General features: G+C 40.8%; 93 protein-coding genes, 2 tRNA genes and 1 pseudogene (2 of these 96 only partly in view). 48 read left to right on the top strand and 48 right to left on the bottom strand.

Annotated features, from left to right (window positions below; all coding sequences use genetic code 11):
• The 3 genes from T7867_RS06255 to T7867_RS06245 form a co-directional block, all read right to left on the bottom strand.
• On the bottom strand, positions 1-721 hold the 5' portion of the coding sequence (locus tag T7867_RS06255) for a patatin-like phospholipase family protein (protein WP_273514443.1). The gene continues 314 nt to the left of window position 1, outside the view; only the first 721 of its 1,035 coding nucleotides appear in the window; its start codon is at positions 719-721; its stop codon lies beyond the left edge, outside the window.
• A gap of 11 nt (positions 722-732) precedes the next feature.
• Positions 733-1,728 carry a hypothetical protein gene (locus tag T7867_RS06250; RefSeq protein WP_322299976.1) on the bottom strand — a complete coding sequence of 332 codons (996 nt, stop codon included), beginning with the start codon at positions 1,726-1,728 and terminating at the stop codon, positions 733-735.
• A gap of 62 nt (positions 1,729-1,790) precedes the next feature.
• Positions 1,791-2,000 carry a helix-turn-helix transcriptional regulator gene (locus tag T7867_RS06245; protein WP_068216895.1) on the bottom strand — a complete coding sequence of 70 codons (210 nt, stop codon included), beginning with the start codon at positions 1,998-2,000 and terminating at the stop codon, positions 1,791-1,793.
• A 189-nt stretch (positions 2,001-2,189) separates the two neighbouring features.
• Between T7867_RS06245 and T7867_RS06240 the strand changes: the two genes are divergently transcribed.
• Entirely contained in the window at positions 2,190-2,330 is a 141-nt protein-coding gene (locus tag T7867_RS06240) for a hypothetical protein (protein WP_157717523.1), read from the top strand.
• Here the strand turns inward: T7867_RS06240 and T7867_RS06235 are convergent.
• Genes T7867_RS06235 through T7867_RS06225 form a run of 3 tightly spaced genes read right to left on the bottom strand, consistent with a single transcriptional unit; the run spans position 2,327 to position 4,994 of the window.
• Complete coding sequence (locus T7867_RS06235; RefSeq protein WP_322299975.1) at positions 2,327-2,875, bottom strand: hypothetical protein; 549 nt, start codon at positions 2,873-2,875, stop codon at positions 2,327-2,329. The two genes, T7867_RS06240 and T7867_RS06235, sit on opposite strands and share 4 nt — an antisense overlap.
• A 13-nt stretch (positions 2,876-2,888) precedes the next feature.
• A complete protein-coding gene (locus T7867_RS06230; RefSeq protein ID WP_322299974.1) occupies positions 2,889-3,437 on the bottom strand; it encodes a hypothetical protein in 549 nt (182 codons plus the stop codon).
• A gap of 24 nt (positions 3,438-3,461) precedes the next feature.
• A complete protein-coding gene (locus T7867_RS06225) occupies positions 3,462-4,994 on the bottom strand; it encodes a pyridoxal phosphate-dependent decarboxylase family protein (protein WP_322299973.1) in 1,533 nt (510 codons plus the stop codon).
• On the opposite strand from T7867_RS06225, the gene T7867_RS06220 reads away from it, so the two are divergent.
• The 3 genes from T7867_RS06220 to T7867_RS06210 are packed head-to-tail and all read left to right on the top strand — an operon-like array spanning position 4,966 to position 6,819.
• Positions 4,966-5,559: a LemA family protein gene (locus tag T7867_RS06220; RefSeq protein ID WP_068216889.1), complete on the top strand. Its 594-nt coding sequence runs from the start codon at positions 4,966-4,968 to the stop codon at positions 5,557-5,559. The two genes, T7867_RS06225 and T7867_RS06220, sit on opposite strands and share 29 nt — an antisense overlap.
• Positions 5,559-5,999 carry a TPM domain-containing protein gene (locus T7867_RS06215; RefSeq protein WP_273276653.1) on the top strand — a complete coding sequence of 147 codons (441 nt, stop codon included), beginning with the start codon at positions 5,559-5,561 and terminating at the stop codon, positions 5,997-5,999. Before T7867_RS06220 ends, T7867_RS06215 begins: the two co-directional genes overlap by 1 nt.
• Position 6,000: 1 nt before the next feature.
• Complete coding sequence (locus tag T7867_RS06210; protein WP_273514448.1) at positions 6,001-6,819, top strand: TPM domain-containing protein; 819 nt, start codon at positions 6,001-6,003, stop codon at positions 6,817-6,819.
• 238 nt (positions 6,820-7,057) lie between these two features.
• Here the strand turns inward: T7867_RS06210 and T7867_RS06205 are convergent, their stop codons facing one another.
• Positions 7,058-7,726 carry a LytR/AlgR family response regulator transcription factor gene (locus T7867_RS06205; protein ID WP_273514449.1) on the bottom strand — a complete coding sequence of 223 codons (669 nt, stop codon included), beginning with the start codon at positions 7,724-7,726 and terminating at the stop codon, positions 7,058-7,060.
• Positions 7,723-9,234: a sensor histidine kinase gene (locus T7867_RS06200; protein WP_273514450.1), complete on the bottom strand. Its 1,512-nt coding sequence runs from the start codon at positions 9,232-9,234 to the stop codon at positions 7,723-7,725. Before T7867_RS06200 ends, T7867_RS06205 begins: the two co-directional genes overlap by 4 nt.
• Before the next feature lie 165 nt (positions 9,235-9,399).
• Between T7867_RS06200 and T7867_RS06195 the strand changes: the two genes are divergently transcribed.
• A complete protein-coding gene (locus tag T7867_RS06195) occupies positions 9,400-9,816 on the top strand; it encodes a VOC family protein (RefSeq protein ID WP_273514451.1) in 417 nt (138 codons plus the stop codon).
• Positions 9,817-9,853: 37 nt separating this feature from the next.
• On the opposite strand, the gene T7867_RS06190 is transcribed toward T7867_RS06195, so the two are convergent.
• The 3 genes from T7867_RS06190 to T7867_RS06180 are packed head-to-tail and all read right to left on the bottom strand — an operon-like array spanning position 9,854 to position 12,955.
• Entirely contained in the window at positions 9,854-10,552 is a 699-nt protein-coding gene (locus tag T7867_RS06190) for an ABC transporter ATP-binding protein (protein ID WP_068216876.1), read from the bottom strand.
• 11 nt (positions 10,553-10,563) lie between these two features.
• On the bottom strand, positions 10,564-12,039 hold the full coding sequence (locus T7867_RS06185; RefSeq protein ID WP_322299972.1) for a DUF5687 family protein: 1,476 nt from the start codon (positions 12,037-12,039) through the stop codon (positions 10,564-10,566).
• Between the two features lie 10 nt (positions 12,040-12,049).
• Positions 12,050-12,955 (bottom strand): M20/M25/M40 family metallo-hydrolase, encoded by a 906-nt coding sequence (locus T7867_RS06180; protein WP_273272245.1) that lies wholly within the window; start codon positions 12,953-12,955, stop codon positions 12,050-12,052.
• 135 nt (positions 12,956-13,090) lie between these two features.
• Here T7867_RS06180 and T7867_RS06175 point away from each other — a divergent pair, with 135 nt between their 5' ends.
• Both T7867_RS06175 and T7867_RS06170 read left to right on the top strand, forming a co-directional pair.
• A complete protein-coding gene (locus T7867_RS06175; RefSeq protein WP_322299971.1) occupies positions 13,091-14,092 on the top strand; it encodes a hypothetical protein in 1,002 nt (333 codons plus the stop codon).
• Between the two features lie 81 nt (positions 14,093-14,173).
• Positions 14,174-15,718, top strand: coding sequence for a M20/M25/M40 family metallo-hydrolase (locus T7867_RS06170; protein ID WP_068216871.1), 1,545 nt, complete (start codon positions 14,174-14,176; stop codon positions 15,716-15,718).
• Between the two features lie 267 nt (positions 15,719-15,985).
• On the opposite strand, the gene yjjX is transcribed toward T7867_RS06170, so the two are convergent.
• The 3 genes from yjjX to T7867_RS06155 all read right to left on the bottom strand — a co-directional run bounded on the left by yjjX (position 15,986) and on the right by T7867_RS06155 (position 21,247).
• Positions 15,986-16,519: an inosine/xanthosine triphosphatase gene (gene yjjX, locus T7867_RS06165; protein WP_322299970.1), complete on the bottom strand. Its 534-nt coding sequence runs from the start codon at positions 16,517-16,519 to the stop codon at positions 15,986-15,988.
• Positions 16,506-17,681 (bottom strand): UDP-N-acetylglucosamine--peptide N-acetylglucosaminyltransferase SPINDLY family protein, encoded by a 1,176-nt coding sequence (locus tag T7867_RS06160; RefSeq protein ID WP_322299969.1) that lies wholly within the window; start codon positions 17,679-17,681, stop codon positions 16,506-16,508. The genes yjjX and T7867_RS06160 overlap by 14 nt, the downstream gene beginning before the upstream one ends.
• A gap of 260 nt (positions 17,682-17,941) precedes the next feature.
• Positions 17,942-21,247, bottom strand: coding sequence for a WD40/YVTN/BNR-like repeat-containing protein (locus T7867_RS06155; RefSeq protein WP_273514455.1), 3,306 nt, complete (start codon positions 21,245-21,247; stop codon positions 17,942-17,944).
• Positions 21,248-21,433: 186 nt separating this feature from the next.
• On the opposite strand from T7867_RS06155, the gene T7867_RS06150 reads away from it, so the two are divergent.
• The 3 genes from T7867_RS06150 to T7867_RS06140 all read left to right on the top strand — a co-directional run bounded on the left by T7867_RS06150 (position 21,434) and on the right by T7867_RS06140 (position 25,944).
• Positions 21,434-22,483, top strand: a complete 1,050-nt coding sequence (locus T7867_RS06150; protein ID WP_273514456.1) for a PA0069 family radical SAM protein — start codon at positions 21,434-21,436, stop codon at positions 22,481-22,483.
• A 110-nt stretch (positions 22,484-22,593) separates the two neighbouring features.
• A complete protein-coding gene (locus tag T7867_RS06145) occupies positions 22,594-23,718 on the top strand; it encodes a Fic family protein (RefSeq protein WP_322299968.1) in 1,125 nt (374 codons plus the stop codon).
• A 264-nt stretch (positions 23,719-23,982) separates the two neighbouring features.
• Positions 23,983-25,944, top strand: a complete 1,962-nt coding sequence (locus tag T7867_RS06140) for an alkaline phosphatase family protein (protein WP_322299967.1) — start codon at positions 23,983-23,985, stop codon at positions 25,942-25,944.
• 100 nt (positions 25,945-26,044) lie between these two features.
• Here the strand turns inward: T7867_RS06140 and T7867_RS06135 are convergent, their stop codons facing one another.
• Positions 26,045-27,589, bottom strand: a complete 1,545-nt coding sequence (locus T7867_RS06135) for a glycine--tRNA ligase (protein WP_273514460.1) — start codon at positions 27,587-27,589, stop codon at positions 26,045-26,047.
• Between the two features lie 293 nt (positions 27,590-27,882).
• Between T7867_RS06135 and T7867_RS06130 the strand changes: the two genes are divergently transcribed.
• Positions 27,883-28,428, top strand: coding sequence for a DUF2911 domain-containing protein (locus T7867_RS06130; protein ID WP_068216855.1), 546 nt, complete (start codon positions 27,883-27,885; stop codon positions 28,426-28,428).
• Between the two features lie 49 nt (positions 28,429-28,477).
• The gene (locus T7867_RS06125) at positions 28,478-28,957 is read left to right on the top strand and encodes a hypothetical protein (protein ID WP_068216848.1); all 480 of its coding nucleotides are present in this window, start codon (positions 28,478-28,480) and stop codon (positions 28,955-28,957) included.
• A 10-nt stretch (positions 28,958-28,967) separates the two neighbouring features.
• Here the strand turns inward: T7867_RS06125 and T7867_RS06120 are convergent, their stop codons facing one another.
• Entirely contained in the window at positions 28,968-30,176 is a 1,209-nt protein-coding gene (locus tag T7867_RS06120; protein ID WP_068216846.1) for a bifunctional alpha/beta hydrolase/OsmC family protein, read from the bottom strand.
• Positions 30,177-30,487: 311 nt separating this feature from the next.
• Here T7867_RS06120 and hemH point away from each other — a divergent pair, with 311 nt between their 5' ends.
• Positions 30,488-31,507 carry a ferrochelatase gene (gene hemH / locus T7867_RS06115; RefSeq protein ID WP_068216844.1) on the top strand — a complete coding sequence of 340 codons (1,020 nt, stop codon included), beginning with the start codon at positions 30,488-30,490 and terminating at the stop codon, positions 31,505-31,507.
• Between the two features lie 590 nt (positions 31,508-32,097).
• Here the strand turns inward: hemH and T7867_RS06110 are convergent.
• The 4 genes from T7867_RS06110 to T7867_RS06095 form a co-directional block, all read right to left on the bottom strand.
• Positions 32,098-32,400, bottom strand: a complete 303-nt coding sequence (locus T7867_RS06110; RefSeq protein WP_068216842.1) for a hypothetical protein — start codon at positions 32,398-32,400, stop codon at positions 32,098-32,100.
• Positions 32,400-33,539 (bottom strand): cysteine desulfurase family protein, encoded by a 1,140-nt coding sequence (locus tag T7867_RS06105; RefSeq protein WP_068216840.1) that lies wholly within the window; start codon positions 33,537-33,539, stop codon positions 32,400-32,402. The genes T7867_RS06110 and T7867_RS06105 overlap by 1 nt, the downstream gene beginning before the upstream one ends.
• Before the next feature lie 10 nt (positions 33,540-33,549).
• The gene (glmM, locus tag T7867_RS06100; protein ID WP_068216838.1) at positions 33,550-34,935 is read right to left on the bottom strand and encodes a phosphoglucosamine mutase; all 1,386 of its coding nucleotides are present in this window, start codon (positions 34,933-34,935) and stop codon (positions 33,550-33,552) included.
• A gap of 81 nt (positions 34,936-35,016) precedes the next feature.
• Positions 35,017-35,247 carry a hypothetical protein gene (locus T7867_RS06095; protein ID WP_068216837.1) on the bottom strand — a complete coding sequence of 77 codons (231 nt, stop codon included), beginning with the start codon at positions 35,245-35,247 and terminating at the stop codon, positions 35,017-35,019.
• 85 nt (positions 35,248-35,332) lie between these two features.
• Here T7867_RS06095 and mazG point away from each other — a divergent pair, with 85 nt between their 5' ends.
• The 4 genes from mazG to T7867_RS06075 all read left to right on the top strand — a co-directional run bounded on the left by mazG (position 35,333) and on the right by T7867_RS06075 (position 39,581).
• The gene (mazG, locus tag T7867_RS06090) at positions 35,333-36,142 is read left to right on the top strand and encodes a nucleoside triphosphate pyrophosphohydrolase (protein ID WP_068216835.1); all 810 of its coding nucleotides are present in this window, start codon (positions 35,333-35,335) and stop codon (positions 36,140-36,142) included.
• Entirely contained in the window at positions 36,139-37,908 is a 1,770-nt protein-coding gene (locus tag T7867_RS06085) for a chloride channel protein (RefSeq protein WP_068216833.1), read from the top strand. Before mazG ends, T7867_RS06085 begins: the two co-directional genes overlap by 4 nt.
• Positions 37,909-38,544: 636 nt before the next feature.
• A complete protein-coding gene (locus T7867_RS06080) occupies positions 38,545-38,958 on the top strand; it encodes a TlpA disulfide reductase family protein (protein WP_068216831.1) in 414 nt (137 codons plus the stop codon).
• Between the two features lie 11 nt (positions 38,959-38,969).
• Positions 38,970-39,581, top strand: a complete 612-nt coding sequence (locus T7867_RS06075; RefSeq protein ID WP_068216829.1) for a thioredoxin family protein — start codon at positions 38,970-38,972, stop codon at positions 39,579-39,581.
• Positions 39,582-39,628: 47 nt separating this feature from the next.
• Here the strand turns inward: T7867_RS06075 and T7867_RS06070 are convergent, their stop codons facing one another.
• From T7867_RS06070 to fumC, 5 genes are all read right to left on the bottom strand, one after another.
• A complete protein-coding gene (locus T7867_RS06070) occupies positions 39,629-41,164 on the bottom strand; it encodes a GH3 auxin-responsive promoter family protein (protein ID WP_068216828.1) in 1,536 nt (511 codons plus the stop codon).
• Positions 41,165-41,896 carry an LPS export ABC transporter ATP-binding protein gene (gene lptB / locus T7867_RS06065; RefSeq protein ID WP_068216826.1) on the bottom strand — a complete coding sequence of 244 codons (732 nt, stop codon included), beginning with the start codon at positions 41,894-41,896 and terminating at the stop codon, positions 41,165-41,167.
• A gap of 10 nt (positions 41,897-41,906) precedes the next feature.
• On the bottom strand, positions 41,907-43,610 hold the full coding sequence (gene recJ, locus T7867_RS06060) for a single-stranded-DNA-specific exonuclease RecJ (RefSeq protein WP_068216824.1): 1,704 nt from the start codon (positions 43,608-43,610) through the stop codon (positions 41,907-41,909).
• Positions 43,611-43,697: 87 nt separating this feature from the next.
• A complete protein-coding gene (locus T7867_RS06055; RefSeq protein ID WP_068216822.1) occupies positions 43,698-44,354 on the bottom strand; it encodes a hypothetical protein in 657 nt (218 codons plus the stop codon).
• Positions 44,355-44,401: 47 nt separating this feature from the next.
• Entirely contained in the window at positions 44,402-45,802 is a 1,401-nt protein-coding gene (gene fumC, locus T7867_RS06050; RefSeq protein WP_068216820.1) for a class II fumarate hydratase, read from the bottom strand.
• A gap of 303 nt (positions 45,803-46,105) precedes the next feature.
• On the opposite strand from fumC, the gene T7867_RS06045 reads away from it, so the two are divergent.
• The 3 genes from T7867_RS06045 to T7867_RS06035 all read left to right on the top strand — a co-directional run bounded on the left by T7867_RS06045 (position 46,106) and on the right by T7867_RS06035 (position 48,884).
• Positions 46,106-46,810, top strand: a complete 705-nt coding sequence (locus T7867_RS06045) for a LiaF transmembrane domain-containing protein (RefSeq protein WP_157717520.1) — start codon at positions 46,106-46,108, stop codon at positions 46,808-46,810.
• Between the two features lie 281 nt (positions 46,811-47,091).
• The gene (locus tag T7867_RS06040; protein WP_068216817.1) at positions 47,092-48,147 is read left to right on the top strand and encodes a sensor histidine kinase; all 1,056 of its coding nucleotides are present in this window, start codon (positions 47,092-47,094) and stop codon (positions 48,145-48,147) included.
• Positions 48,144-48,884, top strand: a complete 741-nt coding sequence (locus T7867_RS06035; RefSeq protein WP_068216816.1) for a LytR/AlgR family response regulator transcription factor — start codon at positions 48,144-48,146, stop codon at positions 48,882-48,884. The genes T7867_RS06040 and T7867_RS06035 overlap by 4 nt, the downstream gene beginning before the upstream one ends.
• Before the next feature lie 163 nt (positions 48,885-49,047).
• Here T7867_RS06035 and T7867_RS06030 read toward each other — a convergent pair whose 3' ends face one another.
• Entirely contained in the window at positions 49,048-50,058 is a 1,011-nt protein-coding gene (locus tag T7867_RS06030; protein ID WP_245660205.1) for a Fic family protein, read from the bottom strand.
• A gap of 284 nt (positions 50,059-50,342) precedes the next feature.
• On the opposite strand from T7867_RS06030, the gene T7867_RS06025 reads away from it, so the two are divergent.
• The 9 genes from T7867_RS06025 (at position 50,343) to T7867_RS05985 (ending at position 58,509) form a co-directional block, all read left to right on the top strand.
• Positions 50,343-52,508, top strand: a complete 2,166-nt coding sequence (locus tag T7867_RS06025) for a TonB-dependent receptor (RefSeq protein ID WP_068216812.1) — start codon at positions 50,343-50,345, stop codon at positions 52,506-52,508.
• 11 nt (positions 52,509-52,519) lie between these two features.
• Positions 52,520-52,954 carry a DUF2141 domain-containing protein gene (locus T7867_RS06020; protein WP_068216810.1) on the top strand — a complete coding sequence of 145 codons (435 nt, stop codon included), beginning with the start codon at positions 52,520-52,522 and terminating at the stop codon, positions 52,952-52,954.
• 185 nt (positions 52,955-53,139) lie between these two features.
• On the top strand, positions 53,140-53,784 hold the full coding sequence (locus tag T7867_RS06015) for a tetratricopeptide repeat protein (RefSeq protein WP_068216807.1): 645 nt from the start codon (positions 53,140-53,142) through the stop codon (positions 53,782-53,784).
• 15 nt (positions 53,785-53,799) lie between these two features.
• Positions 53,800-54,489 (top strand): hypothetical protein, encoded by a 690-nt coding sequence (locus T7867_RS06010; RefSeq protein ID WP_068216805.1) that lies wholly within the window; start codon positions 53,800-53,802, stop codon positions 54,487-54,489.
• A 20-nt stretch (positions 54,490-54,509) separates the two neighbouring features.
• On the top strand, positions 54,510-55,544 hold the full coding sequence (locus tag T7867_RS06005; protein ID WP_322299966.1) for a sensor histidine kinase: 1,035 nt from the start codon (positions 54,510-54,512) through the stop codon (positions 55,542-55,544).
• Positions 55,541-56,299 (top strand): LytR/AlgR family response regulator transcription factor, encoded by a 759-nt coding sequence (locus T7867_RS06000; RefSeq protein WP_273514471.1) that lies wholly within the window; start codon positions 55,541-55,543, stop codon positions 56,297-56,299. The genes T7867_RS06005 and T7867_RS06000 overlap by 4 nt, the downstream gene beginning before the upstream one ends.
• A 14-nt stretch (positions 56,300-56,313) precedes the next feature.
• Positions 56,314-57,075, top strand: coding sequence for a hypothetical protein (locus T7867_RS05995; RefSeq protein WP_322299965.1), 762 nt, complete (start codon positions 56,314-56,316; stop codon positions 57,073-57,075).
• A gap of 40 nt (positions 57,076-57,115) precedes the next feature.
• On the top strand, positions 57,116-57,844 hold the full coding sequence (locus T7867_RS05990) for a hypothetical protein (protein ID WP_322299964.1): 729 nt from the start codon (positions 57,116-57,118) through the stop codon (positions 57,842-57,844).
• Between the two features lie 56 nt (positions 57,845-57,900).
• On the top strand, positions 57,901-58,509 hold the full coding sequence (locus T7867_RS05985; protein ID WP_322299963.1) for a YkgJ family cysteine cluster protein: 609 nt from the start codon (positions 57,901-57,903) through the stop codon (positions 58,507-58,509).
• 51 nt (positions 58,510-58,560) lie between these two features.
• Here T7867_RS05985 and T7867_RS05980 read toward each other — a convergent pair whose 3' ends face one another.
• From T7867_RS05980 to T7867_RS05970, 3 genes are read right to left on the bottom strand one after another with little or no spacing between them, the layout of a single operon-like run.
• Entirely contained in the window at positions 58,561-58,779 is a 219-nt protein-coding gene (locus tag T7867_RS05980) for a hypothetical protein (protein WP_322299962.1), read from the bottom strand.
• A gap of 56 nt (positions 58,780-58,835) precedes the next feature.
• Positions 58,836-61,172 carry a M1 family metallopeptidase gene (locus tag T7867_RS05975; RefSeq protein WP_322299961.1) on the bottom strand — a complete coding sequence of 779 codons (2,337 nt, stop codon included), beginning with the start codon at positions 61,170-61,172 and terminating at the stop codon, positions 58,836-58,838.
• A 15-nt stretch (positions 61,173-61,187) separates the two neighbouring features.
• On the bottom strand, positions 61,188-61,769 hold the full coding sequence (locus tag T7867_RS05970; RefSeq protein ID WP_068216791.1) for a HupE/UreJ family protein: 582 nt from the start codon (positions 61,767-61,769) through the stop codon (positions 61,188-61,190).
• A 95-nt stretch (positions 61,770-61,864) separates the two neighbouring features.
• Between T7867_RS05970 and T7867_RS05965 the strand changes: the two genes are divergently transcribed.
• The gene (locus tag T7867_RS05965) at positions 61,865-62,356 is read left to right on the top strand and encodes a DUF6702 family protein (protein ID WP_157717519.1); all 492 of its coding nucleotides are present in this window, start codon (positions 61,865-61,867) and stop codon (positions 62,354-62,356) included.
• Positions 62,356-63,198 (top strand): DUF3298 and DUF4163 domain-containing protein, encoded by an 843-nt coding sequence (locus tag T7867_RS05960; protein ID WP_288340303.1) that lies wholly within the window; start codon positions 62,356-62,358, stop codon positions 63,196-63,198. The genes T7867_RS05965 and T7867_RS05960 overlap by 1 nt, the downstream gene beginning before the upstream one ends.
• On the opposite strand, the gene T7867_RS05955 is transcribed toward T7867_RS05960, so the two are convergent.
• The gene (locus T7867_RS05955; protein WP_322299960.1) at positions 63,176-63,730 is read right to left on the bottom strand and encodes a 2'-5' RNA ligase family protein; all 555 of its coding nucleotides are present in this window, start codon (positions 63,728-63,730) and stop codon (positions 63,176-63,178) included. The two genes, T7867_RS05960 and T7867_RS05955, sit on opposite strands and share 23 nt — an antisense overlap.
• Positions 63,731-63,793: 63 nt before the next feature.
• On the opposite strand from T7867_RS05955, the gene T7867_RS05950 reads away from it, so the two are divergent.
• The 4 genes from T7867_RS05950 to T7867_RS05935 all read left to right on the top strand — a co-directional run bounded on the left by T7867_RS05950 (position 63,794) and on the right by T7867_RS05935 (position 69,973).
• Positions 63,794-64,990, top strand: coding sequence for a hypothetical protein (locus T7867_RS05950; protein WP_322299959.1), 1,197 nt, complete (start codon positions 63,794-63,796; stop codon positions 64,988-64,990).
• Positions 64,980-66,173 carry a hypothetical protein gene (locus tag T7867_RS05945; RefSeq protein WP_322299958.1) on the top strand — a complete coding sequence of 398 codons (1,194 nt, stop codon included), beginning with the start codon at positions 64,980-64,982 and terminating at the stop codon, positions 66,171-66,173. Before T7867_RS05950 ends, T7867_RS05945 begins: the two co-directional genes overlap by 11 nt.
• A complete protein-coding gene (locus T7867_RS05940; RefSeq protein ID WP_322299957.1) occupies positions 66,163-67,359 on the top strand; it encodes a hypothetical protein in 1,197 nt (398 codons plus the stop codon). Before T7867_RS05945 ends, T7867_RS05940 begins: the two co-directional genes overlap by 11 nt.
• Positions 67,360-67,441: 82 nt before the next feature.
• Positions 67,442-69,973, top strand: coding sequence for a M14 family metallopeptidase (locus tag T7867_RS05935; protein WP_322299956.1), 2,532 nt, complete (start codon positions 67,442-67,444; stop codon positions 69,971-69,973).
• Between the two features lie 246 nt (positions 69,974-70,219).
• On the opposite strand, the gene T7867_RS05930 is transcribed toward T7867_RS05935, so the two are convergent.
• From T7867_RS05930 to T7867_RS05895, 8 genes are all read right to left on the bottom strand, one after another.
• Positions 70,220-72,133 carry an ATP-binding response regulator gene (locus T7867_RS05930; protein ID WP_322299955.1) on the bottom strand — a complete coding sequence of 638 codons (1,914 nt, stop codon included), beginning with the start codon at positions 72,131-72,133 and terminating at the stop codon, positions 70,220-70,222.
• Positions 72,130-72,612, bottom strand: coding sequence for a Rab family GTPase (locus T7867_RS05925; RefSeq protein WP_322299954.1), 483 nt, complete (start codon positions 72,610-72,612; stop codon positions 72,130-72,132). The genes T7867_RS05930 and T7867_RS05925 overlap by 4 nt, the downstream gene beginning before the upstream one ends.
• Entirely contained in the window at positions 72,605-73,447 is an 843-nt protein-coding gene (locus T7867_RS05920; protein WP_068216771.1) for a hypothetical protein, read from the bottom strand. Before T7867_RS05920 ends, T7867_RS05925 begins: the two co-directional genes overlap by 8 nt.
• 8 nt (positions 73,448-73,455) lie before the next feature.
• Complete coding sequence (locus T7867_RS05915) at positions 73,456-73,845, bottom strand: hypothetical protein (RefSeq protein ID WP_068216768.1); 390 nt, start codon at positions 73,843-73,845, stop codon at positions 73,456-73,458.
• A gap of 5 nt (positions 73,846-73,850) precedes the next feature.
• Positions 73,851-74,480, bottom strand: a complete 630-nt coding sequence (locus T7867_RS05910; protein WP_322299953.1) for a peptidoglycan-binding domain-containing protein — start codon at positions 74,478-74,480, stop codon at positions 73,851-73,853.
• Positions 74,481-74,625: 145 nt separating this feature from the next.
• Positions 74,626-77,499: a TonB-dependent receptor gene (locus T7867_RS05905; protein WP_322299952.1), complete on the bottom strand. Its 2,874-nt coding sequence runs from the start codon at positions 77,497-77,499 to the stop codon at positions 74,626-74,628.
• Positions 77,500-77,611: 112 nt separating this feature from the next.
• Entirely contained in the window at positions 77,612-79,147 is a 1,536-nt protein-coding gene (locus T7867_RS05900; RefSeq protein WP_089082261.1) for a hypothetical protein, read from the bottom strand.
• 133 nt (positions 79,148-79,280) lie between these two features.
• Positions 79,281-80,270 carry an AAA family ATPase gene (locus T7867_RS05895; protein ID WP_068216762.1) on the bottom strand — a complete coding sequence of 330 codons (990 nt, stop codon included), beginning with the start codon at positions 80,268-80,270 and terminating at the stop codon, positions 79,281-79,283.
• Between the two features lie 456 nt (positions 80,271-80,726).
• Here T7867_RS05895 and T7867_RS05890 point away from each other — a divergent pair, with 456 nt between their 5' ends.
• The 5 genes from T7867_RS05890 to T7867_RS05870 all read left to right on the top strand — a co-directional run bounded on the left by T7867_RS05890 (position 80,727) and on the right by T7867_RS05870 (position 97,157).
• Positions 80,727-92,315, top strand: coding sequence for a PKD domain-containing protein (locus T7867_RS05890; RefSeq protein WP_089082260.1), 11,589 nt, complete (start codon positions 80,727-80,729; stop codon positions 92,313-92,315).
• Positions 92,316-92,322: 7 nt separating this feature from the next.
• Positions 92,323-93,351 carry a PorP/SprF family type IX secretion system membrane protein gene (locus tag T7867_RS05885; protein WP_068216758.1) on the top strand — a complete coding sequence of 343 codons (1,029 nt, stop codon included), beginning with the start codon at positions 92,323-92,325 and terminating at the stop codon, positions 93,349-93,351.
• A 67-nt stretch (positions 93,352-93,418) separates the two neighbouring features.
• Entirely contained in the window at positions 93,419-94,927 is a 1,509-nt protein-coding gene (locus tag T7867_RS05880) for a TlpA family protein disulfide reductase (protein ID WP_068216756.1), read from the top strand.
• 24 nt (positions 94,928-94,951) lie between these two features.
• The gene (locus T7867_RS05875; RefSeq protein WP_322299951.1) at positions 94,952-95,440 is read left to right on the top strand and encodes an asparaginase domain-containing protein; all 489 of its coding nucleotides are present in this window, start codon (positions 94,952-94,954) and stop codon (positions 95,438-95,440) included.
• A 106-nt stretch (positions 95,441-95,546) separates the two neighbouring features.
• Positions 95,547-97,157: a S8 family peptidase gene (locus T7867_RS05870; RefSeq protein WP_068216752.1), complete on the top strand. Its 1,611-nt coding sequence runs from the start codon at positions 95,547-95,549 to the stop codon at positions 97,155-97,157.
• Between the two features lie 717 nt (positions 97,158-97,874).
• Here the strand turns inward: T7867_RS05870 and T7867_RS05865 are convergent.
• The 3 genes from T7867_RS05865 to T7867_RS05855 all read right to left on the bottom strand — a co-directional run bounded on the left by T7867_RS05865 (position 97,875) and on the right by T7867_RS05855 (position 101,317).
• A complete protein-coding gene (locus tag T7867_RS05865; protein WP_322299950.1) occupies positions 97,875-98,927 on the bottom strand; it encodes a TonB-dependent receptor plug domain-containing protein in 1,053 nt (350 codons plus the stop codon).
• A 33-nt stretch (positions 98,928-98,960) separates the two neighbouring features.
• Positions 98,961-100,046, bottom strand: a complete 1,086-nt coding sequence (locus T7867_RS05860; RefSeq protein WP_322299949.1) for a TonB-dependent receptor — start codon at positions 100,044-100,046, stop codon at positions 98,961-98,963.
• 575 nt (positions 100,047-100,621) lie between these two features.
• A complete protein-coding gene (locus T7867_RS05855; protein WP_068216743.1) occupies positions 100,622-101,317 on the bottom strand; it encodes a LiaI-LiaF-like domain-containing protein in 696 nt (231 codons plus the stop codon).
• Between the two features lie 121 nt (positions 101,318-101,438).
• Between T7867_RS05855 and T7867_RS05850 the strand changes: the two genes are divergently transcribed.
• The 7 genes and pseudogenes from T7867_RS05850 to T7867_RS05820 all read left to right on the top strand — a co-directional run bounded on the left by T7867_RS05850 (position 101,439) and on the right by T7867_RS05820 (position 106,445).
• Positions 101,439-101,522: transfer RNA gene (locus T7867_RS05850), tRNA-Leu, on the top strand.
• Between the two features lie 499 nt (positions 101,523-102,021).
• A pseudogene (locus T7867_RS05845) lies at positions 102,022-102,420 on the top strand (RNA polymerase sigma factor); the annotation flags it as partial.
• Positions 102,420-103,682 carry a hypothetical protein gene (locus T7867_RS05840; protein WP_068216738.1) on the top strand — a complete coding sequence of 421 codons (1,263 nt, stop codon included), beginning with the start codon at positions 102,420-102,422 and terminating at the stop codon, positions 103,680-103,682. The pseudogene T7867_RS05845 and the gene T7867_RS05840, both read left to right, overlap by 1 nt.
• A gap of 153 nt (positions 103,683-103,835) precedes the next feature.
• Positions 103,836-104,624 (top strand): hypothetical protein, encoded by a 789-nt coding sequence (locus tag T7867_RS05835; RefSeq protein ID WP_068216736.1) that lies wholly within the window; start codon positions 103,836-103,838, stop codon positions 104,622-104,624.
• Between the two features lie 14 nt (positions 104,625-104,638).
• Positions 104,639-105,034: an OB-fold protein gene (locus tag T7867_RS05830; protein WP_068216734.1), complete on the top strand. Its 396-nt coding sequence runs from the start codon at positions 104,639-104,641 to the stop codon at positions 105,032-105,034.
• Between the two features lie 6 nt (positions 105,035-105,040).
• Positions 105,041-105,589, top strand: a complete 549-nt coding sequence (locus T7867_RS05825; protein ID WP_157717517.1) for a YceI family protein — start codon at positions 105,041-105,043, stop codon at positions 105,587-105,589.
• The gene (locus T7867_RS05820) at positions 105,582-106,445 is read left to right on the top strand and encodes a DUF5777 family beta-barrel protein (protein ID WP_068216729.1); all 864 of its coding nucleotides are present in this window, start codon (positions 105,582-105,584) and stop codon (positions 106,443-106,445) included. Before T7867_RS05825 ends, T7867_RS05820 begins: the two co-directional genes overlap by 8 nt.
• A gap of 100 nt (positions 106,446-106,545) precedes the next feature.
• Here the strand turns inward: T7867_RS05820 and T7867_RS05815 are convergent, their stop codons facing one another.
• A complete protein-coding gene (locus T7867_RS05815) occupies positions 106,546-107,037 on the bottom strand; it encodes a hypothetical protein (protein WP_068216727.1) in 492 nt (163 codons plus the stop codon).
• 171 nt (positions 107,038-107,208) lie between these two features.
• On the opposite strand from T7867_RS05815, the gene T7867_RS05810 reads away from it, so the two are divergent.
• Positions 107,209-107,415, top strand: coding sequence for a hypothetical protein (locus T7867_RS05810; protein WP_068216725.1), 207 nt, complete (start codon positions 107,209-107,211; stop codon positions 107,413-107,415).
• 5 nt (positions 107,416-107,420) lie between these two features.
• Here the strand turns inward: T7867_RS05810 and T7867_RS05805 are convergent, their stop codons facing one another.
• From T7867_RS05805 to T7867_RS05780, 6 genes are all read right to left on the bottom strand, one after another.
• Positions 107,421-108,167 carry a peroxiredoxin family protein gene (locus tag T7867_RS05805; RefSeq protein WP_068216723.1) on the bottom strand — a complete coding sequence of 249 codons (747 nt, stop codon included), beginning with the start codon at positions 108,165-108,167 and terminating at the stop codon, positions 107,421-107,423.
• 12 nt (positions 108,168-108,179) lie between these two features.
• A complete protein-coding gene (locus tag T7867_RS05800) occupies positions 108,180-112,853 on the bottom strand; it encodes a hypothetical protein (protein ID WP_322299948.1) in 4,674 nt (1,557 codons plus the stop codon).
• Between the two features lie 59 nt (positions 112,854-112,912).
• Positions 112,913-113,743: a 50S ribosomal protein L11 methyltransferase gene (prmA, locus tag T7867_RS05795; protein ID WP_068216719.1), complete on the bottom strand. Its 831-nt coding sequence runs from the start codon at positions 113,741-113,743 to the stop codon at positions 112,913-112,915.
• Complete coding sequence (gene tpiA, locus T7867_RS05790; protein ID WP_068216717.1) at positions 113,743-114,504, bottom strand: triose-phosphate isomerase; 762 nt, start codon at positions 114,502-114,504, stop codon at positions 113,743-113,745. The genes prmA and tpiA overlap by 1 nt, the downstream gene beginning before the upstream one ends.
• Positions 114,505-114,776: 272 nt before the next feature.
• A tRNA-Asn gene (locus T7867_RS05785) sits at positions 114,777-114,850 on the bottom strand.
• 141 nt (positions 114,851-114,991) lie between these two features.
• Positions 114,992-115,343: the final stretch of an NRAMP family divalent metal transporter gene (locus tag T7867_RS05780; RefSeq protein WP_322299947.1), read on the bottom strand. It continues 908 nt past the right edge of the window; only the last 352 of its 1,260 coding nucleotides appear in the window; its start codon lies beyond the right edge, outside the window; its stop codon occupies positions 114,992-114,994.

The following is a 115,343-nucleotide window of genomic DNA, read 5'->3' as shown; positions in this document are numbered from 1 at the left end:
TTCCTAGAGAAAGCAAGAACATATCTTCCGCGCTAGGAAAGGCGATTTCGCTTGGTGTGTCCTGTTTAGCAAAGTCTAATGTTCTTGCTTCCGCATAAGCGCAAAGTGCAGGGTTATTGGCAAACACTCCGCCATCTACCAAAACCAAAGGCGAATCTATAGCAGATTTTATTTTCGCGGGTTTAAAGTAAGTTGGAGCAGCAGAAGTGGCTCTTGCCACATCGCGAACTTTATAATTTCTAACTGGATTATTGATTCCATCTACTTTGTTAAAGAAGACTGCCTTTCTATCGCGAATATCATAAGAGGTGATAATACAAGGACGCTTCAAGTCTGCGGTCATTGATTCCCCGAAGTAGTCGTGAAGGGCACTTTCCAAAGAGTCGACCGAATATTTTGGTCTTCTAATTCCGAAGAGACTCCAAAGTTTTCGGCTAAATGGTAGGTTGAAAATATCTCCACCTCGCTCTAGGTAAATGTTAAGAGCGTCAGCTGCAGAATATTTTGTCTGCCCATTTTCATCAACAATAAGGTAAGTACACGTGAGAATACCGCCTGTGCTGGTTCCAGCTATTAAATCGAAATGATCTGCCAGCCGTGTATTCGGGTTATTAGTTCTTCGCTGAAGTTCAGTTTCAATGTAGTTGAGGATTGTGCCTGGTAAAATGCCGCGAATCCCTCCGCCATCAATACTGAGGATTTTTACCTTTTTAGAGTTCATGTGTGTTGTGTTTAATTCTTACCCTCGTTGGTTTTCAATCCAGCATATGTTGCAGAGCTAATGCCCATCAACCCTAAAATTCCAGGATCTAAATCTGGCATTTCGAACTTGGTGATGACTTCGAAAACAAAGAAAACCCCAATAAAGAAGGTGAAAACCACACTCTGGAATCGCTGGATATTGATTCCATCATGATCTGATAGAATTTGGAATAAGAACGATTGGCCTTTATGAGCAGCATTTGCTGGTTCAACAGGAGCGGCAGGGTTTTGAGACTTTAAAGTTTGAACTCGGTTAATGTCTATGGTCTGTGCGGCTGCAGCTGTACCAGCACTAATTCCTAGAAGAATTAAGGTGTCAGTAGTGAGCGGAACCAACACGCCACTATCCGACCAAAGGGCAATGTAACAGCAAATAACAATCATGGTCCACCATCCAAGCTGAACTCTGGAAAGGCTATATTTTGAACTGCCTACTGCCTTGAGAAAATAATTCCTCTTCACTAGAACGAAGAACATAAAGATGATGAGTAAGATAATGCCTCTGCCAATCCAGCTTCTTACTGTAAAGTTGGGATCAAAATCTATAGTAACATTAGGTATCTCGATTTGAACATGCTCACCCGTTGCATTTCCGAAGCTCATTCTCACCTTGGCTTCATGTTCTCCCCAACTATTGATCTCTTTTTTCATGAGTCCACGGAGGGTATCGGATGGAAAAAGTTGAAAAACAACACTGTTTTTGGTGATGTAATTGGCTTGATAAGGGCTTAATCGGTGTCCGTTAATATAAAGAAAGAGGCTTTGTGGCTCTTTGAGCTCAACGGAGTCAGGGTTATCAATAGTAAACTTGATGAAGTCGTCTAAATAGACTTCGGTATTACCAAGCCTGCTTGGTTCCAGGTTTTCTACTGAAGTAATTTTGATTTGGCTAAAGCTGTCTTGTGCGAAACATTGGCCAGACAGAACCATAATAGCCAATAAGGCAATTGTGAGTGTCTTTTTCATTGTGTGTTATTTACGAATTGAATTTAGTAAAAACACACTGAAAAAATTCAGCTTACAGAAAATTAATGCTGATAATCAACAGGTTCTAGCTCAAAAAGCTTGTTTACGGTAGTATTAAAGATTTCTGAAATCTTAAGAGCTAGGGCAGTAGACGGAGTATATTTACCGCGTTCTATGGCATTAATACTTTGCCTAGATACGCCAACTAGGTCGGCAAGTTGCTCTTGGGTAATCTTCTTTTTCTTACGTTCTACCTTCAGGGAATTTTTCACTCGATGAAGTCGTTTTTGATGCTGTGAAATTAGAGTCTTGCACTTCGTTTTCGCGCCTCAAAAACGTTAACTTTATATTACATTTTGGTGAGCAAAATTGGCTATTTGTTACACCGCTGTTAAAAAATAGTGAACCGCTTCTTAACATTAGCCTTTTGCTTTATCTTTGCAGCCTAAACGAAAAGAACTATGTTATTTGACCCACCAATTGCTAGCGGAGCTAATACTTTCATCTGGATTGTTGTTATCCTAATTGGCTTTGTAGGTGCACTTTCTCAGCATGATGCCCTTTTCAAAGGCAAGAAAAAGAAAGAAGACGAGAGTCACTAAAGACTCTTCAATAGCCCATAATAGTCTAGCATAGTAATATGAAAGGCCTTACGACTAGTAGTATCTGCTAGTACGGGTATGTATTCTGAATCTTGCTTGAGGTAAAACTCACACCCTCTTTCTAGCTGATCTAAAACTTGAGCGGCAAACTCAAGGTGTTTCTTCCTGTCTCCTTGTTCAAAGAAGATGAGTCCGCGCACTCCATCCAGGTCGCGCCACAGAAGTTCGAACTCATCAGGATGCTTGATGTAGTCATTGGGCTCAACAATTATTTCGCTTTGGCCGTGCTTCCAGTCAATCAAAATGCAAAGATTTATTATAGGTCTGGACTGATCGAGCACCCGCTTTTTCAACCTTAAACCAAGCTTCATTCGGTTTTCGAAGGTCTCTAAGTCATAAGAGGGAATTCTATTGAACTTAAAATAATTGAGGTTATAATTCAACAGCTTCAAATCAATGATCTCCTGATCGAATTCTGGAGTCTTTTCTTTTTGGCAACCAACAGTGATGATTAAGATAAAAATGGCGAGAGCTCGGAAATGCATTAGAGTGAGTGTGTCAATACTCTAAAGTTAGCCGAAAATAGTCGAACATGGTAACTCTGAAGGCTTCTCTGCTTTTCGAATCAATTAAAAATGCCTTTTTTACTCCATCCTTCATTATATAAAACTGACTTCCATTTTGTATCTGATCATATACTTTGGCTGCAAAGTCTAACTGATTCTTCTTATTTCCACCTCCTAAGCTGATTTCTCCACTTTTTCCATCTTCGTTTTCCCAAATAACCTTTATATCGGACAATGAGCCTGCGGCTGAATTAGGTTCAAGCAGAACATAAGCCTCATCATATCTCCAGTTATTGACTATGTTGATATTAAGAACAGGTTCATCAGACTCTTTCACTCGCTTCTTCAGTCGATAGATTTCCAGTTTGGCTTCTTCCATTACCTCTACATCGTAGTAAGAACGCCTTACGTTTTTGAAGAATAGCTTAGAAGATTCATCGGTTTTAAAGCCAATAGTTGTCTGGTCAACTTTCTTGTCTTTAACAGGATTGCAAGCTGAAATAATAAACAGGCTCAGCAAGAGTATGGACAATCTTTTCATGCCAAATGAAACCAGATGATCGACTTAAGGTTTGATTTCACTGGCTGTTTCCTGAATCAACTGCCATGCGTTTTCCACATGAAAGGCCTCTAAATTGGTGTTTCCAAATGCTAAACGTAAAACAAACTTTCCTTTTAACTTAGTTTGTGTGAAAAACAACTTGCCTGAATTGTTGATCTTATTCATGATCGCTTCGTTCAGTCCATCGAGCTGAGATTCTTCTCCTTTGGTATACCTGAAACATACGGTGTTCATAGGAACTGGAGCCATCAACTCGAAGTCGGAATGAGCATCGATTTCTTGAGCCAACCATTTTCCGAGCATAATATGCTTACGGATTTTCTCTTGAATGCCTTCCACACCAAACTCACGAATGACAAACCAAAGCTTGAGTGCTCGGAACCTTCGGCCTAGAGGAATTCCCCAATCACGATAGTTCTTTACCTCTCCGTCTACTGAGGTTTTCAGGTAGTCTGGAGTAATGGTGAAAGTGTTGACTAAACTTACTGGGTCTTTCACAAAGTATGCTGTGCAATCAAAGTTGGTGAACATCCATTTGTGCGGATTGAAAACAAATGAGTCAGCTTTTTCAATCCCTTCCGACATCCACCGCATTTCAGGAAGTACCAGGGCTGTTCCGGCATAAGCTGCATCTACATGGTGCCAGATGTTGTGCTTTTCGCAGATGACGCCTATTTCATCAATCGAATCTACTGCGGTTGTGCTCGTGGTACCTATGGCTGAAACCACACATAGCGGAATATATCCAGCAGCTTTGTCGGCTTCAATAAGTTCTTCCAGCTTTTCAGGGATCATGGCGTAGCCATCGTCCACTTCCACTTTACGCAAAGCCTCAACCCCAAAACCAGCAATTTTTACGGCCTTGTCTATTGAGGAATGGATTTGCTCTGATGAATAAATAACGAACTTTCTTTCATCGAAGCCCCTTTCGTTAATGCTGAAGTCTGTTGCTCTTTCTCTTGCAGTTAGTAGGGCGCAAAGAGTAGCTGTGGAGGCAGTATCTTGAATTACGCCCGTAAATGATTCTGGCAAACCCAGCATTTCGCGAAGCCAATTCATCATTTGTTCTTCCAGTTCTGCAGCGGCAGGCGAAGTAAGCCACTGCATACATTGTGCACCCAAAGTGCTCATCAGCATTTCGGCCAAAACAGAGCCTTTGCTCTTATTAGCTGGGAAATAGGCCATGAAGTTCGGGCTTTCCCAATGCGTAATGCCAGGCATAATTATCTCGTTGAAGTCTTTCAACATTTGGTCAAAAGACTCTGGCTGATTGGGTGCCTTGGTAGGAATTTGCTTCAGAATATCTCCAGGTTTTACCTGAGACATTACTGGGTAGTCTTCAACCGACTCAAAGTAATCGGCCATCCAGTCTACCAATTCGTGTGCATGTTTTCTGAAAGATTGAGTATCCATTTCTCTACGCTTATCTGTCATATTGTCCGATAACAAAGTTAGCACATATGTTGCAGGCTGTAAGCCGTAATTTCTATCAAAACCTAAATAGACAATGAAGAAAAAATGGATTGTGCTGATCATTCTAGTGGTGCTAGTTTTGATCGGTTATTCGAGTATAAAAGGCACGTATAATACAATGGTTCAGCAAGACGAAGGAATTGGAGCTGCTTGGGCGCAGGTTGAAAACCAGTATCAAAGACGTTCTGACCTTATTCCTAACCTTGTGAATACCGTAAAGGGTTATGCCGATTTTGAGCAAGAGACACTTACTGGAGTAATTGAAGCTAGAGCAAAGGCTACTTCCGTAAATGTTGACCCTTCAAACCTTACTCCTGATGCTATTGCTAACTTTGAGCAAGCACAACAAGGCTTGAGCGGTGCTTTAAGTAGACTTTTAGTATCTGTTGAGCGTTACCCTGACTTAAAGGCGAGCCAGCAGTTTCAGCAATTACAAGTTCAGTTAGAAGGAACGGAAAACCGTATTGCGGTAGAAAGAAGAAACTTCAACGAGCAGGTAAGAGGCTACAATACTTACATCAGAAGCTTCCCGAAAAACTTGTATGCTAATATGTTTGGCTTCGACCAAAAAGGATATTTTGAATCTACCGCAGGAGCAGAAACAGCACCAGAAGTAAGTTTTGACTAATGGCAGAAGCACATTTTACATCAGATCAGAAGAAGAGAATTAAAGCAGCCATTGAAGAGGCTGAGCTAAATACCAGTGGCGAAATTCGCGTGCATCTAGAAAACCATTGCAAAAAAGACAATGTGTTGGACAGAGCGGCTCAAGTTTTTGCTCAGCTTAAAATGCATGAGACCGAAGCCAGAAATGGCGTGCTCATCTATATGGCTATTAAAGACCATAAGTTTGGCATTATAGGCGATGGCGGTATCAACGCCAAAGTGGAACCAGACTTTTGGGACATCACCAAAGAGAAAATGGTGAAGCACTTTAAGGAAGGAAAGTTTACCGAAGGCCTAGTAGATGGCATTTTATGTGTTGGCGAACGGCTGAAAGAATTCTATCCTTACCAAAAAGACGACATAAACGAATTATCGGACGATATCTCATTTGGCAAAGACTAATATGCGGAACTTACTAGTAATACTTTTTATATCAATCAGCAGTTTAGGCTTTGCTCAAAGCGGAATACCAGATGCGCCAAACCCTCCAAGGTTGGTCAATGATTTCACTAATAGCACGCTTTCTCAACAAGAGCTTCGTGCCCTAGAGAATAAGGTGTTGGGTTATGAAGACTCTACTTCTACCCAAGTTTCAATTTTAATTGTTGAATCTTTGAATGGTTACGAAGTAGTTGATTTTGCTCAAAGAACAGCGGAAAAGTGGAAAGTAGGCACGGCCAAAGACAATGGTGTTTTCATTGTTGTCTCTATAAATGATAGAATGGCGGCCATTGTAACTGGCTATGGAATGGAAGGCTCTATAACCGATGCAGCTACTTATACCATCCGTGAGGAGTACATGAACCCTAGGTTTAAAGAGGGCAATTTTTATAAGGGTTTAGACGATGCTACCAATGTAATTTTTGAATTAGCTTCTGGCGAATATACCGCAGAGCAATTTGCTCAAAATAGAAGAAGAGGTAATGATGGAGGAGGCGGTGGCTTCCGCTTCTTTATTGTATTTTTCTTCTTAGTATTTATTCTTCCCGCAATTTTTGGTAGAAGAAGAGGCAGAGGTATCGGAACTCGTGGTATTCCATGGTGGGCATGGTTAATGATGGGCAATTCCATGGGCAGAAGAAGAGATGATGACTGGGACAACTTCCGCGGTGGCGGTGGAATGTTCGGTGGTGGCGGTTCCGGCTTTGGCGGTGGAGGCGGAGGCTTCGGTGGTTTCGGAGGCGGCTCTTTTGGTGGAGGCGGTTCCGGAGGCAGCTGGTAAGCCAGTACATTCGTTGATTAGGAAATTAGTTATTAGGGCTTCGCTGAAAAGTGAGGCCCTTTTTGTTTTCCCAATGGTAAAAATTGCTTACCCTCGAGACTATTGTACCTGATACTCTCCCGTCTAAGTCATTCCGAGTAAAGCGAGGAATCCTATCCATGTAGCAAGACAAGTATAACTTAATAAGATGCTTCCCCCGATACTTCGGGGCCTCAGCAAGGCATACCGAATTGGTTTTTTACTTGATGACCAATGATTTCAACCTGTCATAACCTTCAGGGTTAATTGGCACTTGGTGCTCTCCTACTCTAGCTTGATGCTTTTCCAGCTTTTCCACGAGCTGTGAATTAATGATAAATGACCGATGCACCTGAACGAAGCTTTCTGGAATTTGGCTCGAAACTTCCTCAAAAGTCATTCTGGTGAGTGTGCTACGCTCCTTTTCCACCAACTTGAGATAGTTGCCTTCTCCTTTTATAAAGAGCAAATCTTGAAAGTTGATGCGTATGTACTCGTAACCAGACTTTACAAAGAAGTAGTCTTCCTTCGCCTGTTTTAGACCCTCTTTTACTTTCATAACAGCTTTCAGAAAGCGACCAAACTCAAAGGGCTTGAGCAAATAATCTGCTGCATTGTGTTCATAGCTTTCTACAGCATATTCGGAATAGGCGGTTGTAAAAACGATTTGAAACTTAGCATCGGTTGCTTTTAGCAAGTCAAGGCCAGAGATATCTGGCATATTGATGTCTAGAAAGATTAGATCTACTCTATTTTCTTGCAGAAAGTCTAAAGCTGCAAAGGCATCGGTAAATGACTCTTCCAGTTGTAGGAATGGGATTTTGGAAGCATGTTCTTCCACCACCTTTAAGGCAATTGGTTCGTCATCTATGGCAATGGCTCTAATCAATTGAGTTCGATTTTAAGGTTGGCTTCAAAGCTTTCTTCATTCTCAAATAGCTGGAAAAGGTGCTTGCCTGGGTATAGCATGGTAAGCCTTTGTCTTACATTTTCCAGCCCGATACCACTCTCCTCCTCAGTAGATTTCGACTTTTTATGATTACTGTTTTTCACATTCAAATGAATGGCCTCTTTATTGCAATTCAATTTAATCTCAATCCATGAATTATGATGCGCACTGACCCCATGCTTAAAGGCATTTTCAATAAAAGGAATAATAAGCATAGGGGTTATTTTACCCTCGCAGGCTGTGTCAATCTCATACTCCAATCTCACTTTTTCATTTCCATCAACCCTTAATTTTTGAAGCTCAATGTAGTTTTCTACATATTCAAACTCGCGGCTAATTTCAATTTTGTCTTCCACATTTTCGCGCAGCATAAAGCGCATCATTTCACTCAGTTTTTGAATACCCGTTGAGGTCTTCGGACTGCTTTCTTCCAAGGCCAAGCCATAAAGACTATTGAGTGAGTTGAACAAAAAGTGTGGGTTGATTTGCGATTTGAGTTGTGAAAGTTCGGCTTGTGTTGAGTGTATGGAAATGAGTTCCGAGAATGAAAAAATATTGAGCTTTTTGAACAAGTAGTATAAAAAAATAACACCCAAGATAAAGATTAGGCTCATAGACCAGAAACTTACTATTTGCTGGTATCCACCCAGTTGAGTGAAATCGAAAGAAATCGAAATAGAGTAGACCAGAAAAGCATATCCGAACAGGCCGATGGACGAAGTCAGAAACAAGATGGTTTTATCTATGAATCTTATAGATAGGTCTCCATGAAACGTATTTAAGAAAAAGAGAAATACGATTAAGCAAAAGGAAGACCCAATAACACAATATATGATGTTTGAAAATGACCATGTCGCAATCCATCTGCTACTCATTTCTCCTTGGGTTATTAAAATAAGGATGGAGATAAAAAGAGTTAGAAAAATTAAAAATACAGTTATCCAAAAGTTGGAAGGAAGGGATTTGGCCTTTTTGTTGAAGAAACTATTAAGTTCAATTTTTTCAACATGGAAAACAGTACCGGAAAGGAAGAAGCTAAGTATAAATAGATGAAAGAGGGACCAAAATACTCTAGAATCTATCATAGGCCAGTCTGGTCTTAAATTGGATATTGTAAAAAAGTCATAAGGAACCAAACTGACCAACTTCATTCCCAAAGCGGCTAAAAGTCCCGATATGCCAATATATATGAGTAATCCGTAACCAAGATTTTGTTTGACAAAACAATACTTGTTTATTCGGTAACCCAGCGCAATAAGTGAAATGAGAATTGATAAAAGAGCGATTTTCGAAAAGGCCTGAAGATTCCAGAGTAGCTCTTTAGACCAACCATCAGGGAGTTCGATGTTTTGCAAGTACCCATAAAATGAAAAGGTGTTTTGAATGCCTAAAACAAAGAAAATGATTGTTACAGTTACGAAAGCAGTTCTGATAAAGTGTTTGTTCATGAGTTAATTTTTCTCCAATCTTAGTGTTTGTTAGTCCTTCATTCCACTTAATGTGACCAACCATCTTCTAAAAGTGACGAATTTCTAACAATGCTATGCTGAATATAATTAAGTCGTAAATTCACTCCCAATCAACGAATAACCAATTACCTAACTGACCAAATAATGAATACTCCTTTTCACCTAGCATTTCCTGTCAAGGACATTGAATCTACCAGAACCTTTTTTGGCGAATTACTCGGCTGCGAAATTGGCCGCTCTACCGATAAGTGGATCGACTTTAACTTCTTCGGCCATCAGCTCAGTGCGCATGTTAAGCCTGAAGAACTGGCTCAAGCCAATACTAATGCTGTTGATGGTAAAAACGTACCTGTCCGTCATTTTGGAGCTGTTTTAGAGTGGAATCAATGGCATGAGCTTTCAGAAAAGCTTAAGCAGCACCGCATCGATTTCGTGATAGAACCATACATCCGTTTTGAAGGAGAAGTTGGAGAACAAGCCACTATGTTCTTCTTAGACCCAAGCGGAAATGCACTGGAGTTTAAGTCGTTCAAAGACCCGTCTCAGATATTCGCAAAGTGATAAAAAAGTGACGGTATAGAATACCTCCTATGCCTCGTTAGTAAGCTGCAAAATAGTCTTCCAGATCTTTCAGGGTTGAGCTGCTCGTTTTAATGTCTTGCTTCACTTCGCCTTTTTCTAGAAGAACTATACGCTCGCAAACCTCTGTAACATGGTTAAGGTCGTGGCTAGAAATTAGCATTGTCAGCTGATGGTTCTCTTTCCAGTCTCTCAGTAAGTTTTTCAGTCTAATTTGAGTGGTTGGATCCAGGTTGGCAAAAGGTTCATCGAGCAATATTACTTCTGGTCGGCCCATCAATGCAGCAGCTATACCAACCTTCTTCTGGTTACCTTTAGAGAGGTCTCGAATGTATTTATTTTGGCCAATAATTTCGCCATTGAAAAGAGCCTCAAATTGAGAAAGGAACTCCTGTAAGTCACCAGCAGAATAATCGTGGAGGCTAGCAACAAACTCAAAATATTCATCTGGAGTGAGGTAGTCAATTAAGAATGATTCATCCAAAAAAGAGCCAGTGTAGTACTTCCAGTCTTCTGTTTTCTTTACGTCTGTACCCTGGCTAAGTACTTCTCCTTCCGTTGGCCTTACCAAGTCCAGAATCATTCTGAAAAAAGTAGTTTTACCAGCACCATTATTTCCGACTAGGCCAAAGCTTTCACCTTTTCCAACTATCAATTCAGGAATATTCACAACGGTTACTCCTTTGTATTGCTTTCTAAGTCCTTTTACTGTTATCATAATCGAAATATTTATTGTGCTCGGAAACCCGCTGCTATTTTATGTCTGTTTTTAATGAAATTATTTGTGATAAAGTCTAGCCATTTGTCTCTCAGCAAAAAGCCAATTAGACCTAAAACCCCAAGCAATAGAAGCCCATACTCACCAATTCCTAAGATCAGGAATGGAGCATAAATGACGTATGGCAAAAACATTACTGGCAAGGCTATTAGAAATTGAGCGGCCCCTACTCCTTCATAATTGAAAGCTGCCCTTTTGCTTAAGTCAATTTTCTTTGGGTTGAAGAGTGCAATGCGCATAACAAAGAAAACATTCACCCCAATATTAAAGAGGTAGGCGGCCAGATTGATGAAAATAATCTGCGCCCCGAAATATCCATAGGCTAAAGACAGTACAAATGAGATAGTGGAGGTGGCAAGAAACAGATAGTACTTAGACTCGAAATACTGCCTGAACTTCACTTTTCTAGTCAGTACAAAATCGAAGTAGCCACTTTCCCAGCTGAGCAAAAACTGACCATACTGAAGAAAGAATGTACCAGTAATGAAAATTCCTACGAACAAGAAAATCCAGTTCATTTGCTGATACTGCTCTTCTGGATAGAAAATAAGTCCATAAAGCAACAGAAAGCCAGAAATCATAAGGGCACTTCTTGGGCGCTTGTGTCTGATTATCAGTTTCAGTTCCAAAGCAATCATTTCTCCAATTCGGCCAAACCTTTTCAGGAAAGCGAAATCGCCAGAGATCTTTGATTTCTTCTTCTTGGTTGAAATTTCTTCTGGATAAGTATTATTCACCAAAAAAGAATAATTGGCTCTGTAACTCACAAACCAGAGAAGAACAGGAATAAGCGCAAAGACAGGTTGCTCTATAATTGCACCAAATAGGTCTGAAGAAATAGTAGAAAGTGATAAGAATCCGTAATAATCTAGCCCACCAACTACCGAGAAAAGCCCAGCAATAATGAGTAATAGGTTGGGCTGTTCATTCAATTTCTTCTTAAAGAGTATAGTGAGAAAGTGAATGGTAAATGCTAAACCAAAAATCATTACCAACCAACCAAGTGTGGCTGTGGCTCCATGGGTCGGTAATACTTCTCTAAATGCAAATGGAGTAAACAGAAGTATTGAAATAAGATTGAAAACGCTGACCTGACTTTTTCTGAGCATAAAGTGCACAATCTTGCGTTTTGGCATAGGCAAGTGCAAGTAGGGCTCAATAGCCAATACAGGAACATTTTGAAGAAAGAACCTCATAAAAAACTCTACTGCGAAATAGTAGATAATCAGCCCGTTAAGTAGTTGAATGGGTTCTTTATCTGGAGCTAGAGAGTCTAAGATTTCGCTGAGAAATATACCCAGCACAAGCACATATATGGACAATACCACCCCAGCAAAGCCAAGAAAAACGTTGGCTACTAGGTTTTTAGCCCATACGGGCGACCTAAACTGTTGCTTGAAAGAGTGACTAATTAAGGTTCTTATCATGTGAATGCTATTAGTTCAAAGAAGAGTCTAGTGCGAGAATACAGTCTAGAATGGCGTGGGTAGCCTTTATATAAAAGTCTTGATTTACGTTTTCAAAAACGTCTGTAGGTTTATGATAATGCGCATGGTCTTCTACTCCAAAATAGAGGAAAGGAATCCCTCTTTTGTGAAATGGTCCGTGGTCAGAAGAGTTAGTCCAGTCATCACTACCAAGGTCTGGAGTATCGTGACCTAGCTTTAGTTGCAGAGGTAACACATTTACGCTCTCAACTATTGGCTTCAGGTTAGGGTAATGTGAGGTGCCTGCTACATAAAGCTCATTTTTGTCGTTCATGCTGATCATGTCCATGTTAATGTTCAGCTTAATCATGTCTTGCGGAATGCTTTCATCCTTAAGAAATGCCTTGGCACCTTGCAAGCCCATTTCTTCGGCATCTAGAGCAGCAAATACCATTGTGTGTCTTGGCTTATTGCTTTTGAAGTATTCAACCATGGCCAGCATAGCCGCAACACCAGAGGCATTATCATCGGCCCCGTTATAAATTTGTCCGTTTCGTACCCCTAAATGATCGTAGTGAGCGGTAATTACAAAGGCAGTTTGCTCCTCACCTTTTATGTAAGCCACAATATTTTCAGCCTGAATAGTGTCACCACCTCGGCTTACGAAGTTAAACGGATGCCTAAAATCGTCTTGAAGACTTTTAGCGTTCATATCTTCTAGCTGCTTTATTATAAACCTTCTGGCTGCCTCAGCTCCATTGGTTCCAGTTCTTCTGCCTTCGGCAGCATCGTGAGAAAGCTTTCTTAAGTCTTCTAGCATATACTCTGTGTCTAGCCTATCTAATTGAGAAAACGCTGGAATAGAAATGAGACAAAGCAGAAAAGAAATGAGAATGAAATTTGAATACCTTTGCATCGTTGTGACAGTTAAAGAAAGCTATTGCTATCTGGTTGTGGACTAGTTTAGTCTTAAACTTAATCAATACCTTAAGAAGATTTGCGCTCACTTACTCACAAAATTATTCTTCTTCTCTTGGCCTTTGGTTGCTCTATGTCTTTACAGGCTCAGAGCGATATTGACCAGTATTTGAACAAGTTAGGCCTTAATCAGGCTTTATATCCTCCTCAAGATATTCTGAAGACCAAAACCTTGGTGCTTCTTTCTGTGCCGATGGACGAATCGCCAAGCGAGTGGCAAGAAATTCTAGATGAAATGCAAGCCTTCTTTGCAGAAGTAGGCGTAGATGCAGTAGCATATTTTCCTTTAGATAAGTACGATGCATCTCTAAATGACCCTCTGCCACTCCCAGATTTTACTTTTTCTAGAGGAATAGAAAACCTAATTATTCTTTCGGCCAAAGAGGCAGATGGTCCCATTTTCTTAGCCATTACACAGTTTAATAAAGAAGAAAGCATGTGGAATAAAGGTGCTTCAGCTTTTGCCAGGCTCACTTCAGACTTAAGCACAGTATGGCAAGAGCTGAATACTTATTTTAAAACCGATCAGTTTCAAAGAACCAATTTGTTGGTGAATGAATACCCTGAGTTTTTCTATTCAACCATAGAGGCAGGTGTTATAGGTAGGTCTGTGCCTCCACAAGTTGCGGAGTTTAAAATAGCTATGAGACCCATAGTCAAACAGAAGTATGAGCAGTTACCCATCTTTAAAGTTCAGCATGCTTATATGTTTGAAGAAGATTCGCTCATGCAGCAGATCAACTTGCAGAACCAACAGTTTCAAATGCTTTCAGCAGACTCTACCAATACAATGGAGCTTGTTGCTAACAATGAGAATGATGCTACGCTAAGAAGGTCTGGCTTTATTTATGAGTTGAAGATGCTTAAGGCAAAAGAAACAACGCTAAATGAATGGATTCCCCTGCCCGAGGATAGCACACCCTCTGAAAAGACGGTCTATAAGTTCTACTTAGACGACCTCAGAACCAATACCATTTTTATAGGAAAAGAATGGGACGCTTCGGAAAATTGGTTCGAGGCACTCAATGCTTTTATAGCTCAAATTCAGAAGGCCGCAGCATCAAACGGCAATTGAGACTGAATTCTTTCCATACATCCCAAAAAAAGGGACACTCAATCTTGACATTGCTATATTGTGAGCAAACAAACTTTAAGAATGAGGACGATAAAACTATTTTTTGTGTGCATGTTCTTTTGCACGTTCGCAGCATTTGGGTTTCAGAATACCCAATTAGACTACAATGCTCTCTACAAAATTAAAGATGAGGGCCTAAACAACAGTCAGGTAATGGACATTGCCTGGAACCTTACCGATAGAATTGGTCCAAGACTAACAGGTTCTGAAGGCTTAAAAAATGCTTATGACTGGACTTCTGGCCAATTTAAGGAGTGGGGCCTCTCTAATGTTAAAGTTGACCCATGGGGTGACTTTGGAAGAGGATGGGATGTAAGAAAGTCTTACGTAGCTATGACTGTTCCTTATTACCAAGCAATTATTGGTATTCCAAAAGCATGGACTCCAGGTACCAACGGCTTAATTAGCGGAGAAGCTGTTTATGTAGACGCTCAGTCTGAAGCCGATTTGGCAAAATTCAAAGGTAACCTTAAAGGTAAAATTGTTTTAATGCCTACTAGCGTTGAGGCAAAAACTACTTTTGAAGCAGATGCTAGAAGATTTACTGACGAGCAGTTAGAAGGAATGACTAGCGAGAGAGTAAGCAACTCTAACAGTGTGTTCAGTCAAAGAAGAATTTCTGACTTCAGAAGAGCAGCTCAGTTGAGAAATGCAGCTTATCAAATGTTTAAAGATGAAGGTGTAGCTATGATTCTTAACACTACCAGAGGTGGTGGTCAAGGTACTTTCTTTACTTCAAACGGTTCTAGAAACGATCCGGAAGCATTGCCAGAAATGGAAGTTGCTCCAGAGCACTACAACAGAATAGTAAGATTACTATCTAAAGGTGAAAAGGTAATGGTAGAAGCCGATACCAAAACTGAATTCCATGAGTCTGATGAGAAAGGCTACAATGTTTTGGCTGAAATTCCAGGCCAAGACCCACAATTGAAAGACGAAGTTGTAATGCTTGGTGCTCACTTAGATTCTTGGTTTGCAGGAACAGGAGCAACAGATAACGCAGCAGGTTCTGCAGTAATGATGGAGGCTATCAGAATTTTGAAAGAGTCTGGTGTTCCGTTGAGAAGAACAGTAAGAGTAGCACTTTGGAGTGGTGAAGAGCAAGGCCTTTACGGTTCTAGAAACTACGTTCAGAGTGAGTTTATGAAAAATGGTCAGCCGAATGATAACCATGCTAAGCTTTCTGCTTACTATAACATGGATAACGGAACAGGTGCCATTAGAGGTATTTACTTACAAGGAAACGAGGCTTTAAGACCAATCTTTAAAGAGTGGTTCAGCGCATTTGAAGATATGGGTGCAAACACTGTAACCATCAGAAATACTGGCGGTACAGACCACCAAGCATTTGATGGTATTGGCCTTCCAGGTTTCCAGTTCATCCAAGATCCTATTGACTATGGTACAAGAACTCACCATACAAACATGGACCTTTATGAGAGACTTCAGGGAGCAGACCTAAGAAAGAATGCTATTATTGTGGCTACTATGGTTATGCAAACTGCCAACATGGACGAGAAGCTTCCTCGTAAGCCAAAGGTTTTTGAAACTTCTAGACGTAGATAAGAGGTTTCGGTCTGGCCACTGGTCAGATATAGAATTTAATATTCAGGATGCCATCTCTAAAAGGGATGGCATTTTTATTGGTCACAAAAGGAGTTAAAACTATGCACTTTAGTGCATTTCCCTTTAGCTTCTAAAAAGCATCCTGGAATTTACGATGTACGCCCCGATAATGCTCGGGGTTTGATTGACGTCAATTCTAAGTCGAGCATTCAAAACGACTTTCAGTTGCCTCTAAAACTATGGTGCTTTCAGCCCATAATGGTTTATTTAATAGAGCTCTGTATTTACAAAAGGGATAAGCGCTAGAATAACAGCTGGTTCGTAGTATTGAGCACGATTAATTAGGTCGTGAGTGAGTATACCTACTGCACCGCTTTTCTGTTTAGAATTAGAGCGGTCAAACACCATATCGTCTGCAACGCCTAGCTCAATACCCTGATGTATTAATGCCTGAATTTTAGGAGGAAGGTCAAAGCTAGCTGTTCTGGCTTTACCGTTTCTGTCTTTAGAAATGATGTAGACCCACGCGAAGGCTTCCATAGTTGATGATGGTTCGGCAATACCGCCTTCAATACCTATCCAAAAGTCTGCTTCAGGTTCAGAAGCTTTTGCATTTTCAGCTCGGTTTTTAGCGCCTTCAAGTGTTTCAGCATCTGTCATTGGCTGGTCTGCAACACCAGATTCAACGGCAATACCTCGAGCTAAGATTTTTGATTTTGGAAATACCTTGGAGAAGCCCTTTTCGGCACATTCAATCTTCACAGGGTTTCTAGAGGCTACAATGAGTTTAATTTCCTCCATTGAGTTGATTGAGTTTTTCTGTCATTTCGAGCCTTTCGTAGTACACCTTCAGGGCCTTGATTACATTTTCATCTTCTGGTTTTGCTTGTTGCGCCTTCTCCATGTAAGGTAAAGCCCTGCGTGTCCAGTCATGACCTAATTGTTCAGTCTCTTTGCCCCTCATTTCATACTCTTCCTTGCTCATTAGGTTTACGCGTACGTAAACTCTATTGGCCTGTTCGTTGATCATTACCGAGTAATTATAGTTGGCAGTAAAGTCTTCAGGAAAGCTATTGAGGTATCTTTCATAACTTCTAGATGCCATTTCAAAATATTGCTCAGAGCGCTCTGGCTCCCCGTTTAGGTAAGCATCTTTAAATACTCTATCATAAAGGTCGGCTTGTCTAAGCACCAGTTGGGCATTATTTGGGTTTCGCTGAATTGATGTTTTTAATACCGATTCTGCCGCATCGAATCGCTTCAATCTGATTAGAATTCTTATTTCCTGAAGTATATAAGGTAAGTGGTTCGGGTATTCAAACAGCGCCTCTTCTACCACATCTAGTTGCTGAGCATCGGGTAAGTTGAGCAGTTGCTGACAGATAATTAGGCCATTGTATGCATTCTTTGTTAACCTTGATATATCTCTCAGGGCCATATAATTATCTATAGCTCGCTGATATTTACCTGAGTTTTGCAGACTGAGCGCTGCATATAAGTAGCCTGTGGAGTCGGCAGGTTTAGCAATCTGAGAAACTTCAAAGAACTCTGAGGCTTCTATAAACTTGCTAGACTGGAACTTGGTAATTCCAGCATTCACATAGTCGGCCCAGAGTATTTCAATTTGGTTGTTGGCCAAAATGTGGAGGTTATTAGTGGGGTCTGTTAGTCTTTTGGTATTCTGGTAGGCATCTACCACCTCGGTAACAAAAGCCTTTTGGTCAGACTTTATCTCTTTAAGCGCTTGATCAGTAGACTTTAAAATCTCATGGTAAATTCTGGCCTTAGTGTACCAAGCTCTCGGATTTTCATCGGCCTGATCGCTTTCAAATGCCTCATCTATTGCGGCTTTGGCCTCCAGATAATTCTTATCATTCAGGAAAGTATTGGCAACAGAAATAAGATCTTGGGCATGAGAGTGCTCAGTTAATAGACTAACTAATATGATGACGACATATTTCAATGATCCAGCCCTTTGTCGTTAAGACAAATTTAAAAGTTTTACGAGACTCTAATAAAGTTGAGGGTTAAAGGAGAACTAAAGATACACTTTATATATAGACGCTTGCATGTAAAAAAATGTATTTAGCGTCAATTTTCCGTTAACGGAAAGTTGGGTGTACATTTATTTCCTTTCTCTCGAAAGTTCTACATATTCCTGATAATCCAAAAAGAAAAAGGCCTCATTTCACAGAAATGAGGCCTTTTTTAATTCGTTCTAAGTTATTTTTTCCAATTGGGCAGCGCTCCTGGTAATAACGGAGCCCCCATTGTACCTAACTTGCTATCCATAGCTTCAAATTTGGGTTGAAGCGCTTTTACACTTGATAAAACTGGAGCGAACTCATCGGCAGCAATATCATAGTTGCGCTTAGAAGTTCCTGTTACATTAGAAAGCGAACCGAAGATATCGTAAGCAGCATTTTGTGCTCTTTGCCTTACGCTATATTCCTGATCCATATCCAATCTTCCAACATCAGAGTCTCCATTCATGGCAATATTTACCGCTTCAACCTCCTTCTCTAAAGCTTCAATTTCAGCAAGTAATTCTAAAGACTCTTGAATAGGGAATGCCTTAGCAGCCGCTTTGTAGTTGGTGATTTTGCTAGACATCTCTGACAGTACACCTCTGGTGGCGTTCATAGCAGATATTAATGACGCTGCTTTTTTCTTGAATTCTGCCATGGCGTTCCAATCGTCTGCAGGAAGAATTTGGTTATCGAGTTTAGATACCTCAAAACTAACCCCAGAAACTAATTCGCTTAACTCTCCTTTTACTACCTGGCTCATGCTGACGGTATAAGTACCTGGAACAACGAAAATACCAGTAGAACCTAAGCTTGAGCTAGGGTTAGCTTGTCTAGAATTTACACTAGAGAAGTTCATGTAGGTCATGTCCCAAACAACTTGCCCCATACCTTTTCTTAACGGGCTTCTCAACTCACTCACAATGTCACCAGTTTGGTCTTTTATGGTGAAGATAAGGTAAGAGGCTGGCTCGTTTTGCTCTGCTTTATATTCCTCTAAAGTTGGATAAGGTATGTTTTCTCCATTTTTAAAGGCGGCAGATTCTCTTTTACTTCTTTCAGATTTAAGGCTGCTTACACCTTCTTTTAGGTAATACTTAATGATGGCGCCAGTTTCTGGGTTTGGTGCTGAATAGTGCATTTCGCCTTGGAAACCGTGCTGCCTAGAGCCTAATGAACCTAATGGCATCCATGTGTTGAACATTTTAGCCTCAGCAATGTCGAAAATGTGAGCCTCTTTTTCTGGAAGTGCTGGGGTAAGTTCTCGCATTGCGCTGTAGTCATCTAATACATAGAAACCTCTACCAAAGGTAGCTAGCACCAAATCATTCTCCCTTTCCTGAATAGCCATATCTCGAACGTTAGCGGTTGGTAAACCAGCTTTTAATGGCTTCCAGCTATCACCACCATCAAGAGAAACATGAACTCCATATTCTGTCCCCGCAAAAAGGATATTGGCATTTACATGATCTTGCTCCAATGCGTAAACAGCACCTTCAGGCAGGTTGTTGCTAATGTTTTTCCAGGTTCTACCCTTATCATTACTCACATAAACATAAGGTGTAAAATCTCCACTCTTATGGTTGTTGAAGGCGGCATAAACCGTATTTACATCATGTTTGGATGCAATTAGGTCATACACATAAGTATTGGCAGGAACACCCGGAAAGCTGTTGATCTTGAACCAATCTGCACCGCCATTTTCCGTTACGCTAATTTGTCCATCGTCAGAACCAGCATAGATCAAACCTTCCTGAAGTCTAGATTCGTCTAAGGCTACAACTGCTCCATACCTAGAAGTAGAGCCGTTTTTAGCAACAGCATCCATAGGCCAAATTTTACCCATAATTGGGAGCTGATTTCTATCTATATTTTGGTCTAACTCATCGCTGATAACCTCCCATGAATCACCACGGTCTGTACTTTTGAATACTTTATTGGCAGCATAGTAAAGCGTTTTAGCATCGTGTGGACTTACCATTAATGGAGAATCCCAGTTGAAGTTATATTGCTTTTCACCTTTTCTAGGTCTAGGGATAATGGTTACGGACTCACCGCTTTTAAGGTCGAACCTGCCTAAGCCACCATTTTGCGATTGTGCATAAACAATGTCTGGATTTTCAGGGTCTGGAACCGACTCAAAGCCATCTCCACCTTGCGTTACTTTCCAATCTGCTGTGATGATACCATGAGCCGATAAGGTTTGAGATGGTCCGTGCAAACTGTAGTTATCTTGCGTTCCTCCCATAATGTTGTAGAAAGGTTCAGCATTGTCTACAGATACTTTATAGAACTGCGTAACAGGAATATTTGTGAAGAACTTCCATGTTTTACCTTGGTCGAAAGACTCATATACTCCACCATCTGAGCCTTCAAGGAGGTGTTTGTTATTAGCAGGATCAATCCAAATAGCATGATTATCCCAGTGCTTACTCTGCTCGCCTAGTTGACTAAAGGTTTTTCCACCATCATTTGTCACCATAGTAAAAGTATTCAAAGAGTAAACTCTATCTACATCTACTGGGTCAGCCACAATTTCTTGATAGTAGTTTCCGCTAGTAGAATGGCTGCTCATTTTTTGCCAAGAAGCACCGCGGTTTGTACTTCTAAAGAATCCACCTTGTCCATTCTGTGCTTCAACTATGGCATAAATTACCTCAGGATTGGCCGGAGAAATATCCATACCAATTCTTCCTTTATCGCCACCTGGTAAACCTCTGTTTATCTTCTCCCAGTTGGCACCAGCATCTGTCGATTTGTAGATTCCAGACTCTGGGCCACCACCAAGGTATGTCCACTGGCGTCTTCTTCTTTGGTGAGCAGTTGCGTAAAGCACATCTGGGTTTCTCGGATCCATGTGCACTTCATTCACACCAGTGTGTTCACTAATTTCTAGTACCAAGTCCCAGGTTTCTCCTCCGTCAGTAGTTTTATAAAGACCTCGGTCTCCACCGCTGCTCCACAGTGGACCAGTAGCGGCAACATAAACTACATCAGAATTTCTTGGGTCGATAGCGATCATACCAATATGCTCAGATTTTTTCAGTCCCATATGTTTGAACGATGCACCGCCATCGATAGACTTGTAAACCCCGTCTCCGTAAGAGACAGATCTCTGATTATTATTTTCTCCAGTTCCTACCCAAATAACATTGTGGTTATTCGGGTCCATGGCTAATGCCCCGATAGAGTAACTTCCGTAGTTATCGAAAATAGGGTCAAAAGTGGTTCCTGCATTAGTAGTTTTCCAAACACCACCTGCAGCTGAGGCTACATAGAATTCGCTTGGGTCGTTTGGGTTTACCGCAAAGTCTGCGATTCTACCTGAAGTTAGGGCTGGCCCTACACTTCTGAATTTGAATCCATTGAGAGAAATACCAGCTAGTGGGTCTTTCTTATTCTCTTCCGAGTTCTTTTTACTTCTTCTTTGGGCTAGCAGGTCGGGGCTCATCAGGCCACAGCACAATAAAACCAGCACCATAATTTCTAGTCGTTTTTTCATGGGTCGATTCGTTTGAGTTTCGAATTTGAATGAGGTTTTCAAGATAGTCGTTACCGATAAATAATTCAGGGCACTCATCAAAAAAGCCGATTTGCACCAGACACTCTTTCGCAAGATTTTAGTATTCACAGGCTATGATATTTAGATGAATACTATTTAATTTAGTATTGCTAAAAACTATAGATAATGATAAAAGGAAGAGGGGCTCAGACTCAGGTGAAGAATAGGTTCTTAATGCATGAATATGTGCAAGAACACTTAGAGGGAATAGATGAATATGATGATGGTGCACCTCCAACTAAGTACATCCCCATTTTTCCTAAAACTATTGTCAACAAAGTAGAAAGCCCAGATGTTGGGATGGAGTTTTCTATGAATCCTTATCAGGGCTGTGAACACGGGTGTATTTATTGTTACGCCAGAAACTCACATGAATACTGGGGCTACAATGCTGGTTTGGACTTTGAAAGAGTTATCCTTTATAAGGAGAATGCTCCTGCTCTACTTGAAAAGTACTTTCAGAAGCCCAAGTACCAACCGGCAACTATTGTGCTTTCTGGCAATACAGATTGCTATCAACCCATTGAACGAAAGTTGGGAATCACCCGAAAGCTCCTTGAGGTATTTTTGAAGTATAAACATCCTGTTGGCATCATCACCAAAAATGTGTTAGCAACCAGAGATGCCGATATTCTTTCCGAGTTGGCCAAGGATAATTTGGTCACTATTATTTTCTCCATAACCACAATGGATGAAAAAGTAAGAAGGAAACTTGAACCCAGAACCGCTACTACACAACAGAAGCTAAGGGCTATTGAAACATTAAGCCGACTTGGAGTGAACTGCAATATTATGATCGGGCCGATTATTCCCGGTCTGAATGATCACGAAATCCCAAATATTATGGAGGCAGCTTCAAAGGCTGGTGCTAAGAGTGCCAGTTTTACCATGGTGAGGCTGAATGGTCAAATCGGCCAGGTTTTCGAGCATTGGGTGGAAAGGGCTTTTCCTGACAGAGCAGATAAAATACTCAACCAGATTAAAGGTGCGCACAATGGAAAGCTGAACGACAGTCGTTTTGGAGCCAGAATGCGAGGTGAAGGGCTGATGGTAGAATCCATTCATCAGCTTTTTGCAGTGAGCAAGGCGAAGTACTTCGGCAACACCCATCACAGACCTCCTTTAAGAACCGATCTATTCGTGAAGACAAATAGGGGGCAAATGGGGCTTTTTTAAGGGAGTAGCTAGTATTGAGTACAGCGTATTGATATTATGAGCTATAAATAATCAGTTTATAGCTCATGAAATATACTATATTTGAGCTATAAATGTTAAATGTATAGCTCATGCCATGGAATTGGAAGAAGAAAGACTGGCCTAATTTTGAATATAATCTGCCTAGATTCGCTTCCTTAGAAAAGAAGTTTCTACACAACTCTGGCCTTTTAGATGGCAGTTTAAAACATATAGATAGACAGGAAGATGAATTCCTGAAACTTGAGCTGCTTATTGATGAGGCACTCTATACTTCTGAAATAGAAGGAGAAATACTAAATAGAGATTCGCTGAAGTCATCGATTAGGAAGCATTTGGGGCTTAAAACAGATACGAGGCGTGTGCCTCCAGCTGAAGAAGGGATTGCAGATATGATGGTTGATCTCTATGAAACCTATAATCTACCCTTGACTCATGAAATGATGTTTGATTGGCACAAAATGTTGACTCTTGGCCGTAGAGATTTGATTGATATTGGAGCGTACAGAACTCATGAAGATCCTATGCAAGTGGTTTCAGGTTCCATCAATAAACCAAAGGTTCATTTTGAAGCTCCCCCTTCAGAAAAGGTGCCTGAGGAAATGGAAAGATTTGTCGAATGGTTCAATCATATGTCTGTTTCTGAGGAGGCCATTCAGTTTCCTCTGATCTTTTCAGGAATAGCTCACCTTTACTTTGAGAGTATACACCCTTTTGAGGATGGTAATGGAAGGATTGGACGGGCGCTTTCTATTAAGGCTATCTCACAACAAATGGGAAAACCAACTTTGCTAGCCTTCTCAAAAGTGATTCAGCAAAATAAGAAGGACTATTATGAAGCTTTGAACAAGAATAGTTTCGACCTAGAGATTAATAGATGGCTGGAATACTATGCCGAAACTGTGCTTCAGGCTCAGGATTACACTCAAAAGTTAATTGACTTTCTAATAGAGAAAACCAAATTCTATCAAAAGTTCGAAGAACATTTGAATGAACGCCAAGGAAAGGTGATTGAGAGAATATTTAGAGAAGGGCTAGAAGGATTTAAGGGAGGACTTAGTGCAGCTAATTACATAAGAATAGCACAAACTACTGCTTCTACAGCCACTCGAGATTTACAATCGCTAGTTGAAAGGGGGGCACTAAAGAAGGTAGGAGAAAGAAAGTCTACCAGATACTTCTTAAATCTCAGTGGTATTGCTACTCAAAGCTCGTAGTCAGGATTATCATAAAAATAGCATCATAGACCTCCTTTTAGAACAGACTTATTCGTGAAGACAAACAGGGGGCAAATGGGGCTTTTTTTAAGGGAGTAGCTATTATTGAGTACAGCGTATTGATATTATGAGCTATAAATAATGAGTTTATAGCTCATGAAATGGTGCTTTTGTGAGCTATAAAGCTAACATCACTCATGAAGCTTTTTGTCACTCCCTCTAAATCCCTATCTTCATACACACCATTTAATTAACTGTATTACAATGAACACAAACACAAATCGAGTTTTCGATCATGTATTCATCATCATGTTCGAGAACCAGTACAGAAGTTATGTGATGCAAAATGAATACTTCCGGGGTCTTGCCAAACAAGGTATAGATATGGCCAACTACTTCGGGGTAATGCATCCATCTCAAACCAACTACATTTCTTCAATTGCAGCTGAGCTTTGTAACATGACGGATGACGATCCGCCACCTAGTCCACTTACTCAGCGCACCATTGTCGATCTGATTGAAGAATCTCCATATAGGCTAGACTGGAAAGCTTACATGGATAGTTATATTCCGCAGAATCAGCCATGGTCAGCAGGCATGAAGCCGAAAGATGACTATCCATATATGGCCAAGCATAACCCTTTTTCTTCCTTCAAGAACATTATTGAAAATGAGTCTAGGTGGAAGAAAATCCAGAATGAGGCTGCGCTTTATTCCGATTTACTGAATGGTACTTTGCCTGCTTACAGCTGGTTTACGCCTAATATGTGGAACGATGGCCACTATCTGGATGGAACCAACCCGGTAGGTATTCCGGCCGATAAAGACAAACAACCCAAGGAGCGCGCTCCCACTTTGGTAGATCAGGCAGCGGTTTGGCTAGAAAGCTTTTTTGGTTCGTTGAATTTCCCTGGACCTGACTCTCATTTTCCGCCAAATACTTTGGTGGTTGTTACTTATGATGAAGCTGATTTTGAAGCAGCTTACGATTTGCCAAAAGACAAAAAGTACTTCTACGATGGTCCTAATCAGATTTACACCGTCTTATTAGGTGATATGATTCAGCCAGGCGGAGTGGCTTATGAAGGCTACAATCACTACAGCCTCATCAAGACCATTGAGCAAAACTTTGAGCTTGGCTCTCTCGGAAAGAATGACAAGGAAGCCAACTGGTTCAAGTTTCTTTGGAATGAAACCTTTATTTGGGAAGCTCCAGAACCCACCCCATTTCAGGTTGGGGGTCAAATGGCTTCGGCCAGTTATAAAGATGTTCTTTATATGGTTTATGCTGAAGAAAGTGGCGACTTGTGCTATTCAACTTTCGATGGAGATCATTGGAGCGAGAATAGGCCTGTCGGGGTTTCAGCAACAGGAGAAATGGCCATGGCTTCAACAACAGACCAACTTACCTTGGCCTATGTAGCCGATGGAAAGCTTATGTCGCTGAACTACACTGAATCTAAAGGGTGGGGTGAAAAGCCTCAGCAATTGGCTGAAGGAGTGAGCAAAGTAACAATGGCCGCCTTCAATGAAGCCAGCCAACTGATGTTGGCTTATGCAGATATTTCCGGTAATGTGCATTCCATAGTTACAAACAATGCAGGTGAATGGCAGGCTGCTGTTGCGGTAGGCTTTTCAAGTGCTGGTGAAATTCAGTTGGGAGTGCTCGGGCCATCAATCTACCTGATCATGCAAGACACTACCACCAATCAGATGATGGTTTGCTCGTACAATACAGCAGATTTCAACGTGGTTACGCTGGAGAAATCAGCTTATAATGGTCCGCAGAGTAATACTACTAAAGACAAGTGGTCTCCAAATGTATATCCGGTTGCGCACTTTTCTTTTGCGGCCTATGCCGGAACTCCGAAAGAAAAAGAGCCAGTTACGCAGCCTTACGCAGGTTCGGGATCGTTGGCTTGTGCCACCTTAGACGGTGTAATGCACCTTACGCATCAGGGAGAAAGTAATGATTTGGTACTCACCGAATCCTTCTCAATTCACGGATTGATGACACCTGAACAGCCTATTTCTTATGACGTCAACAAATCTGACACTACCAACTCAGGTTACGGAACATTGGCACAAGCGGGATGGTCAGAGCAAACAGCTATTCTGGGAGCCTATACTAAAGGCGCAACCTCAATGGCTGAAGTAAATGGAGAATTGATTTTGCTCTTTGTTACAGAGAGCGGAGAATTGAATATGGTTAGAGGGGGCTATTAAACGTAAACCTCTTTTATCATTCAGAACGCTAAATGAGATTCCGGATAAATCTTTTGGCTCAATAAAATACCAAAAGATTCTCCGGAATGACGTTCTTTTTTTAGATCCTCTTCAATAACTGGGTGATGGAAGTTACATCGCTCAGTTTTGCTTTTAGCTCATCAATAGATATTCTGATCTGGCTGAGATCATCCCTATCTCTGATGGTTACCGTGTTGTCTTCCAAAGTGTCATAATCTACCGTAACGCAGAATGGAGTACCAATGGCATCTTGTCTTCTGTATCGCTTACCGATTGCGTCTTTCTCATCGTACTGACAGTTGAAATCGAACCTTAGATCTGAAAGAATTTCTCTGGCTTTTTCAGGCAGACCATCTTTCTTCACCAACGGAAGCACTGCTACTTTATATGGAGCCAAAGCTGCAGGAATTTTCATCACAGTTCTTTCGCTGCCATCTTCTAAAGTCTCTTCAGTGTAAGCCGAAGACATTACAGCCAAGAACATACGGTCGAGACCAATTGAAGTCTCAATTACATAAGGCACGTAAGACTTATTCTCTTCATGGTCGAAGAACTGAAGCTTCTTACCCGAAAGCTCTTCATGCGCTTTTAAGTCGAAATCGGTTCTAGAGTGAACCCCTTCTAGCTCCTTGAAGCCCATCGGGAAGTTAAATTCTACATCAGTAGCAGCATTGGCATAATGCGCTAGGTTTATATGATCGTGGAATCTATAGTTGTCTTCACCTAAGCCCAAAGCTTTGTGCCAAGCAATACGCTTAGCTTTCCAGCTTTCGTACCAAGTCATTTCCTCACCTGGCTTCACAAAGAATTGCATTTCCATCTGCTCAAATTCTCTCATTCTGAAGATGAACTGACGAGCAATAATTTCATTTCTGAAGGCTTTACCAATCTGCGCAATACCGAAAGGCAACTTCATTCTACCGGTTTTTTGCACGTTTAGGTAGTTCACAAAAATACCCTGAGCCGTTTCTGGTCTCAAGTAAATTTTGTTGGCACCTTCTGCTACAGAACCTAACTCTGTTGAGAACATTAGGTTGAACTGGCGCACATCGGTCCAGTTTTTAGATCCAGACACTGGGTCAGCAATACCAAGTTCTTCAATCAATGCTTTTACATCGGCTAAATCTCCTTTAGCAAGGCTGCTTCCTAACCTAGTTTCAATCTCATCGATTTTATCTTGGCTGCGCTTTACGTTAGGGTTAGTAGCTAAAAACTGTTCTTTGTCGAAGGAATCGCCAAAACGCCTCTGAGCTTTGGCTACTTCCTTTTCAATCTTGGCTTCGTACTTTTTGATCACGTCTTCAATCAGTACATCGGCACGATAACGCTTCTTAGAATCTTTGTTATCAATCATTGGGTCGTTGAAAGCATCTACGTGACCAGACGCTTTCCAAGTACTAGGGTGCATGAAAATTGAGGCATCTATACCTACAATGTTCTCATTCATTTGTACCATGGCTTTCCACCAATACTCCTTGATATTATTCTTTAGCTCAACTCCATTTTGGCCGTAGTCATAGGCAGCCGCCAAACCATCGTAAATTTCACTTGAAGGGAAAATGAAGCCATATTCCTTTGCGTGACTAGTAATTTTCTTGAGCAGATTATCGTCATTCTGTGCCATGCCGCAAAGATATGTAAATCACTTTCAACAAAGCCAATGGGAGTTCAAAAATGAAAAACATGAATAAACCTATAATTCGGCAGAATATGGCTCGTTTCTGGTGAGCACTTTTTTGAATTGAATATATTTAGGGTACTGAATGAAACCAGTTATTTAAGATTATCAGATTTTTAAACTGTTTTGACCTTATCTCTAAAGGGATAACAGCTTAAAAATCTCACAACTCCCTTTAAGGATGGGCTAAAGCGTGTGATTTGAAAATGTGATGGTTTCATTCTTTTTGAAAGAGTAATATGAGCAGACGACTTCTATACATTTTAGGGGCAATATTCTTTTTGGTTTTGGCTATTGTAGGCTTCAATCAGTACAGATTATACCAAACCAAACAGTATAGTCCGGAAGAAACTGCTGAGTATATCAGCACCGATGTGGCGGTGAAGGTTTTTTACAACAGACCTTCTAAAAAAGGCAGAGTCATTTTCGGAGACCTGGTTCCTTATGGTGAATGGTGGAGAACTGGAGCTAATGAGGCTACCCAAATTGAACTAACACGCGATATTCGTTTCGAAAATGGAGAGACCCTTTCTGCAGGTAAGTACTCGCTGGTTACCATTCCTAATGCCAACGAATGGCAGGTAATTTTCAACTCAAAAATTCCAGATTGGGGAACAGACTACGACCCGCAGTTTGATGTGTTAAATGTAGTAGGTCATGTAGAACGTCTGCCGCAAACCGTAGAGGTTTTCACCATAGATTTTACTGAAGAAAATGGTCAGCCCAGACTTACTATGGCATGGGATAATACCAAGGTCACTGTTCCTTTTTGGCCCTCTGATTAAACCTTGCTGCGCTTTAGGCATCAAAGAAGCGAACAACAACAGCAAGAAGATGAAAACATTTATCGAAATTATTGCAATTGCCATCATGGTCGTGGCATCTCAAATGGCCTTCGGTCAGAGCAAAGAAAAAACACTTTTAAGAACGGAACAGCTAGCAGCTAGGCTAGAGTTGAATGATACCCAAAAGGCTCAGTTAGATAAAGAATTCAAGGCTAATGAAGAAGCCAGAAAGCAAAGAGCCGAAAAGTATAGAGCACTGCGTGAAGAAATGAAGCGAGATGCTTTTGTGGAACGACAGGCACAGCACGAAAGACTAAAAGAGATTCTTACTCCTGAGCAATTGGAGAAACTTAAAGCCATGAAATCTGAAGGTCAACGCAGAGGAAAGGCCAGATTTCAGGATCGCAGAGGTGAGCGAATGGACAGAGCTAGAATTGAGCAGTTCAGAAAACGCAGACCAATGATGTATAAGCAGCGAATGGAAAGGCTGAAAGAAATGAAAGAAAAAGAAGAAGGAGGAGGCAATTAAGCCTCCTTTCTTATTTCAGTTTGGTGTGAACAGTTAGTCCGTTGGTTAGAGTTTTGTGCACTGGGCATTTATCTGCAATCTCCAAAATGCGTTTCCTTTGCTCCTCAGTTAAATCTCCGCTGAGCTCAACATATCTATCTATTACCTCAATTTTACTGTGCTCGCCAAGGTCTTCTGCATCTTCCGAATGACGCTTTTCTCTACTCAGATGTACTTTCACTTCATCTAACGGCCACTTTTTATGTTTGGCGTACATCCTAATAGTCATGGCAGTACAAGCTCCTAGAGACGAAACCAATAAATCGTAAGGGGTTCCTCCCAAATTGGTTCCTCCAACATCTTTAGGCTCATCGGCAAGTATGAAATGCCCGTTAGCCATTATTTCGGTTTGCAAACCGCGATGTGCTTCATTTCTCACTACTACCTGTTCGTCTGTTTCTAAGGCACGAACTTCTTCGAAACTTACATACCTAGCTGCCCAAGCGGCTATAACTTCGCCCGCATATTGCGCATCTTCAGATTTGCTGAGTAAATGATCTGCACCATCGAGAGATATAAAACTTTTAGGATGCATGGCCGAAGTATAGATTTTCTCAGCGTTGCTTACATCTACAGTATCATCTTGAGGTGAATGCATAATGAGTAATGGCTTTTTGAGCGTCTTGATTACATCGGACTTTTCGTATTCTGCCAAATCATCTACAAACTGCTTCTTTATAGTGAAGGGTCTTCCCCCTAAAGAAACGGTGGCCTCTCCTTTCTCTTTAATTTCATCGATAGATTCTTGAAACAGGTGTTTTACGTGAACCGGATCTGAAGGTGCTCCAATTGTAGTGATGGCTTCGATATTTTTAAGCTTCGCAGCTGCCATTAATACTGCAGCACCTCCTAAAGAATGACCTACAAGCATTTTTGCTGGACCATAATTTTCTTCTAAATACTCGGCAGCAACAATTAAATCTTGCACGTTACTAGAGAAATTGGTGTCTTCAAATTCTCCTTCACTTTCACCTAAGCCCGTAAAGTCGAAACGAAGAACCGCAATGCCTTTGGAGGTCAGCCCTCGGCTAATGTGTGTAACCGCAATAAGGTTTTTAGAACAGGTAAAGCAATGTGCAAATATGGCGTAAGCACGAACCCTTCGGTCTGTGGGAAGTTCGAGTTTCGCGGAGAGTTGCTCTCCGTCTTGATTAGGAAATTTGAGCTTGATGGTTTTCATTTCAAAAAATTAGTGGCTTGTATTTTAAAGTCTTTTCTGGTTAAAAAGTTTCATTATTCTGTAAGCCAACCGACTTGAATGTACTACCTCAAGTAAGGGTAATTGCTTTGAACACTGTTTTATGAGCAACTACCTTTTTAAGGCACTCTCAGCAAGGGTTAAAAACTCAGCGATTGGAGGAGATTACTGAACAACCTTAAGAGTGTTATAAATCAGAAGCTACCCATTGGGTGGCTTCTTTCATTTTGGCTTTCCTTAGCGCTTCTAAACAAATATCTTTGCACTCGGTTTTTCCTGAAGAATAACAGCAAATGGCAAAAAATACAATTGGGGTTTTACTAGTAAACCTAGGTACTCCAGACAGTCCTTCTACTGGCGATGTAAGAAAGTATTTGAAGGAGTTTTTAATGGATGGAAGGGTAATTGATATTCCTGTTGTGCCCAGAACAATGCTTGTAAAAGGCATTATAGCTCCGTTTCGTGCACCAAAAAGTGCGAAAGAATATGCTAAACTTTGGGAAGATCGTGGTAGCCCGCTGAAGTTCTATGGCTACGATGTCCGCGATATGCTTCAAGAAAAGTTAGGCAGTGACTATAAAGTAGCTCTTGGTATGCGTTATCAAAGCCCGAGTATAGAAGAGGCTTTGGAAGAACTGAGAGCAGTGAATGTAAGCCGAATTATAGTTGTTCCGCTTTTCCCTCAATATGCTTCTGCTACAACGGGTTCAGTTTCTGAGAAGGTGAACAGTATTGTGAACAAATGGCAGATAATTCCTTCCATTACGCATATCAATCAGTTTATGGATCACCCGAAGTTCATTGAGGCTTTTGCTGCCAATGGACGAGAAATGATGAGTAAGCAAGATTATGATCACATCATTTTCAGTTATCATGGAGTTCCGGAAAGGCATATAAAGAAGGGTTCAGTCGGTAATCAGTGTCAGCTGAGCACCTGTTGTAATGTTTTCCATGAGAGAAACAGATATTGCTACCGCGCACAGTGTTTCTATACTTCGCGTCTTTTAGCTGCTGCTTTAGGCTTGAAGGAAGATCAGTACACTACTACATTCCAATCTCGATTGGGTAAAGACCCGTGGATTCAACCCTATACGGATGAGTTTTTAAAAGAGCTTTCTGAAAAAGGAAAGAAGAAAGTGCTAGCCTTTTCTCCAGCATTTATTGCCGATTGCTTAGAAACTACTCTAGAAGTTGGTGAGGAATTCAAAGAGGAGTTTATGGAAGCTGGCGGAGAGGTTTGGGACCTAGTTCCGAGTTTAAACGATTCTCCTGTTTGGGTAGATTGCTTGGAAGATTTAGTAAGGAAGTCTTAATATTTGAGGTCATTCAGAGGGAGGCCTCAAGCCGACCGAAGAATCCCCAAGTGTACTGTACCAGACGAGGGAGATTCTTCAGTCGCCTCATCCCCGATCTTTCTCTTTCTGAATGACGCGATTAATTGGCCAGAGCAATTTGCTTAGTAATCAGAGCAGCATCGGTAAGTCATGCTGTTCCCGAGGATTCGGGAGAAGCATCTTATCAAGCTATACTTGCCTTGCTACATGGATAAGATTCCTCGCTCACTCGGAATGACATAGACGTGAGAGCATCAGGCGTAACAGCTTTTATCTAATGAAAACCTCTTGTATACCTTGTGTATCTACCGAAATCAGCATCTGTAAGTCTTGCTGAGGCCCCGAAGTATCGGGGGAAGCAACTTATCAAATCTTACAGATTTTTCATCGAGGATAAGATTCTTCACTGTGTTCAGAATGACTTAGACGAGAGAGCATCAGGCACAACAGTTTTTGAAAGGCACATTGTTATTAGGCATTCTGTTAAGTAACCAAAGCATCATCGGTAAGTCTTGCTGAGGCACGAAGCATCTTATCAAGTTAGCAAGACCTTCTTTGAGGTATGACGACTAGTTAGCCAGAGCAATTTGCTCTATTCTGAGTAGCTCTAAGCTGCTATTACAGCTTGCTGATTCTGTGAGTAGTTCCACTTTTGCTCTAACCTGAAGGCCGTCTTCCTGATAGCTTGGTGGTAAATATGAAGGCTTATACTGTTGGCCGTTGAACAAAAGAAGCCAAGCGCAATCTTCAAATCCAGGTACATCTCGAACATCCTCAACCGTGGCTTCAACCTCTACAATATCGATATCATTATCTGAACAGCTCAGGCTGCCAAGTAAGAAGAAAAGCAAAAGGAATGCTCTTTTAGCCATTATACCGCAACTGGTGATAAAATCTCTACCAATTTCTCTACGGTATAATCTACTTCTTCGGCCGTGCTATACTTGCTAAATGAAAAACGAATGCCTTGCCTGTTCGGGTCGGCTTTTATGCCATTCAATACATGAGAGCCAGTGTTTGCTCCACTAGAACAAGCGCTTCCGCCAGAAGCAGAAATTCCGTTAATGTCTAGGCTGAACAACAGCATACCGTTGTTTTCGTGTGGAGGAAAACTCACATTCAACACAGTATACAAACTACTTTCAGGGTTAATGTCTCCGTTAAATTGAATATCCGAGAAGTTCGCTTTGAGCTTTTCAATCATTCTATCTTTTAAAGACTGAACATGACTGCGGTGTTCGTCCATGTGAGAATAGGCTAGCTCCAACGCTTTGGCCAAACCTACAATTCCGTATACGTTTTCGGTTCCACCTCTGCGGTTTCTTTCTTGGCCACCACCTTCTATGAATCGGCCGATTTTACGGCTATTGCAAACTCTTAGGAAGCCTACACCTTTAGGTCCGTGGAATTTATGTGCTGCACCCACCACAAACTGACAGTTCAGTGACTTGAGGTCGTGCTTGAAGTGGCCCATGGTTTGGACAGTATCAGAATGGAAAGTAGCGCCATATTCTGTCGCCATTTCTCCAATCTTCTCAATGTCGTTTTTGGTGCCTATTTCGTTGTTGGCGTGCATGATGGTCACCAAAGAGTTTGGGTTGTTTTTCAACAACTCTTCTAGGTGATCCATATTAAGGTGGCCTTGAGCATCTAACTCTACATAGCTCGCTTTCACCTTGCCTAATTCTACCAACTTGTCTACCGTATGACCTACCGCATGGTGCTCAATTGAAGTGGTAATGATGTGCTTTACATCATAGGCATTCACCATTCCATTGATGGCTGTATTGTCTGCTTCAGTACCTCCAGAAGTAAAGAATATTTCTGCAGGAACCGTGTTTAGCAATTCAGCTACTGTTCTTCGGGCGTATTCAATTTTAGTTCTAACCTCTCGGCCATGGGCGTGAGTAGATGATGGATTTCCATACATATCCAGCATCAAAGGCTTCATTACTTCGAATACTTCCGGGTCTAGCGGAGTAGTTGCAGCGTTATCGAAATAGACTTTCATAGGCTAAAAATTAGTTGGCCACGATTTCTCGTATATCAGACATTATCTTCTGAGCCAAGTGTTCTGCTGTAGCAGCCGACTCAGATTCTGCATATATTCTAATGATAGGCTCTGTGTTCGACTTTCTCAAGTGAACCCATTCCTTATCGAATTCAATTTTTACACCATCAACTGTGTTGATAGGTTGTTTTTTGTATTGCTCCTTCATTTTGGTCAATACCTTGTCCACATCAATTTCAGGTGAAAGTTCGATTTTATTCTTTGAGATGTGGTAGCTTGGGTATTTCGCTCTGAGCATTGAAACTCTCTTGCCAAACTTAGCTAAGTGAGTTAAGAATAGCGCAATACCTACCAATGCATCTCTTCCATAATGAAGTTCAGGGTAAATGATACCTCCGTTGCCTTCGCCACCAATCACAGCACCTATTTCCTTCATTTTCACTACCACATTTACCTCGCCTACAGCAGAAGGCTCATATTGGCAACCATACTTCTCAGTTACATCTCTGAGGGCACGCGTTGAAGAAAGGTTCGAAACGGTATTTCCTTTAGTCTGGCTCAGCACATAATCTGCCACAGCAACTAGGGTGTATTCTTCTCCGAATACACTTCCAGACTCGTCTACAAATGCAAGACGGTCTACATCTGGGTCTACCACAATACCTAAGTCGTATTTACCACTTTCTAGCATGGAGCTAATTTGCCCTAAGTGCTCTGGTAACGGCTCAGGGTTATGAGGGAATTGACCATTTGGCTCACAATAAAGTGGTTCAACAGTTTCAACCCCTAAAGCTTTCAACAATGGCAATACTGAAATACCTCCTGTAGAGTTAACAGCATCTACCACAATTTTGAACTTAGCTTTTTTGATGGCTTCTACGTCTACCAAAGGCAGGGCTAAAACCATCTCAATATGTTTTTGAATGTAAGAATCGTTGGTAGTTACTTTTCCAAGCTTCTTAACATCGGCAAATTTGAAATTATCTTTTTCAGCAATCTCTAGAACTTCTTTCCCATCATCTCCGCTAATGAATTCGCCCTTATCATTTAAAAGCTTCAAGGCATTCCACTGAACAGGGTTATGGCTGGCTGTTAGAATAATTCCTCCACCAGCTTCTTCTAAAGGAACAGCTATTTCTACGGTTGGAGTTGTTGAAAGACCGAGGTCTACAACGTCTATTCCTAAGCCAATAAGTGTGGAAGAAACCAAGTCGGATATCATTTGGCCAGAAGGTCTGGCATCTCTACCAATAATGATCTTCTTTTTGCCTGTTTTTGCTACTACCCAAGATCCGAACGCAGCAGCAAATTTTACTGCATCTACAGGGGTTAAGCTTTCGCCTACGGCACCACCAATGGTTCCTCTAATTCCAGAAATCGATTTTATAAGTGTCAATGTCCTATTGTTTACTCAGGGATAAAATTAAAAAAAAGCACCTAACAATAGGGCTTTAAAAAGTCGGTATGAAAATATGGTTTACTTGAATTGAGCCAAAACCTTGTCAACCTCATTGTCTGGGTTTCCACAAGATTCTCCTTCTTTCATTTCCTTTCCACAGAAGCCACATTTTACTCCTTCTTTGTTCAGGAATGGGCTTTGCGAAGCACATGTGCCTTTAAACTCACCGTTTTTTATCAACAGAAGTCTTACAGACATCCCCACGAAAAACAGCCCTATCAATACCAGTGTCAGAATTAACGTTGTCATAATCGACTTATTTGGTGCAAATTTAATATTACTGTTTGCATAACACTACCTTTGTGCCAGAAGTTTCTCACCACTAATCAGACGTATGATTATCCCCCCGAAAGACGAACGTAGAAAGGAAAAACTAGAGGCTTTTAACCGCCTGCTTACTATTATGGACGAGCTAAGGCTTAACTGTCCGTGGGATAAGAAGCAGACGTTAGAATCTATCAGGCACTTAACCATAGAAGAAACTTACGAACTGTCTGATGCCATTCTCAACGAGAACATTGAGGAGATGAAGAAAGAGATTGGTGACTTGATGCTGCATATGGTTTTCTATTCTAAGATTGCCGATGAGCAGAAGGCTTTCGATGTGGCCGATGCGCTCAATTCCATTTCTGACAAGTTGGTTCACAGGCATCCACATATATATGGAGATGTGGAGGCCAATGATGCTGAAGCGGTAAAGGCCAATTGGGAGAAAATTAAGCTGAAGGAAAAAGGCAATAAATCTGTATTAGGCGGTGTGCCGAATTCATTACCCGCTTTAGTAAAAGCCATTCGAATTCAAGATAAAGCTAGAGGAGTTGGCTTTGATTGGGAAAAGAAAGAACAGGTTTGGGAGAAGGTTGAGGAAGAAATGCAGGAGTTCAAAGAAGAATTCAATGCAGAGGCCGAAGTCATAGATAAAGAGAAAGCTACTCTAGAGTTTGGTGACCTGCTTTTCTCTCTAGTAAATTATGCCCGATTTATAGGCATAGACCCTGAAGAAGCCTTAGAAAGAACTAATCTGAAATTCATTAAGCGTTTTCAGTATTTAGAGACAGAGTCGAAGAAAGACGGCAAGAACATCAGTGAGATGAGCCTCGAAGAAATGGATGTATATTGGGAAAAAGCCAAGCAACTTAAATGAGCTTTAAGAGACTACTAGGTAAGTTTTTAGTCTGGCGGATTCGCCATTTGAGCACCAGAAACTTTGTGATCATGGTGGGTGGTCTCGTAGGCGTTGTTGGTGGTATTGCTGCGGTAACTCTGAAAAGTGCAGTTCACTTTATTCAAGAGCTCATTAAGCATATTAATGTAGATTACTCTTACCTGTTTTTTCCTGTATTCGGTATTGTTGTTACCGCTCTTATTGCCCGGTACATGTTCCGAGAGCAACTTGGTCATGGTATTACTTCCATTCTTTTTTACATCTCTAAGAAGTCTAGTATCATTCACAGGAATAAGATGTTCAGCCGAATGATCACCTCAGGAATCACTGTAGGCTGTGGAGGTTCGGTTGGTTTGGAGGCTCCAATTGTGGTAACAGGATCTGCCATTGGCTCTAACATAGGCCGATTGATGCACCTCAACTACAAGCAACGAACCTTAATGATTGGTTGTGGGGCGGCCGCTGCAATTTCTGGAATATTTAACTCGCCAGTGGCGGGAGTCATCTTTAGTATTGAAGTAATTCTGACAGATGTTACCATTGCTGCCTTTATACCGCTGCTCATTGCTTCGGTTCTGGGCTCATTGATTTCCATGCTTCTACTAGGAAAAGATGTGCTTTTCTCTTTTGAGCTTACCGATCCGTTCAGTGCGGCAGATTTTCCATTCTATCTTCTATTGGGAGCTATTTGTGGTCTAGTCTCAGTTTATTTTTCCAGAACCACCCTCTGGACAGAGAAAATTATAGGTAAAGTGAAGTCGGTCTTTCCTAGGGCTATTATAGGTGGGCTTGCCCTTACCGCTGTAATCTTTGTTTTAGCACCGCTTTATGGTGAAGGCTATGACTCCATCAAACTTTTACTTCAAGGCCGAGTGCAAGAAATTGTTTCTTCTAGTGCCTTGTTCTCCCGTTTTCAAGATCCATGGTTTATTGTGGTGTTTGGATTGGCTATTATTTTAATGAAGCCTATAGCCACTGGTTTAACGATTGGCGCGGGAGGAAATGGTGGAATTTTCGCACCATCGCTCTTTATTGGTGGAATTACAGGCTTTGTTTTTTCTCAGACCAATAACCTGCTTGGTCTGAATCAAGGCTTATCTATTAGCAATTTTACCTTAGTGGGTATGTGTGGCGTAATGAGTGGCGTACTGCATGCACCGCTTACTGCCATCTTCCTTATTGCTGAAATCACCAGTGGCTATACACTATTCTTACCCCTTATGCTCGTGTCGGCCGTGGCCTATAGCACCAACAGTTATTTTGAGAAATACTCCTTCTACACCGCTAAGCTGATTAAGTCTGGAGACTTAATTCCTTCTCACGATAAAGACAAGCAAGTACTAAGTTTAATCAGTATTGAAAAGATGATTGAAAGAGACTTGCTCACCATTCATCCATCGCAGACATTAGAAGATTTGGTTAGCCTCATCAAAAAGTCGAGAAGGAATATTTTCCCTGTCGTGAATGAGAATGACGAGCTAAAAGGTATCATTACCCTTGATGATGTCCGTGAAATAATGTTCAATTCAGATTCTCAAAAAAGTTTAATTGCTGAATCCTTAATGCACCGACCCCCAGAAACAGTGCAATCCGATGAAAAAATGTCTGAGGTGATGGCAAAGTTTGAGAAAACTGGTGCTTGGAACCTACCAGTTATCGATCACGGTAAATATGTAGGCATCGTTTCTAAGTCTAGAATCTTCAATGCCTACAGAACCAAGCTCAGAAGGCAGAATAAAGAGTGAGTCGCTTCTAGCTCTTTAAGTCGCTCTATTTCAATGGGCTAATAATGGTCTAATCCGCTGCTTATTGAATTCTTGCTGAAAGTTATCAACAGAAATTGACTTTGAAGAAAAGGGTATAACTTGCTGATATTCAGTTGTTAATATTGGATAGGTGGAAAACTGTGGATAAATATTGGAAAATGTGGAAAAAAACAGAGGTATTTTTTTGAATCTTTTTTTTGTCTAAATATCGCTCTAGAATTTGGGACAATAGCTCCTTATAACTGTTTAATTTTTGGTCCATTAGCTTAAACGATTTTGGATTTTCAGCTTATTCCTAATAGGCCTTCAGTGGCTTGTAGGCTAGTCAGTTCAAACTTGTTCCATGTTAAGACAACATTAACTCGAAATCATACAATCTCCCATCACTGATTACATAGTGGTAATTTTCAGTTTACATTAAACTGCCTTGGATGAAATTGTCATGAAATAATACAATTCTGAAAATGATTGTATGAACATAGAATTTAGGGCTTCTACTCAGCATTTTATGAACGGTCTAACTTTATTATTCCCTTCGCGTTTAATTTGGGCATGCGTTACTTCGGTCTCATACTTTTGTTTGCGCTAGTAACTTCCTGTTCAGAAAAGCGGAGAATGGAAGTTGTTAAGTTCGAAGCCCTCCAAGACATTATGGAGACCAATTCTGAAAAAGTTGAGGTTATTAATTTTTGGGCCACTTGGTGTAAACCTTGTATTGCTGAGATTCCTTATTTCCAAAAACTACACGAAACGAATGACGAAGTAAGAGTAACGCTGGTTTCACTAGATTTTGCAGATGAGTTTCAAAAGAAGGTGATGCCATTTGTAGAGAAAAACGGCATTTCGGCAGATGTCATTCTGCTCGATAATATTGATTACAATTCATGGATAGATAAGGTAGACCCATCTTGGAGTGGGGCTATACCAGCAACTTTGGTGATCAACCATAAAAATGGAAAGCGAAAGTTTGTGGAAAAGGAGTTGGAAGAAGGGGAAATAGAGTCAATCGTAATGGAATTAACTGATTAAACTATAGAACCATGCAAGCCTTAAAAGCATTAGCGCTTACGGGAATTCTACTGTTGTCCAACTTTGGAAGCAAAGAGAATGGCCTTGGTGTTGGCGACAAAGCAGCCGACTTTAACCTAAAGAATGTAGATGGTAAAATGATATCTCTTAGTAGCAATAAGGCGGCTAAGGGTTACATTTTGGTTTTTACTTGTAATACCTGTCCTTATGCCAATATGTATGAGCAGAGAATAATAGACTTACATAATAAGTATGCAGGCCAAGGCTACCCTGTTTTAGCTATACAGCCGAATGATACAGGAAAGTCTCCGGGAGATTCTTTCGAGAATATGCAAGCAAGAGCAAAAGAGAAGGCCTATCCCTTTCCGTATGTCATTGATGAAACACAGCAAACCACTACTACTTATGGTGCTACTAATACACCACAGGTATATGTTTTGAATAAGGTTTCGGACAATAATTTTAGAGTGGAGTATATTGGCGCTATAGATAATAACAGTAGAAATGCATCTGCTGCCAGCAAGCATTATGTTCAAGAGGCAGTAGATAGCCTGATTGCTGGGGCCGATGTATCTACAAAAAGCACGAAAGCTATTGGCTGCACTATTAAGTGGAGCAATTAACCAATCAGAGTTTACTTGATAAGAAGGGCGGTGTCAACCGCCTTTTTTTATAGGCTCAGCTCTGAGTTGCTGATAAGTTTTAGAATATCATCCAGATATTCTCTGGTATTAGAAAGGCGGGGCACTTTGTTCTGACCACCAAGCTTTCCCCTTCTTTTCATCCACTCGTAGAAGGTGCCTGGTTGCGCCATGTGTACAATTGGTAAGCCTAAGGCTAAACTTTTGTGTCTCTTGGCATCGTAATCTGAGTTGATTCTACGAAGTGTTGCATCCAAAACTTTTGTAAACTCCTCTAAGCTGCTTGGCTCTTGTTCAAATTCTACAATCCACTCGTGAGAAGCTTTTTCTTCGCCTCCAAAGTATTTAGGGGCTGCAGTAAAGTTGTTGATCTGAGCGCCAGTTTGTTCACATGCTTCAGAGATCGCGCGTTCAGCGTTCTCTACTACTACCTCTTCGCCAAAGGCATTGATAAAGTGTTTGGTGCGGCCAGAAATCTTGATTTTATACGGGTCCGTAGAGGTGAAAACAACTGTATCACCAATCATATACCTCCAAAGGCCTGCATTAGTAGAAATAAGAATGGCATAATGCTCGCCAACTTTCACTTCATCTAAGCCAATCACTTTTGGGTTCTCCTTGTGTATTTCAGGATAAGGAATGAACTCGTAGTAGATTCCGTAATCCAGCATTAGTAGCATGTCGTCAGAATCAGGTTCAAACTGAATTCCAAAAAATCCTTCAGAGGCATTGTATGTTTCCATATACCTCATTTTATCTGAAGGAATCAGCTTCTGGAAAATGCTTCTGTATGGCCCAAATGCCACTGCTCCATGAAAGAAGACCTCTAGGTTTGGCCAGACCTCCGTGATGTCTTTGGCTCTTTTTAATTCTATTATTCGCTGAAGAAGAACTATTGTCCAGGTTGGTACTCCAGAAATGCTGGTAACATTTTCATCCATGGTTACCTCTGCCATTTTCTGAATCTTAGACTCCCACTCATCCATTAGCGCAATGTCTAATGTTGGAGTTCTAACAAAGCGTGTCCAATAAGGCAGATTAGACATGATTACTGCTGACACATCGCCATAGAACGACTCACTATTGCTATCGTGTTGGTTTACTTGTTGGCTGCCACCAATGGTAAGCCCCTTTCCATCGAACATTTTAGTGTCTGGAAAATGATTGCAATAAATGCTCAAAAGGTCCTTTCCACCTTTAAAATGGCAATCTTCTAATGCTTCATAAGAAACAGGAATGAACTTGCTACGAGCATTGGTGGTGCCAGAAGATTTAGCGAACCACTTCACATCTGAAGGCCAGAGCAGGTTCTGCTCTCCAGCCATGTTTCTTTCTATATATGGGCTTATTTCTTCATAGGAAAACACTGGAATCATTTTGCGGAACTGTTCCACATTGTGAACATCGGCAAAACCGTAAGTACGACCGAATTCAGTGTTTCTAGCCGTAGTGACTAGCTTTTTGAACAACTCATCCTGAACATCATGAGGGTATTTCATGAAGAGTTCAATTTGGTGCATGCGTTTCTTCATGACCCAAGTAAGGATGGAGTTGATAATGGCCATTTAGATTTTTCTTTTTAGCTCGAAGTGTTGGCCAAGATACACTTTTCTTACCTGTTCATCAGCAGCTAACTCCTCTGCAGTTCCAGCTTTGAGTAGTTTTCCTTCGAACATCAGGTAGGCCCTATCGGTAATTGAAAGTGTTTCTTGTACGTTATGGTCTGTAATTAGAATTCCGATGTTTCTGTTTTTGAGCTGAGCCACAATGCTTTGTATTTCTTCTACCGCAATAGGATCTACTCCTGCAAATGGCTCATCTAATAGAACAAAACTCGGATCTACGGAAAGTGCTCGGGCAATTTCGGTTCTTCTTCTTTCTCCTCCGGAAAGTACTCTACCGAGGTTTTTCCTTACATGAGTTAAAGAAAACTCTTCTAATAGAGACTCCATTTTCTCTTTCTGCTCGGCCTTGCTGAGTTTGGTCATTTCTAACACAGCCATAATGTTTTGCTCTACCGTAAGCTTTCGAAAAACCGAAGGTTCTTGTGCTAAATAACCAATGCCCATTTGAGCTCGCTTAAACATGGGCAGGGGTGTAATGTCTTCTTTATCGAGATGAATTCGCCCTTCATTGGGTTTTACAAGCCCTACAATCATGTAGAAAGTGGTTGTTTTACCAGCACCATTGGGGCCTAAAAGTCCTACTATTTCTCCCTGGTTTACCTCAACAGATACGCTGTTAACAACTTTTCTCTTTTTATAGGTCTTAACCAGATTGTCAGCAATGAGCTTCATTCATTAAAATTTAGTCGTCAAACTTGATGTCTTTGACAAAGAGCTGAAGGGTTTTGTGCCCTCTAAAATCATTTTCTTCTACCGTAAAGGCCATCTGAAATTTCAGTCCGCAATTTACAAGATCGTAATATTCGCCCAAGCCAAATCCTATGGCATCGTAAGCAACATTAGTGCCTTCTTGTTTTGCAGTGAACTTAAGGTGCTGTTCTTTCAAAAGTTTAACATTTGTAGCCTGAATTTGCTCTGTCATGAATACGGGCTGCATGTTCTGAGGCCCGAAAGGAGCCATCTGATTTACCACGTTGAAAAACTTCCGATCAATTTCTTCTAAGCGAATAACGGTGTCAATATAAAGCGAAGGAATGAGTTGCTCATCCGTAATTTGGCGAGCCACCACTTCTTGGAACTTCTTTTGAAATGCTGCCACATTATCTACAGACATGGTTACTCCTGCCGCATACATGTGCCCGCCAAATTGCTCTAGCAAGTCAGAACATTCGGAAATGGCGGCATAAACATCAAAACCGTCTACAGACCTTGCCGAGCCAGTCACTTTATCGTTCGATTCAGTAAGAATTACGGTAGGGCGATAGAATTTCTCTATACAGCGAGAAGCCACAATTCCAATAACTCCTTTGTGCCAATCTTCTTTATATAAAACGGTAGCCTTAGCATGTGTTAGACTATCGTTAGTAGTAATCATCTGGATGGCCTCTTCGGTAATGGTATTGTCAAAGTCTCTACGAACATCATTCTTGGTGTTCACCATATCAGCCAGGAGGTTGGCTTCTTCTTCGTCTTTTGCCAAAAGTAAAGCCACGGCAGAACCTGCATGATCCATTCGGCCAGCTGCGTTGATTCTTGGGCCTATGCCGAAAACAATTCCCGAAATGGTCAGGTCGCGGTTTCCTTTACATAAATCGATCAGTGCTTTTAGCCCAGGCCTAGGAGACTGATTTAGTTTCTTCAATCCGAAATAGGCTAATACTCTATTCTCTCCTGTAATAGGAACAATGTCTGAGGCAATGGAAACAGCCATTAGGTCTAGAAACTGATATAGTTCTTCAATCTCAAAACCGCTTTGCAGACAGAAGCCATGAAGTAGCTTAAAGCCTACCCCACAGCCAGAAAGTTCTTTGTATGGATAATTACAGTCTACCTGTTTTGGGTCTAATACAGCATAGGCATTTGGAGTCTCCTCTCCAGGTGTGTGGTGATCACAAATGATAACATCTATGCCCAGTTCGTTTGCTAGATCTACTTTTTCTAGCGCCTTTATGCCGCAATCTAGTGTTACAATAAGTGAATAACCGTTCTGAGATGCATATCGAATACCATCTTCCGAAACACCGTAACCCTCTTTATATCTGTCGGGAATATAGTATTCTAGCTTTTGATAAAACTTAGAAAGAAAGCCGTAAAACGTGGCCACTGCGGTGGTGCCATCTACATCGTAATCTCCATAAACCAAAATGCTTTCTTCGTTGGCAATGGCCTCCGTTAAGCGATTGACCGCCCTGTCCATGTCCTTCATTAAGAAGGGGTCATGTAGTTGGTCTAAAGTTGGTCTAAAGAAAGACTTGGCTTCGTTGAAAGAGCTTATACCCTTTTGATTAATCAGCTTGGCCAGTGTATGGCTCACGTTTAATTCTTGCTGAAGGGTATTTATAGCGTCACCATCAAAATCCTCATTAAAAATCCACCTCTTCTGCATTCTCTAAATTTAAAGGATATTCAGGTTTATTGTATAAAAAAAGCAGTGCCTGTGTTAGACACTGCCTTTAGTAATGTAAAAATATTATTAGTTAGAGCCAGAAACTCCTGGTAAAACGTCTTTTAAAGGCACTCTTTGACCATCTCTGTAAGGAACAATCCAAGCATCTTCAACGCCCATTTCTCTTAGGTATCTCTTTAGCACGTTTGCGTCTTCATAATTTCTGAAGTTGCCAATTACGTACTTTCTCAAGTCGTCTGCGCCTTCTTCAGAAAACTCCTTAGATGAATTAGCATACTTCTCTAAATCCATTTTTCTGAAGGCTCCTACCTGAACTTTGAAAACCACTCCAATTGAGAAGTCTTCACCATTGATCAGATCTGGGTTATAGGCAGGTCTTTTTGATTGGTCAGCTTTAAGCTTTTCAATCTCATTTTGAGCCGCTTGATAAGCTGCCTGCATTCTAGTTACCTGCTTTTGAAGGTCGCTGATTCTCTCGTCTTTGGAAGAAACTTGAGACTCTAAGCTACTGATATCACCCTCCATGCTGGCAATCTCTGCTTTTTGGCTAGTGTTTTCTTCATAAAGAATCATGAAGTCTTCTGGAGACATCTTCTTCTTTTTCTTCTTCCACTCTCTTTTTTCCTTCTTAGTCAATGGTCGATTTTCAGAAGTTTGAGCTATGGCTACGCTAGCCACCATAATTCCCAAAATCAGAGTAAATAATGCCTTTTGAGCTTTCATAGGAGTTGGTTTATCAAATTCTTTGTGTACAAATTAGCTTATTCTTATCAGCTTTTCAAACTACCAATCATATCCTCAGGTCTTACCCATTCATCGAATTCATCGGCAGTTAAATAGCCTAAGTTCACTGCTTCTTCTTTTAGAGTAGTCCCATTTTCGTGAGCTGTTTTGGCAATTTTCGCAGCCTTTTCATAGCCAATTTTGGTGTTCAATGCAGTAACCAACATTAGCGAGTTATTCAGGTGTTGTTGAATGCTTTTGTGGTTTGGCTCTATTCCAATAGCACAATTCTCTTCGAACGATACACAAGCATCACCAATCAAACGAGCAGACTGTAAAACGTTGTATGCCATTACCGGCTTAAATACGTTCAGTTCGTAGTGGCCTTGAGTTCCGCCAACGGTTACGGCAACATCGTTACCCATTACCTGAGCACAAACCATGGTCATGGCTTCGCACTGCGTTGGGTTTACTTTTCCTGGCATTATAGAAGAGCCAGGTTCGTTTGAAGGAATAATGATTTCACCAATTCCTGAACGAGGGCCAGAAGCTAACATTCTAATGTCATTGGCAATTTTATTTAATGAAACAGCAAGTTGCTTTAAAGCACCATGAGTTTCTACAAGTGCATCGTGCGCAGCAAGTGCTTCGAATTTGTTTTCTGCAGAAACGAATGGAAGACCAGTAAATTCAGCAATTTTCTTTGCTACCAAATCAGCATAACCTTCTGGAGTGTTAATTCCCGTTCCTACCGCTGTACCACCAAGGGCAAGTTCAGAAAGGTGATCTAATGTATTTCTCAATGCTTTCAACCCGTGATTTAATTGAGAAACATAACCAGAAAACTCTTGACCTAAAGTAAGCGGAGTAGCATCCATCAAATGAGTTCTACCGATTTTCACCACTTTCATGAAAGCTTCAGATTTAGCTTTCAAAGTGTCTCTTAGCTTTTCAACACCCGGAATGGTAGTTTCTACCACCATTTTGTAGCAGGCAATGTGCATTCCTGTAGGGTAGGTGTCGTTAGAAGATTGAGACTTATTCACATCGTCATTTGGGTGAACCAAACTTGTGCCTTCTCCTAGAGTGTTACCAGCAATTACATGAGAACGGTTAGAAACCACTTCATTCACATTCATGTTCGACTGTGTTCCAGAACCTGTTTGCCATACTACTAATGGAAACTGATCGTCATGCTGACCATCAAGAATTTCGTCACATACTTTAGAAATAAGGTCTCTTTTCTCTTCACTTAAAACACCTAATTCGCAGTTAGTATGAGCAGCTGCTTTTTTAAGGTAAGCGAAACCATATACCACCTCCAGTGGCATACTGGCTTCAGGACCAATTTTGAAGTTGTTTCTTGAACGTTCGGTTTGAGCACCCCAATACTTATCGGCAGGTACTTTTACCTCACCCATTGTGTCTTTTTCTATTCTGTATTCCATAGTGTTCTGTATGTTTTTCAGAGGAAGCCAAAATTAGGCATTGAAAGCCTGTAATTGAAAGGAATTCAATCTTATTCACCGATAACTACTTAAAGGGTAAAAGTTTTGGTCGAACCGTACTGACGTTTACCGAGGCGGGGCGTTCGTTTACCGATTTCTCTAGTCGTTGAAGTACCCAACAAGCGTACATTTGAGTAGTCAAAAACAAAAAACAACGATTTGGATCAAGGTTTGGTCGCCTGAAGCCCAAAAGTCAAAAACTCAAAAAACAACAACGAAAAACTCAAAATCATGGATTCTCAAATGAATAGACGTGTTTTAATTGGTGCCCTCTTCTTGATAATTGGAGCGGTGCTTACGCTAGATAACCTAGACATATTCGATTTTCACTTACCTGGGTATTTGTTCAGATGGCATACCTTCTTGGTTGTGATAGGTATTTTCATTGCAACGGTTAGAGAAAAGTTGGGTGTGGGTATAACCCTCATTATAGTAGGAGGAATCTTTCTGCTGAACGACATGGCCGATTATTATTGGTGGGACTTTGACTTCAGAGATATTTTCAGATTATGGCCTCTGGTGTTTGTGGCAGTAGGTGCCTCATTGATACTGAAGAGAACTAGCCATAACAGGGATTACGAAAAAAAAAACATTGACGGAAGTCACGACCTCGACTACGTTGACGAACTGGCCGTATTCGGAGGAGCAGAGAGAATGGTCACCTCAAAGCAATTCAAGGGCGGCAAACTCACTTCAATATTTGGAGGAACAGATTTAAATCTGATGAACGCAGATCTTAACCATGGCACGAATGTTTTGGATGTATTTATTCTGTTTGGCGGCTGCGATATTCGCGTACCTTCTGATATGAACGTGAAAGTGAAGGTTACCGCAATTTTTGGTGGGTTCTCTGACGAAAGAAAGATGATTGCAGATAACGAAGCCAACAACGGTAAAGAACTCATTGTACAAGGACTGGTCCTCTTTGGCGGTGGTAGTGTAAAATAAACCACTATGGGCTGAAAGCGCACCATAGTTTTAAAAGCAACCGAAAGTCGCTTTGAATGGCGGACTTAGAAAATGTACGATCTTAGATTTACGATTGACGTCAATCAAAATTCGTACCTCGTAAATTCCTGGATGCTTTTTAGAAGCTAAAGCGAAATGCACTGAAGTGCATAGTTTTAACTCCTTTTGTGACTAATAAATAAGAGCCTCTCAAAAGGAGAGGCCTTTTCATGAAACAGGTTTCTAAATTTTACTAAATTCCGCCTTCGGGCGGTTTTTTTATGCAGCATCCTTTCCTCAAGAACAGAAACTTTATTCCATACATTACCACTTGGGTAATGATTGCTGCCGTTTTCGGTTTTGCACTTTATAATTTCTATGGCCTAACTTGGCAAACAGCACTTATAGACTCTTTGGTGTTTAATGCTCTGTTTATGGGTTTGGGCTTAGCCTATTGGTTCAACGTTCGCTATAGCACTTTCGATAAATCACAGTTAATCAATCAGGTGATTAGTCACTTGGCTGCTGCGGCCATTTCCATTTTGGTTGGCGTTTTCCTTTTTAAGATGATTGTTACGCCAATGGTTAAAGAAGAGTATTACGAGACTTTTGTGAAAGACTCTATGCCGTTGCGTGGTGCTCTTGGAGTACTTTATTACGCTATTGTAGTACTCATTTACTACCTTATTCTCTACTATGACGACCTGAACACAAAGTCTCAGAGACAGGCCCAGTTAGAAACCATGCTCAAAAGTTCTGAGCTTGAAATGCTGAAGTCTCAGATTAACCCCCACTTTATCTTCAATAGCCTCAACTCAATTTCTTCGCTTACCATGATTGCGCCAGACAGGGCGCGCGAAATGGTGGTAAAACTTTCAGATTTTCTTCGATACTCTTTGGGAAAAGAGAATGACCAGATGAATTCGGTGGAGGATGAAATCAATAACATCATGCTTTATCTGGATATTGAGCGGGTAAGATTTGGTGATCGGTTAAAAGTTGAAAAAGAGGTTGCCGAAAATGTAAAGGATCACAAGTTACCCAACCTGATATTGCAACCGCTTTTCGAGAATGCCATTAAGCATGGTATCTACGAAAGCTTAGAAGAAATAACCATTCAGTTGAAAGCTTGGAAAGATGGCAACTTGTTGAAAATTCAGGTAAGTAATGAATACGATCCAAATGCAGTATCCAGAAAAGGCAAAGGTATTGGCTTGAAAAATGTTCGCGAAAGGCTGTCGCTCATTTATGGAGTGAGCCAATTGGTGGAGGTTAGCAAAACAGATGGTATTTTCACGATAAGGTTAGACATTCCTCAAACTATAGCAGACTCATGAAGGCAGTAATTATAGACGATGAAAATTTGGCAAGAGAGCTTATTAAGGCTTATCTCAAAAAGTTCGATCAGGTAGAAATTATTGCTGAGTGTTCCGATGGTTTTCAGGGGTTAAAGGCTATTCAACAACATAATCCAGATTTGATCTTTCTCGACATTCAAATGCCGAAAATCACTGGGTTCGAGATGTTGGAGCTTATTGAAAATCCGCCTGTGGTTATCTTCAGCACTGCTTTCGATCAGTATGCCATTAAAGCCTTCGAGCTAAATGCCACTGACTATCTGCTGAAGCCTTATTCTGAAGCTCGTTTTGAAGAGGCCGTTAAAAAGGCCTTAGCTAAAATAGGTCAGAAGGAAAGCAACCAAAAGGAGTTGGAAGGCTTAAAAGAAACTAGGTCTGAGCAAGAAAGTCTAGACCGTATTGTGGTGAAGACGGGAAACAAAATTCAGATTCTAGCGCTTAATCAGGTTCATCACTTTGAGGCGCAAGACGATTATGTGGCCATTCATTCTGATCAAGGTAAGTTTCTGAAACTAATGCGTATGAAAGCGCTAGAGAATGGTTTACCCACAGGAGACTTTGTGAGAATTCATCGGTCTCATATTGTCAATGTAAAGCATATTGAAAAGCTGGAGCTTTATGAGAAGGACTCTTACATTCTCTACCTCAAAAACGGTCAGCAACTACCCGTTAGTAGAAGCGGTCATGGCAGGTTGAAAGAGGTTTTGAGGTATTAGACTCTACTTACCTCTCTCAAAATCATAATCATTTTGGAATTGAATCCAAAATAAACATAATCATTTTGGATTTTGAGTCAATTTGAACTTAACATGTATAGAAAATCGCAAATTCTATACATGTCGTTAGTGACGTGTATAGTTTTGATATACTTTCTATACATTACTTAACCCCTTCGCTTAGAAGTTTAAAGAGCTCAATGTTAACGTAGTAATTCGAACGACCAAGCTTTTGCTTATTGAGAATGCCCATTTCCGTTAAGATATTCAAGTAACGCGTTGAAGTAATTCTTGAGATATGTAGGTCTTTCTGAAGCCTGTCTATCTTGGTATAAGGATGTCGGAAAAGGTTGTTGATCAAGTCTTGGCTATATATTCCTGATTGCTCTTCTCTAATTCTCTTTTTAGTTGAAAGCATTAATGATTTAATGGCTTTGATTAGAATAACAGTCTCTTTTGAAGTCTCTTCTACTGCTTTGAGCATAAATATAACCCAAGGTTCCCACTCGTTAGAGACTCTAGTAGATTGTAGTAGTTCGTAATATTCAGGTCTGTTTTTAATTATATACCTACTGAGATACAAAACAGGTAGGTTGAGCAATCCTTCATTGATAAGGTATAGTATATTGATGATTCTTCCTGTTCTGCCGTTGCCATCAAAGAATGGGTGTATGCTTTCGAACTGATGATGAATAATAGCCATTCTCACCAATGGGTCAGCATCGTAGGCTAAGTCGTTATTGATGAACTTTTCAAGGTTGCTTAGCAGCTCTTGAATGGTTTGAAAGTCTTGTGGTGGGGTGTATACAACTTCTCCTGTAAGATCATTTTTTAAGACAGTTCCGGGTACTTTCCTCACTCCAGCACTATTCCCTTCGATGATTTCTTGAATTTTCAAGATACTATTAGTGGTAAGGATTCGATCTCTTCGAATGGTATCGAATCCATATTTAAGAGCTTCTGCATATCGATGTACCTCTTTGGCAGAAGCTGAAGCAAAATCCTCTTTATCTACTTCAGATCTATACAATTCATCGTGAGTAGTGACAATATTCTCGATGGCGGAACTGTCTTTAGCTTCTTGCAGAGAAAGAGTGTCTATAAGGATCTGTTCATTCGGGATGGTGCTAGCTGCTCCTTTGAGTTCGGCTAATGACGCCCTTGCCTCGGTCAAAAGTTTAAGAACTTTCCGAGTTTCTATTCTTTCTAGAGGAACGTTTGGGGGCAGGAAGGGTAAATTCATATGTATAGAAATTGAATAAATATATACATATCAAACTTAACATGTATAGAAAATCGCAAATTCTATACATGTCGTTAGTGACGTGTATAGTTTTGATATACTTTCTATACATGTTGAACTTTACAACTCATCTTCTCAATTCTACAGTTCGGTAAGACTTATTTAGTAAAGGACTGAGTTCGCAGCACCTTTGGTTTATCAAAAGCCCAACGGTCATGCAAAAACTCATCAACTTATTTCTAATGCTTGTTTTGTCAGCACAGGCATTTGCTCAAACTCAAATCAAAGGCGTGGTTCGGGATGGTCAAGGTCAAACCATTCCCGGAGCCAATATCTATCTGAAAGACACCTTCGATGGAGCCGTTAGCCAAAATGACGGTTCATTCACTTTCGAGACTTATGAAGAGGGAAGCCATATTCTGGTGGTTAGCTTTATTGGCTTCAAAACGCTTGAAAAGCCTGTTCAGGTTGAAGAAAAATCAATTACTCTGGAGCTTAAGCTCGAGGAAGAAATTAATAAAATAGATGGTGTTACCATTACGGCTGGTTCTTATGAAGCAGGTGAAGTAAAAAAGAACACTGTACTTAAGCCGCTCGACATTGCAACTACTGCCAGTGCAGTTGGTGATATTATGGGAGCCATCAATACCTTACCAGGAACAGCCACCGTTGGCGAGTCGGGCAGACTATTTGTCCGTGGTGGCGAAGGCTACGAGACCAAAGTATTTATAGATGGACTTGAGGTTAGAAATGCCTTTGGAGCTACTGCACCTAATGTGCCAACTCGTGGTCGTTTTAGTCCTTTTCTCTTCAAAGGAACCTCTTTTAGTACTGGAGGATATTCTGCAGAGTATGGTCAGGCATTGTCTTCGGCTTTGGTACTGAACTCCAACGATATGCCAACCCAGTCTCAGGCAGATATTTCTATAATGTCTGTAGGTGGAGATGTGGCTTACACCAAAAAATGGGATAAAACGAGTGTGTCTGGTAAAGTGCTCTACACCGATTTCAGGCCATATCAGAACTTAATTAAGCAGCGATTCGATTGGGAGGAAGCACCAAGTTCTGTGGGTTCTGAGTTTGTAATCAGGCATAAGGTGAGTCAAACAGGCATAGTTAAAGTTTACCTGAATACTGATAGATCGAGCTTTTCCATCAAGCAAGAGAATATTAATCGGAACAATGTTAAGGACACTTTCGACCTTGAGAATAGATATTTCTATTTGAATGCTAGCTATAAAGATATTCTCAATAAGCAGTGGTCAATAAAATCTGGCGTTTCTGTTACCAATAATAAAGATAACCTGAGCTTAAACCGTAATGGACTGTTTGGCCAAGAATTGGGCATGCACTCGAAGCTTGCGCTTCAGTGGGATGCTAGTGAAAAACTATCAGTAAACATGGGGGCCGATTGGTTCAGCAGAGAGTATTTGCAAAGAACCAATCCCTTAAACGAGAGTCCGTTTAAGACAAGCTTTAAAGAGAACATCATGGCCAATTTTGTGGAGGCCGATTATTATGCGTCAAATAGATTTGTGGTAAGAGCGGGTTTACGGAGCGAATACACTTCACTCACCGACCAGCATTTTATGAGCCCAAGGGTTGCCATGTCTTACAAATTGAATAATGAAGGTCAGTTTTCGCTGGCATATGGTCAATTTGTACAGGCTCCTCAAAACGAATACAGTATTGTACAACCGGCTCTTAAGCCAGAAAGAGCCACCCATTATATTCTTAATTATCAACATATTAAGAACGATAGAATATTCAGAGTCGAAACGTATTATAAGGATTATGAAGACTTGGTAAAGTTTGAGGTGGAAAGAGACTTTGATCCGAATAATTATAACAACAATGGTTTCGGAAGTGCGAAAGGGTTAGATGTTTTCTGGAGAGATAATAAAACCATCAAGAATACGGATTATTGGGTGTCTTACTCCTACGTAGATTCTGAAAGGGAATATCAGAACTTCGATCAGTTAATGACTCCGTCCTTCCTATCGGCACATAACTTTTCGGTAGTGGTAAAACATATGATAGACCCGATCAGAACCCAAGTAGGGGCTTCGTACAACTTTGCTTCTGCTCGCCATTTTCATAACCCTAACCAAGCTGGCTTTCAGAACAGCAGTACACCAGCTTATCACGATGTGAGTTTAAATGCGGCAGTATTGCTCAAGCAGAACATCATCCTTTATATGTCTTCGTCCAATATATTCGGAAGAGAGAACATTTTCGGATATGAATATGCAGATCAGGCCAATGATCAAGGTGTTTTTGAAAGTAGGGTAATAGGTCAGGCAGCTAAGCGATTTGTATTTGTAGGGCTGTTCATAACTCTAACAAAAGATAAGCAAACTAATCAATTAGATAATTTATAAAGTCAAATAACATGAAAGTATTATTAACAACGCTATTAAGCTTAGTACTGATTTTGGGTAGTACAAGCCAATCGAAAACGGTTTCTATCACTGTTCAAGTTGATGGATTGAAAAACAAAAATGGATATGTAGCCATCGGGCTTTTCGATGGCTATGGAGACTTCCCTGAAGGTGATGGTTTCGCCTCAAAATATGTGGAGGCCGATGGCTCAAGTGTAGAGGTTACCTTCGATAAGCTAGAACCAGGAGAGTATGCCATCGCTGTACTTCACGATGAAAATGGAAATGAGGAAATGGATTATAATGAATATGGTATGCCAGAAGAGGGCTTTGCATTCTCGAATAATGCCATGGGTCAAGATGGGCCTCCAAGTTTTGGTGATGCCTCTTTCGAAGTGAGCTCGGATAAGGTAGTTTCTATTGATATGGTCTACCTCTCTTACTAAGAGAAACCTTTGACGAACTTTAAGATAGAGCTACAGCTTAGGCCTCGGCTCACGAGAGTATCATGGCTACAAGTTCGTCAAAGTTAATACTAACTACAGTTCATCTGCTAAACTCTACAGTTCAGTCAGACTCTTTTCTTCACCTATTTTTAAGACAATACTTTTAGCTCACAAACTCAAGAACAATGAAAAAACTAGTAGTAATAATCGGAATTTTAGTAGCAGGTTTAACCGTAAACGCACAAAGTCAACAAGCCTACATAGGTGCCATGAGCAAAGGTTTACAGTCAATGGGAGAAGCCCGAACTATGGAAGACTGGCAAGGAGTTGCTGGCCAATTCGAGCGCATTTCTGCTAAGGTATCAGATCAATGGCATTCTCATTATTATGCTGCATTGGCTTACATTAACATGTCTTTCAGAGCCAATGATGTATCGGAAAAAGATAAACTTACAGACAAAGCTCAGGAATATATTGACGTAGCCAAAAAGATAGCTCCAAACCACTCAGAGGTTGTGGCTTTGCAAGGCTTTAAGTACATGATCGAACTTTCTGCCGACCCTGTAAGCCGTGGTCAAAATATGTCACCAATGGCTATGCAACAGTTTGGTAAAGCCCTAAACATCGATCCAAACAACCCAAGGGCTAATGTTTTTCTTGCTCAAATGGAAATGGGGATGGCTCAATTCTTCGGCTCTCCTACCGATAAAGCCTGTGAAAAGGGACAAAAGGCACTAGAACTCTTCAATGCTGCTTCAAAGGAGCAAACTTTAGACCCAACTTGGGGTAAGGAAACTGCGGAAGAATTAGTTAAGCAGTGCGGTAAATAATTACGCTAAGTAAGAATGGCAGATGCACTGATTTTATCTCATGTGGTGGCTGGAGTCACCACTTTGATTTCCGGACTTTTAGCTGCGTTTTTTGGTAAAAAGGGTGGGAAGTTGCACAGACAAGTAGGTTTGGTATTCTACTGGTCTATGTTCTGGATTTTTATCTCAGCATTGCTCATCATAAGTTTTGTAAGATTCAGTGCGTTTCTCTTGGTCATCGCAGTATTTAGTTGGTATATGACTTTCTCGGGAGTACGGGTGCTCAAACTCAAGAAGACTATGATGGCTAAGCCAGTCGATTGGACCGCTGCCATCATTACCTTGCTATCGGGTCTGTTTTTCATAGGCATGGGCTTCAGCTATCAACTAAAAGCTGAATGGTCTTCTGTGGTAGGATACTTATGCTTTTTCTTCGGCATATTCACTGCTCAGACCGCTTGGGAGAATATTAAAGGCTTTAGAAGAGGTGCCAATCAAGAAAAAATGTGGTGGTGGTTCGCCCACATGAATTCCATGTGTGGTGCTCTAATAGCTAGTATTACCGCCTTTACAGTGCAGAACGGAGAAATTTTTAAGCTTCCTTCTGAAATGATGTGGCTACCTTGGGTGGTACCTACTATCATCGGAAGCCCACTAATAGCCTATTCAATGAATAAATACCGTAAGAAATTTAAAGTGGGCAAATACGCTGCTCTCAACAATTGAATTTTATTTAGTTTTAAACAATGAGCTTTCGAGAAACTGTCAGCTGGAAGAAAATCTTCAAAATGACCCTTCCTATTTTCCTCTTTGGGGCAGTCACTAATACTTTATTTTGTGAAGACTGTTTCTCTAGCTGGGAAGCCCTAAAGAATGAAAGTTTCTCAATGGTCTTTTCAGGCTTAATGTGGGTATTCCTTTGGCAGGGAAACGGATTGGTTTCGGATTACATTTCATATAGAATTTCTTGGTTAGAGAACCCTACCAAAAGGTTTATTTGGGGAAGTATTGGCGTTATTCTTTATTCACCTGCAGCCGTACTTTTTCTCTATCTAATGTCTTGGTGGTTGGTCAATATTCGTATAACGGGTTTAGCGAGTATCATGCTTATTTCCATAGGCATCACTTTTATTATTAGCTTTTTCCTTAATGCGGCAGAGTTTCTTAGAAATTGGAAACAAACGGCTTTGGATGCTGAAAGACTGAAGAAGGAGCAAATGGCTTCTAAATATGAGTCGCTCAAAAATCAGGTTAACCCGCATTTTCTTTTCAACTCGCTGAATGCGCTAACCAACTTGGTTTATGAAGACCAAGATATGGCAGCGGACTTTATCAGACAGCTTTCGAAGGTTTACAGATATGTGCTCGAAACTAGGTCTAAGGAGGTGGTGAGTTTAGAAACTGAAATGAAGTTTGTAGACTCTTACCTTTTCCTTCAAAAAATAAGGTTTGATGAAAAGCTCAAGGTTGAAGCTGATGTAGTAGGCTTTGAAAAGCGAATGATTCCGCCTCTGGCTCTTCAAATGTTGCTTGAAAACGCTATTAAACATAACACCATTGCCAAGGATGAACCGCTAACTATTAAAATCTTTGTTCAGGGTGAAATGCTTGTGGTTGAGAATAACCTTCAGATAAAGAATATTCCTACGGAGGAAAGCTCGGGAATGGGCTTGGCGAATATTAAAGCACGCTATGAATTCCTAAGCGATAAGCTTGTAAATATTGAAAAGACGGACCAAGTATTTAGGGTCGAGCTTCCACTTTTAACTATTTCCGAATGAAAGTATTAATTGTTGAAGACGAATCGATGGCGGCCAAAAGGTTAACCAACCTTTTGCTAAAGCTAGAGCCAGACATTGAGATTCTCGATCAGTTAGACTCGGTGAAAACCGCGGTAAAATGGCTTTCGAACAATCAAGCCGACTTGCTTTTCTTCGATATTCAGCTGGCCGATGGTTTGAGTTTCGAAATCCTCAACCAAGTGAATATTCAAACCCCAATTATTTTCACCACCGCTTTCGATGAATATGCCATCAAGGCTTTTAAGGTGAATAGCATTGATTATCTGCTCAAGCCTATAGATCCGGAAGAGCTGAAGCATGCACTGGAAAAGTTTCACCAGAATTTCAGGCAACCAGAGCCTCAGCAACCCAACATGGCTATGCTAGAGCAGGCTATGAAAATGCTGACTAAGCAATACAAAGAACGTTTTGTGGTAAAGATTGGGGAGCATATCCATACTATTCCGGTGAGTGATACCGCTTATTTCTTCAGTCAGGATAAGGCTACTTTTCTAGTCACAGAAGAGAAGAAGCGATACATAATAGATTACACTTTAGAAGAAGTAGAAGGCCTTATTGATCCACAAGACTTCTTCAGAATCAACCGAAAGTATCTGGTTTCTATGCGTGCCGTCAAAGACATAGTCAGTTATACCAACAGCCGTTTGCGCATTATTCTTCATCAATCTGACGAAATGGATGCCATAGTAAGCCGTGAAAGAGTACAAGACTTTAAAAAGTGGTTGGATAGGTAAAAAGATAATTGAATATGTTCTTCTCTAAGCCAAAACCGACTGTTACACCAGAAGATAAGGAATGGATTGAAGATGCCTTTCTTTGGCTTGAAGAACAGTATGGCCGAGAATATTTAAAAACCATAAGAATCATTGAGCCAACAAAAGAGTTCTTCGACCATGAGTTTAATGGAACTGAAGAAGATGCTCATTTTGCCTTGTCCAAATGCTTGGGATACATGGATATCAAGTCGGTGGATGTGAAACTATATTTCTTCAATGAAGCTCCAATGACCTTTGAAGACGAAGGAGCAATGATAACTCAGCAAGAGGAAGGACATGGTTCAAGGGATAATTTTGCTTTGGGTAAATATTCAGAAACTGGTCCAGGAAGTTTTGAAATAGGTATTGAGAGAAATCAGCTGAATAATGTTCAATCACTGATTTCGACTATAGCTCATGAGCTTTCTCATTTAATCTTATTAGGAGAGGGAAGGCTACAAGAGAATGATGAAGAGTTGACGGATTTAAATTGTATTGCGCTTGGCTTTGGCATTTTTATAGGGAACTCGATTTTTGACTTTCGACAATGGCAAGGAACAACCCACAATGGTTGGGAGGCTCAAAGAAGGGGATATATTCCTGAAGAAGTTGCTTCTTATGCAATGGCTCTTTTCAATAAGTATCAAAATAATCAAACCACTTGGACCTCTCATCTCAATAAAGGAATTAAAAAGATGTTTGAGAAAAACCTCAACTACTTGAACTCTAATGAAGCTAATTATAAGTTTAAATGATATCCGTAACTTTCGACTAATCATTTAGGTTAATCAGTCTATGTATAAAAAGTTCGGATTCTCAGTTCTTCTTTCTTTAGTCCTTTCCTATTCATTTGCTCAGCAGCCTTCAGGCACTTGGGTAATGGCGCATATTAAAGCCAAGCAGCCAGTGCTTTCTGCTACTATGGAGCAAGGAGAGCTTACTTTCGATGAAGGTGACCCCTACGATTCTTCTGAGGTTTATACTCCAGGTTTAATGGTAATTCAGTTTGAGTCTCAAAGAGCTGCTATCAGCCATTCGTGGGATGGTAATGAATCTTGGCAATGGCAATTGCAGCAAGATAGCCTATTGATGTTCGGTGAGCGAGACACGCTTTATGGCTCTTATTCTCAAGATCAGATTATTTTAAGTAGCACTGTTGATGCAGTGCCTACAGAATACACCTTCTTGAAGGTAGAAGATAAACTTAAGCTAGAAGGTGTTGAAGCGAAAACCAAAGCGGAGTTCAAAATTCCTGATCACCCTTTCGACAAACTTCAGCTAACTTTTCAGCAAGATACCGTACTGGCCGAAGCCAATAATATCAAAGGTCTAGAGCTCTACTTAACTAATATTGGTCCGCTTCAAGTTATTGAGTACACTTTTGATAGGGACTACAGTAAGGTTGAACTTGGTATTATTTACCTCTTTAGAGACAAGCGTAAAAAGTATAAAGGCCTCTTCTATCCGGTGGTAGATGACTTCAAAAAACCCAAACCACAAGTGTTAGAAATAGACCTGAAATAATTATTTCAAGGCGAGAATCTTCAATTCATTTTCCACTTACTTTTGCGCCTCTTTTTATGTCGGTGGTTCGCAAAGTGAGAGCGGTAGAAAAGGTTTTTACAGCTCTAGATGTAGAAATCAAAAGTTTTCAGAATACATCTCAAATTACATGTTTGACGGGGTGTGGTAAATGTTGCTTCAAGCCAGATATTGAAGCTACTCCTTTGGAATTTCTCCCCTTGGCTTTCGACCTATTTCTTACCAAAAGAATTGATGAAGTGCACGAGCAGCTGGTTTCAGGTGGTCAAGCTCACTGTCATCTGTTTACACCTAAGCCGCTAAGTCTAGACAGGGGCTCTTGCGGACAATACGTTCACCGAGGTCTTATTTGTAGACTCTTTGGCTACTCAGCAATGAAAGACAAAGATGGTTTACGTAAATACGTTACTTGTAAAACCATTAAAGAATCGCAAGCTGAAAAGGTTGAGGCTGTTCAGAATGAATTGAACAATGGCTATGAAATTCCGATGATGAGCGACTACTACTTTCAAATTCGCTCTATAGACCCGGACTTAGGAACAATCCGCTACCCAATCAACCTGGCCATGCGCAAAGCTATTGAGTATGTGCTGGCTTATTATGCTTATCGCAGACGGCCTTCTACGAGAAGAAAACTGAGTGCTTAAGATTTTTCATGTTGGGCGATTCTATAGAGAGAAACATCGTCTGGGATGATCCTACTTTAGGTCGGGATTGAAAAGGTGGGGCTTAGTGTAATAAGATGCTTCCCCCGATACTTCAGAGCCTTTGCAAGACTTACCGATGATGTTCTGGTTACTGAGCAGAGTACCTAATACCAATGTGTCTTTCAAAACTGTTGAGGCTGATATTCTTCCGTCTAAGCTCATCTGAGGGTAGTGAAGAATTTTATCAATCACATAGCACTGGAAATGCATAAAAAAAGGCTTTGACACTAGTGCCAAAGCCTTTATAAAATGATTATTACGTATTCTTAATTACCTCCGTTAGCTCTTTGCATTGGGTTAGAGCCTGTAGACTGGCCTCTTGCAGCACCACCGCCAAATCTGAATAATTCAAATCTAGATGGCTTGCTAGATCTTGGGAAGTAGTTGTTGTCTTCGTTAGTATCTGCTGTTTCTCTGTAAGGGTCAATTCTGATTTGAGCAACTTCCTTGTCTTTCATAAACGCTTTAGTCACTTTATCTTCATCTTTTCTCCAGATATACGCAGGTATTTTCTCTACTTCTTTTGTGCCATCCACATAAGTCCACTCAATAATGATTGGCATTACTAAGCCTCCTTTGTTAGAGAAGTCTATTTCGTAGAAGTTTTTATCGCCACCAAGTAGAGCTCTTTCTTCGGCAGAAAGTGAAGCGCTAAATCTCTGGTAAGCTCTTTTAGATTCTTCTGTTACTTCAAACTCATCGTAAGAGTAGTAGAAATCTTGAAGTCTAGTGTCTTCTTCAACATAGAACTTAAGACCTTCTTCTCGGTTTCTGCTATCGGCAATATCTGTGTTTCTCAACTCATCTTCTGCCTTAGCAATTGGATTTTCTATCTCTGGGTTTTGAGTATTCAGTTTGTACCATTTTACATCGTCTATAGCAATGTCAACATTATCTATAGTGAAGTACCAACCTCTAATGAACCAGTCGATGTCTACAGCAGAAGCATCTTCTAACGTTCTAAAAAGGTCGTCTGGAGTTGGGTGCTTAAATGCCCAACGTTTAGCGTACTCTTTGAAAGCAAAGTCGAATAGTTCGCGACCCATAATGGTTTCACGAAGAATATTCAAACCAGTAGCTGCTTTAGCGTAAGCATTGCTACCAAAACCAATAATGTTTTCAGAGTTGGTCATAATTGGCTCTAGTTGATCTTTAGGCAACGCCATGTAAGGAGCAATGTTAGCCGCAGGGCCTCTTCTGTGAGGGTAGTTGTTATCAAACTCCTGCTCGGTTAGGTACTGAACAAAAGTGTTTAAGCCCTCATCCATCCAAGTCCACTGACGCTCATCAGAGTTTACAATCATTGGGAAGAAGTTGTGACCTACCTCGTGAATGATTACACCAATAGCACCATACTTAGTACCTTCTGAATAAGTGCCATCAGGCAAGGTTCTTCCATAGTTGAAGCAAATCATTGGGTATTCCATACCGTTAGAAGCTTCTACAGAGATAGCTACTGGGTAAGGGTAAGGAATGGTGTACTTAGAGTAAGTCTTAAGCGTATGAGCTACAACTTTAGTAGAGTATCTTTCATAAAGGTTGTAAGCTTCTTTGGCGTAGTAAGACATGGCCATTGGGTGGTCTTCTCTACCTTCAATGTCGGCAGCCATAGCGTCCCACACAAACTTTCTAGAAGAAGTCCATGCAAAGTCTCTTACGTTTTCTGCCTTATAGTGCCAAGTTTTGGTTTCAGAAGTACCTTCTTTTTCGTTCTCTTTAGCCTCTTCTAATGTTACAATTTTAACAGGCTCAACGAATTCTTTTTGAGCTTGTTCCCATCTCTTTTGCTGTTCAGCTGTAAGCACGCTCTTTGCATTTTGCAATGCACCAGTAGAACCTACAATGTGGTCGGCAGGAACAGTCATTTTTACATCATAGTCTCCAAAAGTAAGCGCAAACTCACCTCTTCCTGTAAACTGCTTATTGTTCCAGCCTTGAAAGTCTGAGTACACAGCCATTCTTGGGAACCAACCGGCAATAGTGTAGATGTAGTTGCCATCTTCAGGGAAATATTCATGGCCACCTCTGTTACCAGAATCGTCTCTTGGGGTAGTGTTATACCACCATCTGATGCTGAAAGATATTTTATCGCCAGGCTCAAGAGTTTCAGCAAGGTCAATTCTCATCATGGTTTGGTTGATGATGTAAGACATTGCAGCTCCTTTAGCGTCTTTTACCTCAGTAATGTGAAAACCCCAGTCATTATCATGACCATCGAGGCCATCAATTTGGCCATAAGTCATTCTAGGGCGAATACTACTTGGGTCGAACTTGTAAGAATCGTCTTCCGGATTATACTTGTTCTCGTCTAATGCTAGCCACAGATAATCTAACGGATCTGGAGAATTGTTGTAATAAGTGATGGTTTCATAGCCATCAAGTCTCTGATTTTCATCGTTAAGAGTAGCCTCAATTTTATAATCAGCTTTTTGCTGCCAATACTGAGGGCCTGGAGCACCAGATGCACTTCTGTAGACACTCGGGTCGCGAAGCATACGTTCTAGTTGTTCGAAACGCTTACCATGGTTGCTCCTTTCTACCTGAGCAAAAGCACTTCCGCCCAAAATAAAAACTGCCACCAAAGCATAGATTATTCTCTTCATAGTGTATTTAGTTAATTACCAAAATTTAGTTTCAATCATTATAGTGATGGCAATACCAGCTACAGCCGAGCTTACCACGAGTATCCAGTCTCTTTTCGACACATTGAACAACCCTACAAAAACGAAGGAGATGATTACGAAGAAGAGCACAATAATTAATTGCCCTAATTCTAAACCTAAGTTAAATGCCAAAAGAGGAGTGAAAATATTTTCTTCGCGGCCTAAAAGACTTTTCAGATAATTTGAGAAGCCTAAGCCGTGTATTAAACCAAAAAAGAGTGCGTAGAAGTAGTTACTGCTAAATTTAGCAGGGCCAGAACCATGCTTTTTTACTAGGTTAGAAAAAGCAGTAATGAAAATGGTGACCGGAATTAGGAACTCAATAATATCGGTTCTGAAGTTCACTAAATTCAAGGTACTTAAAGCCAATGTAATGGAGTGCCCAATGGTAAAGGCTGTTACTAGTATCAATATCTTTTTCCAGTCTTGCGCCTGGTAAATGGCACATAGAGCTATTACAAAAAGTATATGATCATAGCCCTGAACATCTAATATATGTTCGTAACCTAATTGAAAGTAAGTAGAGAATTGGCTCATTCTTTGCGAAAAATAGTCTTAGCAGTAAATCACTGTTTGCAATAATATTGCAATAATAAAGTTTAATTTTGAACCTGCATAGTAAGGAACCCAGCATGCCGACAAAACTTATGTATTTGGTCTTTTTTTTGTTTTCAGCAGTTTTTCATCCTTTTCATGTAAGTGTAATGGATGCTGAATACAATCCGCAAAACCAATCTTTGCAAGTAAGCCATAGGCTATTCTTAGATGATTTGGAAGATGCGCTTACCGACTATCACGGTATAGAATACATTGATACCGTAGAACCGAAAGATCCTCAACAGCTAGACAGTCTCATTGCCGAATATTTAAAGAACAAGGTGTTCTTTGTGGTAAATGGAGCTGATAAAAGCTTTGAATACATTGGTTCAGAAGTAGAGGGCGATGCTCGCTGGTGCTACTATCAGGTAAATAAAGTGAGTGCTCTAAAAGAGGTTGAAATTACCAATGTAGCTTTAATGGATGTTTTCGATGATCAGCAAAACATTGTGCACCTTAAGGCTAACGGAAAAATTAAGAGCTACAAACTAGACAAAGGCGATAAAGTAAAAACCTTCACCTTCTAATGTTAAAAAAATCACTACTACTCACAGCTTTCTCACTTTGCTTATTCGGGTGCTCCTTTGGAGATAAATCTAAAGAGCAAGAAAATCAAGAGCCTATTGCTGAAGCAATACCTCGTTTTGTGGAATATGAAATAGAGAAAATTAGTGAAGAGCTAGGGCCTTGTAGTACTGACACTACAAGCCGAAAATGCCTCATCATAAATATTGAATATCCAAAAATTACAGGCATTGTAAGCCAACAAGTAATGGAAAAGCTGAATGAAAACATTCAGAATGATATTCTCAGCTCTACTTTTCTATCGGATAAACCCACCACTTTCGATGAACTTAAAAATGAGCTAGAAACTGACTATAACACCATCATTAAGGATTTTCCAGAGTATGCCAATGCTTGGAATTTAGAGGTTAACTCAGATATACTCTATCAAGATTCCCTATTTATAAGTTTGGCGAGTACCGTTTATTCATATACTGGTGGGGCTCACCCAAATTCTGGTCAAATGTATAGAAGCTACGATTTAAGAACTGGTGAGGCTATTGGTTTGGCAGATATTCTTAGAGAAGGCTATGAGGAAGAGTTGAATCAGGTGGCTGAGATTGAATTCAGAATGACTAAAGAGATACCACCAACCGAATCTTTAGAAGAACGAGGATACTGGTTCGAAAATGATAGGTTCGAGCTCACAGAGAATTTCGCTATTATTAATAAGAGTCTGATTTTCTATTTCAACCCTTATGAAATAGCACCTTACGCCATGGGGCCAACGGAACTTGAATTGAAGTTAACCGACTTTGTAAGCCTCATTAAAGAGGGTGGAGTTATTGAGAATTACAAAAATTAAACTCCCTGTAAGCATCCCAGCTTTTACCATTGTGTTTGAGTAGCCAGAAACTATTTACCTGAAAAGAGGCCTTGAAAGCTCTCTGCTCAAACTCCTTCCAAGCTTCAAAAAACATGGGCTTGCGTAAATCGCGAAAGACAACGGTAATATGCGGATGAAAACCACCAATGTGGACGGCATGAAAGAGGTTTAACTGCTTTTTAGTGGCCTCAAGAAGCTCCATGTTCATGGCTTCTAGCTCTTCACATGGTTTAGGCTGAATAAAGATAGTTCTAGGTGAAAAAGCTCCGAATCCATCTAACTCAACATTGAATGGACTGAAGTTGCTTGTTTGTGCAAGTACATTGAACAGCCTTTCTTCCTTTCGCTCTTTCCACTGAAAAGGCATATGCAAAGTAATGTGTGCAGGAGACCTCAAAGATGCCTTCGAGTTGTACTTCTCCACGAACTCTTTTTTGATAGAAGTAATCTCTCCTGCCAGTGGCTCTGGTGGAATAATGGCTAGAAAATACTTCTGATCTCCCTTCTTCAATTTATACCGTTGGTTTTGATATGATACCCCAAGTCTTTAGTTTAAGCAATAAATCAATAACACATGAATATCTTAAAAAGAAATCTGCTCTTTGTTCTTTCTCTTGCATTAGTTTTTTCCTGTGGTGGCAATTCGAACTCTGAAGGCACCAAAGAACAAGTCTCTAATTATAAGCTAGAAATTGTAGACTCAGTTCAGGTAGACGCACTTGCACAATATATGATCATTGCTGATGTACATAAGAAAACCGGAGAGTTATTGGCCATCCAGTCTTCACCACCGAAGCTTTGGATTTTATCCCCACAAGGTGAGATAAAATCTGTCTGGGAAAAGCAGGGTGATGGTCCAGATGAGATTGGTCAGTATCTTCTATCTGCTGAGTTTTATGGCAACGACATTGCCATGATGGGTATGATGAGGCTTAAAGTCTTCAATCGGGATTTTGAACTGGTAAAGGATATGAAGCCACATTATAATCAAGGAGGGATGATTTATATGGGCTTTAATCATTTAATAGAATTCGGTACTCAAGGAGCTGAGCAATTAGTGACTTTTTTTGGTGGACCACAAACTGATATACCCGCTTTGAACAAGGAGTATTATGATGAATACAATATTGTTGATGTAGTGAACCCAAATTCTGAATTGAGTCTTGGCGAAGGCACAAAGTCAGGATTTCTACCAATTGGAAAACTTGAGTCGGATAGCAGATATAAAAATAATAGAGCTTATTACTTCATGAAACCAGAGTTTGACGTAAAAGAGAGCAAGCTTTTTTATGCCTTGAAAGATGATACAACCGTTTTTGTTAGGAGTTTACCTCAGGGGGAACTTGAAAGAAGCTATACCATTCCCTTTGACGAATTTATTCTTTTTGAAGGCTACTCTTTAGGAAAGGAGGGCATAGCAGAACAGAATGAGCCTCGGGATTGGGCAGGAAAAATTGAGAAGATCTTCCATGTAGATGATAAAGAGTTATTGATTTATACTTCTGGAATCAAGCTGAGTAAGGTTCAGGAATTAGACCCTGAATCTTCCGATTTTAGAGAAAAGACCAAAAGAGTGAACTACACAAAGCATCTTATAATAAATGATGGAAAGCGACTTAATCTAGATTTGAGGTTACCTGAAAAGGTTTCTTCCTTTGATATGGCAGATGACTTCGGTTTTATTTGGGCTCATCAGGATTTGTCCCTATTGGAAGAGGAACCGGATTTGATAACCTTCTACAAACTCAAAATAGTTCCAGATGAAAACTAAGCACGCACTAAAAATAAAGGTCGTTTTAGCGCTATTGATCGCATTTGTCACATATAGCTGTGGAGGTAGTTCAGCTCAAGATGAATCAGTTGAATCAAGTAATTATAAGCTAGAAATTGTAGACTCACTGCAGTTCGATATTATAACTCCAGTACTCCAAATCCCAGATGTTGATCCGAAGACAGGTAACATATTGGTGATTCAGCGGAGACCCTCTAAGGCCATTATATTTAATTCTGAACTTGAGGTTTTGGTGGAAAAGGAGTTTCTACCATCGGACCCGAAAGGGCCTGGTGCAGCATTAAAGTCGGGTACTTTTTTTGGTGATGGGGTTGCTTTTAATAGTCCGAATAGAGTATCAATCTTCGATGGAAATCTAGAGTTTCAGAAGGTCTTGCGACCCCACTATGCCTCTCAAATGTTCGATCAGACTAAAAAAGATATCTATCAATTCTCTACTGAGTCTGGAGAACCAAGGTTGGTATCATTTTTTGGAGAGCCTCAAACTGAGTTTTGGGAAGGAATGCAAGAGTTTTATGATGAGTTTAACGTTGTTGATATCGTAGACCCAGCTCAGTACACAGACCCAAGAGATACCGTATTTATGCCAATTGGCGAGCTTACCGAAGATAGCAGGTACAGAAATGGAAAAGCTCATTACTTCCTAAGCCCTGTTTTCGATGTAAAGGAGAATACGCTCCATTATGTTTTAAATGACGACACGGTCTTGTACAGAAGACAACTTCCTGAAGGAGATATTATAGACAGCTACACGATTCCCTATGACGAGTTTATTCTTTTTGAAGGTTACACAATGGGTGAAGCTGGAGTGGCTGAACAGAATAAGCCTCATGATAGAGAAGGTAAAGTAGAAGAAGTGTATCATGTAGATGGTTTCGATGTAATCTTTTATCACTCAGGCATGAAGTTGTCTCAAATGATGAATTACATAGACTCTCCAGATCCTCAAAAGGAATTTGAAAGAATAGACTACAAGAAATACCTGATTATTAAGGATGGCAAAAGAGTAAACCTTGAACTCAAGCTGAACCCTAAAATTCAATCTATCCAATTGGCCGATGAAAATGGATTTTTATATGGTTCCCAAAACACCAAAATGCTGGAAGAAGAACCCGAAAAATACACCATCTACAAATTGAGAATTGTGCCAGATGAGAACTAAATACATACCAAAAGCAACAGTCGTTTTAGCCCTAACTCTCTTCTTCGTTATATCTAGCTGTGGAGGAAGTTCAGCTGAAGATAAATCAGAAAATTCCGCTTCCAATTACAAATTGGAAGTATTTGATTCTCTTCAGTTTGATATTTTAACCTCAAGGCTCACCGTGGCAGATGTTGACCCTGAAACTGGGGATATGCTGGTATTACAACCAACCCCGCCTAAGTACTGGCTGTTCGATAAAGATCTCAACGTGAAGGCCATGCTAGAACGCCCAAAAGATGACCCTGAAGGGCCTGGAGAATATGGTTTGTCTGCCACTTTTTTTGGTGATGGTATTGCCACTTTGGGTTGGTTCAAAGTAACCATTTACGACCGAGAATTTAATTTTGAAAAAGCCATGATACCCAACTACCCCGCTGTGGGTCTGATCATGTCTGGGTACAAGAATATCTATGATTTTCGAACTCCTGAAGGCGAACATCAGCTCATCACTTACTATGGGCAACCACAAACCAACCTTGCTCCTTTATCGGTAGATTATTACAAGAAAATGAATATTGTAGATTTGGTGAAACCTTCGGAATCTGAGAACCTTAGAGACAGCGTGTTTTATCCTTTTGGAAAGTTAACACCAGACAGCAGATACCTTTCGGGAAAATACTTTCCTTTTCTTATGCCAGTCTACGATGTTAAAGGTGATAAATTCTACAATACCTTTAATTCGGATACTACCCTTTATGTAAGAAGTCTTCCAGACGCTGATATCTTAAATTCTTACACCATTCCTTTTGATAAGTTTATCCTTATGGAAGGGGCAAAAATGGGCTCAATAGGACAAAGACCCTCTGGTCCACAAGACACTCCAGGTCAAATTCAATCAGTGTTTCATCATGACAAGCTCGATGTTATTATCTATACCTCAGGGCTAAAAGTATCTGAGAAAGCAGCATTTGATAGAACTTCCTCAAATTACCGTCAACAAGTTGAAAGAGCAAACCCTAAAAAGTATATCATAATTAGAAATGGAGAAAGGGTAAACAAAGACCTAACGATAGACAAGCGGGTTTACTACATGGAATATATGGATGACAACGGAATAATTTATGCCATGCAAGATTCACGAGCATTAGACAAAGAACCCGAAAAATACACCATCTATAAATTGAGAATTGTGGAAGACAATTAGATAGGTTTATGGCCAATCGTACTTAAGGCCTTGGCCTACATTTCATTTTAGATTATCTTCCACACTTTAACTAAAATCTAAAATGAAAAGACTCGCAATTGTTAACCTGCTATTTTTCTTGGCAGTTTCCCTTTATGGTCAGAACCTTAAAAGCCCCGATGAATTTTTGGGCTACGAGTTGGGCACCCGTTTTACACCCAATTACAAGGTGGTAGACTACTTCGAATATGTAGCTTCTGAGCTATCGAATGTAACACATCATAAATACGGTGAGACTAATGAGCTAAGACCACTTGTTACTAACATGGTTTCTTCACAGGCCAACATAGACAACTGGGAGCAAATAAGAACAGACAATTTAAAGCGAGCTAAAATGATGGAAGGGAGCCCTTCCGGAAAGCAAGTAGGTATTGTTTGGTTGAGTTACAATGTGCACGGAAATGAGGCTAACTCTACCGAAACGGCTATGAAAACCCTGTATGAACTAGCCAGACCAAACAATTCTAAGGCAAAAGCTTGGTTGGAAAATACAGTGGTTATTTTAGATCCATGTGTTAACCCTGACGGAAGAGACAGATATTCTAACTGGATTAACCAAGTGGCGGGAACTACGCCAAACCCTCACCCAGAAGCAGCAGAGCACAATGAGCCATGGCCAGGTGGAAGGGCCAACCATTACCTTTTCGACCTAAACAGAGACTGGGCATGGCAAAAGCAAACTGAGTCTGAGCAGCGAATGGAATACTACCATACCATTATGCCTCATATTCATGTAGATTTTCATGAGCAAGGTAGCAACAGCCCTTATTACTTTGCACCAGCAGCCGAGCCAATTCACGAACAAGTAACAGATTGGCAAAGAGAGTTTCAGGAAATTATTGGTAGAAACCACGCGAAGTATTTCGATGAAAATGGCTGGTTATTCTTCACCAAAGAAAGCTTCGATATCCTTTACCCTAGTTATGGCGACTCATACCCAATGTACAATGGTGCAATTGGTATGACATACGAGCAAGCCAGCTCAGACCTAGCCATTTTAACTGATGAAGGAGATACCCTAAAGCTTTCTGATGCCATTGCTCACCATTATACCACGGGTATGTCTACCGTAGAAATGGCCTCTGAGAACAATGAAAGAATGCTTAATGAGTTCGCTTCTTATTTCGACAAGGCGGTATCTAACCCAAAAGCAAAGTACAAGACTTACGTAGTGAAGGGTTCTAACCACCCAGATAAACTAAGAAAGCTAGAAGAGTTCCTTCAGATCAACCACATCAGGTACGGAAAGTCTTCTACCAAAAAGCCTATTTCTGCATTCAGCTATAAAGCTGGAGAAACAAAAAATGTTTCGGTTGAAGACAGCGATATCGTAATCTCTTCTTTTCAGCCTAAAGCAGTAATGGTGCAGGCGCTATTTGAGCCAGACACTTATGCTAGCATTACTAATACTTATGACATTACAGCTTGGGCCGTGCCTTATATGATGGGCTTAGATGCTTATGCTACAACAGAAAGACTTTCTGTTTCTGACGGAAAACCAAGCTATGCTGCTCCAGAAATGAATGTAGGTTCAAGACCAGCCGCCTATTTGGCCAAATGGGAAACCATGGAAGACGCCAAGTTCTTGGCAGAAATTCTTAAAGCTGGTATTAAACTGCGTTACTCTAACGATGAGTTTACTGTGAATGGTAATGATTATGGCAGAGGCACGCTTATCATTACTCGCAAAGGAAACATGCATTTGGGCAATCGTTTCGACAGTGTTGTGAAAGAAGCTGCTACTAAGTTTGGCAGATCTCTGAATTCTACGCCAACTACTTTTGTAGACTCAGGTAAAGATTTTGGGTCTAATGGAGTGCCATTCTTAAAGGCACCAAGAATTTTGGCTTTGAGAGGCGATGGTGTCTCTTCACTTGGCTTTGGTGAATTCTGGTACTACATGGAGCAGGAGCTGAACTACCCAATTACTATGGTAAATACCGATGATTTCGGGAGGGTAAATCTAGATGATTACGATGTAGTGGTTATGCCATCTGGTTCTTACGGTTCTATGTTGAACGAAAGAGCAATGGAGGGTTTCAATTCATGGATAAGAAGTGGAGGAACCGTTTTAGCGATTGAAAGAGCAATGAATACGTTCATGGGCAAAGGTGGTTTCAACCTGAAAAGATATGCTAGCGATGCAGAACAAAAGGCTGCTAGAAATCAGACTGACGAAGAAAAAGAGGCAGCAGCACTAACTCCTTATGCAGAAAGAGGCTCTAGATATGAGAGCTCTAGACTGCCAGGTGCCATCTTTAAACTGAAGGTAGACAATACGCATCCGTTAGGTTATGGGTATGATAATCACTATTTCACCATTAAGAATAACAGCTCTAGATATGCCTATTTGCCAAATGGCTGGAACGTAGGAATTATTGAGTCTGAAGGATCTTACATAACTGGTGTTGCCGGAGAAGATGCTAAGAAGAACTTGGCTAAGTCTATGGTGTTTGGAGTAGATAATGTGGGTAGAGGTGCCGTAGTTTATATGGCCGATAACCCGCTATTCCGTGCTTTCTGGGAAAATGGAAAACTCTTTGTGGCAAATGCACTATTCTTTGTAGGGCAGTAGAAATAAGAAGTACAATTGCGAAAGGCTGCTGGTTCTACAAGGATTAGCAGTTTTTTTATTAGTGACAAAAGGAGTTAAAACTATGCACTTTAGTGCATTACGCTTTAGCTTCTAAAAAGCATACTGAAATTTACGATGTACAAATTTTGAATTACGTCAATCGTACATTTTCTAAGTCAGCCATTGAACGCTAGTTTCAGTTGCTTCTAAAATTATGGTGCTTTAAGCCCATAGTGGTTTATTTAGCTATAGACTCTCTTTTACGTTGGCAAGATCGTCTAGTGCCAATAAAACTCGCTCTTTGAAAGGGTTAAAATCATGAGCTATGGAAAACCCTTTGGTAACCTTATCGTGCAGCATTTGTCTTTCTTTAATGAGGCTTTTAATACCTAAGTAGGTAATGCTTGGCTTGAGTTTGTGAAGCACTCTTCTTGCGGCTTCGTGGTCTTCCGTATTGCTAGCCTGTTCTAGCTTGTTCAAGTCTTGTGGTAGGTGTTCTAGAATGGTTTCAATAAGCTCTACAACAAACTCCATATTGTGCTGAGCAGACTCTTTCAAGCTGGTTAGGTCTACAGCTTCTAAAGGGGCTATTTCTGTGAGTTTGAGCATTTGCCTAACCTTAATGGCTAGGGTAGCAGGGTTCACAGGCTTTAAGAGGAAGTTCCAGTCTGTAAGCTCCTCTAGCATAGGATACCTTTCTTTGCTGTCACCAGATAGAAATACGATGGGTATGTTCTGGTTGATGCCTTCAGATTGTCTTAATCTGGTCAACACATTAATGCTGGTGTCATCTCCTAGGTTAATGTCCGAAATAAGAATGTCGTAATGCTTTCTTGCTAGTTCAGCTTTCAGCTGGCTCGCACTAGATACAAAATGGCCTTTTACCTTCCACTGGTTAGCGTGCTCCTTTAAAATAAGGGCGTTCATGGCGTCATCTTCTGCAAAAAGAAAGGAGAATTCGCTTAGGTCTGAATTGTCTTTCGTTGGCTGCTTTCCATTAATACTATAGGTGGCACGTTTTGAAGCTTTACCCTTCAAATCAAAAGACATAGAAGTGCCTTTACCCAGGCTACTTTCAATGCTCAGTTTGCTGCCCATTACTTCTATTAGCCTCTGAGCTATGCCCATACCCAATCCGGTTCCGCCATACTCGTAATAGCTTTGCCCTTCTACCTGAGCATAAGGTTCTAGAATCTTCTGAATACTCTCGGCAGACATACCAATACCGGTATCCTTAATGTAGAAGTTGAGTAAGAACTGGTTTTTGGCTGTGGCTTCGGCACTAATTTTTATAGTGATACCTCCCTTTTGGGTGAACTTAATGGCATTTCCTATAAGATTATAAAGCACTTGAGACAACCTAACAGGATCTGCCTCAATGTATTGAGGAAGTGTAGAGTCTATCTCTGCTTTCAAATAGATATTCCGTTGTTTAGAAGCCATTGTAAAGCCTCTAATTATAGAATTGACAACTTCTCTTAAATCGAAAGAGAATTTTTGCAACTCCAATCTGCCTTCTTCAATTTTAGATAAATCTAGAATATCGTTGATAATGTGGTTGAGATGTTCTGAGGTTGCCTTTATTGAGTGCAGGTAGTTTTCAGTTTCTGAAGAATCGGCTTCTTCTAGAAGCTTTACTAAGCCAGATATACTATTCAATGGCGTGCGCATTTCGTGGCTTACTTCTGCAAAAAAGCGCTCTTTGAATTTCTGAACCCTCAACAGCTCTTCGTTTTTATAGCCTAAAAGCTGCTTTTCTGCTTCAAGATATTTCTGTCTGATTTCTAGTAGTTCTTCATTAATGGCAGCGTTATTTCTAGACTGCTGAACAGATGAAATATGTGCTCTTTCGTGAGATCTATCTACAATAAACCACTGTATTGTTTTAGTATCTATAAGTTGAAAGCTCATGCTAAAAAGAGCCTCCTTTTGCTCGTGCCACTCTACTAAGTCGAAGTGTAGTGGTTCTTCGGCCTCAAGGTTTTGTAAAACTTCCTGAATGCTCAACAGAAAATCGAACTGATTAAAGATGGGGTGCTCTGCTGAGGTTTGTAAAAGGGTGTCGCAGCTCTCAGTAACTTTTCCCTCAAGATCAAACAGCGTTACTTGGCAGCTTGAGCCTAGTTTCTGAAGTTTGATTTGGTCGAGGTTCTTACTCATTTGGTCATTTTTTGAGTAAGTTCTTCAAAAGCTTCGTTTACTAACTCACCGGTTTTAGCACTAGTAGCAATGGCGTTATAAGGTTGAATTTTGTTGAGCGTTTCGTTCAGTTCTTCAGTAGAAACTAGGTCCTTTTTATTGGCCATTACCAAAATGGGTAAGTCGGGCATTACCTCTTGTAGTGCCTTTATTTCTTGGTGCATGTTTTCATAGGTGGCAGGTCTGGTAATGTCGAATACATAGAGTGCTCCATGTGCCCCTAGCCTGTAGCTCTTAGGAACTTTTTGTTGCGAGTTTTCGCCAGCAATGTCCCATATCAATAGGTTAACGGTAACACCATCTACGGTCAATGTTTTCTTGTCTATCTTCACACCTATAGTGGTAATATATTCCTCAGAAAATTGGCTATGCACAAAGCGCTTAACCAAAGAGGTTTTACCAACTCCAAAGTGACCGATAAGGATTACTTTTTTATTCATTTAGGTCTTCAAAATCTTGAAAATACTCAGCTAGACCTTGCTCAATTACATCGGGCTGAACTTCTTCTTTGTCTGGGTGCTTTGCTTTGTTCAGTACCTTTTCAGAGAAGCTCAGCAGTTCATCATCAATTTTATCTTTAAAGGCTGCATTGAGCTTTCCGGTGCAAACCACTGCAATAAAGAAAGAATTAAAGCTTTTGATGATGATTTTGTAGTTCTGGTAATCGATGCTTTCCAACTCTTGAGCTTCTGTTTCAAAGGCGTCTTCCACAAAAGATTTTATGGCCGTAAGCATGCCTGCTACCATGTCTCTGTCTAGCCCTTCTTTTTTGGTGTAGCTGCCCATGAGCATGCCAGAGTTCTTTTCTATGACATGAATTTCTTCAATTTTAGGCTCTATGAGCTTCGAGAGCATCAGGTCTTTTTGTGGTGTACCTGAAATCCAGGCCTTGATTCTTATCTTCCAGCCCTCCCAACTAAAAGCCATCTCCATTTGAGCGTCTATCTGGTCAGAAAGCTTCTGTATTTCACTGGTGATGTACTTTTTAATCATCCGACCTATAATCGGATAAAGCACCTCTACTACTTCGTCTTGAGATTCTTTAATCTGCTTTTTAATGGACTCGGTAATTTGAGGCCCAAAAAGTACTGGAAACTCCCGCTGAATTCTAGCCTCTTGGTCTTGCAGAATAGGGTTTACCCGTTCTTCGAGCTTTTCTCGGGTATTTAGCTCGCTGTCTAGTTGCTCGAGTTTTTGGGCAAGCTCTTTCCTATCTTCCCAATCTTGTTCGAGAAGTAATTTTCTAAGCTGCTGAAAGCCTAAGCCTTGCCCCATTTCTCAGACTATTCTGCTATTTGTTTGCCCATTTCTTGCAACAAGGTGCCTAAGAGCTTACGGTTGAGTTTTCTATCGTCTAAATCGGCAACAGACTCGTCCATATCGGCTCTTAATTGAGTGACTTTCTTGTTCATGTCACTTCTCAGGTCCTGAATTTCGTTGGTGAGAGAGTCTTTAGTTTGATTGATGAGTTTGTTGAGCGCATCTCTGGTTTCGTTCAACTCGGTTTCAATCTCAGTACGGGTCTTTTTAATCAGCGCTTTTATTTCATTAAACTCTGAATCGTACTGTTGCATGTTTTCACCAAAAATGAGTTGCTTAACCGCTTCAATTTTTGGGTCGCCAGACATACCAAGTGGGTTGGCTTGTTTAGCTTCTTCTTCTTTCTTTGCCATAGTATTTATTTCAAAAGTGCTTTTAATGTCGGTTCATCAACCTCTCCGCTAGGGTAAAGGTTGTTTTGTTTTTGAAAATCGATGAGTCTTTGTCTGGTCAGTACGTTAAAGATGCCATCTTCTGGAATACTGTCACCCTTAGTGTTTAGCAACTTTTGTAGTTCCCAGACCTCTGCACCAGATAGACCAATATTGAGCCCAAGTAAATGACTGTGCTTTTCTAGCGTTATCTCTTCTGGGCTTATACCCATTTCCATTATTAATCTTACTTGTTTTTTACTGTAGCCAGCATTGCGAAGCTCTTGAGAACGGATAAGCTCGTTTTCGAGCATCTTTACGTTCGACTTAAGCCTGTTATAATAGTCTGTGGCTTGGGTAGACTCGTAATTTTCACGGTCCATCATAAGCACATCTATACCATCATTGAACCAAAGCGACCGGGCATAAGTGCCTACATCGAAGGCCAGTTTATAGTATTCCTGAAGAACTTCAGGTTTGTAAAAGTCTGTGTCTATTTCTGATGAAATGGGATAATCATAGTCTGAAGGTGGGTTAAACCTTCTGTCTTTCAAATATTGAACGGCTATGTATGATCCAATTCCGATGATTAAGACTATAGCTATGAGCCTTTTCATAATGGAGTCTTTTTTTCAAACTGCTATAAAAATAAAAGAATTTTGACAGCTTAATGTTTGAAGGTCTATCTATTGCTGTTTAGACATAAAAAAACCCCGATTCCAGAAAAAGGAACCAGGGTTCTATATGAATTGAACTTAAGTTCTAGAAAGAATATTTGAACCCAAAGCCAAAGCTCATTCCAGGGCTAAATATTGTAAATGGTTGGTCGTTGGTTTCAAATCCTCTGTATACCTCTTCTCTCTTATCGTTAAGAATATTAGATACACTGAAGTTGAAAGACATGTTTCTTTCAGCACCGAAGGTTTTGTTCAGGTTGAAGTTTAAGCTGTGGAATTGCTCAGCATAAACATCTGGGAACAAACCGCCACCAACAATGAATAAGGTAGAGCCTTTAACATTGTAGAATAAACCGGCATCTAAACCAGTTTCGAAGTTCTCGTAGCCAAGGCTTGCGTTAATAATGTAAGGGGCTTGGCCAGCCATGTTACGTTTGTTGTCAATCTCTTCACCGTCTTTTTGGAAGGCTAATCTTGAGTTGTACTCGGTATCAGTCATGGTAATTCTAGACTCAACAATGGTTACGTTAGAACCAACGTAGAAATTAGAAAGAGCATCTGAAACGAAAGACAAGTCTTTCTTGAATTCAATTTCTGCTCCAAGCACCTCGCCATCACCTACGTTTCTAGGCTGATATTCAGTACTTGCTTGCTGCTCAGGAATTCTCACTAATTCGATAGGATCTTTGAAAGACTTGTAGAAAGCACTTACTGAAACAATTTCAGAACCAGGTAAGAATATCTCCCATCTAGCATCTAGGTTGTCAATTCTTGTAACTCCCAATTGACCGTCCCAATCACCATACTGGAATAAACCACCATTGAAAATTCTATTGGTTAGTGGGTCTATAATTTGAGCGAATGAAAGCTCTTTAAAAGAAGGTCTGGCAATGGTTTTAGAGTAAGATAGTCTTACGTTTTGTTCCTCTGTAAGTGCATAAACAAGGTTTACACTTGGAAACAAATCGAAGTCATCAATTACCAATTCATCTTCTAGGTTGTTACCTGTGCCAAGCTGAGCATATTGCACATCTCTACCAGTGTGTCTCTGCTGATACTTTTCTCCTCTAAGACCTACAATGGCTTTGAGTTTTTCTGTAGGGTTCAATTCTGTTGAAACATATAAACCTAGGTTTCTACTGTTTGAATTGAACTCGTTTGAGTTAGGTGTACTATTAGCAGAGTTGTAATAGATAGTTCCATCAGGATAAAGGTTTTGATCTAGAAGAACTCTGTTTGGGTCAATACCAAAATCTGGTTGAGCTCCGAAGAACTGAAGGTCATAGCTTAAGATTTCGTAATCTCTTTCTTTATAGATGTAGCTTGCTCCAAACTTGTACTTAGCATCTCTACCAAAGGCTTGAGTATTGCGCGTAATATCGAATTTACCTACTAAATTCACTTCTTCTAAGTATCTCCAAATTCTGCTTGGGTTTCCTCCCGCGCCAGCAGAGAATGTAGTGTCAGTATCGCTATAAGTGAAAGCTGTTTTTCTTACGTCTGGGTCTTCTATTTTAGAGAAGGTTGGAGATATTCTCCAATCAATATCCCACTCACCATCTTTTAAGTGGTGCTCACCATTTAATAGAACGTTGGTTAAGCCTCTTTGATTGAATTCAAGGTTATTTGAAAACGCTTTGTAACCAGATTGTCCGATGGCTTCACCATCGTTATCGATGTAAAATTGGCCAGCGCTATTGATGCCATTTTGAAGGTGCATACCCATTAGCTTGTACTTAGAGTTTTCAGTCTTGTACGCTAAACCAGCTAAGGCACCCACTAGCACATTTCTTTCGCTTTCTATACCGTTTTGAACAGTAGCATATCTCAATCCGCGGTCGCTGGCGTTCACTCTTTTTTGGTACTCTCCATAAGTTACATCGTCATAGAAAGTAGAGTTGCTCTTGTAACTAAGTGAGAAAATATATCCCAATTTATTAGCTCCTGCATCAAATTGGTTAGCAGAAGTAAATGAAAGGCTGTAATCCATGAAGCTAGTTTGTGGGGTAGCTCCTAAGGTTTTGTTAAAGCCTTTTAAGAAAGTGTTTACATCTCCGTTGCTGTCACCAGAAAGTGGGCTCGGAATGTTTTCTCTTCTAGCTCCGTTAGGAAGTGCTCTATCTCCATTATCGAAACCTAAGAAGTCTGTAGAGCTAGTATTACCCATAATAAAGTCACTATTAAAGTGCATAGAAGGGTTATAAGTAACACTTAAAGAGAAGTCTAAAATTTTATCATCAGGCAGGTCTTTGGTTTCAATATTTACCACACCACCTGTAAAGTCTGCAGAAAGCTCTGCTACAGCCGTTTTGTACACCATCATGTTGTCAATAAGGCTGGTCGGGAAGATATCCATCTGAATACTGTTACGGTCTGGGTCAAGACCTGGGATATCTACATTATTAAGAATAGTCTTAGTATATCTGTCACCAAGACCACGAACGTAAACATATTTGCCACCTTCTACTGAAACACCTGTAATTCTTTTTACAGCATCAGAAGCGTTTGAATCTCCAATTTTCTCGAAGCTAGCAGCAGAAAGGCCATCAACTAAATTAGAAGCCTTCATTTTAGTAATAGCAACAACCGCTTCAGAGCTTCTAATAGCTTCGGCAGTTACTACTACCTGTCCGAGCTCAGAAACAGCTTCTTTCATTACAATATTGTTAAATACCACTGGTTCTGCTTGCGTAACGGCTACACTATCGATAATGATTGTTTCAAAGCCAGCAAAAGAAAACCTAACAGAGTATGTACCAACTGGAAGCTTAATCTCAAACTTTCCATCAAAGTCTGTAATAGCACCAGTTTGAGTACCTACTGCCATTACAGTAGCACCAATAAGTGTCTCACCCGTTCCTTCATCGTAAACGGTTCCTCTTATCACCCCTTGTTGGGCTAACGCTGGTGAAGCAGCCATTAGGAGTAAAAACAAAAAACTTAAGTAAAACTTGTTCATATAGTTAATCAATTAATATCTCTCGAGTGTGTGATTTGTCTTATTGGAATGCTTTCAAAAAAATAGCTTGATCGCCACTAGGACGATCAAGCCAAATTTTATTTAATCTTTATTAGTTACCAGGCCACTCAGTTGAAGTAGAAGCCCAAGTCCAAGCGAATGCTGAAAGGTCAGCACCGACACCTGTACTAGGAGTTGAAGCTGCAGTGATTCCTGCAGGAACATTTCCTGAAACGTAATCTGCAAGTGAACTACCAGCAGGAATATCTAGCTCAATACCAGTGAAAGTGGTTAAGAAAGTTACATCTGTATCATCTGACTCAGTTCTGTTGATGTCTTGATCGGCAGAGATACCAGTAATGAAGATGTTAGATAAAGTTGCGTTAGTGTTGTTATCTACATTGATTAGATCTGTTGCCTTACGGTCACCAACGGTAGCTACAACTGTACCTTTAGTAATTGTATGGTTTCCATTAATGTAAGTACCTTCTGGTCCATCTAACTCAAAGCAATGAGCTTCTGCAGTATTTGGAGCAATAACTACGAAGTTTTCTAATTTTCCATTCCAAGCCTGATCAGTGTCAATACCGTCATCATTGATGTTCCACACAACTGCATTAGTTACGCTTACAGTACCACCGAAGAACTCAATTCCATCGTCTTGGTTGGCAACAACTTCTACGTTAGAGATAGTAGTTCCAGAACCAACACCACCAAGAGTTAAACCATTGATTTCGTTTCCAGAACCGATGTTTGAACCACCGTGTCTGATAGAGATGTAAGTGATAGTACCAGAGTTATCTTCGTCATCAGAACCACCGTAAAGGCCATTAGTATCTGAAGTAGGAATACCATCAATTTGAACTTCGCTAAGTTGAGCACCGCTCGTTTTGTTTTTAGTTGAGATTTTAGCTTTACCAAGGATGATAACACCACCCCAAAGACCGCTTACATCAGAAGCAAGGTTAGGGCTAGCAAAGTTACCAGCAGCAATATCTTCTGGAGAAATTTCGTCAGCAATTGAAGTGAAGATGATTGGCATTTCTGCCTCACCTGCAGCATTTAATGTACCACCTCTTGCTACAAGAAGAGCAGTAGCGTTAGCACCAGTACCTGCCTGACCTTTTACTACAACACCTTTTTCGATGTTCAAAACAGCACCATCCAATACAGTAATTCTACCTGCAAGAATGTATGTTTTTCCAGTCTCCCAAGTAACGGTACCTGTAATATTTGAAGAAACAGTTACAGTAGTAGCTTCTGCCTCTACAGTAAGTACAACTGTGATGTCGTCAGAGTTACCTTCTGCATCGTTAACAGTAAGTTCTACACTACCACCACCAGCAGTAGTTCCTTCGAACTCTACTATAATAGTTCCAGAAGTGTCGCCAGTATTTAAGTCAGTGATAACTTCTGCATTACCGTTGGTTCCAGTAGCTGTAGAGCTAGCAAACACACCAGGCACAGTAATATCAAATGAAAGTTGAATTTTTTCTCCTACTGTTACAGAAGAAGGGTTTGTAGCAACAGCAGCTATAGTTGGAGCAGCAGCAGATGGCGTAGGCTCGTCATCTGAACATGCAGCTACAACCAAAATAAGAGCCGCAGCTACAAATAGGTTGATTAAACGTTTAACAGAGTTTTTCATGTCTTTGATTAGGTTTAAAATTTGACACAAAAAAACCCGATTGCGCTCAGAAAGCGTTTACGCCTTTGTTAAGAATAGTTGTCATTCCGTTTATTAAAAAGTTAATTGTATTAACGGAATGTTAACTGCGGAATTAATGGTTGATAGGAATCTTTTTAAGCAGCTTTTCTATGATTTGCTCGGTAGAAATACCATCTGCTTCAGCCTCATAATTAAGGATAATTCTGTGGTTCAACACATCAGTGGCTATTTCCTTAATGTCTTCTGGTAATACGTAATCTCTCTGGTTAAAGAAGGCAATGGCTTTTGCAGCAAGGTTTAAGTTAATACTTGCTCTTGGAGAAGCTCCAAACTGCATATAGTAGGCTTCATCGTTTAAGCCATACTCTTTTGGGTTTCTGGTAGCAAAGATTAACTCTATTATATACTTCTCTAAAGATTCAGAAATAGACACTTGGTTTACCTCTTCTCTTATAGAGAATATATCTTCTTTAGTAAGGAGTGTTTCTAGTGATGGCTGAAAGTTCATGTTGGACATTCTACGCATTACCTCTAGCTCTTCTTGTTTAGAAGGATAGTCAACCTTTACTTTCAGCATAAATCTATCTATCTGTGCTTCTGGTAGGCTGTAAGTTCCTTCTTGATCTACCGGGTTTTGCGTTGCCAGTACAAGGAATGGTCTATCTAACTTATAGCTTGTTTCGCCAATGGTTACCGTTTTCTCCTGCATAGCCTCTAGCAATGCAGATTGCACTTTGGCAGGCGCACGGTTTACCTCATCGGCTAAAATTACGTTGGAGAAGATTGGTCCTTTCTTTACTTCAAACTCTGCCTTCTTTTGATTGTAAATCATTGTACCAATCAAATCGGCAGGTAAAAGGTCTGGAGTAAACTGAATTCTCTGAAAGTCTAAATGAAGTACATCGGCTAGTGTATTTACCGTTAGGGTTTTGGCAATACCCGGAACACCTTCTAATAAGATGTGCCCATTGGTGAATAAACCAACCATAAGTCTATTAACCATGTAGCTCTGGCCGACAACTATTTTGCCTACCTCTGCTGCTACTCTGTTGATTTTTTCCTGATGCTCTTTTTTAAGTTCTTGAGAAACTGCCTCTTCCATGATCTTATGCTTAATGCGCGCTAAAATAAAGAATTACCTTAAACCACATACATTATACTTATATGAGTGTTCAATGTTGTTGGTTTTTAGGTAAGACAATGACAAATATGCTATAAATGACTTACCATTGAGAAACCACTGATTTCATTTAACAACAATTAACAGCGAAAAAAATTAGAAATTTTTTCTAATCAATAGATCAGAATTTTGCTGTTCACTCCTTAATTAATCCTAGCATACTGATCTCGTCCCTTTTGTATTTTACATTTTCATTTTTGTTGCCTGAATAAGCTTAACCCCTATAAGTGTTTTTAGGTAAAATACTGAGAGAATAGAAATTGTATAATTTCAATATTGTCCCACCAAGTAGGTCTATTGCTAATACTTCCTCAAAACTATAATTTCGATAGTAGCCAAGCTATTTGATAATGTAATTAGGAATTACCTAAACTGTCAATGACATCGCCTAAACAGTCGTATAGTAGGATTATTTTGCTATTCATCATGCTATTGATGATTGGTGGTGGCGAGCTATATGCTCAGTGTACCAACTCTTGCCCTGTTATAACTAATGTTAACATCAATAGCTGCGAAGGGGTAATTTCCATCAGTGTTACAGGAGATGGCCCTTTTACTTACGACTGGAGAGATAGCGGAGGAACACAAGTATCTACTTCTTTTGTGGCTGGCGGCCTAACGCCAGATAACTACACAGTAGTTGTAACAGATGCCGATGGTGATACGGAAACGGCAACCTATACTGTTACCAATCCACCAAACCTTAATGGATCCGTAGTAGTGAACGATGTTACCTGCCGGGGCGATGCTGATGCTCAGGTGGTGGTTACTATGAACAACGGAAACCCAGATTACTCATGGGAGCTCTTTAATGGAGTGGGGGCATCTATAGGCACTGGTTCTGCGCCTCCTTTTTCAACCACAATTACACTTAATGGACTTGGTGTAGATAATTACACCTTAACAGTTACCGATGACAACGGATGTACTGGAAATATTACCTTTTCAGTTACTGAACCAGCAGATTTTTTAGGATTCTCTATAGGTTCTTCTAATGACGCCACCTGTTTTAACTCAACAGACGGTTCCATTTCTGCCACGGGTACTGGTGGTTGGGGAAACTATGTCTACCAGTGGGAAAGGGTTTCTGATGGCGCTGTTGTAGGAACAAGCGCAACAGTTACAGGTTTGGCTCCAGGAGATTATCGTTTAGTCATCACCGACAGAAACGGAACCGGTTGTACAATTACTACTCCTATTCAAACCATTGGTTCACCTCCTGAAATTGTACCTACCGCTGTGGTTAATGATGCTCAATGTAATGGCGCTTCAGATGGTGCAATTAACCTCTCTGTTACAGGAGGTGTTGGCCCTTTTAGCTATAGTTGGTCTAATGGTGCAACAACTCAAGATATTTCGGGGTTAACAGCAGGAAGTTACACCGTCACAATTACGGATAATGCAGGCTGTTCTGATGTAAGTACTTATGTAGTTGGAGAGCCTGCGGTTCTAACCATCAATCCTAATGTAACTAATGTGGCGTGTTTTGGTGACGCCACTGGTGTGATAGAGAGTAACGTCAGTGGAGGTACAGCTCCTTATAATTATGTCTGGTCTAATGGAGCTACCTCCGCTGACATCTCTTCACTATCTGCAGGAACTTACGACCTCACCGTAACAGATCAAAATGGGTGTTCAACAACCTTAAATAATATTACTGTTACTGAGCCAACATCGGCCTTATCTAAGCAAAGTGATGCTCTGACAGACCCTTCTTGTGCTGGCTATAATGATGGTTCCGTCACTATTACTATGCAAGGAGGTACTGCTCCTTATTCTTACTCTTGGTCTAATGGAGATAATACAGCAACAGCATCTAATCTTACAGCTGGTTTACATACCGTAACAGTTACTGATAATGCTGGATGTACATTTTCGGAGACTTTCACCCTGACAGATCCGCCATCAATTACAGTGAGTTCTAGTTTAACAGAACCTACTTGTAACGGAGCTGCCGATGGTGAAATTACGGTTTCAGCTTCTAACGGAATCGCCCCATACATTTATAATTGGAGTACTGGAGATACTGGCCCTACCATTAGCGGGCTTGTTGCTGGAACATATACAGTTACCGTAACCGATCAGAATGGTGCAGGGTGTACAGTGGTAGAAACCATTAACCTTGGCCAGCCAGCTGTTTTAAATGACAATGCTACAGTAAATGATATTTCATGTAATGGAGCCAATGATGGAAGCATATTTCTTGCTGTAACAGGTGGAACAGGGCCATATAGTTATTCATGGAGTAACGGGGCTACCACTAACAATATCTCTGGTTTAAGTGCAGGGCCTTACTCTGTTACTATAGAAGATGACAATGGCTGTACAATTGTTCGCAACTATAATATTGTAGACCCTCCGGCCATTGGAGTATCTCATACCCAAGTAGATATTCTTTGTAAAGGAGCGTTCACTGGCGAAATAGATATTACCCCATCTGGAGGAACCGCTCCATATACATACTCATGGTCTAATGGAAGTACTGCTCAAGACTTAGTGAATGTGGCCGCTGGTAGTTACACCGTAAGGGTAACTGATGATGAAGGTTGCTTTGTGGATTTAACAGTTACACTTACTGAGCCAGCTACTGTTATGAACTTGTCTGGTACAGAAACCGATGGAACATGTGCTGGATCGAATAATGGGTCTATAGACCTAAGTGTTACTGGAGGAACAGGACCATATACCTATTTGTGGAATACAGGAGCTACTTCCGAAGATATTTCAGGACTTGCACCAGGTAACTACTCTGTTACTGTAGAAGATGCAGGAGGTTGTGTTAAGTCCATTGGGTTTACCATTTCCGAGCCATCTCCAATAACTGTCTCCAAAACACTTAGCAATGTTACTTGTAACGGAAATGCTGATGGAACCATAAGCCTTTCAGTAGGTGGAGGAACAGGTTCTTATACCTACAGTTGGGCAGATGATGGAAGCATTACCACTAAAGATAGAACAGGATTAGGGCCAGGCAACTATACTATTACGGTAGAAGATGCCAGTGGCTGTCTCTATGTTGAGTCTTTCAACATTACGGAGCCAGCAATTTTGTCCTCAACGGCAACACAACTCAATGTTAGTTGTTTTGGTGAAAGTACGGGGTCAATAGATCTTGCGATAAGCGGAGGATCGACCCCGTATACTTTTTTATGGTCTAATGGCGCACTAACCGAAGACCTTACCAATATTCCTGCAGGTAATTATTCAGTAACCATAACAGATGCTAAGGGGTGTACTGACTCTAAGTCGTTCACCATTACAGAGCCAGCCAGTGCTCTTTCAGTTACTAATTCAGTAAGCCAAATTACTTGTAATGGTGCTGCAGATGGAGCTATTAACCTAACTGTTTCTGGAGGTTCAGCTCCTTATTCATATAACTGGTCTCATGGCAGTACAGCCGAAGATCTAAGTAATCTTTCTGCCGGAAATTATACAGTAGTAGTAACTGATGATAAAGGGTGTACTTATACCGAAAGCTTCCTTATAACAGACCCTCCAGTGCTCACACTGACTAAGGTTCTTACAGATGTAGACTGTAATGGAGCTGCGAATGGCACAATTGATATTACTGTAGGTGGAGGCGAAGGTCCTTACACTTTTGCTTGGAGCAATGGTGCAACTACGGAAGACCTTACCAATCTAGGTCCAGGAAGCTATTCAGTAACTGTAACAGATGTAAGAGGTTGCACTATTAGCGATAGTTATACCATCAGTCAGCCAACAGCTTTAGGATTTAGCTATACTTCTGATGATGTTTCTTGTTTTGGTTTTGCAGATGGCGCTATCGATATCACTGTTACTGGAGGAACAGCGCCATACAACTACAGCTGGTCTAATGGTGAGATAACAGAAGATATTAATGCGCTTTCAGTCGGTGACTATACTGTAACAGTTACAGATTTTAACGGATGTACCTTTCAGCAGACTATTGCCATAACTCAACCTGCTGCCCCCCTTTCCGACACTGGAATTGCCACAGACATCAGTTGTTTTGGTGGAAGCGATGGAAGAATTGAATTGAACCCTGCAGGAGGAACAGCCCCATATACTTATTCATGGAGTAATGGAGCTACTACTAAAGACATTTCGGGCTTGGTAGATGGTAACTATCAGGTCACCATTACAGACGACAATAACTGTAGCATAACTAAGAGCTTTACCATTAGCATGCCTCCTGCCATGTTGGCCTCTGGCACACAAACCAACATTCTTTGCAACGGAGATGCTACTGGTGCCATTGACTTAACTGTTTCTGGAGGAACTACTCCTTATACCTATACATGGAGTAATGGAGCCACTACTCAAGACTTGAGCAATATAACAGCAGGTAATTATCAGGTAACCATTTCAGATGCTTCTGGCTGTACACTGGTCAGAAACTTTACCATAACTGAGCCATTGGCACTTTTGGTGGGCGAAAATGTTCAGGATGTTTCTTGCTTTGGCGTGTCAGATGGTTTCATAGACCTCTCTGTTTCTGGAGGAATAGCGCCTTACAGTTATTCTTGGTCTAATGGTGCTACCACTCAAGACCTTTTCAATATTTCGGGAGGAAATTACTCTGTAGACATTACAGACGGCAATGGCTGCGTCACTACAAAGAACTACACCATTGCAGAGCCTGCTAGTGCCTTAGGAGTAACAGGTATTGTGACCGATGAAAATTGCTTTGGAGACAGCCAAGGTGCTATTTCTCTCACCGTTACTGGAGGTACTGCCCCATATTCATACAGTTGGAACCATGGCCCTACCATAAAAGATGTGGCAGGTTTGGGAAGAGGAGCTTACCAAGTAACAGTAACAGATAACAGCGGATGTTCAGTAACGACTAACTATACGATATCGGGCCCAGATGCCTTGCAGCTTTCCGCTGTACCTACTCAAATTGACTGTAATGGAGCGGCCAATGGAGAGTTAGATGTTACGGTGTTAGGAGGAACCGCCCCATATACTTATACATGGAGTAACGGAGCTTCAGTAGAAGATATCAATAACCTTGCTCCAGGTAATTATTCTCTCACTGTTACTGATGATAATGGCTGTACCATCTCTGGTAGTTGGACAATCACACAGCCGCTGGCTATTTCAATTGGTCAGACCACTACACACGTAAGCTGTTTTGGTGCTTCTGATGGTGCTATTGATATTACGGTTTCTGGCGGAATTTCTCCATATACCTACAATTGGTCCAATGGAGCCACTACTCAAGATTTAAATGGAATTTCTGGAGGGAATTATACCTTAACCGTTACAGATGCCAACGGTTGTGTTTCTTCGGGAACTTACACTGTGGTAGAGCCTTCAGCAGCTCTTACGGTCAATGGTAGTGTATCTGATGAAATATGCTTTGGAGATAATCAAGGTGCCGTTAGCCTTACTGTAGCTGGAGGTACTGCTCCTTATACCTATAGCTGGAATAATGGTGCCACCACTAAAGATATTGCTGGCTTAGGCACGGGCACTTATCAAGTTACGGTTACTGATGCTAATGGCTGCTTTGTTCAAACCAATTTCACCGTTGGTGGCCCTGCTGCTTTAACTGCTACTTCGTCACTAACCAATGTTTCATGTAACGGGGCCACGGATGGAGCTATTGATATTACTCCAACAGGGGGTACTGCTCCTTATCTATTTAGCTGGTCTAATGGAGCCACTACAGAAGACATTACTGGTTTAGCTCCTGGCAATTATTTGGTGACTATCACAGATGATAATGGTTGTGCCATTAACCGAAACTATACCATTACGCAACCTACAGCTATCGGTATTACTTCTTCCAAGGCCGATGTTACTTGCTTTGGCGCTGGTGATGGTTCAATTTCAGTAAGCGTAATTGGAGGGACACTACCTTATACTTACAGCTGGTCTAACGGGCAGACTACTAAAAATCTCTCTGGCCTCTCAGGAGGAAGCTACACGTTGACTGTAACAGATGGAAACGCTTGTACATCTACCTTAACTGTAGTTGTAGACGAACCTACAAACCCATTAGCTGCAACAGGTATTGTCACCGATGAAACCTGTTTTGGGGACAGCCAAGGCGCAATTGATCTAACGGTTTCCGGAGGTACTGCCCCATATTCATACAGTTGGAACCACGGGCCGAGTGGCCAAGATGTAACTGGTTTAGCTAGAGGGACATATCAGGTAACTGTAACAGATGCCAATGGTTGCTCAGTGGTAGAGAGCTTTGTAGTATCAGGTCCAGATGCCTTGCAGCTTTCAGCCATAGCTACCCAAGTCGATTGTAATGGAGCCGCAAATGGCGAACTGGACGTAACTGTTTTAGGTGGTACAGCACCATACTCTTACAGCTGGAGCAATGGATCTACCAGCGAAGATTTGACAAGGCTCTCCCCCAATAATTACAACCTTACAGTAACCGATGCTAACGGTTGTACAGTGTCAGGCAGTTGGACAATCACTCAACCGCTGGCCATTTCGGTAGGAGAAAATATAACCGATGTGGCATGTTTTGGAGAGGGTGATGGAGCTATCGATTTAACCGTTTCTGGAGGCGTTGGTGGCTATACTTACTTATGGTCAACTGGTGCTACAACTCAAGATATTTCCGGGCTTTCTGGTGGTAACTATTCTGTTACCATTACCGATGCTAACAGTTGTGTTTCCGTTTACAACTATACGGTAAATGAACCAACAGCAGCCCTTTCAGTAACAGGCTCTGTTTCTGATGAATTATGCTTTGGCGATTCGCAAGGAGCAATTACGTTGACAGTTGGTGGTGGTACAGGACCCTATACCTACCTATGGGATCATGGCTCTACTTCCAAAGATGTTAGCAATTTGGCCAGAGGTAATTATGAAGTTATCGTAACTGATGCCAATGGCTGTTCAGAAACTGCCAATTTTACCGTAGGTGGCCCAACAGCACTTCAGCTTTCAGCAGTAACAACTCAGGTTAATTGTAATGGAGCCGCAAATGGCGCCATTGATGTTACCGTTACTGGTGGTTCAGGACCTTATACTTATCTATGGAACAATGGAGCCACCACTGAAGATATTTCGGGTCTTAGTCCAGGTAACCGATCATTAACTGTAACCGATGCTAATGGTTGTACAGTGTCAGGCAGCTGGACAATCACTCAACCGCTGGCCATTTCGGTAGGAGAAAATATAACCGATGTGGCATGTTTTGGAGAGGGTAATGGAGCTATCGATTTAACCGTTTCTGGAGGCATTGGTGGCTATATCTACTTATGGTCAACTGGTGCTACAACTCAAGATATTTCCGGGCTTTCTGGTGGTAACTATTCTGTGACAATTACCGATGCTAACAGTTGTGCTTCCGTTTACAACTATACGGTAAATGAACCAACAGCAGCTCTTTCAGTATCAGGCTCTGTTTCTGATGAGTTATGCTTTGGCGATTCGCAAGGAGCAATTTCGTTGACAGTTGGTGGTGGTACAGGACCCTATACTTACCTATGGGATCATGGGCCTACTTCTAAAAATGTCAGCAATTTGGCCAGAGGTAATTATGAAGTTATCGTAACTGATGCCAATGGCTGTTCAGAAACTGCCAATTTTACCGTAGGTGGTCCAACAGCACTTCAGCTTTCAGCAGTAACAACTCAGATTAATTGCAATGGAGCCGCAAATGGAGCCATTGATATTACCGTTACTGGTGGCACAGGACCTTATACTTATCTATGGAACAATGGCGCCACCACAGAAGATATTTCGGGTCTTAGTCCAGGTAACCGATCATTAACTGTAACCGATGCTAATGGTTGTACAGTGTCAGGCAGTTGGACAATCACTCAACCTTTAGTAGTATCTGTAAGCAGAACGATTACAGATGTTACATGCTTTGGTGCTTCCGATGGCGCTATCGATTTAAGCGTTTCAGGAGGTATTACACCTTACAGCTATAGCTGGTCTAATGGTGCTACAACTCAAGATATTTCTGGGCTATCGGGAGGTACGTATTCTGTTACCATTACTGATGGTAATGGCTGCACTAGTCTGAAGACGTATGTTGTTTCAGAACCTTCGGCAGCATTGTCTATTTCTGGAACAGTCACAGATGAAAACTGCTACGGAGATAATCAAGGAGCTATTAGCTTGAACGTAACCGGAGGTACTGCTCCATATTCTTACAGTTGGAATCAAGGTTCCATAACAAAAGATATTTCGGCCTTAGGCCAAGGTGTCTACCAAGTAACAGTAACCGATGCCAATGGCTGCTTTGTACAGAGTGACTTTACGGTGTCTGGACCTGCTGTTCTTTCAGCAACAGGCTCAACCACCCAAGTTTCGTGTAACGGAGCAGCAGATGGTGCAATCGATATTGAGGTAGTCGGGGGTACTTCGCCATATACCTTCGCGTGGGGTCATGGCGAAACCTCCGAAGACCTCTCCGGCTTGAGCCCTGGCAATTACGCTGTGGTAATTACCGATGCCAATGGTTGCAGCATTTCCAGAAATTACTCCATTACTCAGCCTAATGCATTGGGAATTACTCATACCGTTACCGATGTAGATTGCTTCGGAGCAAACAATGGAGCTATTTCCGTAAATGTTGTAGGAGGCACCTTGCCATACACCTATTCATGGTCTAATGGAGCTACAAGTAGAAACATTTCATCTCTGGCAGGTGGTAGTTATGATATAACGGTTACCGATGGTAATGGCTGCTCACTTGTTCAAACCATAGTAGTTGAAGAGCCTACAGCAGCTTTATCTCTGAATGCAAATGTTACTGATGAATTATGTTTTGGAGACAATCAAGGTGCTATAGACTTGACCGTTACAGGAGGTTCTGCACCTTATACCTTCCAATGGAATAATGGTTCTTCTAGCGAAGATATTTTCGGTTTAGAAAGCGGTAGCTACTTGGTAACTGTGACCGATAAAAACGGCTGCTCTATTTCAGAAACGTATACTGTTAGTAGCCCTAACATGCTTTCCGTCAGTGGAGCAGTATCTCCCATTTCTTGTAACAGTGCCGATGATGGAACACTGGATATTACTGTTACGGGAGGCACTGGTCCTTATACCTACTCATGGAATCACGGAGAAACTACTGAAGATCTGACAAACCTAAGTCCTGGTACTTATGTGCTTACAGTTACTGATGCCAACGGTTGTATTGCTGCTGGTAATTGGACACTGACTGAACCGCTTCCTCTTACCATTAATCATGTGAAAGAAGACGTTACTTGCTTTGGTGCCGATGACGGATATATCAATCTCACTGTGTCTGGTGGCACACTTCCTTACACTTATGCTTGGAGTAATGGAGCGACAGGAAAAGACCTTACTGGTTTAGCAGGTGGTACTTATGAGGTAACTATTACTGATGCTAGAGGCTGTCAGCAGGTAAAGCAGATAGTTGTAAATGCTCCAACTGCAGCACTTTCTGCCACACCAACCATTGTAGACGCGTTGTGTAATGGCTTGCCAACAGGCGAAGTTCAGTTGGCCGTTGCTGGCGGAACTACACCATATAGTTACCAATGGTCTAACGGCTCTAATCAGCGAGATTTGAAGAATGTTTTCGCAGGAAATTACGCTGTAACTATTACCGATGCCAAAGGCTGTAGCATAGTAGAAAACTATACGGTTGGAGAACCAGATGAGCTAGACGTAACTTTTGACGTTACCAACACTTCTTGCCAAGGCGATTCTGATGGAGCTATTGCAGTTACTACTACTGGCGGAACAGCTCCTTACAACTACGTTTGGTCTAACGGAAGTACCAGCAAAGATTTATCGAACATTGCAGGAGGCACCTATAACCTTACAATTACTGATGCCAATGGCTGTTCCATAACTCGAAGTGTAGAGGTAGACGACTCTAAAAACCTAAGTGTAGAGGTTCAAAAAGCTGATGTACTCTGCAAGGGAGAATCAACAGGGCAGATTTACTTAAATATTGCTGGCGGAACAGGTGTCTATGACATTAGTTGGAGCAATGGAAGTACTTCAGCCGTACTTGAAAACTTACCTGCTGGGGTTTATTCTGCAACTGTTGCCGATGCCAATAACTGTAGCACTTCCGTTACTGTAGTAATATCGGAGCCTTCGGAAGAATTGTCGCTGACCCTTTCAGATTATAAAGACCTTTTGTGTTATGGAGATGACTCTGGTTTTATGAGGGCTAACCCACAGGGAGGTGTTGCGCCTTACACATACCTTTGGAGCAATGGTGCAAGAACAAGCCAGATTTCTAACCTGAAAGCAGGAACATATACCGTAACAGTTACTGATGCCAATGGCTGTATTGTCCAGTCTCAAGCTACCATTAACCAACCCGATAAGCCAATTACTATTTCCTCTCAAGGAAAGTTGAACCTGAGCTGTAAAGGAGATAATGATGGCCGCATAGTAGTAGATGTTGAAGGAGGTACAGGCCTTTATGAGTTTGTCTGGAGTACAGGTGCCAGAACATCTTCTATTGAGAATTTGAGCGTTGGCGATTATACCCTTCGGGTTACCGATGCCAATGGCTGTGTTCAAGAGCGGGTTTTCACCATTAATGAACCAGAAGAACTAACTATTGAAGATGCTTTGGTCAATGAAAGTCAGTGTTATGACGATAGAAATGGATCCATAGAGCTAGATATTAGCGGAGGGGTAGAGCCTTATTCATACCAGTGGTCTACAGGGGCGACCTCAAAAAATCTAATAGGTATTACGTCAGGAGACTATTCAGTACTTATTACCGATGCCAACGGTTGCCAGATTCAGGCCAACTACACTTTAGATGAGCCGGCATTGTTTAGAATGGAGCCAACAATGACAGATATCAGTTGTATTGGAGCCAATGATGCCTCTATTTCTCTCAATATTGAAGGAGGCATTGAGCCAGTGGCAATAAGGTGGAGTACAGGTGAATCTTCCGAAACCATTTCAGAACTAGGGCCAGGAGAATATAACGTGCTAGTAACTGACGATAAAGGTTGTACTATTCAGCAAACGTTCAATGTCATTGAACCACTAGACCTCACTTTAGATGCCTACATAGAAGATGCCACAAGGTGTAATGACCCTAGAAGTGGAAGAGTAAATGTTATTGTTTCTGGCGGTACTGAGCCATACACTTATCGCTGGTCTAATGGTGCTACTACTTCAGAGATTACCGATGTACTGCCAGGCACCTATGTAGTGCGAGTAAGAGATAAATATAACTGCGAAGTCCAGGGTACTTACACTGTTCTTCAGCCAGAACCACTTCAAATAGGGCTAAGTACTGAACCCTACATAGATTGCGAAAACCGTATTGCGGGCATGTTGGTAAAGGCCAATGTAAAAGGTGGTGTTGGCAACTACCGATACGAGTGGTCTAAAGGCAATAGTGTTAACAGTGAAGTGCTAATGACCGAGCCTGGAAGGCTAACCATTGAAGTATTTGACGATAGAGGCTGTTACCAGCAAAACTCTATAGATATAGATGTTCCAGAGCTAGGCGTTGCCGATTTTGAGTACAATGCAGAATCTATTGATCGCACTGGAGACTTAGCCTCTAATGACCCTGTCAGCTTCTTCGATTTATCCGAAGGCGAGGTTATTGATTGGCATTGGGATTTTGGAGATGGCTTCCACTCAGATGAGATTGATCCTATTCACACCTATGATGCACCAGGTACTTACATAGTTCGCTTAGTAGTAACCGATAGAACAGGATGCGAAACCGAGAAAGTATCTGTGTTAGAAATTACCGAAGGCTATAAAGTAATTGTGCCGAATGCCTTCACCCCAAATGGAGATGGAAATAATGACTTCTTCAGGCCTAGAATGCTCGGCTTGGTCAAGTCTAAGCTCATCATTTATAACACTTGGGGCGAAGTAATATTCAGTACCGATGATATTGAAACCAAAGGATGGGATGGCACCATCAAAGGCCGCAAGGCGGAAAATGGAAACTATGTATACAAAATAATTGGCCTCAGCTTCAACGGTTTGAAAGTTGAACGAGAAGGCATTTTCGCGCTAATCAACTGACAAGCCTATGAAAAGACTTTTACTCGCAGCAACCTTTATTATAGCATTATTAGATGCAGTAGAACTTAAGGCACAAGATCCTCAGTTTTCACAATTCTATGCTTCACCTTTATATCTGAACCCTGCACTCACAGGTTCTGCCGATAGAGGTAGAGTTGGGGTGAATTACAGAAATCAATGGCCATCTCTTTCTCATTCGTTTACTACAACTTCCGCCTATCTCGACTATTTTTCTAAGGCAGCCGAAAGTGGTGTGGGAATTATATTCAACGAGCATAGAGAAGGTTTTTTAGACTTTCGTTCTACAGAAATTGGAGGCTTGTATTCCTACAAATTAGAGGTTTCTTCTGGCTTGATTTTACGAACTGGCGTCCAGCTCTCCTACTTTCAAAAAGACTTGAACTTTGAAGATCTAGTCTTCGGAAATCAAATTGATATTGTAAATGGGCAGGTTTATGGCCCTAGTGGTGAGGTATTCGAAAAGGGGGCGAAGGTCGATTTTATGAGTGCCTCAGCTGGTGCGCTTTTGTATACCAACTTAGCTTGGATAGGCTTTTCTACACACCATATCAATGAGCCCAACCAGTCATTTATAGACCAAGAGAGTAGGCTTTCAAGAAAGTATTCTATACATGCAGGGTATAAGCTTATGTTTGCCAAGGGCAGAAGGCTAAGAACTGTGGCTTATCAGTTTCAGGAGCGTTCTGCCACTTTTGCGGTGAACTACAAAAAGCAAGGTGGCTTCAACCAGCTCGATGCCGGAGTACAACTATATTTTCAACCCTTGGTAATAGGTGGCTGGTACAGAGGTATTCCAATTCAGAGTGTTAATAAGGTTTTCAAGAATGAATCGATTATTGCGCTCGTAGGCCTAGAGTTAAACGCAAACCTTTCATTTGCATACAGTTATGACTTTACGGTTTCTCGCTTAGCAGGAGCTACTGGAGGAGCACATGAATTTTCTCTCACCCTCAACTTTGGCAAGGTGGTAAAGCGCACCAGACGCGATACCATTTTGCCTTGTTTTAAATACTAAAAGAATAGTTGTTCCTTTCAATCGTTGTCATTATTTGATAGATTAAAGGAAAAATTAAAACTATTCAATGATGCGCAAACCAGAGATAATCTTCGCTCTCTTTCTCGCCCTTTGCATTTTTGCTTGTTCAGGTAAAAAAGAACCGTACGTTTTGGCGGGTAAGGTGGTTAATACCGATGCAGATTCTTTGTTTATTCAACTACCAGTAGACGGTAAATTTTTCTATCGAGTAAACTCTGTAAAGGTGCCTATTGACAATGAAGGCAATTTTTCTGCAATCATAGACCAAGAGACTTCAGGGTTTACTTCCATCAGTTTCCCTAAAACCAGAGGAAGTATAAGAACATGGATTGAGCCAGGTTATTCAGACACCGTTTTCATTGATTTTGAAGATTTTTCAAAACTCGCATTCACTGGAGACCATGCCGATGCCAATTCGTTGCTTAACAATTTCGAGCGAATTCCTTATTTCCATGCGTTTGGTGGTAAAGATGAAAAGTATCAGAAAGACTCTGTGGCTCAACGAGTCTATGATCAGGTGATGGATCTTAATGAAAAAGAACTGGTTGAAATAGATGGATTGAAGGTGAAAGATAAAATCACGGACTCTTTTGCAAAAGCCATGGCCATGGAATCTGACTTACACTGGAAGAGTGTTTTTGCATCTGCTACCTGGCGCCATTACTATTTCAAAGAACAGCTCAAAAGAAAGTCGCCATACAATGATGAATGGAAGGAATTATACCTAAAGATGTTTGATGAAACAGACCTTAATAACCCGGAATACTTGGTGAGCAATTATTACAGAACGTTTGCAGAAGACTATATGAATCTTTACCCAAGGGTGGCGGGCATAGAAGACCAACCAGATACTACCTTGAGTCAAGACGAGCGCATCAGAGCATATCATCAAGACAGAATAGATAACATTAGAGAGAAGCTTTCTGGCGAAAACGAAGAATTGATGTGGTCTTTTTACTTGTATAACGCGGCTATTCAGAAGCAATACGAGAAAGTGATCTTAGATTCTTATGAAGAATTAAAATACAACTATCCCGAAACGTTATACGACCCTGTGCTCAAAGAGCACATAGACCCTATTAGAGCTTATCATACCAAGCTTGAGCAGCCAATGTCTGATAAGATTATAATGATAGAAAATGCCGATGAGTACACCACTTGGGAAGAAATGGTGGAGCCATACAAGGGCGAAGTGCTTTATGTAGACTTATGGGCCACTTGGTGTGGGCCTTGTAAAGATGAATTTGAGCATAAAGAGGGGCTCTATGAGTTTTTAGATGGCAAGCCAATCAAGATACTTTATGTATCGTCCGACAGAGATGAGGCCGAGGGCAAATGGAAAGAGATGGTTAATTTCTATGGTCTGGAAGGCGTTAACATGCGTATTTCTCAAGAACTCTTCTGGAAGATTTGGAAAGATATGCTCGGCAGTAATACAGCAGCTATTCCTCGTTACATCATTGTAGACAAAGAGGGGAATATGATTGTAAAAGAAGCCGCGCGCCCAAGCGAAGGCCAAAAGTTGTATGATCAGTTGGCGAGCTATCTAGAGTAGCAACTTTCTTTTTAACTTCCTCCCGTGAAAATTCTGATTATTCAAACTGGAGGAACCATAGATAAGGATTATCCTAAGACTAATAATGGCTATGCCTTCGAGATAAACGAGCCGGCATCAAAACGCATTTTGGAAAATGCTTTTCCCGGTTTCGAATATGAAATCGTGAGTCTTTTTAGAAAGGACTCTCAGGAAATAACTCAAGAAGATAGAACTGAAATCAAAAACTATCTCGAGAACCACTCCGCAGAGAAAATATTAATCACTCACGGTTCAGATACGTTGATAGAAACAGCCCTTTTCCTGAACAATATATCAGGAAAAGCCATTGTATTAACCGGTGCATTTCTGCCTGAAAGATTTACCAATTCAGATGCTGCTTTTAACATTGGAGTGGCTATTGGAGCACTCAACCTAATGCATGAAGGCACGTTTATTGCCATGAATGGAATGGTTTTTCTGGCAAACCGAGTAGAGAAGAACGCAAATACTGGTATGTTTGAAAAGCAATAACACTCAATGTCAAACACAAGAGGCAACGGTTCAAATTTCGCCTGTTTTAGCAGATTGAGTTGATTTAAGTAGAAAGACACATAAGCATTTTAAGAATAATTGATATATGAAAAAGTTGATTTTCGCGCTGCTATTTTTGGCAGCATTCGCACTAAACGCACAAGATACTCCTCCGCCAAAAAACTGGTTCAACTTAGACCCTGTTAAAGATTCAGTGAATGGGGTTAGTACAGAAAAGGCCTATGAATACCTGAAAGGGAAAGAAAGTAAAAAAGTACTGGTAGCTGTTATCGACTCTGGAATAGACATTGAACATGAAGACCTCAAAGATGTGGTCTGGACTAATGAAGATGAAATTCCTGGTAACGGTATAGACGATGATAACAACGGTTACATAGATGATGTGCATGGCTGGAACTTCCTTGGAGGAAAAGACGGTAGAAATGTAGATAAGGAAACTCTCGAAATCACTCGTGAATACAAAAGGTTAAAGCCTAAATATGAAGGTGTGTCAGAATCTGATGTAAAAAAGGCCGACAAAGAAGAATATGAGTATTGGAAGGAGATTCAAACTTCTTTTGAGAAGACTTATAATGAAGCTAAAGGTCAGGCTATGATGATGGAGAACATCCAATCTCAGCTTATCAGATACAACAAGCTTTTTGAGGCTTACCTTTTAGATGAAGAGATTACTTCAGAAGATATCAACAAAGTGAGCTCTACCGATGAGGTAATCATGAGAGGTAAGCAAATGCTTACTCAAATCTATAACATGACAGACAACTCTCTGTCTTTAGATACGCTCATCTACTTTGTGCAACAAGACATGGAGAACATCAAGAAAGATGCTGAATTCAGTTACAACCTAGAGTTCAATCCTAGAGAAATAGTTGGTGACGATCCGAATAGAATGGACGATATCGGTTATGGAAATAACGATGTAATAGGTAAAAACACAGATAACTTCCATGGTACTCACGTGGCGGGAATCATTGCTGCCACAAGAGGGAATAACCTGGGTATTGATGGTGTAGCCAACAATGTAGAAATTATGGCCATCCGCGCTGTGCCCGATGGTGACGAAAGAGATAAAGATGTGGCCAATGCTATTCGCTACGCAGTAGATAATGGAGCTCAAGTTATAAACATGAGCTTTGGAAAAGGATATTCACCAAATACACAGTATGTGTATGATGCTATTGAGTATGCAGCCAAAAAAGGTGTACTATTGGTACATGCCGCAGGTAATTCAGCAGAGAATATAGATGAAGCCAATAACTTCCCTAACGATAAATTCGGCAGAAAGAAAGATTGGCCTAACTGGGTAGAAGTGGGTGCTTCTTCTTGGGGTTCCGAGAATAATTATGTTGGTGTTTTCTCTAACTATGGCAAGAAGTCTGTAGACGTTTTTGCTCCTGGTGTGGCTATTTATTCTTTAGCTCCTGGCAATGAGTATCAAGATGCACAAGGAACAAGTATGGCATCTCCAGTAACAGCTGGTGTTGCAGCATTGCTACTTTCTTACTTCCCAGACCTTGAGGCAGAACAGATTAAGGATATACTTATGAAGTCTGTAAGAGGCGTTGAAGTAAAGGTAAACGAGCCAGGTACTGGCGAAGAAGTGAAGTTCTCTAACCTTTCTGTTTCTGGAGGAATCATCAATGCGTATGAAGCCGTGAAAATGGCGGAATCAATGAGCCTTAAAGGGAAGAAATAACTCTGAGTAGAGTAACCAGAAATCTGTTGATCAATAAATCAGGAAAATCACCTCTTATATACTGATTTTCTAATTACTGATCTTATTTAAAGAGTATACTTATTAGAAATAGCCCATGGTATAAACCGTGGGCTATTTTTGTATTTGCTACAATTGCTATCCTTATCTCAATCAGAGTCTCTCTTAGAGGCCTCTGATTTCGCTGTAGTTGGTGTTTTCACCGTCTGCCATAATCGGTGTCCTCACCGATTACTAGAATAGAGATCGAATTGTCAAGGTGTAGACACCTTGACTGGCTAAACTTCTTTTCCAGAAGTCTCACGTCTAAGTCATTCTGAACGAAGGGAAGAATCTTATCCATGCAGAAAGACATGTATAGCTCGATAAGATGCTTCCCCCGATACTTCGGAGCCTCAGCATGACTGTGACCGATGTTTTGGTGGTTGCTAAACCGAGTGCCTTTCACTCGCTAGACTACAAAAAAATGTTGGGATCGATGCCTCAGCGTGTAAGTCATTCTGAACGAAGGGAAGAATCTTATCCATTCAGAAAAACATGTATAGCTCGATAGGATGCTTCCCCCGATACTCTTTCGGTTCTTAGGTGAGATGCAAATCAACCTCACTACAGGTTTGCTGTGAAAATATTTAGCCCACGATTTAAATCGTGGGCTAAATATGCTAGGCTACCTGATTTTCTGCTAGCTGTTCTACTGACCTAGAACTCAAGAATAATTCCTCCATTCATAATGAATCCGTCCATTGGAGCCCAAACTTCTAGCGCTTCAGGGTTGATGGCATTAGAAAGGTTAATGTTCTCAAATCTCGACTGTCTGGTATCTGAGAAATTCTCAAAATTGAGGTAGAGGCTAATGTTCTTAAACTTCCTCAAAGCCATAAAACCTACAATCCAGTAATCATCTGTTTCGGTATAGTCGCTTCTAAATTGCTTCCCTGTATAGTAGCTTTCCAAGCCAATTCTCCATTTTCCATGTTCCTCGTAAACCAGCACAGCTCCAATATTGTGTTTGGCGGTTAATGGTTTTTGGAGCTCATTATTATACCCTAGTTCAGTATCGATAAGCGCATAATTCAGGAACAGCTTAAAGTCTTGGTAAGTCAGCTTCATGTTAGTCTCTAAACCTTTAGAGCTTAAATCGCCATTTGCGTTTTGAAAAGCATATGCACCTCCAACTGTTGGGCCAGTCAATACCACAGGGTCGTTTAACTGAGTGTAGTAAAATAACTGATTGAGGCTAAATGTCCATTCATCGCCAATGGCTGTTTTATAGTTAATGTCAAAGTTACCACCGTAAGACTGTTCCGCATCTAAGTTATTCAGGTTGAAAGATTGTAGGCCTCTAAAAGAAAGCCTTTCCGTTTCTTCCGTAAAGATGGTAGGCAGTTTATAGCCTAATCCGCCTCCCATTCTGAAAGTCAGTTTTGGATGCGCCTTATACATTACAGAAAGCCTTGGTAAGGTTTGCAAGCCATAGTCTTTACTTTGATCTAACCTAAGGCCAGTTTCCAAAGACCAGTCTTCAGAAAGCTGCGTGTTTTGCTGAACGAAGACACCAGCCGTAAACTGCTCATAGCTTCTGTCACTGTTGCTATCATGGCTCTCGTTAAATCGGTCAGAGTAAATGTTCATACCTACTAACCAGCTGCTTTTTGCTTGCCCAAATGAGTAAGTGGCTTCACTGAAAGTAGCAACTTGTTCACCATCGAACCCATATTGAAATTGATGAATACCTCTATCGAAATGAAGCAAGCTATTCTTTAGAGTCAGCCTCCTGTTTTCGTCCTAAGTTTTGGTATAGCTCAATTGGTAAGACATTCTCCTCGATTCATTTTCTTGAAGATAGTTCTGAGCGTTTGGCTCTCTATCATCTACAGCATTGAGGTTTCCGCCCCATCTGTCTTCAAAAGTTCCATTAAGGGCTAACCTAAATTCATCGGTTTTTGAAGGCTTAAAGAAAATTGTTGGGTTAAGGGTAATGCTCCTTGTTTCTGGCAAATCAGAAAAGTTATCATCATTGGCATCGTAGGCGGTTTGTCTATGTCCCGAACCAAAAAGGGTGTATGACCATCGGTTTTCAGCAGAGGCGTAGAACGCGTTTAAGGTAGTTCCTCCTGCCGAAGTTTGGTCTACCATCACTTTGGTTAAGGCTTCTTCCTCAGGTCGAATGCTTACAAGGTTAACGAGTCCGGCAATTGCTCCACCTCCATATAGTGTAGAATTACTTCCTTTAATTACCTCCACCTGTCGCAGGTCTAAAGGAGGAATCTGCATAATGCTCAAGCCGCCAGAAAAACCACCATAAAGTGGAAAACCGTCTTTCATCAACTGAGTATACCTACCATCTAAACCCTGAATTCTGATGCTCTGATTGGCCGAACTTGGTGAAGTAACCTGCATCTGAATACCTGTGCTTTCGCGAAGCAACATGGCAATATTGGCCGATCTCATTACGGCTTTTTCTTGCAGTTCTTCAGCGCCTAAAAACTCAATTCTTGTAGGAATATCCTCAATGCTCCTACTCGTTCTGGTAGCGGTAACTACCATTTCTTCCACTTCCTCATGGTGATGCTCCATTTTAATTTCTATGGGCATTTTACCTTGATATGGAATTGAATATGTGCTTTTAATAGCTTCATAACCCACAAAAGAGATTTTAACAGTAATGCTTTCCTCCTCAATATTGTTGATGGTAGCTAAACCATTATTGTCGGCAATGGCGCCCATAGTAGCCGAAGCGTAGACAGTTGCACCAATCAATGGTTCACCAGTTTCTTCATCGGTTATTTTAAAAGTAATAGAGTTTTGAGCCTGTGCTAAACTGCCAAAAGACAGCAGAAACACGGCTATAAATAGTTTTATAGTGTTCATGTGAATTTTATTAAATGCTAAAAATGGCCTGACTGGGCCGAAATATTCGCTTGAAAAACGAACCGTGACAAATCTCTGACTGAGCTAATGAGTAGATATAGTTTCCTCACGCAGCCCTTTTATTCCCTTACAGTTCAGCTATACTTTAGGGCTAGGGTAATAAACCGCAGCTAAGGTAGAGATGTATGACAGTCAAAGATTTGCAAGAATTATGCTCGCGGGGGTTGCCAGATTTCTCGGCTGTGTTTGACTGGTTCTGAAAGAAGAACCGAAGAAAAATATGCTGAATTGGTAGAATGAGCCAAGTCTACATTAAACGCTTTTTGTGAGATGGTGAAGTTGCAACAGGCGCAGCAGAATGGGGAGCATTCTTCTACATCATCGGCATGAGCATCTTCAACTGGAGCCTGAGCGGTCAGCTCTTGATCATTGATTACATCTTCGCCATAACAGTCGGTGCAGGGCGCCAAACTTACCGCAAAGATGATCAAAGAAAGGCAAAGGCTCTTCTCATGATGCGTCAAAAGTAATCATTAGAGCAATGCAACAGGATAACAATTCTGATTAGAAAAGCGCTAATTAGAAATTTCAGCCCCACCGAAAATAACTAGACCTTTTACTACCAGTCGTTTTGGCGAATCTCCCAATGTGTCTGTGATTAATCTCTTGTCAGACATTCCGCCAAAAATATTGGTAACCCTCATATCTACTTGCCAACCTTTGGGCACCCTGATTTTCGACCCACCAAACATGTAGAAAATCTCAATTTCAGCTGAAGGTTGCTGAATATCGCTCATAGTAAGGTCAATATTAGAGCCTCCAAACACAGCAGTTAAAGACCCTCCTTTAAAGTTTTTAGTATTAACAACTTTGTCGCCTCCGCTAAAAACCGCTATATCTTCCACACGGTCTCCATCATCGGTAGATTGCTCAGAGTAAGGCTCTCCTGCCGCGGGTTTTTGTACCGTTCTTCTTATGAGATGAATTCCTGCAAAGACAAAAATCAATGGCCAGAGTTCCCAAATGGAAATATCTACGCGCATCCAGTCGTCAATTACAAAGATTAGCCCTATCACCAGCACAACTAATCCAGCCTTTCTATTCTGGTCTGAGAGAATTAGAAAACCTCCAATAAGGATGAGAATATTTTCCCACTGAAAAAGGTAGTGTCTCAGTCTCCATGGTATTAAATCAAAGTTGCCGAGTACAGCCAGAGTACCAACTACTATAAAGATGAGGCCAATAAGTTTATTCGTGCTTTCCTTGTTCATGAATTGCGAGATTAGCTAAAAGTAGAAAAAAGCAGGGTTTAGGCAATGGTGAATCTTGCAAAGGCTCCTTGTAATTATTTGAAATAGCTGAATTCTTATTTACTTTTGCCAACCTTTCCAAGCGCACGTGGTGGAATTGGTAGACACGCCATCTTGAGGGGGTGGTGCATTCAGTTGCGTGGAAGTTCGAATCTTCTCGTGCGCACAAAAACCCTGACGAACTCGTCAGGGTTTTTTTATGCCCTTTTTTATTGGTCGCGTAAGGAGTTAAAACTGTGCCCTTTGGTGCAATTGGCTTTAGCTTCTAAAAAGCTTCCTGAAATTTACGATGTACTAATTTTGATTGACATCAATCGCACATTTTCTAAGTCAGCCATTCAAATCGACTTTCAGTTGCTAAAAATATGGTGCTTTCAGCACGTAGTGGTTTTTTCATTACATAACCATCTCTATAATAATAACTTAGGTTATTTTTAATAAAAACTTTCTAGCCACGCAACCATTTCTCCGCTAGGCTAGGTACTACTAAATAAAGGACGGCAAAAGAATAACACCTCATGCCAGAGAAGTTGAACCTTAAGCAACTGATAGAAGGCTGCATAAAGCAGAAGAGAGCCTCGCAGAAAGATCTGTACAAGGCCCTATACAGTTATGCTTTGGGTATTTGCATGAGGTATACCGACTCTTAGGAAGAGGCTCAGGAGGTAATGAATGATGGTTTTATGAAAGTGTTTCAAAGAATTAAGAAATACGATAGGCAGAGGCCATTTAAACCATGGTTTACCAGAGTACTAATTAATACAGCTATAGATCACTTTAAGAAAAAAGAGAAATATGCTTTTGAAACACCTTTAGATGAGTCGGTTGAGCCAGGGTCTGAACAGACTATTGAAGGTAATATGGCCTATGAAGAAATTTTGGAGATGGTAAGAAAACTGCCTCCACAATACAGGGCTGTGTTTAATCTGAGAGCCATTGAGGGCTATCAGCACGATGAAGTTGCAGAGATTTTGGGTATTTCGGTGGGTACTTCCAAATCTAACTACGCAAGAGCAAAGGCAAAGCTGCAACATTATTTAGACGTCTATTTTGAAATTAGCTGATGCAAGAAGAGAGAGACGATATTGGTAAATTCTTTAAGAATCGCTTGAGTGAAAAGGAGTTTCCATTTGAAGAAGAGCAGTGGGATATTCTTGCGAATAAACTTGATGATGCCGGATTGGTTAAAATTCCATTTTGGTTGAGGTTTAGGAAACGAATAGGTTACATTCTTATACCTATACTCACCTTTTTAATAGGTTGGTATTGGCACAAGGTGGCTGAAAAAAGCCATGTACAAGACACCCTACCTGCCAGTAAAGCGCCAATAGAGCTGCCTGTCAATGAGGAAGGTGAGCCAGTGATAACTGAAACGGATGAATTAGGGCAGCAGGAATCGGTTGCGGATTTAGAAACCCAGTCGAAAGCAGTACAGGAAGCAAAACCTAATGCGTTATTGCTTGCAGAAAGAGTTAAACCAGAAGAGGAAACAGAACTATTCAATTCTTCCAGCTTGGTACAGAATAGTAAGTTGAATACAGGCAACGATGAGTTCACGCAAGAAGGAAAGACACTCACGGTTCCACCAATTGGCAATAAAATCCTTTCTTTTTATGAAGTAGCTCCACTGAGTTTACTAGAGTTGAACTTTCCTCCTGCTCAAGTGCAAGGTTGGATTGAACTTCCGAAAGGTGATTCGCTTATGGTGGAAGAAAAGACATTCAATCCGTTTTGGTCTACCACAGTTTTGGTTGCTCCAGACTTCAGCAGCACCAATGCTAAAGACCTCTTCAACAGTTTGGGTCAAACGGTTGGCCTCCAGTTCAATAGACACTCCAAAGAAAAGAGTGTATGGAGTTTTGGACTTTTATTGAATAACAAAATTTATACAGCTGGAAAGGGTGAATATTCACCATCCTTAGGCTATTCAAGGTCTGGTGTGGAGCCAGATTTGACAGATGCTAGGTGCTTGGTATTGGAGATACCAGTGTCTTTTGGCATGCGATTGTTCAAAACGAACAGGGGTTCTGTTTGGACAAACTTGGGGCTATCTTCTTTTCTGTTTTTAACAGAGAAGTATAGCTATTTCTATGATGAGTATGATCCGAGCCTGTCTACAGGTTGGGAGGGTAAAAATGAAAACAAGCACATAGCTGCAGCAGTAGGTATTTCATTTGTCTATGCGCATCAGTTGTCTGAACGTTCATCTCTCATTTTTGAACCGTATTTTAAAACTACTATTCAGCCCGTTGGTCATGGTAATGTCGACTTACTGTCTTCTGGTGTGAATGTAGGCTTCAACTATAAACTTTTCTCTAAAAACTAAAAGCGAGTAATAACAGGAACACTAACCTTCAGTAATTCAGCCTAGCTATTTATCGGTTTTTACGCTAAGTCTTAAACAGCACTTTGGTGCGTATATAAAAATCGAAAGGTAGAGGGGCCGACTGGGAGCGTGTTGTCCATAAAATTTAAGCATATGAAAAAAACGTATTCAATTATCGGTTTACTGACAGTGCTGCTAATAGGAATTAGCTGCGAATCTTCAGTATTAGAGCCAGCTGTTGATTGCAGTAGCAGCACGCTTATTCTAAACTTGGTTGCAAAATCAGATGCCCATTGTGGCCAAGCAGATGGGAGCCTAGAAGTACAAGGAAATGGTGGAGAGGGGCCTTTTCAGTATTCCTTAAATAACGGTTCTTTTCAGTCTGGTGGTTTGTTTACCAACCTAACTTCTGGCAACTACACCGTAAACGTTAAAGATGCCAACGAGTGTACATCTACGCTACAGGTGAGTATTCTTAATGAAGATGGTGTAAACATGAGCACCAATATTGCCGATAGTGGCTGCGGAACTGCTGAAGGCCAAATTGTAATAACGGCAACGGGAGGAGTAGAGCCCTATACTTACAGCATCAATGGCGGAGCCTTTGGGTCTGACAACACTTTTGCTCAGTTAGAAGCTGGTAGCTATACAGTAGTTACAAAAGATGCCTCCAACTGTGAAACTTCAGAAAATGTAACCGTGCTCAGCGGAATTAGCTTCAATAGTAGTGTGGCCCAAATTATATCTAGTAGCTGTGCTACCAGTGGCTGTCATGCTGGTTCTCAAAGCCCAAACTTATCTACCTTCTCCAATATTCAGCAGTTTGCTGATAGAATTAAGGCTAGAACTTCAGCCAAAACTATGCCGCCAGGTGGAGGGCTCTCAGATGCTGAAATAGAGGCTATTGCCTGTTGGGTAAATGATGGTGCCTTAGACAACTAACCCATTCAGTAGCTATGAAAAAGATACTAATAGTTGCTGGCCTTTTGGTGGCCGCGGGTATTGCCTATGGGCTATATGAGTTCAACAGAACAGGAAAAGACACTTCTAAAAAAGCTTCTGATTTTGTGTTGCAAGCCACAGCACTTTCGGCTGCATTTGAAATGGATGAAGTAAAGGCTAACGATGAGTATTTGGATAAGGTGATTGAAGTTGAAGGCGTCTTATTGAGCCAAGAAGTTGGAAACCCGACCATTTTAACCATTAAAGGAACTGATATGGTGAGCCTAAGAGCAGAATTAACCACCAATGAGCAGTTAGAAACCAAGGCAGGAGATTTGGTAAGATTAAAGGGTGTTTGTACTGGGCTCTTGTTGGATGTAGTACTAACTGAATGTGTGATACTAGACTAAATGAACATGAAAAAACTACTTCTTTTATCGATGGCCATTGTGCTAGCTCAGTCTAGCGCAAAAGCACAGTCTAGATTAATAGACAGATCGGGAACAGTGAGTTTCTACTCTTCTGCCCCTATGGAAGATATTGAGGCAACAAATAATTCGGCCTTAGGTATTGTTGAAATTCCTTCGGGAAAGGCAGCAGTTTCCATTCTGATTAAAGGGTTTAAGTTCGAAAAAGCCTTAATGCAGGAGCACTTCAATGAAAACTACATGGAGTCTGATAAGTACCCTAAGGCTACATTTTCTGGACAAATTGCTGACCCTTCAATGCTAGCTAAGCTTGGAAGTTTTCAAACGGAAATCCAGGGTCAGATGACCCTTCATGGAGTTACGAAGGATCTGACAATGCTTTGTCAGTTCAATGTGAGTGAGAAAGAGATTACCGTTAAATCAACATTCAACCTAGTGGTGGCCGATTATGACATAGAGATTCCAAAATTGGTGAGAAATAATATTGCCAAAGAGGTTGAAGTAACCGCCAACTTTAAATTCCAGAGAAATGACTAGATACATTTTTTGTCTATTGCTGCTGTTGCCCTCTGCTATTTGGGCGCAAGAAGATCTACTGGCTATTCTAGATGAAGAAACCGAAGAGGTTGAGACTAAAGTTGAAGCTATTTTTAAAGGTACCAGGCTTATTAATGGGCACACGGTAGAAACCAGAGATAGAAACAATTTAGACTTTATCATTTCGCACCGTTTTGGGAGGTTAAATGGCGGAGCGTATGAGTTTTTTGGCTTAGACCAATCTAACGTAAGGCTTGGCTTGGATTATGGTCTAACGGACAACATCAACCTAGGAATAGGTAGGAGTTCTTTTGAAAAGACTTTCGATGGATACTTTAAGTATGCTTTTGTGCATCAGACCAGCGGAAAGCGCAATGTACCAGTGTCGGCTACTTTGCTGTCATCAATTTCCATAAAAACACTAAGACAGCGCGAGTTTGAAGAGCTTACGTTTAGCCAAAAGATAGCTTATACTCATCAGGTGCTTATTGCCCGAAAGTTCAGTTCTGCTTTTTCTATGCAAGTAATGCCAACGTTAATTCACTTTAATGCTATAGAACCAACGGATGAGCGCAACAATGTTTTTGCAGCAGGTATTGGTGGCCGAATAAAGCTTAATAAACGTGTTTCGTTAAATGCAGAATACTACTATCAGTTTCAGAGAAAAGATCCGCTATCTAAAAATGTGATCGCGATTGGGTTCGATATAGAAACTGGTGGGCATGTGTTTCAGTTGCAGCTAACCAATGCTCAGGCAATGATTGAGAAAGGTTTTCTGGCAGAAACCACAGGCGATTTCTTCAATGGAGATATTCACTTTGGCTTTAATATTTCCAGAACTTTTCAACTGAAGTAAGGTAAAAGAGGATATCTCGCGAGCTATTAGAGTTTCCCTGGATTAACGGGGAATAGCATAACTAATAGCCTGTAAGATATCCTCCTGTATGGTGAAGTAATTACCTATTTATTCTTTTTAGGTAAACTTCTTTACGCTCCATTCGGCCTCTTGAACCTCTTTCGAATTGAACGATATGGCCATCATCCATAAGCCATACATCATCGTCATTACCAAAGCTTACATGTCTGTTGCTCCAGCGATGATTATCCTCATCAAAAATTCTTAATTCTCCGTCTCTGCTAATTGCCCACTCTGCATATTCTGTTTCTCTTTCTCCGAATGCCTCTACCATAATCTTTACCTCTCCGTTGCTTCTGAAGTCCATCCGAATGTCAATCTCTTCTAGAATATCACTGACCAAACCGGTGACAGAGCCTGCTATTTTTCTGGCTAGCCAGTTTTCGTCTTCTAATTCCTCTTCTACCTCATCCAGGTCAATGTCTATGACCATTTGCCATTGACCAATGAGGTCTTTTTCCTTCACTTTAGACTGAGCCAGACTTAATGTGCTGATTGCCAGTAGGCATAATAATAAACTGAGTTTTTTCATGGTGACCTTTTTGTTTGTTGATGCTAAAAAGACGATCATTAGTGAGGAAAGTTACAGGCTGCCGGTCTGCGGGCACTCAGGTGCCTGAATGGCATATAGTAACAATCAGTTCATCTGTACTTGAACTTTAATTTAACTTACCAGTTTATCTTTCAACATAGATTGAGTACGATGAAGGTAAAACTCGTCAAATCAAAATCAGAAGACAGATGGTACTCCAATACCAAGGAGAATTTGTTTGGAAAAACCTTTAAGGTACACTTCTCAGAATTGGCTTCTAAAGACCTACAAAGAAGCGTTTATGAAATTCTTACTGGTAAACATAAGGGTAAGCTTATAGATGTGCGCGATACCCAAATTGTTGTTAAGCTTAAATAGGCCTATTACTTAAGTGCATCTTTCAACTGCTTTCTCAGGGCGTATTTAAGTCCAGGAAAGTAACCTACTTGCGAAAATATTACTTTGCCCTCTTCATTTATAAGCAGGTGTGTAGGGTAACTGAAAATACCATAATCTGTGGCTACCCTTCTGCCATTGGGAAGTAGCTCGTAATTGAATTCATGTGTCTCTAGGAACTTATTTACTCTTGCCACATTGTCTAAACCAATGGCTAAAAATTTGACTCCTTTTGGCTTAAATTCTTCTACTAACTCGTTGAGTTCGGGCATTTCCATTATACATGGCTTGCAGCCGACAAACCAGAAGTTGAGCAATACCACTTCACCTTTTAAGCTTTCTAGGTTTATTGAGTTTCCTACTAAGTTCTGAAGCTCAAAATTATTTGCTTGTTGGTTGAGCATGAAGTCGCTGCCAGTCATATTCTCAAAACGCTTAATCTTCATGGCCTTTGCTTCTTCAGAAGCTTTCTCGAAAATGATGGCCTTAGGGTCGTTTTTACTGTCCGAATAAATTGCGGCTTGGTATTCAACCATCATCAAATAGTTCATTATCTCGCCTTTAGACACTTTCTCTCCAGTGTGTAGGTAGGCGTCTAAACTCATCGGGTCTATTTGAATATTCCGATTTATTGTCATTCGCTTAAGCTCAGACCCTAGAAAGTCGTAAGTCTGTGCTTGGGAAGCAATAGATAAAAGGCATAAAGCCAGAAATGTTAGTGTGAGTTTTTTCATGTAGCAAGTTAATTAGAAACCTTCACCCTGAACAGCTCCTTTTTTCTTGAGTGTTTGATTAGACTCAGAAGCCATCAATAGCTGATAAGGTTCATCAATGCCGAAGTATAGCTTTTTAAAGTCAATTACCCACTGAATAATTCGCTCTTTAGAGCTCGGAATGGTTCTAAAGCTGCCAACTTTACCCTTACCAGTGTTGATGTTAGGAATTTGAGCATTATATGCATCGTTTGAAGAAAATGATTCAAGTACAAAACCATCGTACATAAAGTAATACCAGGTGCCGTCAGTCATTTCTAACAGAAGGTTCATAATATCTCCTTCTGGCGTTTTTCTAATTTCCATGTAGCCGTCTAGCTCCATGTTAAGGTCTACATTAGAGACATTAGATACGCTTATCTTACCCTCGCTGTAAAATGCTTTATTCTCTTGAGACCAGTTTAAATGAATATTACTGATAACTAAATCTTGGTTTAGGAGGCCTCCAGAAGCATTTACAAGGGGTATTGGAAGAGATTGATATGAGTTGTCCCATTTTCTGGTGGCATCATCTCCAATAAACTCTGCTACTCTATATATGAGCTCCGAACGGTCTTCATGGGCCTTCGGTACGCCCAATTTCTCTCCCATTTCTTTAAGGTTGCCAGCAAAAGCAGTTTGCGCTTCTAAAGGCATTCCAAAGGCCATGGTAAACATGGCGTCTACCTCAAATTTGGCAGAGTCTAGGTTGCCTTTTCCTTTTCCTGCGGCCTGAATATTGTTGAGGCTGTTGCCAGCCATAAAGTTTAGCTTACCTTCAAAAGAGACATTCTGAAGCTCTTCATTGTAGCTAAACATGCTCCCAGAGAAATACTGAGATGGGTCTTGCTTCTTGTTAGGGTTATCTATTCTGAAAGAGCTGTTGTTGGCATCGTAATAAAGAACCCCACCACGAGGAACGAAGAAATCATCGTCTACAATGCTTCGTTTTTCTGTGATAAACGACATGTAAGGTTGTTGTTTATCAAAGTGAATTCCCGCATTTAATGGTTGACCTTGTCTTGTTCTAGCCTCATCGAAAGGAATGATGACCTCCTGAATGTCGTCTGCAGAAGAGTATTCGATCCAAATGTTTCTTTCATTCAATTTTTCAAGGTCTACTTTAACAGCTCCATCTAGCTCTAGGGCTTTTTTATAAGCATACATGGTCACTTTTCCCTCATAAATAAAGCCTGGAGAAATTCTAATTCCTTCTTCGGCAGTAACTCTTCCGCTAGATCTCGTGTGTGGGCCATGCTCTTTGTCCTTAGCTATAAATTGAAAATCATCGAACTGTATAGCGAATGTATCTTGCACTGCGTTAATCAGCTCGTAGGTTCCTCTACCTTTAAAGCTGGTCCTAGAGAGTATTTCTATATCTGCATCGTAGAGTCTGTGATACGCTCCGGCAGTGTCCATTAATATGACTGCATTCTTGAGCCTATCAATTTTTGAATTCTCTAGAATGGTAAGCTCCTGGCCTTCTGGTGTAATGAGGGCATCGGCTACCTTAATGAAAGGAATACCAGTAACATTTAGCTCCTTGCTCTCAATGTCATAAACAGCATCTGTGGCCATAAAGGCCAGTGAGTCTAGTCGCTTATTGGTAGAGTAGAAGAAAGATTGTTCCAATGGCACCTCGTCTGGCTTACTCATGGTTACCATCTTATTATTTACATCCCAAACGGCAGAGGGAATTGAAGTTTTAAACTGTGCAAAAGGAAATTCAAGGGCAGCTGCTCCCGCTACTTCAGGCTCAATACTGGCTTGCTGATTTTCTACATCGAAATTGATTCTAACCTCTTCAGAGCTCAGTATCGGTTTTACCGAATTGTCTGCATTGAGTAAAAAGTTACTGTTTCTGGCCTCAAATGCATTGATAGAATAGGCAATGGAGTCTGAGTTTAGAGTTGAGCCTGCTATCTGCATTTCTCCCTTGCCAAAAAGCCCCGTCTTACGCAATGTCATTTCTCCTCTAAGCTTCGCCTGATCTTCAAAAATGCTGAAGGGTTTTTCTTTTTCGAGGTTGCGCAAAATCATGCTGTCTTTCTTAGCCAACCAGTTCATTTCATAGGCTTCTATAGACATAGCTGGGTAAGAAACGGTGTCTATAAAACCTGCCTGTAGGCCTCCCTTAATTCCTTTTTCAGCCACTAAAGAGTCTAGAAACATGGTGGCCCGTTCATTGTCGAAAGTTCCTGTGAGGTAGTCAATAACTCCTGGCGAGGTAATACCATTTTTATCTAACTGCACTTCCCCATACAGCCTACCTCCCGTGCTGTAGAGGTTGTAACCACTATCTGGAATAGCGTGGATAAACCCGAAACTTTTATCGGGCATAATCTTCAAGTTTTCATTGAAGTCTGGGAGAATTCCGTTGGAGTAGAAAGTACCTTCAAAAGCGTATTTCGATGGGTCGGCATCGGCCACACTGTCTAGTTGAAAAGGAGGGACATCAAAATATACCGTGCTGTCGTAAGCACCTTTGAGTACATCTGACTTATCGAAAACCACGCTGGCATTTTCAGATGAGCTGAATATTGGAAACTCCGGCATAGACTTAAGAGCCGATTTATTATTGGGGTCGTTAATGCGCAGAACACCAGAAGTTTTTTCAAGCTGATTGCTTAGTGTTTCACTTTGACCAGCATCCATTTCAACCCTTAATTCTATGGAATCGATCTTGGTTAAGTTTACCAAGAAGCTGTCATATCGAAAGGTAAATTGCTCTCCGTTAAACTGAAAGTTTCCTGCATCTAGGGCACCATCGAATTCAATGTCTCTGTTTTTTAAGACTCTGATTTCTTTATTGGTTGGGGTAATAATTACGTCTAAGGAATCACTGAGCAGAAACTTGTCTACCCCCCTAACTGTCAACACAGAATCTTTAAAGCTGAAGGTGGCGTTGGGTGCGTTGGCGATAACCGAAGAAATAATTAGGTCGTCATAGTCTCTATTGCCTTTGCTAGACTCTAGGTAGTGATAGCCCTTCTCCAGAATTTCTACAGCCCCAGTAACCTCATCGTACTTAACCATGCCACGAGACATGAGCAATTCCATTGCTTTGTTTACCAGACCTTCGTTCAGTTGATATTGCCTGGCCATGGTGCTGGTATAAAATATGCCTCCACTTTTCTTAGCCATGTTGGCTGCGGCTATTAATGGGTGAAAACTGAATATTTGAGACATATCGAAGTACCTGTCGGCACTATAGAAATCTTTAGACTCTAGAGAGAGTGGTACATCTGCTCTGGCAGAATTAATGGTTATGTTCAGTGAGTCACTGTTCAGGTCCCAGCTTAATAAGTCGCCAGAAAGGTCCATGTTGTAGTATGAAGACCTGAATGGAGTAGTTTTATAACCGTCTACGCTAGTCTCCATTTCTAGTAAGTCTTTCTGGTAGTCATAGTTAAACTCTACTGCTGGGTGAAAGATAGAGTCATTGTTATGATACAGAATAACATCGGCCTTGGCTGCAGATACAATAGAGTCTTTGTTGTTGAAGACAAAACCTTTGCTCAGGGCCTTGAACTTCTTTTCGCCATTAACAGTGCCAGATAAAGTGGAGGGCTCGTCATAAGCAGTTTTAGAATAAAAATTCATTCCCTGATAGTTTACCCCTCCTTTAAATGTGAGTTTTTCGGAGCCTAAACCCTTAATTGGAGTATCGGCATTGTAAGAAATAAACCTCGGATAGGTGCCCTGTAGGCTTCTGCCTGGCCTAATGTTCAAGTCTAAAACACCAGAAATAGGTTGGTCAATTTTTGCTGGTTGTTTGAAGTAAACATCTTCAAATTTGAATTCGTGAGCATTTACAGGAAACTCATATTGCGTTAGCCTTACCTGCATGGCCTCTTTGGGTTGTCCTAAAGTAGACCAGTCTACAAATCCATCTTGACCTCTAAACAGTTTTTGATCGAAAAGGAAAAAACCTTCTGTCCCTATAATCTCAAACGTATCCGACTGACTGGCCAAGATTAAATCGCCTCGCTTTAGATGTATTACTGAACCTAACTCCTTGTACATGTCTAGCATTGGTTCAGTAAAAGGGTCGGTTACCACTTGCTCAGGTTCTTCATATTCTCCTCTAGCTTGCGCCCTTAAGGTCTCTACATCTACTGGCTCAGATTCCTGATAAACAATTGGTTCTTCAGCATTGTAATTATCCTCGCTAAATAGCACCTCGTATTCGGCATTTCTAAAGCTTATAGACTGATATCGGTCTTTGTAAATGGCTTCGTGTTTTAGAAAGGTATAGAGGGTTTCGAAGTAATAGTTCAGTTGAATTCTGTCATAAGCTTCAGCTGCTTTCTGAATGGAGTAAGCCAAATTCTCCATGCTTTCTTGGCTGAAATTTCTTTCTTCTTTAGCCAGCTTAAGGCCATCGAGCAGTTCCTTGATATCGTAACGAATACGAACCTTTTTTTGATCTAGGGCAATTAGGGCTTTGAGTAGTCTTTCTTTAGTGGTTGCAGACAACTGATTATTCTGATAGGCCTCAATAAAGAAGTGATACTCTTGCGGAAAGATGGCTGGGTTTTCTGCTTCCACAATCATCTTAACGTTCGGTGGAATAACCAACGAGTCGCCTTCAGTGGCGGTTTGAGCATGTACCGACTGTAAAGCAATAAGCACCAGCAGAAAAGACAACTTTATGCCTTTGAGCATGTTAGTTCGCATTTGGTTATGTTAAAAAACGAAGAAAACGCAAGAATCTTGAATAAACGCTATACTTTCTCTAGTAGTAACGCAACCCAGTTTTTCTCTGTTGTAGATTTAACCTCTTTTAAGCCAAGTTCTGTAGCTAAAGCTATTATCTGCGGTTTGTCGGTTTCGTAAAAACCGCTTAAGAAAAGATGACCATTTTCAGCTAAAAGCTTATTGTATTCAGCCATTTCATCTAGCAAAACATGGGTGTTAATGTTCGCCAGAATAATTTCATATTGCTCTGTTAAATCGAGTTCGTGAATAGTGCCTTGCTTAACAAATTCAGGCTCAATATTATTCAGGCCGAAGTTTTCGAATGCATTTTCAATACACCAATCGTCAATGTCGGTAGCTGCTACTGACTGTGCGCCTAGCTTGGCCGCCATAATGGCTAGAATTCCAGTGCCAGAACCAACATCTAGTATCTTTTTATCTTGATGATCAACTTCTAGCTGAAGAGCTAAAAGCTGGTGAGTGGTTTCATGGTGCCCAGTGCCGAAAGACATTTGAGGGTTAATAATGATCTCATAAGGAACATTCGGCTTTGCTTCATGAAAAGTAGCCCTAACATAAATCTGGTCGCCAACAGCTATGGGGTCATAGTTTTTTTCCCACTCTTCATTCCAGTTTTCTCTCGGAACTTTCTTTAGCTCGTACCAGATTCTGGTTTGTTGACGATACCGATTAAATAGCGTTTGCAGAGCTGGGTGATTAAAGGTTTCTTCAGCAATATATGCTTCAAAACCGACTTCGGTTTCCATAAAGGTATCAAAGTCTAGCTCACCCATTTCTGCGATTAGTATTTCCGCAAATGGCGGATCGCAGTGTACATTTATTTGTATAAAGTCCATTAGTAAGACTTAGCTATGTCAATGAAATCGCGAGATTTTAGAGAGGCTCCGCCAATAAGGCCACCATCTACATCTGGCTGTGCTAATAATTCTTCTGCATTGGCTGGTTTCATAGAACCACCATATAGAATCGAAATTCCTTCCGCTACATCTTCACCAAAGTTAGAGGCCAAAGAAGTACGGATGCTCTTGTGCATTTCTTGCGCTTGGTCTGAAGAAGCAGTCACGCCAGTTCCGATGGCCCAAATTGGCTCATATGCAATTACCACCTGACTCATTTGCTCTGCAGATAAGTCGAAGAGACTTTCCTTTAATTGATTATTCACGAACTCCACATGTTCGTTGGCTTCACGAGTTTCTAGGCTTTCACCACAGCAGAATATTGGGGTTAAACCTTTGGCAAGAGCCAGTTTTACTCTTTCTGCCAGCTGAGTATTTGTTTCAAAATGATACTCTCTTCTTTCGCTGTGACCTAGAATTACAAAGCTAGCTCCAGCTGATTTGGCCATGTCTGCAGAAAGGTCTCCGGTGTAAGCTCCAGACTCATGCTCACTAATATTTTGAGCACCTACAAAAACAGTCTTTGCGTCTTTGGCAATGGCAGAAACTTGAGATAAATGAATAGCAGGAGTACAAAGCACCAAAGTTACATCAGATGGGGCTTCATCGTTGGCCATGTTTACAACTTCAGAGGCTAATGAAAGGCCTTCTGAAAGGGTTTTGTTCATTTTCCAGTTACCAGCTATTATCTTTTTTCTCATGATTTCTGTTTTGCCTCAAAGATAGAAGAGTTCAAAAGATTTGTTCAACGAAGGAATTGAAAATTAGGACTACGATTGCAGGTAAAATCTTCCAAAGGCTGCTCTTTTCTTGTTCAGGTTTTGTTTTTGATGGGTTCGTTGTGAAACTCAAGTCTACTCTTCAAGAATGAAAGAATACTCAACCTAGAATTTATTGAGTGCTTAGAAGTAAAGAATATATGCTTTGCATAGGTCTAGAAACAAAAAAAGCCGGCTAATTAGCCAGCTTTTTGCTCCTCCTCTTGGGCTCGAACCAAGGACCCTCTGATTAACAGTCAGATGCTCTAACCAACTGAGCTAAGGAGGAATATTTCTTTTACCAACTGTCCCGATAGCTATCGGGAAAGGAGGAATTTTATCTTCTATTCAGATCGTTTTCCGAATGGGTGTGCAATATTAGCAGATGCTAATTTATAATGCAAAATGTTTCAGCAGATTTTAGCGAAAATCACACAGAAATAATTCCGAAGTAGACCATTATGTAAATTATGGCGAACACAGTAAGAAAAATTAGGCCAGCAAGAGCCAAGTTTTTCAACCATGGCTTTGGCTTGTATTCGTCCTTAATCTGATCGGACATAATTACTTTATAATTGATGTAGGCGAATACTGGAGCAATTACAAAAGATAAAGTAGTAGCCAGATCTACCAGATCCTTAAGGTTAGAGGCTAAAAGCAAAATGAATATGAAAGAGACTCCCGCAACTATTACCATCATTGCGGTATAAAGTGTCTTAACTCCTGCATTTTTGAAGAACATAAGCCGAACTGTTTCTCCCATGGCGCGTCCAAAACCATCT

Origin of the sequence: Roseivirga spongicola (assembly GCF_034376045.1) — a bacterium.
GTDB classification, from domain to species: Bacteria; Bacteroidota; Bacteroidia; order Cytophagales; family Cyclobacteriaceae; genus Roseivirga; species Roseivirga spongicola.
Note: the sequence above shows the minus strand (reverse complement) of the source record. Positions and strands in the feature narration are given on the sequence as shown.

What these genes read in the sequence shown, in the direction of transcription:
- T7867_RS06145 (WP_322299968.1), top strand. Translation starts at nt 22,594, where the DNA reads ATGCCATGGAATTGGAAGAAGAAAGACTGGCCTAATTTTGAATATAAT.
- T7867_RS05930 (WP_322299955.1), bottom strand. Translation starts at nt 72,133, where the DNA reads ATGAGTAAGAACCTCGACCAAATCAAACTTCAGAAACTAGGCTCAAGC.
- T7867_RS06200 (WP_273514450.1), bottom strand. Translation starts at nt 9,234, where the DNA reads ATGAACAAACACTTTATCAGAACTGCTTTCGTAACTGTAACAATCATT.
- T7867_RS06075 (WP_068216829.1), top strand. Translation starts at nt 38,970, where the DNA reads ATGCAAGCCTTAAAAGCATTAGCGCTTACGGGAATTCTACTGTTGTCC.
- T7867_RS06105 (WP_068216840.1), bottom strand. Translation starts at nt 33,539, where the DNA reads ATGAAAGTCTATTTCGATAACGCTGCAACTACTCCGCTAGACCCGGAA.
- T7867_RS05915 (WP_068216768.1), bottom strand. Translation starts at nt 73,845, where the DNA reads ATGGCAAAGAAAGAAGAAGAAGCTAAACAAGCCAACCCACTTGGTATG.
- T7867_RS06190 (WP_068216876.1), bottom strand. Translation starts at nt 10,552, where the DNA reads ATGATAACAGTAAAAGGACTTAGAAAGCAATACAAAGGAGTAACCGTT.
- T7867_RS06095 (WP_068216837.1), bottom strand. Translation starts at nt 35,247, where the DNA reads ATGACAACGTTAATTCTGACACTGGTATTGATAGGGCTGTTTTTCGTG.
- T7867_RS05970 (WP_068216791.1), bottom strand. Translation starts at nt 61,769, where the DNA reads ATGAGCCAATTCTCTACTTACTTTCAATTAGGTTACGAACATATATTA.
- T7867_RS05985 (WP_322299963.1), top strand. Translation starts at nt 57,901, where the DNA reads ATGTCGGTGGTTCGCAAAGTGAGAGCGGTAGAAAAGGTTTTTACAGCT.
- T7867_RS06225 (WP_322299973.1), bottom strand. Translation starts at nt 4,994, where the DNA reads ATGATCAGCACAATCCATTTTTTCTTCATTGTCTATTTAGGTTTTGAT.
- T7867_RS06130 (WP_068216855.1), top strand. Translation starts at nt 27,883, where the DNA reads ATGAGCAGACGACTTCTATACATTTTAGGGGCAATATTCTTTTTGGTT.
- T7867_RS05975 (WP_322299961.1), bottom strand. Translation starts at nt 61,172, where the DNA reads ATGAAGAGAATAATCTATGCTTTGGTGGCAGTTTTTATTTTGGGCGGA.
- T7867_RS05840 (WP_068216738.1), top strand. Translation starts at nt 102,420, where the DNA reads ATGCAAGAAGAGAGAGACGATATTGGTAAATTCTTTAAGAATCGCTTG.
- T7867_RS05965 (WP_157717519.1), top strand. Translation starts at nt 61,865, where the DNA reads ATGCCGACAAAACTTATGTATTTGGTCTTTTTTTTGTTTTCAGCAGTT.
- T7867_RS06040 (WP_068216817.1), top strand. Translation starts at nt 47,092, where the DNA reads ATGCAGCATCCTTTCCTCAAGAACAGAAACTTTATTCCATACATTACC.
- T7867_RS06055 (WP_068216822.1), bottom strand. Translation starts at nt 44,354, where the DNA reads ATGAAAGCTCAAAAGGCATTATTTACTCTGATTTTGGGAATTATGGTG.
- T7867_RS05880 (WP_068216756.1), top strand. Translation starts at nt 93,419, where the DNA reads ATGATGCGCAAACCAGAGATAATCTTCGCTCTCTTTCTCGCCCTTTGC.
- T7867_RS06070 (WP_068216828.1), bottom strand. Translation starts at nt 41,164, where the DNA reads ATGGCCATTATCAACTCCATCCTTACTTGGGTCATGAAGAAACGCATG.
- T7867_RS05835 (WP_068216736.1), top strand. Translation starts at nt 103,836, where the DNA reads ATGAAAAAAACGTATTCAATTATCGGTTTACTGACAGTGCTGCTAATA.
- T7867_RS05830 (WP_068216734.1), top strand. Translation starts at nt 104,639, where the DNA reads ATGAAAAAGATACTAATAGTTGCTGGCCTTTTGGTGGCCGCGGGTATT.
- T7867_RS05920 (WP_068216771.1), bottom strand. Translation starts at nt 73,447, where the DNA reads ATGGGGCAAGGCTTAGGCTTTCAGCAGCTTAGAAAATTACTTCTCGAA.
- T7867_RS06135 (WP_273514460.1), bottom strand. Translation starts at nt 27,589, where the DNA reads ATGGCACAGAATGACGATAATCTGCTCAAGAAAATTACTAGTCACGCA.
- T7867_RS06235 (WP_322299975.1), bottom strand. Translation starts at nt 2,875, where the DNA reads ATGCATTTCCGAGCTCTCGCCATTTTTATCTTAATCATCACTGTTGGT.
- T7867_RS06185 (WP_322299972.1), bottom strand. Translation starts at nt 12,039, where the DNA reads ATGATAAGAACCTTAATTAGTCACTCTTTCAAGCAACAGTTTAGGTCG.
- T7867_RS06035 (WP_068216816.1), top strand. Translation starts at nt 48,144, where the DNA reads ATGAAGGCAGTAATTATAGACGATGAAAATTTGGCAAGAGAGCTTATT.
- T7867_RS06180 (WP_273272245.1), bottom strand. Translation starts at nt 12,955, where the DNA reads ATGCAAAGGTATTCAAATTTCATTCTCATTTCTTTTCTGCTTTGTCTC.
- T7867_RS06110 (WP_068216842.1), bottom strand. Translation starts at nt 32,400, where the DNA reads ATGGCTAAAAGAGCATTCCTTTTGCTTTTCTTCTTACTTGGCAGCCTG.
- yjjX (WP_322299970.1), bottom strand. Translation starts at nt 16,519, where the DNA reads ATGGAGGAAATTAAACTCATTGTAGCCTCTAGAAACCCTGTGAAGATT.
- T7867_RS06045 (WP_157717520.1), top strand. Translation starts at nt 46,106, where the DNA reads ATGAATAGACGTGTTTTAATTGGTGCCCTCTTCTTGATAATTGGAGCG.
- T7867_RS06215 (WP_273276653.1), top strand. Translation starts at nt 5,559, where the DNA reads ATGGCAGAAGCACATTTTACATCAGATCAGAAGAAGAGAATTAAAGCA.
- T7867_RS05885 (WP_068216758.1), top strand. Translation starts at nt 92,323, where the DNA reads ATGAAAAGACTTTTACTCGCAGCAACCTTTATTATAGCATTATTAGAT.
- T7867_RS06230 (WP_322299974.1), bottom strand. Translation starts at nt 3,437, where the DNA reads ATGAAAAGATTGTCCATACTCTTGCTGAGCCTGTTTATTATTTCAGCT.
- T7867_RS05820 (WP_068216729.1), top strand. Translation starts at nt 105,582, where the DNA reads ATGACTAGATACATTTTTTGTCTATTGCTGCTGTTGCCCTCTGCTATT.
- T7867_RS05995 (WP_322299965.1), top strand. Translation starts at nt 56,314, where the DNA reads ATGTTCTTCTCTAAGCCAAAACCGACTGTTACACCAGAAGATAAGGAA.
- T7867_RS05855 (WP_068216743.1), bottom strand. Translation starts at nt 101,317, where the DNA reads ATGAACAAGGAAAGCACGAATAAACTTATTGGCCTCATCTTTATAGTA.
- T7867_RS06195 (WP_273514451.1), top strand. Translation starts at nt 9,400, where the DNA reads ATGAATACTCCTTTTCACCTAGCATTTCCTGTCAAGGACATTGAATCT.
- T7867_RS06025 (WP_068216812.1), top strand. Translation starts at nt 50,343, where the DNA reads ATGCAAAAACTCATCAACTTATTTCTAATGCTTGTTTTGTCAGCACAG.
- T7867_RS05810 (WP_068216725.1), top strand. Translation starts at nt 107,209, where the DNA reads ATGAAGGTAAAACTCGTCAAATCAAAATCAGAAGACAGATGGTACTCC.
- tpiA (WP_068216717.1), bottom strand. Translation starts at nt 114,504, where the DNA reads ATGAGAAAAAAGATAATAGCTGGTAACTGGAAAATGAACAAAACCCTT.
- prmA (WP_068216719.1), bottom strand. Translation starts at nt 113,743, where the DNA reads ATGGACTTTATACAAATAAATGTACACTGCGATCCGCCATTTGCGGAA.
- T7867_RS05825 (WP_157717517.1), top strand. Translation starts at nt 105,041, where the DNA reads ATGAAAAAACTACTTCTTTTATCGATGGCCATTGTGCTAGCTCAGTCT.
- hemH (WP_068216844.1), top strand. Translation starts at nt 30,488, where the DNA reads ATGGCAAAAAATACAATTGGGGTTTTACTAGTAAACCTAGGTACTCCA.
- T7867_RS06220 (WP_068216889.1), top strand. Translation starts at nt 4,966, where the DNA reads ATGAAGAAAAAATGGATTGTGCTGATCATTCTAGTGGTGCTAGTTTTG.
- T7867_RS06175 (WP_322299971.1), top strand. Translation starts at nt 13,091, where the DNA reads ATGTCTTTACAGGCTCAGAGCGATATTGACCAGTATTTGAACAAGTTA.
- T7867_RS06085 (WP_068216833.1), top strand. Translation starts at nt 36,139, where the DNA reads ATGAGCTTTAAGAGACTACTAGGTAAGTTTTTAGTCTGGCGGATTCGC.
- T7867_RS06015 (WP_068216807.1), top strand. Translation starts at nt 53,140, where the DNA reads ATGAAAAAACTAGTAGTAATAATCGGAATTTTAGTAGCAGGTTTAACC.
- T7867_RS05925 (WP_322299954.1), bottom strand. Translation starts at nt 72,612, where the DNA reads ATGAATAAAAAAGTAATCCTTATCGGTCACTTTGGAGTTGGTAAAACC.
- T7867_RS06150 (WP_273514456.1), top strand. Translation starts at nt 21,434, where the DNA reads ATGATAAAAGGAAGAGGGGCTCAGACTCAGGTGAAGAATAGGTTCTTA.
- T7867_RS06170 (WP_068216871.1), top strand. Translation starts at nt 14,174, where the DNA reads ATGAGGACGATAAAACTATTTTTTGTGTGCATGTTCTTTTGCACGTTC.
- T7867_RS05900 (WP_089082261.1), bottom strand. Translation starts at nt 79,147, where the DNA reads ATGAAAAACTCTGTTAAACGTTTAATCAACCTATTTGTAGCTGCGGCT.
- T7867_RS06000 (WP_273514471.1), top strand. Translation starts at nt 55,541, where the DNA reads ATGAAAGTATTAATTGTTGAAGACGAATCGATGGCGGCCAAAAGGTTA.
- T7867_RS05860 (WP_322299949.1), bottom strand. Translation starts at nt 100,046, where the DNA reads ATGAACACTATAAAACTATTTATAGCCGTGTTTCTGCTGTCTTTTGGC.
- T7867_RS06120 (WP_068216846.1), bottom strand. Translation starts at nt 30,176, where the DNA reads ATGAAAACCATCAAGCTCAAATTTCCTAATCAAGACGGAGAGCAACTC.
- T7867_RS06250 (WP_322299976.1), bottom strand. Translation starts at nt 1,728, where the DNA reads ATGAAAAAGACACTCACAATTGCCTTATTGGCTATTATGGTTCTGTCT.
- T7867_RS05980 (WP_322299962.1), bottom strand. Translation starts at nt 58,779, where the DNA reads ATGCATTTCCAGTGCTATGTGATTGATAAAATTCTTCACTACCCTCAG.
- T7867_RS05815 (WP_068216727.1), bottom strand. Translation starts at nt 107,037, where the DNA reads ATGAAAAAACTCAGTTTATTATTATGCCTACTGGCAATCAGCACATTA.
- T7867_RS05905 (WP_322299952.1), bottom strand. Translation starts at nt 77,499, where the DNA reads ATGAACAAGTTTTACTTAAGTTTTTTGTTTTTACTCCTAATGGCTGCT.
- T7867_RS05950 (WP_322299959.1), top strand. Translation starts at nt 63,794, where the DNA reads ATGAATATCTTAAAAAGAAATCTGCTCTTTGTTCTTTCTCTTGCATTA.
- T7867_RS05990 (WP_322299964.1), top strand. Translation starts at nt 57,116, where the DNA reads ATGTATAAAAAGTTCGGATTCTCAGTTCTTCTTTCTTTAGTCCTTTCC.
- T7867_RS06080 (WP_068216831.1), top strand. Translation starts at nt 38,545, where the DNA reads ATGGAAGTTGTTAAGTTCGAAGCCCTCCAAGACATTATGGAGACCAAT.
- T7867_RS05945 (WP_322299958.1), top strand. Translation starts at nt 64,980, where the DNA reads ATGAAAACTAAGCACGCACTAAAAATAAAGGTCGTTTTAGCGCTATTG.
- T7867_RS06010 (WP_068216805.1), top strand. Translation starts at nt 53,800, where the DNA reads ATGGCAGATGCACTGATTTTATCTCATGTGGTGGCTGGAGTCACCACT.
- T7867_RS06210 (WP_273514448.1), top strand. Translation starts at nt 6,001, where the DNA reads ATGCGGAACTTACTAGTAATACTTTTTATATCAATCAGCAGTTTAGGC.
- recJ (WP_068216824.1), bottom strand. Translation starts at nt 43,610, where the DNA reads ATGCAGAAGAGGTGGATTTTTAATGAGGATTTTGATGGTGACGCTATA.
- T7867_RS05895 (WP_068216762.1), bottom strand. Translation starts at nt 80,270, where the DNA reads ATGGAAGAGGCAGTTTCTCAAGAACTTAAAAAAGAGCATCAGGAAAAA.
- T7867_RS06125 (WP_068216848.1), top strand. Translation starts at nt 28,478, where the DNA reads ATGAAAACATTTATCGAAATTATTGCAATTGCCATCATGGTCGTGGCA.
- T7867_RS05910 (WP_322299953.1), bottom strand. Translation starts at nt 74,480, where the DNA reads ATGAAAAGGCTCATAGCTATAGTCTTAATCATCGGAATTGGATCATAC.
- T7867_RS05870 (WP_068216752.1), top strand. Translation starts at nt 95,547, where the DNA reads ATGAAAAAGTTGATTTTCGCGCTGCTATTTTTGGCAGCATTCGCACTA.
- T7867_RS06240 (WP_157717523.1), top strand. Translation starts at nt 2,190, where the DNA reads ATGTTATTTGACCCACCAATTGCTAGCGGAGCTAATACTTTCATCTGG.
- T7867_RS05805 (WP_068216723.1), bottom strand. Translation starts at nt 108,167, where the DNA reads ATGAAAAAACTCACACTAACATTTCTGGCTTTATGCCTTTTATCTATT.
- T7867_RS05960 (WP_288340303.1), top strand. Translation starts at nt 62,356, where the DNA reads ATGTTAAAAAAATCACTACTACTCACAGCTTTCTCACTTTGCTTATTC.
- T7867_RS06020 (WP_068216810.1), top strand. Translation starts at nt 52,520, where the DNA reads ATGAAAGTATTATTAACAACGCTATTAAGCTTAGTACTGATTTTGGGT.
- T7867_RS06005 (WP_322299966.1), top strand. Translation starts at nt 54,510, where the DNA reads ATGAGCTTTCGAGAAACTGTCAGCTGGAAGAAAATCTTCAAAATGACC.
- T7867_RS06155 (WP_273514455.1), bottom strand. Translation starts at nt 21,247, where the DNA reads ATGAAAAAACGACTAGAAATTATGGTGCTGGTTTTATTGTGCTGTGGC.
- T7867_RS06140 (WP_322299967.1), top strand. Translation starts at nt 23,983, where the DNA reads ATGAACACAAACACAAATCGAGTTTTCGATCATGTATTCATCATCATG.
- lptB (WP_068216826.1), bottom strand. Translation starts at nt 41,896, where the DNA reads ATGAAGCTCATTGCTGACAATCTGGTTAAGACCTATAAAAAGAGAAAA.
- T7867_RS05890 (WP_089082260.1), top strand. Translation starts at nt 80,727, where the DNA reads ATGACATCGCCTAAACAGTCGTATAGTAGGATTATTTTGCTATTCATC.
- T7867_RS05935 (WP_322299956.1), top strand. Translation starts at nt 67,442, where the DNA reads ATGAAAAGACTCGCAATTGTTAACCTGCTATTTTTCTTGGCAGTTTCC.
- T7867_RS05800 (WP_322299948.1), bottom strand. Translation starts at nt 112,853, where the DNA reads ATGCTCAAAGGCATAAAGTTGTCTTTTCTGCTGGTGCTTATTGCTTTA.
- T7867_RS05940 (WP_322299957.1), top strand. Translation starts at nt 66,163, where the DNA reads ATGAGAACTAAATACATACCAAAAGCAACAGTCGTTTTAGCCCTAACT.
- fumC (WP_068216820.1), bottom strand. Translation starts at nt 45,802, where the DNA reads ATGGAATACAGAATAGAAAAAGACACAATGGGTGAGGTAAAAGTACCT.
- mazG (WP_068216835.1), top strand. Translation starts at nt 35,333, where the DNA reads ATGATTATCCCCCCGAAAGACGAACGTAGAAAGGAAAAACTAGAGGCT.